Origin of the sequence: Bdellovibrio svalbardensis, assembly GCF_029531655.1 — a bacterium.
GTDB classification, from domain to species: domain Bacteria; phylum Bdellovibrionota; class Bdellovibrionia; order Bdellovibrionales; family Bdellovibrionaceae; genus Bdellovibrio; species Bdellovibrio svalbardensis.
In genome coordinates this window covers 1-112,756 of the sequence record NZ_JANRMI010000007.1, presented here as the reverse complement: position 1 = coordinate 112,756, position 112,756 = coordinate 1, and the positions used below count along the sequence as shown (strand labels likewise).

Genomic DNA, 112,756 nt, shown 5'->3' with positions numbered 1-112,756 from the left:
CTTGAACCCGGTCTGGAAACAGATCGGGTTTTTTATTATCCAAATTGTAAACAATAATAAGATTATAACAGTTTGAATTGTTTCAAAATGATCTAAAAGGTCTTCATTAATAAACTAAAAAATGATTGTTTTGAGCCCAAATATAGTGAGTTTTGGCTTTGTGTCTCGTTTGTAAAGTGTTGAAATCTCTTACATATGATGTTTTGGGCTAGTCTCTAGAGCATTTCGCTTGGGCCTGTGTTATTCTAATCCTATCAAAACCACAGGAATCTTTTCCTGTACGCTTTTTAAGTCTTTTTTACGACTAAGTTCAAAAAAGATCTCTCGGTAAATCATCCGAGACACGGGGATAAAAAATTGAATACGAAGAAAGGTCTGATGCTTAGGGGTGTCTTATGGCATACGTGTATTTGGCGGCGGCCATCATTTTCGAGATATTGGGTACGATCAGCATGAAGTATGCTGAGGGATTTACAAAGGTGGTTCCATCCATACTTATGATTGTATGTTCTGGAATCTGCTTTGTATGTCTCACAGTTGCTTTAAAAACTTTGCCTGTGAGCATTGTCTATGCGATTTGGGCAGGCGTGGGAACAGCCATTATGGCAGTTGTAGGTTTGCTAATATTCAATGAGCCTCTGCCACTTCAGAAAGTTATGGCGACTAGTCTGATCATTTTAGGAGTTGTGATGCTGAACTTCAGTGGTCAGCAATCGCCGCAATCTAAAGAGCAAGTTGCTGAAGCTGAGAATCTCAAAGAATTGAAGCGCATACCTGCAGCGAATGCGACGGTTCCGGCGCAGCGTGCTCCATTGGTAGATCGAAATTCTGGATAATTGATCGCATGGTCGTCTATTTTTAAATGCTAGAGCCACTAAGGTAAAATCTTAGTGGCTTTTTTTTGCCCTTTGATAGCTCTAGATCGTTAGATTTATTTCCTTCACTCATAGGCATGCATTATTTGTGGCCATTTATGGTGCTTTGAAACTTCGTTGCAGTGTGAAATTAGGCCCATGCTTACTGCGGAGGATGTTGCTGGTGCTTTTGTTCTTCAAAAAATTCATTGAGTCTGTCGAATGGTGTTTCTGTACGTGAAGCGTAGTGAATGAAGTTTTGCAGTAAGTTCTGAAGGAGCTCTTTTTGTTTTGGGTCCTTCAATTGATCTTTTTCGTCGAAAGCTTTTTGAGCATAGGCGACTCCAAAGTAATCGGGATAAACATAAGCCTTTAGAACGTGCAGAGGGACTCTGCTGTGGAAGTTGCCCTTGATGGCGGCGAAATATCCTTGGGATGCACCAATAAGGCAGATTTGCTTTCCTTCCAAGGGTACGGGATTCAGTCGAGAGAGCCAGTCTACTGCATTTTTAAATGGACCTGGCATGCTTCCATTATATTCGGGGCTGGAGATGATGATGGCATCAGCTTCGGAAATTTTCTTTGCGAGGCTTTTGACTCCATCAGGGATGCCTTCGGTGGTTTCTAGATCCCCGTCGTAAACGGGCATAGGGAATTCGTTGAACTCATGGAGCTCGGCTTGGACTTCGGGGAAGTTGCTGACAATTTCGTGCGCAATGCGGATGAGTTTTTTATTGAACGAGCCATGTCTTAAGACGGGTGCAAACAGGAATATCTTCATTGTTTCCTCGGTCATTCTGCAAAAATTGTATGAAAAACTAATATCATGTTCGCAAGTTCAGGTTCTTCATAGAAGGAGCGTCGGAGTTTTTTGTTCAATTACATGTAGTGAATGAGAAGGCTGCGTTGTTGAGAAAAGTCGTCAACAATAAATCGTGGTTTCTCGTTGCCAGATTTTATTTGTCAGAAGTGAAGACTGAAAGTTCTTCTTGAGCTTTGTGATTGGACTCTTTGAAATCGAGAGGAAGAGCGGCAAATTCTGGGAGTTAACCATGTGATAGTAAAACCATGTGATAGTAACGATTGTTAGAAGACACCTTCGCAATTACTGCGGCCCTTCTGTTGCTATCCGAGAAGTATTCGTCTTGGCAGGTGTGGTTTTTTGAGACTTTTACGTTTTCTTTATGTGTGGCCAAGGTGTTTTTACACCGAGTTGAGGCGTCTCCAAGTAATTTGAAGTCACAAAAGGAATGTTTTATGGCACTTACTTCGGTTGATCTTCTCCAGATCTTTGCAGTGTTGGGAATCGTTACAGTAATGACCCCTTTGCTTGGTTCTTATATGTTTAAAGTTTTTGCTGGGCAAAAGAATTGGCTCATCCGTTTGTTCCGGCCTGTCGAGCGAATAACTTATGCTTGTTCTGGTGTTCAAGAAAATCACGAAATGGATTGGAAAGAGTATACCAAATCTCTTTTGATCTTTAACCTGATTGGCTTTGTATTTCTAATGGCGTTGCAGATGCTTCAAGCGGGCTTGCCTTTGAACCCTGAAAAGTTCGGGAATGTGTCCTGGCATCTGGCGTTTAATACCGCTGTGAGCTTTGTGACGAATACCAACTGGCAAGCTTACTCGGGTGAGAACACCATGAGTTACCTGACTCAAATGTTGGGTTTGGGGGTTCAGAACTTTGTCAGTGCGGCTACAGGCTTTGCGGTTATGTTGGCCTTTGCTCGAGGGTTCTCTAGAAAACAAACCACAGCTCTTGGAAATTTTTGGGTCGATCTTACGCGCAGTACGGTGCATGTGTTGCTGCCTTTTTCAATTGTCCTTGCTGTTGTGTTGGTAGGCCAAGGAGTTGTTCAGAATTTTTCCTCTTATAGCCATGCGAAAACTGTTGAGGGTGTTGAGCAAGTTATTCCACAAGGTCCAGCGGCTTCGCAGATTGCGATTAAGCAACTGGGATCAAATGGCGGTGGGTTCTTTGGTGTGAACAGTGCTCATCCATTTGAGAATCCGACTCCTCTTGCGAATTTTTTAGAGATGGTGAGTTTGATCCTTCTAGCAGCTGGTTGCACTTATTTGTTTGGATTGATGGTGGGGTCTCGTCGGCAAGGGATGGTTCTGTTTGGAACTATGATGGCCTTGATGGTGGTGATGCTATCGCTGTCACTGTGGTCAGAGTACAGTCTCGGAACTATGGAAGGTAAGGAAACCCGTTTGGGGGTTGTTAATACCGTGATTTGGTCGGTCTTTACAACTTCGGCTTCCAACGGTTCTGTGAATGGGATGATCTCTAGCATGTCACCTATTTCGGGCGGGATTGCGATGCTCAATATGATGTTGGGCGAAGTGATCTTTGGCGGTGTTGGTGCAGGTATGTACGGAATGTTGTTGTTCGTGATTCTGACAGTCTTCTTGTGCGGACTGATGGTTGGTCGAACTCCTGAATATTTAGGTAAAAAAATTGAAGCTCGTGAAATCACCTGGGTGATTATCGGGATCTTGGCTCCTTGTGCGGCGATTCTGATTGGGAGTGCCCTCTCAGTTGCCTTGCCCGCAGGTCTGGCCGGCTTAGGGCATCAAGGTCCGCATGGCTTGTCTGAGATCCTGTATGCCTTCACTTCCGGTGCGGGAAATAACGGGAGTGCCTTCGGAAGTCTGACTGTGAATACTCCATACTATAATGTGATGATCGGTTTGGCGATGTTGATCGGACGATTCTTTATCATTATTCCAGTCATGGTCGTTGCCGGAAGTTTCGTGCAGAAAAAAATCTCTCCGCCGTCAGTGGGAACTTTCCAAACGGATTCTGTTTTGTTTGCTGGTCTTCTGGCGGCAGTGATTATCATTGTGGGAGCCCTGACATTCTTCCCAGCGCTTTCATTGGGGCCAATTCTAGAGCATCTAATGCTTGTTGTGAAATAAGGTGAGTTATGAAGACTTCGTTTTTAGATAAAAAACTTTTAAGTGATGCGGTGAAAGCTAGTTTTGTTAAATTGAATCCCAAGGTTCAATGGGGCAATCCCGTTATGTTTGTGACCTGGCTGGGTGCGCTTGTTGTTACACTGATTACCATTAATTTGATTGCAACAGGTGCGAGCTTTTCTTTCGAACTGCAGATCGCTCTTTGGTTATGGTTCACTGTTTTGTTTGCCAACTTCTCTGAGGCTTTGGCAGAGGGACGTGGCAAGGCTCAGGCGGAAAGCTTGAGAAAAACCCGCTCCAGCAGCATGGCCAGACTTCTTAAGAATTCGGTAGAGACTAGCATCAATGCCTTGGATCTTAGAAAAGGTGATGCGGTTGTCTGCGAAACGGGAGATGTTATACCTGGTGACGGAGAGGTGGTCGATGGTATCGCGACCGTGGATGAGTCCGCTATCACGGGAGAATCTGCGCCTGTAATTCGTGAAAGCGGAGGTGATCGTAGTGCAGTCACCGGGGGAACCCGGGTGATCAGCGATAAGATTATCGTGCGCATTACCGCAGATCCTGGTCATAGTTTCTTGGATCGTATGATTTCCTTGGTTGAGGGATCAAAACGCCAAAAAACTCCGAATGAAATTGCTTTGGGAATTTTATTAATCGCCTTAACTGTAGTGTTCTTGTTGGGGGTGGTGACTTTAAAATATTTCGCTGAGTTTTCTGCAAAGGCAGCGAATCAGGACCTCTCGCAAATCGTCACAGTTCCGGTGTTGATTGCTTTGTTAGTTTGTTTGATTCCGACAACCATTGGTGGATTGCTGAGTGCGATTGGTATCAGTGGTATGGACCGTCTGGTGCGCAAGAATGTCATAGCAAAAAGCGGACGCGCGGTTGAAGCGGCCGGGGATATCGACGTTTTGATGTTGGATAAGACGGGGACTATTACTTTGGGAAATCGTATGGCCAGTGCATTTTATCCGGCTCCGAATGTGACGGAGCAGGCCTTGGCGGAAGCTTCTCAGTTAGCTTCATTAAGCGATGAAACACCAGAGGGGCGTTCTATTGTTATTTTGGCAAAGCAAAAGTTTGCTATGCGAGCCGAGAGACTAGAGCCGCACTTGGCGGAGTTTGTTCATTTTACGGCGCAAACTCGTATGAGCGGTGTGAATATTAAGGAAAAGGATGGAGTGCGCGTCCTACGAAAAGGTGCTGGCGATTCCATCGAAAAATACATCATTGGCTTGGGAGGTGTGTATCCTCAGCAAGTTCGTGAGTCGGTAGAAAATGTGGCGCGCAAAGGAGGAACTCCTTTGGTCGTGACTGATGGTGCGCAGGTTTTGGGCGTAATTTACCTTAAAGACATTGTTAAGGGCGGTATCAAAGAACGTTTTGCCGAGCTGAGGAAAATGGGAATTCGTACGGTCATGGTCACCGGTGATAACCCATTGACGGCTGCAGCGATTGCCGCTGAGGCCGGTGTTGATGATTATATTGCTCAAGCAACTCCTGAAATGAAGCTTGCCCGCATTCGTGAGGAACAAGGGAGAGGTCAGTTGGTGGCTATGACGGGCGATGGAACCAACGATGCTCCGGCGCTGGCGCAAGCTGATGTTGGTGTTGCGATGAATACCGGGACTCAAGCGGCTCGCGAAGCCGGCAATATGGTTGATCTTGATTCTAATCCCACCAAGTTGATTGAAATTGTAGAGACGGGGAAACAGCTTCTAATGACTCGAGGAGCTCTGACAACCTTTAGCGTTTCTAACGACGTTGCAAAATATTTTGCGATTATTCCTGCGATGTTTGCGACTCTTTATGCCACTCAAGGCAGTACTGGTCCGTTGGGGAAACTCAATATTATGGGACTTCATTCGCCTCAAAGTGCCGTGCTCAGCGCAGTGATCTTTAATGCATTGATAATTATTTTGTTGGTGCCGTTGGCTCTTCGTGGAGTTGAGTATAAGCCCTTGGGAGCGAATGCGATTTTAAAACGTAATATCTTAAACTTCGGCGTGGGCGGTCTGATTGCTCCGTTTATTGGCATTAAGCTGATTGACGTTATTATTGTGGCGATTGGAGTTGCGTAATGAAGAATCTATTTATTGGAATTAGAATTTTTGTAGTTTTGAGTGTTTTGACGGGAGTTGCTTATCCGTTGCTGATCACAGGAATCGGGCAGGGTTTGTTTTCTCGCCAAGCTGGAGGATCTTTGATTTACCAAGACAATATCCTGGTTGGATCGGATTTGCTGGCACAGAAGTTTCAAAAGAAAAGTTACTTTTGGCCGCGCCCCTCAGCAGCTGATTATAACGGATCCAGTTCCGCAGCGAGCAATCAATCTGTGGGTAATGAGGCATTGTTGAAAGCTGTTGCCGAGCGCAAGACTCAGGGGTTAACCAGAGATCTTCTCTATGCGAGCGGGAGTGGTTTGGATCCGCATATTAGCCCTGCCGCGGCAAATGATCAGGTCGAGCGAATTGTTGGGGAGCGCAAGCTAAATTTGGAGCAAAGAGACTTGGTTCTTAAACTTGTTCGCGATTATACTGAAGCTCGTCAGTGGGGGTTCTTAGGTGAGCCTCGGGTGAACGTTTTGAAATTGAACCTAGCGTTGGACACCACTTTGGGTAAAGTATTATGAATGAAGACTACCGACCGGATCCCGATAGATTGTTAGAAGGAATTCAGAAACACGAAGATGCTCTTGCGAAAGGGCATCTTCGTGTTTTTTTTGGCATGTGTCCGGGGGTTGGTAAGACGTTTGCGATGCTAAAGGCTGCCCAAGAGCAGCTTCTTCAAGGAAGCGATCTTATCGTGGGAGTTGTTGAAACCCATGGACGTCGCGAGACGGAAGAGTTGCTTTTGGGGATGGAAGTTGTTCCGCGCAAAGAGACTTTATACCGGGGCGCTCTTGTCCAAGAAATGGATATTGATGCCATTCTGGCGCGCAAGCCGGGAATTGTCTTGGTCGATGAACTCGCGCATACGAATGCGCCGGAATCAAGGCATCCCAAGCGCTATCAAGATGTCATTGAACTTCTTGATGCAGGTATCAACGTTTATACCACTATCAACGTTCAACATATTGAAAGTCGCGCCGATTTGGTTCAGCAAATCACGGGTGTGCGGGTCTTGGAGCGTGTTCCCGATTCTTTGATTGACCGAGCTCAGCAGATTGAGTTGATTGATATCTCTGCGCAAAATCTCATCAAACGTTTAAAAGAAGGTAAAGTCTATCAGGGGGATCGTGCGGCGCGCGCGGAAGAAAATTTCTTTAAAGAAACCCATTTGTTGGCTTTGCGAGAACTCTCTTTGCGCTATACGGCTGAACGAGTTGATCAGGATCTGCAAGACAGCATGATTGTGCAAAGGGTTGAGGGGCCTTGGAACACCCAAGAGCGTCTATTGGTGGCAGTCAGTCACAGTCCTTATTCTGCACGGTTAATTCGTGCGACTCGCAGGAAAGCTTATAATCTTGAATCACCTTGGATCGCTCTTTATGTCGATTCAGGAATTCAATTGGAGCGCGATGATCAGGCCATGCTTGCCAAGAACTTAAACCTTGCGCGGGAGTTGGGTGGCGAAGTTGTTTCGGTAAAAGATGCGAATGTGGCAGAGGCTCTTCAACGCTTTGCCCATGAGCGCAATGTCACTCAGATTATCATGGGACGTCCTGAAAGAAACTGGTGGAGCTTTTTATGGAATCGCGGGTCTTTGTTGGACCAATTGGTTCAGAAGACCAGCGCCGTCGATATTCACGTCATTCGTCAAGATCAGGAAGCTGAGAAAAAAACTGAGAGTAGCAAGCGTCGCTGGCAATTTCCAGGAGTTTATGCGCCCGGTGCAATTTATTGGAATACGTTTTGGTTTATTGCGGGTGTCTCCTTTGTCAGCCAACTTCTGGTTTCTTATATTGGTTATCGGTCCGTAGGATTCATTTACCTGCTGTGCATTTTGGTGATGGGATTTATTGCGACATTGGGGCCTGTACTCTTTGCCGCGTGTTTGAGTTCCTTGGTTTGGAATTTTCTTTTTATTCCGCCTCTTTTTACCTTTGCAATTTCAGCGCCTGAAGATGTGATGATGGTGCTGGCTTATTTCTTTGTTGCCCTCATGGGGGGTATGCTGACTTCAAAAATTCGCAGTCGCGACCGAGATCTTGTTAAAAGGGATGAGTACAATCGTGCGTTGTATGAGCTGGTCAAAGAGATGGCGGCCTCATTGACTGTCACGGAAGCTTGCTTCAGTGCTGAGCAAAATTTGGAAGCAATGCTGAATGGGAAGATTAAAGTTATTTTAACCGATTCAGAAGGTAAACTGGTTCGGAAGACTTACAATTCGGCCAAGCTTGATGAGAAGGATTTAGCCCTTGCTTTATGGTCTTTCGAGAATAAGAAGAAGGCCGGTTGGAAGACAGATACTTTGGCAGAGTCCCGTTGTTTGAGTTTGCCGCTCAAAGGGAAAGAGAACCTTGTCGGTATTTTGCTATTCTATCCCCGCAAGAGTGAAGTTCTTACTTTGGATCAAGAGAATCTTTTGGAGACAATTGTTGTGCAGCTAGCGATGGTTGTTGAGCGTCTGGGACTGCAAGAAAAGTTACAGAGTATTAAAATTTTTGAAGCATCAGAACGTTTGCATCAGGCCTTATTGAATTCTGTCTCACATGAGTTGCGAACACCGTTGACCGCTATTATTGGCTCAGCCTCGGCATTGCAAGACGAACAGGTCAGTGCACAGGCCTCTGTGCGTAAGCAACTGGTGCAGGCTTTAATGGAATCCTCGCATCGGCTGGATCAGGTCGTGGAGAATCTCTTGGATATGTCGCGGTTGAATTCAGGTGTTTTGACTCCAAAGAAAGAATGGATTGATTTGGTTGATGTGATTGAGGGAGTTGCACGTAAGGCTCAGCATGCAGTGACCGCTCATCATCTAAAGATTGTGACAAAGATCGATGAGTGTTTGATTCAAGTTGATGAGCGACTGATGGAGCACGTTTTATTGAATCTTATAACCAATGCAGCTCGATATTCTGCACCCGGAACTAATATTTTAGTGCAACTGGAGCGCGAGGGGCGAAGAGTCATCGTGCGCGTCGTGGATGAGGGACCTGGAATTCCTGTTGGAAATATAGGCAAGATTTTTGAAGCTTTTTATCGTGTCCCAGGAAGCCCGGCTGGTGGCGTGGGCTTGGGATTGGCTATTGTAAAAGCATTTGTTGAAGCTCATAAAGGGCGGGTTTATGCTGGTAATCGTACTGATAGATCAGGTGCTGAATTTGTCGTAGAGCTTCCCTATGAGGAGCCTCCGCGGCAACTGTTGGAGGGGCGATAATATATGAAAGACAGTCTTCGTCGGGTCTTGGTTGTAGACGATGAATCCTCCATCCGTAAGCTTTTGCGCGTGAGTCTTGAGGCCAATGGGTATCATGTGGATGAGGCGGTGTCGGGGGCTGAAGGTTTGCAAATGGCAGCCACCTTGCGACCGGAAATTATTCTGCTCGATCTCGGATTGCCTGATAAATCAGGTCTGGATGTTCTGCATGAGATTCGTGAGTGGTCGCAGATTCCGATTATTGTGCTGACCGTTTTGGATTCTGAAAACGACAAAGTCACTGCGCTGGATGGTGGAGCAGACGACTATGTCACTAAGCCTTTCAGTGTGCCTGAGCTTTTAGTGCGCATGAGAGTGGCGATGAGGCATGCGAGTGGTTTGCAGCAGGATAAAAAGGATCTTAGCAGTGGACCACTTTCCGTTGATTTACCAGGGCATACCGTATTAGTTGACGGGGAAATGATAAAGCTGACAGCCACTGAGTTTGGTATTTTGAAAGTGTTAATTAAGCACAAAGGTAAAGTGGTGACTCATAGAATGATCTTGAACGAGGTCTGGGGTCCGAATGCGGTAGAACACACTCATTATCTGCGAGTGTACGTTGGAGCATTGAGGAAAAAGTTGAAAACTCGTGAGGATATTCCTGAATTGATTGTGACCGAAGCCGGGGTCGGATATCGCTTGTTAGATTTGGATTAAATGTCATCAGGGAGTGTGAAACTTGTCTCTTGTAAAATAGCCGTATTTCATACGGCTATTTTTTTTGCTGTTTTACTATTTCTCCAGCGGGCCTTTCGGAGATTCTAATTCTTCAAAATGGAAGCTTTAAGGTGTGCTACGCCATCATCGGCTGACTTACCAAGCCAGATAGAGAAGACCTTCTCGACAAATCCTGCATTGCCTTTGATAGAAGAAGTATTTCCTGATGTTGTCTCGTAGATGACTTCTTCGGAGCCATCTTTAAGTTTTGCACCTAAAATTGTTAATGTCTTTCCCTCTTTGGCTTCTCCACCTTGGGCGACGCTGTCCAGGAATTGTTTTACATTGCTATCATCAAGATTGATGTTGTTTGCTTTCAAGGCTTCTTTGAACGATTTTTGAACATTGTCTGCGTCCACATTTCTTAAGAAGTGCAGTTGAATAGCGATGACTTTTTGATCTTTCAGTGAACCCAATGCCTCGGTTTCTGATTTTTTGAATTTCTCTGGAGAAGAAGCAAAAAGTTCGCCTACATAAACTTTAACATTTACGAAGACTACTTTCTTTGCGCGCAGGCCGGCTCCGATGTGGGACAATTTAATGGATTCGCCTTCCACACTTGCTGTGCTGCCTGAGGATAGGGCGACTCCTTCTAGTTTGCCTTTACTTCCATCGTTAGTCAGAAGGGCCGCGGAGGCGTGTAGGCTCAAAAGAAGGCTGAAGAGGGAGACTAGAAAGTGTTTCATATGGAACCTTTTCCTTTGTTGGCTGTTCGTGGATGCAGAGTTGTCTTTATTAGGATTTGGGGCGAGCCTGGAAATGTCAATGATGAAAAGAATGGTTGGCAGGTTCGAGGTCGCGCAGTAAACTTTTTTAAGACTACATGAGTGAAAAGCAATCGGCCCCCTTATTTCGACAAAAATTGGAATTCTTGCTGTTGACTCAGCGGAATGATGTTTTGACTCGCGCCAAGGACGTCATTTCTCAATATTATCTGACCTTCAAGCATTTTCAAAATCTGGAGTCCTACCACGGTTCTTTGCGTGAGATTCACTTGGCGCAGATTGTCTTGGTCGCGCAGGAAGAGGGCGAGGCAGTCTCTAGCTTTTCAAATCGTGTGGAATACTTGCTTGAAAAGTTCCCTCGCTCTTCTTTGGTGACTGTTTTACGAGAGCCTTCATTGAAAGAAGAGATGGCGGTGACCCAGAGGGATCGAGTGATACCTTTGTCTGCGGCGGAATTTTTCACAACGTTGAAGTTTTCCTATATTTGTTTGTTAAAAACACGGTCGCAGTATTTTGAAATTTCACCCTCTGATTTATTTCCGATGTCGACCTTGCCTTTCACGGTCTCTGTTCGACTTCAACTTAATCAAAGATTTCTAGGCGTGGCATTTCGGGGTATGACTCTTTCTGAAAGCAAGTATCAACGTCTTTTAGCTGTCCCTAATATTTATTTTCAGGCCAAAGACGGTCCGGCATATTATAGTTATATCAATACTTACTTTGATGATTCCGGGGCCGCATTGAAGAAAAAGGCACGAGCGGCATTTTTAAGTGTGTGTTGTTTGTTTCTTGAGATGAATGATTATTTGCTGTTTGATCTCAAGTCGAGTTCTGAAGAACGGATTCAAAATTGCTATGAAAGACTTGTTCATCAAATCGAGGCTTTGTTGCCTTTGCTTCAAAATGACGAGAGTCTTTGGGATATCTTTAGGGAAAGTGCCAAGAACGATCTCTTTGCCGCAGTAAGGTCGCCTTGGGTTGGTGTTTATGCTGCAATGATATGCCTTAAGAGCGGGCAGGGTGATCCTTTAGTTGCCTTTTTGTCGGCGCTCTTTGCTGATGTGGGATTGTTCGATATTCAGGAAGAGATAGCTGTAAAATATCTTCGCGAAGGCGCTCGTGAGTTGAATGATGCTGAGATGCGAGAAGTCGCCAAGAATCCTATACTCTCTTTGAATCGTTGTTTGATAAAAAAGTTTCCTTTGAGTGAGTCTATTAAGGCCGTTGTTGTTACCATTCATGAACGTGCAGATGAGAAAGGCTATCCCAATCAAGTCCCGGCGGACAAGATCCCGCTTGAAAGCCATGTTATTCGCTTTGCGGGGCTGATCGATTTGGGAGTGAGGACCACTATGGCTGAAACTGGAGTGGGCTTTCGGTTTTTGAAAGAGAAAATCTGGGAGAAAGAGCAAACCCAACCAGGCAATTTCAGCCTGGAGTTCCTCAATGCTATCGCCGATAGCCTTATTTAGTTCCTATTATTCGCCTTTGACACTCATAGTAACAGAGAGAATCCTTTTGCTCCTTTTTGCTCCATTGCATTTAATAAGGAATTGCAAAAATGAAATAAGGAGATCGGTTAGATGCTTAAGAAGTCAGCATTAGTTTTGGCAGTATTGGCTTGTACATCCGTTGTTCAAGCTAAAGAGCTTACCAATCGTTTGGGTGTAGGTGTTAAAAGTCATGAAACTTTGGATCTTCCAGAGTTGGCAGTCGTGTACAATCCGACGAGAGATATTGCGGTGACAGGTGGTTTGGGTATCGACACTAAAAAAGATGCCTCCAAGTTTGCGGCTAATGCAGGGGTTCGTCGTATTGTTTTTAAAGAAGACAATATGAATTTCTACATGGGCGGAACCTTTGGTTTTGTAAATTACGAAGTTTCTGGTGCGACTTCGACGACTAAAGAATCAGGTATTGAACTTGATGCGGTCTTTGGTGGCGAGTTCTTCTTGCCTGGTTTGGATTCGTTGGGATTCACTTTTGAAGGTGGTGCCGGTGTGATCTCTACCAGCAATGTTCGTTTTAGAACAATCGCGGACAGTCCACTTCGTGCTGGTATTATTTTCTACTTCTAGTTTTAAAAGGAAATTTATAAATGAAAAAAGTTATTCATACAGACAATGCTCCTAAAGCCGTAGGCCCTTATTCTCAAGCTGTGAAGATGGGTGATTTTCTTTTCTGTTCTGGTCAAATTTCTATTGATCCGAAAACAAACGAAGTTTTCACCGGTGATATCAAGATTCAAACAGAAATGGTTATGAAAAATGTCGAGGCAGTTTTGGCTGCTGCGGATATGAATTTTTCAAACGTTATCAAGACAACCATCTTTATCACGAACATGGCAGACTTTGCCACGGTGAATGAAGTTTATGCGAAGTCATTCACGGCGGCTCCACCAGCACGTTCAACAGTAGCAGTTGCGGGATTGCCAAAAGGTGTGAATGTGGAGATCGAAGTCGTTGCTCATCGCTAAGAAGCTTCTTCGTTCGCGCACTTTTTGGCTTTTGTTCGCAGTTGGTTTAGTGGTGCTTTATCGCTTTATCAATGAATATCAAAGAGTCCAAAATGAACCGATGATTTCCTGGACAAAATCACAGTCCGCTGATTGCGCTGTGGTTTTGACCGGAGGTGCGGGAAGGGTGCGCGAAGGTTTTGATTTATTGGTAAATCAAAATGTTAAGAAGTTGGTGATTTCTGGTGTGTATGCAAATGCACGCCTGCGAGAAATTATGCCCCCGTGGCCCTATTATGGAAATCTCAATGAAAATGATGTTGTTTTGGATCGCAGATCAGAGACAACCTATGGAAACGCTCAGCAGAGTTTGCCCATTGTCGAAGCCCTCAAGTGCCGCGATATTCTGCTCGTGACTTCCCGAATTCATATGTACCGCTCCTATCGAACTTTTCGAGCCTCTTTCCCCGAGAACATTTATATTCAAAAACATCCCGTTGTAGGTGTGCGCTACGAGCCTTCTGTCTTGGAAATCAGCTTCGAAGCATTGAAGTCCTTATTTTATTCCCTTTGGGCCTACTAAAACCAGACCTTGGCTCAGCCAACAAAAGGACTTGATGGACCGATAAGTTCCCTAGGAAAAAGGGAAGAGGTTCATGGATTCTTTGCTTACGCAAATTGATTCCTTAGGTAGATTCGTCACCAAAAACGTGGAGTACACATTGCGTGTCCTCTTGATGGTCTACCTTTCTCTCCGTGCGACGATTTTAGATCGCACTCAGGGCCTGCGCCAGATATTCGGTGTTATTTCCGCACAGATTTATTTTACGGGATGGCAGGCATTGCCTCTGGTTTCGGTGCTGGCACTGGGGACGGGTGGCGTTCTGATTCTTCAATCGCTATCGAATTTAACAATGCTGGGTGGAACCCAGATGATTGGGAACTTCCTGCTTGTGATGGTCTTGCGCGAAGCAGGTCCACTTTTGGTGGCTCTTGTCGTTATCGCTCGATCCGGAACTGCCGTGGCATCAGAGCTCGGTACTATGCGGGCCAATCGAGAGATTGAAGCTTTGGAGAGCATGGGGATTAATCCCTTGAGCTTTATTGTTTTCCCTCGTGTGCTGGGGGGAGTGATCAGTGTTCTTTGCTTGGCATTTTATTTCAATTTCATGGCGCTTATTGGTGGATTTGCGATCACCAGACTTTTTCAAGATATGCCCTTTGCCTTCTATTCAGATTCATTAATGCGTGCCTTTACGAAGGATGATGTTTTCATCTTTCTTCTAAAGAACAGCTTCAGTGGAATGATCATCTTTGTGGTTTCTTGCTATCAGGGGCTTTCTGTGAAGAAGAGTCCGCATGAGGTTCCTCAGTTCACAACTCAGGCCGTGGTGAACAGTATTATCTTTGTAGTGATGTTTAATCTAATTGTGACAGCTTTGTTTTATCTCAATCAACTTCGGAATCTGGGGGTGGTCTAATGAAAATTGAAAGTCTAAAATTTGAGGGTGTTTCGTTCTCCCATGATGGACAAGACCCCGTGATTCAAAATGTAGAATTCGACTTTCCAATGAATGAAATTATTTGGGTAAAGGCTGAAGAGGGCGCAGGCAAAAGCTCATTGCTGCAAGTTTTGGGTGGATTGCAAATTCCCCAATCAGGACAGTATTTGATCAATGGCGAGAATGTTGTGGATATGTCGTTTGAAGAATTTTTGCCTTATCGTTTGGCCATTGGATATTCATTCGATTACGGTGGTTTGATCAATAATAGAACCTTGTATGATAATTTGATGTTGCCATTGCTCTATCATAAAGTTGTTTCGCAACAAGAAGCGAAAGAGCGTGTTGATGAAATGGTAAGCATTTTTGATATTGGTAAATTTATCAATGAGCGTCCCGCGCATGTTCCAGGTCGAATCAGAAAACTGACTTGTTTGATGAGATCTGTGGTTATGCGTCCCCAGGTTTTGTTGATGGATGATCCAAGTGTCGGTCTGGGGCAGGATAGCGTTTATACTTTTGTAGACTACCTTCATAAGCTGAGAAAAGAAGGTTCGTTGAATCACGTCTTCATTAGTTCTTATGATGAAAAATTCATGAATCTTATGAGCTATCAAATCATCCATCTGGATGAGGGGCAGTTGTACTTCCAAGCTGTAGACCCAGAGAAGCGAGTTGTTCACTTATGAGGCTTGCATGAGAAAAGTTAAATTCAATAAATACGAACGAGTTGCAGGCTTATTTGTCATGTGTGCCATCTTTGGGGTGGCGATAACGGCAGTCAGTGTGGCAATTAAGCAGGGCTGGTTTGAAACGAAGGTCTACTACTCCACGGTTTTTGAAAATGCCGACGGGATTCACCAGGGCACTGCAGTGCAAATGGCGGGTCTGCGTGCCGGAGCTGTTGATAGTGTCGATCTTGAGGCGAACAACAAGATCCGTGTCAGTTTTTATGTCTTGGGTAAGTTCCAGGATCGTATTCGTGAAGACAGCGGTATTCAGTTGATTCGTCCGTTCATCATCGGTGAACGGGTGATTGATGTGAGTGTGGGAAGTGAAGAGAGTCCCGTATTGGCGGCCAATAGTTTTGTGAAGTCCACGGAAACGACTGATTTCATGACACTAATGAGCGGCAAAAACCTGAATGCTTATCTGGGGAAACTGGGCGGCATTTTGGAAAATATGCAGATTCTAGTTGAAGCCTTTGCCGATAAGAAGCGTGCTGAAAGTATCGTTAGAATTTTCGACCGTATGGATCCTTTGGTGAAGAACCTGAATACAATGTCCATTGAGGTCATTAAGCTGTCCAAACAGGCAACCCATGATGATGGCGTTCAGAAGTTGGTTGGCAATCTTGCGGTCACAACAAATGAGATTAATAAGATTTTGCCTGAGTTGAATGAGGAAAATCCTCATTTGGCAAAAGACTTGGCTTCAATGACGGAAAATTTGGCTGTGATGACAAAGGCCTTGGGGCCTGCTGTAAAAGCGGTTGAGCCGGAGTTGCCAGGGGCCAGTGTGCGCCTTGTAGAAGCTTTGAATGAAACTGTTGTTGTGCTGAAAGCTATGCAGAAGAGCTTTTTCATGAAAAGCAATGTTCGCGAAGTTCAGGACGAGGAATCTTTGCGCCGCGTTCCTGCAAGTCACAAATAACTTCTTGAAACTAAAGATTGTAATACTATGATAAAGAGATGCTAGTTGGGCATCTCTTTCGTCATTTTATCTTCTCCAAGCGTGCTGGTGCTCTAGTTAAGCGCATCGCTTGGTTGTCTATGGGTGCCATTTCAATCAGCGTCACGGCGTTTTTGGTTGTTCTGTTTGTGATGAACGGAATGAATGCAAGTATCAAGTCGCGCATTGTGGGTTTAGAGCCTCATTTGTATGTGCAGATCCCTGGGGCTACAACGGCTCAGTCCTTGGAGAATCATCCAAGCTTTCAAAGACTGAAGGAAGATGAGGGCAATAAAGCCTATGTCTTCGAAACTCAAGACGTGATCATTCGCAGTCAGGATGGGCAATTCCGTGGAGGCATTGCTCGTGGTGTTTCCAAGGCCAGCCTAGAGCACTTTATTGAACAGCTACAGCTTTTGGATAAAAAGCCGTCCACCGCAAAGGGTGAATCACCAGCCTACTTTTGGGATCCTCAGGATATTCCGGATGAAGGCGAAGTTATTTTAGGGGTGGATCTAGCCCAGTCTCTGGGTGTGTTTGAAGGAGATTTTATAACAATAGTTTCTCCGTCGGGACTGCTGTTGCCTCCAGGGGAAACGCCGAAGTTTGAGAGAGTCAGAATCAAAAGAATTGTTACGACGAGTCTTGCTGACGTGGATACTCAGTATTTGTTCTATCAAAGAGGCAAGGCTTTAAAGTCACTTGATAGTCAGGGTCTTAAAAAAATTGGCATTGAGGCCTGGTTAGCGAAAGAATCCAAGCTGGATGAAATGAAAGAAAGCTTGCTGAAGTTCTCGGATGTTCAAGTGGAAACCTGGGAAGATCGTAATGGTGCTTTGCTGTATGCTTTGAAATTAGAGAAGCTGACGATTGGATTCTTCTTGGGGCTTGCAGGAATGATCGCAGCGAGCTCAATTCTGACGGTCTTAGCACTGTTACTTTCGCAAAAAAGAAGAGACATCGCCATTTTGAGAACTATTGGTTATTCAAGTAAGCAAACTGTTCGCACGTTTACGCAAATGGGTTGTATGCTTTCCGGGGTGGGTGTGTTAACGGGGACCATTTTGGGAACTGGCATCAGTCTTTATATTCAAAAAAATCCAATTAATTTTTTGCCTCAGCAAATTTACTATGATGCTTCGATTCCGGCCCTGGTGGATTGGCGTCTTGTGTTTGGTGTGATTGTGGTGAGTGCTTTGATTGCTTGGTTGGGGTCTTATATTCCGTCGAGAACTGCGGCGGAGGTTCAGCCTTCTGAGGCTTTGCGGATTAAGTAGTGTTTTGCTACTCCGTTGTCGTTGTTGTGTCCGGTTTATTTTTTTGTGTTATGGCTCCAACGGCAGTTCTGAGAGAGTACTCTCAGAACTCCTGGGTATTTTTTTATACGCTTACTTGGTAGTCGCGGAGTGCGTCTGTCAGTGAGGTTTTTAGGTCTGTACTTGGTTTTCTTTTGCCGATGATCAGTGCGCAGGGAACGCCGAATTCGCCGGCTGGGAATTTCTTCATTTGAGTGCCTGGGATGACCACGGAGTTCGCTGGGACACGGCCTTTGTATTCAACAGCTTTATTTTCTGAAACGTCGATGATTTTTGTGCTCGCAGTAATAGTAACGCCTGCGCCAAGTACGGCACCTTCTTCGATCACAGCGCCTTCAACAACGATACAGCGACTGCCGATAAAGACATTGTCTTCAACAATGACTGGTGACGCTTGGATTGGTTCGAGAACTCCACCGATGCCAACGCCTCCTGACAAGTGGACGTTCTTGCCAATTTGGGCGCAAGAACCCACTGTGGCCCAGGTGTCAACCATTGTGCCACTTCCTACGTAGGCTCCGATATTAACGTAAGAAGGCATTAGGATGGCGCCTTTTTCGATGAAGCAACCTTTACGTGCGACTGCTGGTGGAACCACGCGAACACCTTCTTCTTCGCTCCATTTTTTCAACGGGATCTTATCGAAGAATGACAGGTCGCCGGCTTCCATGACAGTCATTTGTTGAATGCGGAAATAAAGAAGGATGGCTTTTTTGATCCATTCATTGGTCACCCAGCCTTCGGCTGTTTTTTGAGCAACGCGCAGTTTGCCGGCATCCAAAGCTTCGATGGTTTCGAAGACATGTTTTAAATCATTGGTAGTTAGTTGTGCGATTGTTTTTCCGGCTTGGACATCAGCGAATAGTTGATTGACTTCGTTTTGCATAGATTCTCCTGACTCACTCTGAATCTGTCAGAGTAGGTTTAAAAAAACACTCCGACTTTGTCGGAGTAGGGGATTAATTGTTGTAAACTTTAAGAGCTTCCATGATGGCGGGAACATGGATGCGAATGATTTCTTCCGCGGATTGGCCTCGTTGAATTTCATAAGTTAATGTCGGACAGTTTCTCTCTAAGCCCGCATAAGTCCCCAAGCAGCCTGGCGTTGGATATCCGATGTCATCATCAATCTTGTATCCAGTGAGCTCCGCCAAGACATTTGCAAATTTGTAGCAGTCGCCATTCACATTCAGAATGGGGTGCCAAGAATGCAGGGAGAGAACTAATTGGGGTTTCTTATTTTCCAAGTAGGTCATTAAACCTTTATTCTCAGGCTCACTGCCTGCAGCAGGCCCCGGATGATAGCGAGGTGTTTTAACTTCCGGTGACCAATCCTTGGTAGGCAAATTGCGGTTGAGATCGACGCCATTGCCATTGCCACGCGTTTTGTAAATCACACCTTCGAAGTTAAACTGAGGAACCAAAGTGAGGTTCATCTTGTAGTCAAAGGAAGTCATGAAGTGCTTCAACAGCTCTTGAGCGGCAATCACACCTTCGATTTCATCACCGTGAACTCCACCTAGAATGAGGATTTCTGGTCCTCCGTTGGTAAACTCATAGGCAGTGACGGGGAGTCCTTTGGAAGTGTAGGTAAAGATCGAAGTTTTCATGACAAAGGTTCCTTCTTCGGTGATGATAGTGGTCTGCACTCCGGCTTTGACGGGTTGGTATACACTCCGGTTTCGCCGGGCTGGCTTACACTCCGGCTTCACCGGAGTAGAGTTTACGAGGATTTTGTGGAATACATCAATAATGAACTGCATTTGGGCCCTAAGAAAAAGAATTTAAAAAGTCTGACGGCGAACTATATGCGGCCTATTTATGTCTACGACCTTGATTTTATCCGCATGAGATTTGCTGCGATGTCGCAGGCGTTAAAAAATGTGCGTATTTTCTATGCAATGAAAGCGAACCCAAATCCAGAAGTTCTGCGTTGTTTGAAAGAAGCCGGATCCGGTGCCGATGTCGTGTCATTGGGGGAGATTAAAAGAGCCTTGGAAAATGGCTTTTCCCCAGCGGATATCGTCTATAGTGGCGTCGGTAAAACGCGCCATGAAATCACCGAGGCGCTGAAGCTTGATATTTACCAAATCAATGTGGAAAGCCTTCCGGAGTTAGAACGGATTGGTCAGATTGCCAAAGAGATGGGAAAAAAGGCAGCCATTGCTTTGCGCTTAAATCCCGACATCGATATTAAAACGCACCCTTATATTGCCACTGGTCTTCGTGATAATAAATTTGGCATGGAGCTTTCTTTGGTTCCAGAGCTGATTCGTTGTCTGAAGTCTTATGCTGGCTCCTTGGAGCTTGTGGGGGTGAGTCTTCATCTGGGATCGCAAATGCTTGAGTTTGAAGGTTATAAAGAAGCTCTGGAGCGCCTTAAGAAGGTTTTCATTGCTTTGCAAAAAGAGTTTTCTTCCTTACAGCGATTTGATTTCGGCGGCGGGCTGGGGATCTATTATGATCGCTTGGACTTGGCGAAAGAAGAAGCGATTCTTAAAGAGTATGCAGAGATTACCTTAAGTTCACTGCAAGAGCTAAATTGTGATCTACAGTCTGAGCCAGGCCGTTGGTTGTTGGGGCATGCTGGAGTTCTGTTAACTCAAGTCCAATATGTTAAGAAAACCAGTGAGAAGACTTTCGTAATTGTGGATGCGGGTATGAATCATTTGATCCGTCCATCCCTTTATGAGGCCGAACATTTGATTCTGCCTTTAGATAAAAAATCTGAAGAGGGAGTTTTTGATATTGTGGGTCCTATCTGTGAATCTTCTGATTTCTTTGCTAAAGACCGCAAGATTGCGAAAGTTAAAGAAGGTGATTTTCTGGCAGTGATGGATGCAGGGGCTTATGGTTACTCAATGGCGAGCTCATACAACCTGCAGGAGCTACCATTGGAAATTTGCATCTAAAATTTGTGTCTAAATATTTACGACCCGGAAGTCATCAGCCTTTACGGGTTTTAAAATGCGATGAGCCAGTTCGGTAAAATGTGCTGAGGCGTCTGTGGTTGTCACATCGACTTGGCGAGGTGTTGGATTCATTCGGCGCAGAAGTCTTCCCGCCATAAAATCTTCTTCTAACCAGTCCGCGATGGCTTCGCCAGAGTCAACCAGTTGAATGCTGGATCCAGTGACGCGTGCGATAGAGTTTTTCAAAATTGGATAGTGTGTGCATCCTAAAATCAAAGTGTCGATTTGATTTTGCATAAGGCTGCTTAAGTATCTAAAGACGATCAGGTTCGTGACGGGATCAGAATCCCATCCTTCTTCTGCAAGTGGAACAAACAAGGGACAAGCTTGATCGAAAACTTGAGCGTGGGGATTGAGACTATGAATTTGCTTTGTGTAGGCTTGGCTGTTGATCGTGGCTCTGGTGCCAAGGACGCCGATTCTTAATCCTTCAGAAACTTCCAAAGCTCTTTGTGAGCCAGGGCCTATGACGTTGTAAACAGGGAGTCCGGCGAACTCCCGCTCTGGCACCTGAGTCGAAGCCGAGTTGCAAGCAATGACGATGGCCTTCACGTTTTGGCTCTGAAGAAATTCAATATTTTGTTCAGAGTATCTACGAATCGTGTGAGGTGATTTCGATCCATAAGGCAGGCGTGCCGTATCCCCCAGGTAAAGAAAATTTTCCTGAGGGAACTGCAAGGCGAGCTCTTTCAAAACGGTGAGGCCGCCTATGCCTGAATCGAAAACTCCGATGGGTCTGCTGTCTTCGACAGCGGGCTGGGAATCTTCTTTGTTGTGGGATCGAGAATCTTTGTCAGCCATTTAATTAACTCTTTACTCCGTGTGCGCGAGATTCAGAGATACCATTGGCAGACATTTCCATAAAGAGGGCTTTCTCTTTAATTTCAGCAATGCTTGTTGCATTGATATAACTCATACCGCTGCGGATGCCGCCAGTGACTTCAAAAATCACGTCTTTAACGTGGCCTTTCACGTTCACTTGAGTTGATTCTCCCTCTGGAGCCATGCCTTCTGGAACGCCGCCGCGCCAAGAATCTTGGGCAGAGCGTGAGGCCATTCCACGGTAATGCTTTTTGCCGTTTTTAATTTCTCCCGGAGTTTCAATGGTTCCAGAAAGCATGCTGCCTAACATAACTGTACTGGCGCCTGCGGCAAAAGCTTTCACCATGTCTCCAGAGTTGCGAATGCCGCCATCGGCAATCACAGGAACGCCATAGCTAGCAGCGACTTCTGCGCACAGAGCAATAGCTGTTAACTGAGGAACTCCACATCCGGTGATGATTCGAGTCGTACACATAGAGCCAGGTCCGATGCCAACCTTGATCGCATCCGCTCCGGATTCAATCAAATCGCGAGCCGCATCTGGAGTTGCCATGTTGCCTGCGATCAACTCCACTTGGGGATAGTGATCTTTAAGCCATTTCATTGTTTCCATCATCTGCACAGAGTGACCGTGAGCGATGTCAATTGTGATGATGTTAACTCCCGCATCAACCAGGGCCTTTGAGCGTGACTTGAATTCTTCACCAACGCCGACACTGGCAGAGATATTTTTAACACCATTCTCTTTAAGGCGACGAGCCTGTGCCGCTTGATCTTCGATAGAAAGGAAGCGATGAAGGATGCCAAGACCACCCAGTTGGTTCATAGCAAATGCCATGTCATATTCGGTGACCATATCCATATTAGCGCTGACAATCGGTGTTTCGATGGAAACATTGCGAGTCAGTTTGGAGGTAAGTTGTGGGTCGCGACGTGAGCGAACGTCAGAGCGTGCCGGGATGATCAGTACGTCATCAAATGTCAGACCTTTTCCGCGGTTCTTAATTTCTGTCCAATTAAACATGAGAGTCATGTTTGCTTACCTCGCTTTGAAAAACATTAAACAAGAGCTGTGTTGAAATTAAAATCAAATAAGTATCGAGCAGACTTAGGAATAGACTCGCCAAAGGAGTCTTCCAAAGCAGGCGATAAGAATCGAAAAAGCTGGTTAAAATCAGCGGCAGAAAGAGATGAAAGCAGAATAAAATACCTAAAATCTTAAACCAATGTTTACGGAAGACATAACTTGAAGCCTGAAGGGCATCGATCTTTCCCGCTTCATATGATTCAGATGAAGTCACAACGAATGGAACTAGACTCAGCTCAAGATACTTCCATATCCCAGGTATAATGAAGAGCAAAGACCAGAGCAAAGTTTTGCCCCAGGCGCGCAATGACTCAATGAAGACCTGGTTTAAGAACTTTCCAAAGAAGGCCATCAGGCTTTCCCAGGGTTTTGTGTTTACCATGGCATAAAGCGCGGTCGTCGCCAGAAGCACTGGGAAAATCACACTGCTTACGATGGATAGAAAACCAAAGAAATAGACTTGGCCATTGGCACCCATGGGATTTTGCAGAGCTGTTTCGACTTGCATGTTAAGATACTGATCGATGTTGTTCGACACAACCACGAGGGCAAATAAAGGAAGAGCTGCTTTTTTAAAAACCTTCAGGTTTTCTGCAAAAAAATTCACTACATAAATAGACCCCAGAAGGCAAAGGTGAGTCAAGAAGACACTTGCCAACAAACAGATGTCTGAGTTCATGTTCTGCAGTCATAATTCAAGACTATGGCGTGGAAAATAATGGTTACCGGAGCAACAGGCATTGTGGGACGAGAAATCGTTCGAAGACTTCATCAAAGAGAGGTGGAGTTTGTTGCCGCCTGTCGTCAGGAAGGGGCATTCCCTGAGGATATTAAAAATATCTCTCTAGATTATGCGAATCCTGCGACTCTTGATCAGGCATTTCGAAACGTGGATGTCCTTTTCTTATTGATTCCTTTTGCTGATTCGATGCGCGAATGGGCTGAAAATGCCGTAGGCGCGGCGCGCCGAGCGGGGGTGAAGCTTATTGTCAGGACTTCCGCTCTAGGGGCTGACCCTGGGTCTCCGTATCTTTGGTTGCGCACTGAAGGTGAAATCAATCGTATGTTGAGCGAAAGTGGCGTTCCATCCGTTTTGATCAAGACCAATAGTTTTATGCAAAACTTTGATCGTCTTTATGGTGAGGCTCTTCGCCAAGGGGCCCTTTATCTTCCCGAAGGGGAAGGGCGCACATCCTTTGTCGATGTAGGAGATCTGGCCAATGTGGTTACGGAGATCCTCGTGAATCCTTTCAATCATTTGGGCCGAGAATACTCCATCACGGGTGGGCGAGCGCTGTCCAATGCCGAGGCCTTGTCGATTCTTTCAACTCGATGTGCCCGAAGAATTTCATATGTGCCAGTAACCGAAGAAATCACCAGAAAAGCTTTGAAAAAAATTGGCGCGTCTTCATGGTGGATTGAATTTGTTTTGAGTCGTCATCGATCTGTTCGTGACGGCGAAGGCGAAGAAGTTACAAACACCTTCCAAGAACTGACCGGATTGGAACCCAGAACCTTTGAGGACTACAGTGAAGAACTGGCGGAATCCTTGTTGGTTCGACCCGGTGGAGTGGATTTGCATTAAAGCATTCTTTGGGCGCAAATCTATTTCGTAAGATTGTTTTCCTGCATTCGAATCTATATTGCGTGCCCCGTCAGTTTTTTTCTCCCTAGTATTAGTGTGATCACCAAAATTACATTGAGGGGGCTCTATGAATTGGCTGTTTACTCAATTGAAGGCTCACCCTGAGCTGGCATTCTTTCTGACTATTGGGGTGGGTTATCTCATCGGTAAAATAAAAATCGGATATTTTCAATTAGGCTCGGTGACGGGAACCTTGTTGACGGGGGTTTTGGTTGGACAGTTGGGAATTGCGATTGGTGCCGATACCAAAGCGATTTTCTTTTTGATGTTCTTGTTTGCGGTTGGATACAAGGTAGGACCTCAATTCATCCAAGGTTTAAAGAAAGATGGTTTGCCCCAGGTTTTCTTTGCAATCTTCGTCTGTGTGGGCGGTTTGGCTGTTGCTTATATCGCAGCGAAAGTGATGGGCTATGATTTAGGTTACGCAACCGGCTTGTTGGCCGGAGCCTTGACTCAATCCGCGGTCATTGGGGTGGGGCAGGACACCATAAACAGTCTGCCCGATCTGTCGGCAGAGCTAAAGACTCAATATAACAACTCGATTCCAATAGCCTATGCGGTCACCTATATCATGGGGACGGTGGTGTTTGCCTGGTTCTTCTCAAGCTTTGGACCAAAAATCCTGGGTATTGATTTAGCAAAGGAATGCAAAGACTACGAAGCAAAGCTCGGTGCAAAAATGGATGATCCTGGAGTGATGCCGGCCATGCAGATGAATGCTCTGCGGACCTATAAAATTACCAATGGCAAATTTGCGAATCGAAAAGTGGCAGAGTTGGAGTCTTCTTTTGCACCTACGGCGGCCTTTGTCACTCGGATGCGCCATGAGGGAAAGGTGATTGATCCCAATGGCAATGTGGTGATTGTTCCTGGTGATATCGTGGTCGTGGGTTCTAAAAGCAAAGATCTTGTCGAGCATGAAAAGGAAATTGGTGAAGAGGTTTACGATCCTGAGTTGATGGATTTTAAGATTGAATTCTTAGATGTGGTTATGACCAATAAGGAATTCTTAGGTAAAACTCTCGGAGATATTGTTCAGGAAAAAGGCCATGACTTCCGCCGCAACGTTATGGTTCGAAAAATCACGCGTATTGGGCACGAACTGCCAATTCAGGCGAACTTAACAATCCAGGCGGGGGATGTATTAACTCTTGTGGGAAAATTGGAAGATGTTGAGCGTGTTGCCAAAACTGTCGGGACGCCGGATCGACGCACCGATATGTCGGATATGGTTTTTGTGGGGTTGGGTATTCTTCTCGGGGGACTTGTTGGGCTATTGTCCTTCAAGGTCAGCAATATTCCTTTGAGTCTTAGTACCAGTGGTGGTGCTTTGATTTCAGGACTTCTACTTTCCTATTGGCGTGCAACTCGTCCAACCTTTGGGGCTATTCCTGCGGCTGGATTATGGATTATGGATTCCATGGGCTTGTGTGCATTCGTAGCCATTGTCGGATTGATTTCAGGACCTGGCTTTATCGCTGGAATCAAGGCTGTCGGAATAAGTCTTTTGTTTGTGGGTATTGCCGTGACGTTCTTTACCTGTGCTATTGCCGTTCTTGGCGGGCGTTATTTGTTTAAATTTCATCCAGCCATCTTGTTTGGAGCTTGTGCCGGATCCATGACAACCACAGCTGCATTAGGTGCCATTCAAGAGAACGCAAAAAGTAAAGTTCCAGTTCTTGGATACACGATCACGTACGCAGTCGCCAATACCATAAAAACCATTTGGGGTGCCGTCATTGTCTTCTTGTTAGTTTAATTAGTTTAATAAACTTAAAAATAGGAGTTCGAAATGTCTGTTAAAAGTACGACGCTAAAAACACCACGCGCTATGCAAAAGAAATTAAGTAAACTCAGTCCTTTCGAGTTGAAAGATAATTTGATTTCATTGGCTGCGGATAGCGCCAAGGCCAGCACGCAGATTATGTTGAATGCAGGCCGGGGAAATCCCAATTGGATTGCAACGACTCCGCGGGAGGCCTTCTTTGCCCTGGGGCAGTTTGCGGTGACAGAGTCTCGACGCGTTTGGAGCGAACCAGGCTTGGGCGGGATGCCGCAGAAAGTTGGAATAGCCTCAAGGCTGAATGCCTATCTGGACAAAAACTCCAAAGTGCCTGGAGGGGATTTTCTTCGTGATGCGGTAAAATATGGCGTGAGCCATTTTAAGTTCAATGCAGATGCCTTTGTCTATGAATTGGTGGATGGTATCATTGGGGATCAGTACCCAACTCCAGACAGAATTTTGAAACACAATGAGCGCATTGTGCAAGCTTATCTCGATCAAGAGATGTGTGGTCATAAGCCACCTAAGGGACAATTTGATATCTTTGCTGTCGAAGGTGGAACGGCCGCAATGTGCTATATCTTTGATTCTTTGATGCAGAATAAAATTCTAAAAAAAGGTGATGGCATTGCCTTGGCGACACCGACCTTTACGCCTTATATCGAAATTCCCGAGTTGGAAAGATATAGCTTCAAGGTTTCGCATATTGATGCCAACGAGATGGACAAAGAAAGTGGTCGTCATACTTGGCAGTACACGGAAAAAGAAGTGAATAAGCTGCTCGATCCGAAGATCAAGGCCTTCTTCCTGGTGAACCCAAGCAATCCGCCTTCGGTGGCGGTTTCTCCGAAAATTATGAAAAAGATAGTCCAGATCGTGAAAACAAAACGGCCGGATCTGGTCATTATCACTGATGACGTCTATGGGACCTTTGTTCCTGGTTTTAGATCTCTGATGGCGGATCTTCCACAAAATACTATTGGGGTTTATTCTTATTCTAAATATTTCGGCTGTACGGGATGGCGTTTGGGCGTCGTTGCGATTCACGAGAAGAATATCTTTGACCAGCATCTGGTAAAACTTCCAAGCAAAGATAAGAAAGCTTTGAATGAACGATATGGCTCGTTAACTTTGGAACCGGAGAAAATCAAGTTTATCGATCGCATGGTGGCTGACAGCCGTCAGGTGGCCTTAAATCACACGGCCGGTCTGTCTTTGCCTCAGCAAGTTCAAATGACTTTGTTCTCGCTTTCGGCTTTAATGGATAAAGATGATAAATATAAAAAGTTAACTCAGAATATCGTCCAACGACGCTATAAGGCCCTGTGGGATGGTTTGGGTATTTCAATGCCAGCAGATCCATTGCGCGCAGGTTATTACTGTGAAATTGATGTGATGGTCTGGGCTGAGAAAATTCATGGACCAGAGTTTGCGAAATTCTTAAAGACGAATTATGAGCCTGTTGATTTGCTCTTCCGTTTGGCAGAGCAGACTTCAATCGTACTGATGGATGGTGGAGGCTTCGCCGGTCCAAAATGGTCCGTGCGCGTGTCTTTGGCCAACTTGGATGATACGGCCTATGCGAAGATCGGTAAGCAAATGGCTGAGGCCGCCGAGGGCTATGTCGAAGCTTGGCAGCGTTCAAAAGGAAAGAGTCATTAAGAATTATTTATTGAAGGTTGTTTAATCGCCCTAGTGACCATGTCAGTAGACTTGAAAGCTGTGCATCCAGATTGATGCGCGGCTTTTGAGCTACGCGGATCTCTAAACGTTCATAGTGTTCCGCTTCGGGGTCTGAGAACTTGCACAGTTCCACGCTCGATTTCATAGTGGTTAGGGGCTCGGGAGCGCAATTTAGATTTGTGACTCCATGAATCTGAATCTCTTTCTTGAGGCGAGCGAGAGTGCCTTGAGTGCTTGCAATGATTCGTTGCAAAGTTTCCCTTTTAAATTCCAGAGATTTTTGACGAGCTTCACGCAAACGCTTGAGGCTGCTTTTATCCGTAAGCAATGCCTCGAGGCTGGGAGCGGTCTCAACCAAAAATTGAATATCCAGGGCATGAGTCTCTGCTTCATCTAATCGCAGGAACTGAGAATAGACCTCTGGTGAGCTTTTATTTGATAAGAAAGTAAAACTGGCAAGAGACGGGAACCCTTTAAGAATGGCATTGTGTTCTTGGGCGTGGCGAATCTCGTGGGTCAGGGTGTCGCCCAACCCGCCTACGCGATAAGATAAAGCCGTAGTACTGAAAACCAGAGAATAGGTACTGGGCTCAAAGAAGCCCTGAATCGGTCCACTCCATAGTTGCAGAAAGGGATCGTAGATCAATTTAAGATCGCCAAGGGACTCATCTTGCAGGATTCCTTGAATGAACTCACCATTGAGCTCTGAGGCGTTTTCAACTGAAGTCAGGGTGTATAAGTTGTATGAGATTTTCTCGACATAACTTCCCTGAAACTCCATTTGTTCCCGTTTTACGGTCTGAATTGAAAATTTCACGCCGATGGAGTTGAAATAAGCTTCGCTGGCTTCGTGCATTCTCACGATCCACGGTTGCAGATCCTTGGCCGGAATGAGCCGGCCGCCATAACGAAGAACAAAGTCATAGAAATCTGCGCTGAGAGTGTTCAGGGGTTTCACCAGTTCCAGGGCATTGGGACCTGCTGCGGTGCTTTGTGATTCAGGTGGGGTGTTGGGGCGTTTGAAGTTCTTCGCTGATGCTCCCTGAGGGAGCCCTGCGAAGAGGATGAAAAGGAATGCCAAAAGCCCGTATCTAATACTGAAAGAAGATGCCATGGGCATGGTCTACCGGTAGGGGCAGGGCCAGCGCAAGGTCATTCTAAAAACCGAACCGAGACCTCTGAAAAGAGGTAAAAAAGTTCACAGTTTTCTCTATTTTCCTTCTCCCTGAAGGTTAAATATAAATCTCTCTGAGTAAAGATCCACGATGAGTTGTGCCTGGTGGGGTCCTGTTTGCTCCGGAGCGAAGGTGATGCCCACTTTGCATTTTTGCTTTGCCGGAAGAATTTCAGGGCAGTCGGAATCCAAGATGAAGCCGTTGCCTTGCAAAGAGATGCTTTGGATTTGCAAATCAAGTTCCTTTGCGCGCAGATTCCAATGCAAACTCGTGGATGTTCCCACCGGAACCACGCCAAAGTTTTGAGTGAGGTTTATGTCCTTTTGGGCTTCAACGGGATTCTGTTGAGCGAAAGTGGCGGTGCTAAAGGTGATTATGAATAATGCTGCCCAAAGAATGTTTCTCATGGACTTAGTATTGCCAGGAGAATTCCACAGGGCAACAGTTCTTTCCTGTTTCAGCCTTTAGGTTTTAAAAATTTTTTGATATGTGCGGTAAGCTGTTTTTAAATTGGCTTCGATATCTTTAGAGATCACTTTTTTCTTGCCGAAATGATTTTCCAAAACTTCAAGGTCATGAACTCTTCCAAGGCTTTTTTGCAGAAGACGAAGTTGAACGCTTTTGGCGCCGAGCAGCTCCATACGATAAATTGTTTTTTTCGCATCGATACGAATTTGATGTTGTTTTTCTTTCTTCTTTGGAAGCCTCTTAGGCCATTTTTTAAGAGCTTTCTTGAGCGTGGATCTAAGTTCCTTGTAATTGATGGAAGGGAGGGGCTCAGCACCGTTTATGAGTTTTCGGAGGTCTCTATTCAAAACGGGGAGGAATTCTCGTTCAATGGAATCTTGAAGTTTGCGTGCTTTTCTGGATCGTTTTCCTGGCAATTTGGAGTCGCTCAGGTTGTAGTATGCGGCATCCTTGATGAGAACATCGATTTCCCTGAGTGCGCCCAATTCTTTGCCAAAAAGAGCTGCTTTTTTCTGAACACCAGAAGGGAGATCTATATTGGTTTCTTGCTTAATGATCCAAAAAATGGATCGAATTCTTCGATTTAGAATTCGCAGTTGGTGAATATTTTGGGGGGTGGGATGACGAACGGACTCCTTGCATTTTTGAGTAAATTCTTTAAAACGCTGTCTGCAAGTAGTCGCAAATTTTTCCATCTATAGGTCGTAGCGCGAATTGGGTCTGTTGAGTATTTCAAAGCGGAGGGGTTGTTTCAAATCAAGCTCCGCGCAGAGGGTTTTGAATTGCCATCCAGCAATAGTAATGAAGCAGAGGAAAAATAAAGGGCACCTGTAAAATGCCTGGTCAGCTCTTTTTTCTTATATTCGAATCTAATAACTTTTAGCTCTGGCATAGGCGTCGCATATTGTTCGTGGTTTGAATAAGAATAAGGTGAATTGCTATGGTTCAACGAGCGTTAAACATGTTATTGAATGGTGTTTTGGTGACTGGATTGGTCTGGTCTTTTCCTCAATCTGCCCAGGCGGCGAATGAAATTTCTCCAGTTTTGGTTGGAAACAATAGCCTGTACTCAAAGACAATTGAGTATTCTAATCTCGAGAGCAGTTTGGTGAAACTAGGTCTTATTAGCTCAATTATTATCTTTGCAAGTGAAAATGAAATGCTCTCCTTTGTGCAACGAAATGACGGTCGCGTGGCTGATCAAGCTGCGGATGTTGGGGAGTTCTTTGGCTCTCGAAAAATGGTTCCCGTCTTGGGGATGGCCTATGTTCTTGGTGTGGTTGTCGATCAGAGTGGGGTTTCCCGTGTTGCAAAGATCGCGTTTAAGGCCGGTCTGATTAATTTTTTAATTAACGATTCACTGAAGTTAACCTTCCGCCGTGCTCTTCCAAGCGAAACAAATGATCCATTTAAGGTATCAGAGTATGATGAAGCTCCGCGAATGGGGATGCCTTCCGGCCATGCCTCCTTTGCGTTTGCTTTAGCAACAGCCATCGCTGAGACTTCCCGCGAAGAACAGTCCTCAAATATTATTCCAGTTCTTGCTTATGGTGCAGCCACGTTGACGGCCTGGTCTCGGGTCTATCAGAATCAGCATTGGGTTTCGGACGTTTTAATCGGAGCGATCGTTGGTCATTTTTCAGCAAAGCTGGCAATGGATGAAGAGAAACAACAAGAAGGCCGAGTTCAGGTTAATATCTATCCTTATTTTGGAAGAAATGCCGCGGGCTTGGTTTTATCAGTGACCGAGCGATCCCCGCAGCAACGGACTTGCCAACCTGAAGAAGAGGGGACCCCGGCCTGCTTTAGGAAAGCCTTCGCTAAGCACCTCCCGCAAAATTGAAGAATATTTTTTTGCTTGGGAAGGGTGCCCTTTGCTCAAGCAATATTGATCTGATGTTGGTGAGCTATCTGGCGTCTTAAAAACTACGGATGACACCGAGTTGCTGGCTGTGTATCTTTTGAGGTATGACGAGTCGGTCCTTAAAAACATTTGCGCCGCTATTTCTATATCTACTTTGGGCAGTTCTTCGTTTTTCGTTGATGCTGAAAATTCGTCGAATAGTTTTTCAAGGATTCGAACTTGGCGCCGCAGAGCGAATTTTATTTAGTCATTTATTAATCGTTTTAGAAGCTGCTATTTTAGTCCTGCCTTATCTGTTCCTGAAGAAACTAAATTGGATTGATGGATTTCATGTGCTAGGAAATACGCGCCAGTCAGTAAGGCGTGGCACCCTATATGGACTCTTGTTATTTGTTACAGTTGTTCCTGTCGCTCTTTATTTCGGAATGAGATTCTCGTTTCAGTTTTCACTTCCAGGTGTTGTGGGAAATTTGTTTTCAAATGGTGCGGAAGAAGTTATCTATCGCGGAATACTTTTTTCAGCTGCGCTTTCACTATTTAGAAAACCATGGTTGGCTGTTGCGGCGTCAGCGTTCGCATTTGGATTTGGGCACTGGGATTTTCCTTATCTATTTCAAGCATACATTGTGGCAGTGGGTTTTGTTTTAGGATGGTTATATCTACGAACCAAGAGCCTACTTGCGCCATATATTGCTCACATGATCGCTGATATTCTCGCGGATTCATTCTTTCATTAAGTTGAGGCGGGATGCGATGCAACACCGGCGCCGCAAGTAACGAATTTTGGTTGATTTGCTGAAGGATGAGACTTCGGAGAAGCGAAGAAAGAAAGCCTTACCGTACTAAACCCCACTGCTCAAAAAGCAGTGGGGTTGTTTTTTATTCTTGAATCAACTCGGTGATTTTACAGGAAGTTGAAATCTCGTGGTACTGCTCTGGTGAAGGAGCTTCAAAATGAAAAAATGGATGGCTTTCATTTTTGAGATGGGGATGCGTCAGATTGAGTTCATAGTGTGGTGTGTAGGGGCCATTAACAGTGCTGTTCAATTTAAAGTTGGCAGTTTCGGAACTGCGGTTTTCAAGTGATTTCGGAAGGGAGTAGCAGTCTATTTGGAACAGCTCAGAGTTCTTGAATGCTTCGGGACCCGCGATGTTGCAGCTCGCAAACTGTAAGGTCTTTGCCGTAATGTTGAATTCGGTTTCAGGGACAGGCTCGCAATCGTATTGGTATGAGCCACGCATGCAGGAAACTTCAGATCCTGCAGCATTAAGGTTCAGCTCATAGGCAGAAGCTCCTCTGGTAATTGTTCCAGTAAGGATGGCATCAAATCTTCCTTCCTCCGAATAATGCGATGTCTCGCACTGGAACTGAGCCTTTTCAAATTTGGCCATCGCGAGCTGAGGACTTACTAGCAGTGCGGTCATTAAAGAAACAATTACTTTATTCATAGAGTTCTCCTTTGGTTTGGTTGGTTTGAAAAGTCATATTAGGTTCGCATTTGTAATTTACCTGGACTGGTTTTAGAGATGAGCAAGACAGCTCCCCCAAATCGCCATTCCTCTTTTTGATATTTATAATTTCACTGGCAACGGCCACATACAGCGGCGTTAAGCTGGCTTCAATCTTTTGAACAATATCGAGTGGCTTGTTCGTTCGCACTAATCCCATACCGTATCCATAGCGGCACATTTCATTTTTATAGGTTTCATAGATCCATGGGGCGTCGGAAGTTTGGAGTTTTGAGTTTGCTCTTTTCCAGATTTTCCACAAAGCGGCTAAAAGACTGGTGCGATCTTCGCCAACAGAACAGTGTACATAAGTTGCTTTCTCGGCTGCATAATTCTGTTCTAAGATGAGTAGTGCTGTTTTGATCATTTCGCAGGCTGGTTCAAAGTTATTCTGTGGATTCCAAGACATCGGGATATGACTGAGGTCGGTAGATTGCCAGCCCAGGGCTTCTAATTTCGCTTTTTCAATTTCCACTTCGTTGTTTCGTGAAAGCTTGAAAATAAGAATATGCTGAATGCCTATGTTTTGAAGAGATTGAAAGTCAGAAGATCGCTGGGGTTCGCCTCCGCGATAAAAAAGAGGCTTGAGGGATGTTTCGGAATATTGAAAGACATGTGAATTCGGAATTGTAAAAAGCTCGTGGATGGTCGAAGCGGAATTTTTATTGAAGGGGCCATCAAGAGCAAAAACATAATTACTGGACAACAAGGTGTACACTATCAGCAAGCATCGAACAGTTCGCCTGAATCGCATAAAGACTCCGTGTGAGAAATCGTTTTTTGCGTATTTATTCAGAGGAGCAGGGCCCGTCAAGAGCCTGAACGGAACTCTAACGAAACAAACAGAATCCCCACAAAGACTTGCTGCGACACCTTGTAATCTCGCCTGAGTAGATGAACCGCTTTTGCCGATTCACCAGGCTTTGATTGAAATCGAGTTAGTTCCTAGCTATCGTTACGCGCGTCTATTCGCGATCTTTTTATCGGATGACATTTCCTATGTGCGAGGGAGCAGGGACCAATCCCGAAGAGGATTGGTCTGCCTGAGATTGATGCCGTTGCGTGTTTTGTGGGATTGCGTTCCCTTTATTCCAATACAACAGTGCTTCCGTTTAGTAAGGGCTTCCCTTGTAAACAAGGTCTTTAATGCTGAATTGTTTGCGTACTTTCCACATCAAAAGACCTTTTGTTTCGGCTTTAAAAGAAATCTCGCTGATGTCGCCGTGCTGATCGATGATTTGAACAGCGACTCTGGCTCCTTGCTCGTTCAAGCAGCGTGCTTGAGTCACACCATTCGCACTTTTAACATCTGAGGCAATTCCTGAATCTTCATTACAGTATCCACCCACCAAAAGGGTTGTGTCGTTGATTTCTAACGTCGCCAGATAGGCTCCGTTCTCAACAACTTCAAGGGACTGTATGCTTTGATCTTTCGAAGTGCGAACGTTGACGCTGTAGTTGCCGGCTTCATACAGGCCCGGTTTAAGCAGCGTTCTGGCTTGTGCGACATTGCCGATAAGAAGTGCGGTCATTGCGCCTAAAAAAATAGCTTTGTTGAGTTTCATAGAAATTCCTTTCAGTTAAGTTTTTATTTTGAAGGCCAACTGCCTTTCGTAACGCAATGTATCAATTTGAAACGAAGCTTTCAATAGAAATTTAATAAATGTAAAAAAACGATATTAAATGCATAAAATTACTATACTTATTTAAAGTGTAAATAATACAATTAATGCATGGAGCATAAGTCGAGACTGGAAAGTATCATTTCCCTTTACCGGGAAGGGGCGGTCAACTCAAAGGGAGATCGTCGGGTGTTGCAGATTATTGAAGTGGCGGTTGAGCTGATCGCTAGAGATGGTTACGCAGCCCTTGATTTCGCGGATCTTGCTAAGAAATGCAAGATAACGCGGCCTCTGATTCATCACTACTTCGCTAAGAAAGAACAGCTATTTTCCTCCTTGGTTCAGTATGTGGGGATTGAACATCAAAAATATATTATCGCGGCTTTGTCTAAAAATGAAAAGTCAGGTCGAAGTCTTTTGCGGGCATACCTTCGCAGCAATATGACTTGGCCTAAAGAGCGCAGGTCTCACTCCCGGGTATGGATGCACTATCTGGCGCTCAGTGCATCACAGAATGAGGCGCGACGTGAGAACACTCTTTCAGTGGATCATGGGGCTCAGCGTATCTGGGAAATTTTGCAGATAGGGGCAAGGAACAATGAGTGGGCTTCTGAAAAATTGCTGGAAAAGGCTCGGACCCTGCAGATAGTTCTGTCCGGAGCTGTTATCAGTCTAATTACTGAAGAACGTACGGATGAAGAAGCGCAATTCCTGCTGCAAATCGTTTTAGGCCAGGCCGAACTGATATTGGGTACAAAAATTGAATAGTTTAAAAGTATATGAAGAGATTGTGTTTCATACTGGGATTATTCATAGGGGCGCAAGCATTAGCGGCGCCCATTTGCTCTGAAGTCTTCGAAGGACGCAGAGAAGAGTCTGCATTTGGCGCCTTAGCGCCATTTTATGTAGCTGCTATCAAAACTATAGACACATCTTTACAAACCACTTCATTTTACAGAGAAACCCCAGACGGCTTATTGTATCGCACCGACATTCAAAGAGTTTACCATGGTGAGCCAGGCCGACCCACAAAGTTTCTGGAGTTAGCTGAGGAAAACATTCAATTCGTGTTGGCGAATTATATGCAACGTCGCGATTGGAAGCCTGAGTATCTGGAGAGTATTCGTAACGATGCTTTGGCCTATGCCTCAAGAGCGACCTACTTCGTTAGTCGACGCTTGCAGCATGAAGAAGACACTGGGAAAATTGTCGGAACGCTGAAGGTGATTGCTGGTTCCAAAAACTCATTGCTACCTTTTGAAAAGGAACATGGAATTCGGGTTCCGACAAATAATGGAAAAAAATTTGAGCCGGGCAATTTCGTCGTTCTTAAGGAAGACAGTCAGTGGGCCTTTAGCGAAGTCATGCTCCGGTTTATTAACTTTGCAAAAAACCTTCAGTTAGAGCCGGGATATGAGCCTGGAAAAATGGTTTTTTTCACCGATGCAGATCAGGCGTCGTCGATGATGTATCGACAGTTGGGTTTTAAAAGTGTGCCAGGATTTGAGGCTCCTCTTGTGAAGGACGGAAAAGAATACCATTTGATCGGCGCCTCTGCCGAAGATGTTTTAGGGTTTGTTGATGTATTTCAAAAGAAAAGAAAAGAGTGGGCCGGCGACCATGCCAGTGGATTCTCACGACTGGCCGAGATGTTAAGTCGTCATGATATCAGTCAGCCTGATATACAAGGGAAAAGCTTCGGAGATGTGACGTCCTTTGATAAAAAAGGCAATGTCGATGCACTGACACCCTTAACTGTACACTTTTCGAAGATTCGGGAGACAGAGCGGGGCGTTGGGCATCGCTTGAGTATTGATCGCCAAGGTCTTGTGGGTCTTCAGGTAAACTATCTGATTCCTGAGGGACAAGTTGTTCAAGAGGGCTGGTCTTATTCGCCTCGCAGCAATATAGAAATGTCTTATTTTAAGGGCATATTTTTTATTCGAGAAAAAATAGGCTCAGCAGAAGAATTTTTCTGGATTAAGACAAACCCATCCTTCTCCAGTATTCAGGGTATTACCTATCGTAGATACAAGATGGGAGAGTTGTCTCGCGAATTGACGTCCTCATCGTCTCTTGTTCCTGCAGGAGTTCCAGGAGCTAACTAAATACGCATTATGGTCTTGTGAGTTTGCCAAAGTAATTATCGAATGGTGCGCGAGTCGCCGGAGTAGACGAACCGCTTTTGCCCAGTCCCCAAGCTTTGATTGAAATAGAGATCGATGAGGTCGTTGAGCCCAAGGCCCTTTTGCCCTCAGACCTGCTGCGACTCGTTAGTTTGTATGGATCTTATCTAAAGGCTGCGGCAGCAATCGGGGCTTCTGAAGCATTTGTACGCCAAAACTGTTTTAAACGGAGCTCCTCCTGATTTTAGTAAAAATCAGGAGGTCTTTTGGGATCAGCAAGCCAATGCGAACCTATTCGTTTTAAGTATTAGAGGCATTGGATTTAGAGTCGAGCATGCCTTCGGTACGACTATTGCTCAAGGAAATAGTATGTTGAAAAGAAACCTTCAATCTCAGAAATACATCGCTGGGGTGTCAATAGTATTGGCACTTATATGCCCATCTTGGGCCTATGCTAATAATGAGATTTCTGCAAACGACATACTCTCAAAAGAATTTCTCAGCGAGACAGACACGCGTACTGTTGGAGAAAGCCTTGCAAACTATATTTCTAATGCAAATGATAGAGGAAGTACATCTGGCGAGGTTGAGTATGATTTCCTCAAAAAATCAGAACTCATGATTATTTTCAGATCTGAACAACTTGAGCCTATTCTTCAGAAAGGTTTTCTTAATATCCATGATACCCAAGTTTCCAGTTTAGGTTATCCATTATTTCTTGAAGAACTTCCAAAACAGAGAGCCAAACATGAAGATGCTCTGCTTGGATTGAAGATTGAACGAAGTTATAAGTTAAAACCTGGAAATCCCATTAATAAAATCAGGCCTAAGTATGCATTACTTCAGCTTACAGATTCCGTAGAACTTGGAAAATGGCAAACTTCGGGTTCGATGTATGGGGATATGATAGCAGTGCTAAAACCAGAGACGAAACGTCGGGCAACTTGGACTTATGCCGATACTCTCGCCAATAAAAAGCTGCGACCAAGTTCATTTAATCGAAAATCTATTCAACCGCAAACATCTGGTAGCAATCAGTGCTACTTGGAAGCCCAAATTTGGGGAGAATTGGATATTAAAGATGTTTCTCATTTTCTAGTGGATACCGCCACTATTAATAACCAAACGCTCGAGCTTCTAAAGTCGACAGGACTTCCAATCTATCAACAAACTCGTGTGGTAGAGTACAATAGAACGATGTTTAAAAAAGACCGTTTATTACACCCTGGTGACGCGACTAAAATTGCATCGTTGCAAAACCAACTCAGAGAATCTTGGAAGGGTTTGAAAAATAGATTGAATCTACGATGCGAAAAGGTTTTCAACTAGCTGAACAAACCACTTGTGAACTTGCCAAAGTAATTATTGAAACCCGCTGACTTCATAAAAAAAATCAGCGGGTTTTTTATTCCCTGAGTGCTTAAACGAAATCTTTCAAAAAATTTGAATCCTTTTTTTACACGATAAATTCCTAATTCGCCGCGATAGAATGAAAAATATTTGAGCCAAAAGTTCCATGGATCGCGGATTTTAGGCGACACGGCGTCCGCGCATTTCATCAGTACATTTTAGAGAGTTCCAAACACTGCGGAAAATAAACGGAAAGATTCCGCAGTTATTTAATTCGATCTGAAGAAGAAAAAGCCCCTATAAGCATTCAAAATATTTGAAGAACTCGGAGTCCTGTCCATTCCATTTTCCCTCGCAAGCGTTCGTGACCACTCCCCCTCTACGAGAGGAAGTGGTCACGAAACGGGAAAATGGAATGGACAGGATAAGAAAAATTAATAGGAAAATATAAATGAAATAGAGTAAGAGAGAGGGGGACAAGATGAGAGGAGGAAAAAGCAAAAAACAATAATCAAAAAAATGGAGGTGTGTATATGGATAAGGAAATTAGTAATTGATGCGAGTTGTAGGATTACAAAGCTACGACATCGAAGTAACTGAGGTGAAATTAAAACGAACTGACTACGAAAACCAAGTTGTGCAACTGGTAAAAGCCTTGCTCGAAATTGACCGTGCTATGAAACAGCAGCAGGATCAAGCGAGTGATCAAAGCACAGCTTCAGAAATGAAGGAGGCTAGATAATGAAAAGAATCGGAATCTACATCCGTGTGTCTACGGAAGAACAAGCCAGAATCCAAGATGGCTCACTTGTCTCGCAAAAAAACTCGCTTAATAGAATACATTGAATTTCAAAACAAAAGAGAAGCCAACTGGGGAACCTTGGTTGATATTTACTGTGACGAAGGAAAATCCGCCAAGAACATGAAGGGGCGCCCTGAGTTCCTACGTTTACTTAATGACATTAAACTCGGAAAAATTGATCTCATCATCGCGACAGAGTTGTCTCGCCTTAATCGCAATATCAAAGACTTTTGTGAGGTCTGGGATCTTTTAAAAAAGCACAAAGCAAGCTTCGTCACTTTACGCGAGCAGTTTGATACAACAACTGCCAGTGGCGAGATGATGGTCTTTAATCTTATCAACTATGCCCAGTACGAGCGCATGCAAACGTCTGAACGGATCGCAGCTAATTGGTTGTCTCGATCTAAGCGTGGACTTTTTAATGGCGGGACAATTCCATTAGGCTATGATCGTAATCCCAAAAACAAAGGTGAACTTGTTGTCAATCAAGATGAAGCAAGTGCTGTTCAGAAAATATTTGCGACCTTTTTGGAAAAAGAAACTCTCCGTAAAACCCAAGTCGCATTGATCGAGCAAGGGATCTTCAACAAGAAGTTCACGAACAAGCATGGCATCGAAAGAGGCGGCAAAATCTTTACTGTCGACACATTACAATCTCTTTTAACCAACAAAACGTATCTGGGTCTTAAAGAAGTAAAACACAAAGACGGTGCTATAGAGACGATAAAAGCCGTCTGGCCGGCAATCATCAGCGAAGAATCATTCAATAAGGTTCAAGAACGCCTAAGTAAAAACAAGAATAGATACAAGCCCGAGACTTGGAAGAAGTATCCATTCCCACTCACCAAGCTTGTTCAATGTGGTGAATGCGGAAAATCTCTCGGTGGAAAGTCCGGCACTGGCCGAACTGAAAAACACTTTTACTATGGTCATCCTCAACTAAAGAATCCTTTAGCAAAGGATCACGCCCATCAATGCCAAGTGAAGAATGTCAGAGCGCCAAGACTTGAAGAGATCGTCATTAAGTCTTTAAAGGCCTTGTTAAGCGATTCAAGCCTCATTGCAAAGTGGATCGAGATTTACCAATCAAAGACCACAAGCGACTTGCCAGAGCTTCATGCGCAAACCAAAAAGCTAGATCAAGAAATACTGACGACCTCAAAACGCATTAGCAACTTAGTGCAAAGAATCGCGGACCTTCCCGCTGAGGTTCCAGCGGAAGCTTTTTATGAACAAATCAAACAGATGACTCAAAAGTTGAACGATTTGAAGCTTGCTAAGGAAACTCTAAAAACCAAAGAACTGGATTTACGCGCTCAAGAAATCGACCAGAAGGGTTTCACCGCTAAAATCCAACAAGTTTTGGCGAATTTACAACAAGCCCCTAAAGAGCTTCAAAGGCCGGTCCTTACAAATCTGGTGAAATTCATAGAAATCCACCCAACTAAGATCAAAATGGGTCTGTATGCGCCGGTAAAAGAAGAACCTTTGAAAGCAACCGGAACCGAAGGAACTCCATCCACCGCCACAGTGGCGGCAGATTTTGGACATAAAAAAAGCCGACTCGAAAGTCAGCTTTTGTATCTCAACAGCTCAACCCGTGTGGGTTCGAGTACTGTTGGAAATGGTGCCCCGGGCCGGACTTGAACCGGCACGACCCTTGCGAATCTCAGGATTTTAAGTCCTGTGCGTCTACCTATTTCGCCACCGGGGCAGTGAGCGTTCTATGATACCGTTTCTGAATTAAAGGTCAACGGCTTAAGATAAAGAGAGTTTAAACTCTTCCATATCGGCCGGTAGCGGAGCCTCCACAAGGACTTTTTCTCGAGTGAAAGGGTGGATGAACTCCAGGCTGAACGCGTGCAGCATTAGTCGCGGAGCCTGCGGAATTTTTAAGCAAGGATAGATGTCATCACCAAATATTCCCATGTGATTTTCAGATAAATGAACACGAATCTGGTGCATGCGCCCTGAAAGAGGGCGGGCTTGGACCATCAGACCTTTTTTGAGTCTTTCCAGAAGTTGGAACTCGGTGTGAGCTTTTTGACCGCCGGAGCGGACGGACTTCATCTTCATTTTCTTCAATACCGGGTCGCGAACTTCAGCTAAGAAGTTTTGCTCTTCCCAGAAATCGGGACATTTTCGCGGTTGAGTAAAGCAAATATAAGTTTTCTGGATTTGGTGATTTTTAAAAAGTTCAGCCAAGGGTTCATTGGCCTCTTTGTTCTTGGCAAAAATCATCACACCCGAGGTGTCACGGTCCAGACGATGATGAAGAGCCAGGTAAAATTCTTTACCGCGCTCTTCTTGAAGTTGTTTTTTTAGGAGTGTGAAGAAATCAGGTCTCTTTTTATCAACAGTAGGTTGAGAGGGGAGTCCGGCGGGTTTTTCCGCGACGATAAAGAACTCATCCTCAAAGAGAATCTTGAAGATCATCTTTTGTTGACGATGCAGAAGTTCAAATTCGCTTCGATAAATTCGCGCTGTTTAGCAAGACCATCAAGGCTCATTTTGAAAGAGTTGAGGTTGCAGTTGTATTGCTTAACGGCGTCGTAAATAGCTTGTACTTCCACAGGATTCATTCTTAGGTGCCAGATCGCTTTTACCGCGACCCAATTGCGAATGTATTCGCAGCGGAAGTTTTCATTTGGTGGAAGATATCCTTCCGGACCTTTGTCACTCTTCGACATGTTCTCATGCGCGCCAGATGAAACCAAATGCGGCTTGAAGTTCATATAGTTCGCATAGAGGCAGCGAGTTTTATAATCCCACTCCCAAGCGCCAGATAGATAAGCGTTTTTCAGCGGGACCATATGGTCAATTTGTATGGCTTTTGCTTCGGTGACTTCTTGTCCAGCATATGGATCTTGCCATTTTCCAGCCTCCACAGAGCACTGGCGAGGCCCCCTGTAAGTCACATCGACTTGGCTATCACGAACAAGAACTCGCGCGCGAGTGTTCATGCAGGTGTCATCCGTTGGATCATTGATCCAGCGTCCGAAGTGAAGTTTGCGAAGGTATTTTTCTTGAGGAATAGAGAGAGGCTCGTCGTGCAAAAGCCATTTAAGCAGATTGACGACAACAACCTGTGCCGATTGCAGAAGGTGTTCTGGGGAAAGATCCGCGGCCATCGAGAAAGTGGCTTTTTTTGTTGGGACCGTTACTTTTTCGGTCTCAGCCTCATTGACAGTATAGTACTGCTGATAAAGAGGAGCTTGTGTTTGTGCTGTCGGAGCTTGCGTGGAAGAACCTGGAGAGGCTTCCTGCGTGCGCGCAACAAGGCTGAACAATAGTGTGGATAAAACCACAACGTATTTTACCTGAATTTTCATTCCCCTCATGAAATTCATTATGCCCCCGCTGAATGAATGAGGCCATTTAGCCAAAGTCTGTTCCGAGTTTCAACAAAACAATTTGTTAGATTTTGATCCCCATTGGCTGCCGCGCATTAAGTCCAGAGGAGTCGTGGAAATTGCCCTATTTTTGCCCACTTATGGACATTTTCTGTTACGAGGTGCAGCGTTGAGGGTAATTATTTCGCTGTTTAAGTGCGTCCATATCAACCTGGTCTTCTAGCAATACAAGGTTGTCGGGCGGCATGAGGGACCTTATGCTCTTATTATATCAACTTTGTTGAAGGAGAGAACTCAATGTTTAAAGCAATTCTAATGTCAGCGGCGATGGCCCTCACTATGGCAGCTTGTGCACACAAAACCACGGAAATGTCTTGTGCTTGCGGTAAAGATAAAGCGGCTTGTGCGGAAACTAAAGAGTGCCCAATGCACAGTGCTGCAAAAGACTCTGCGAAGTCGGAAGCAGGCTGCGCGCACTGCAAAGGTGAAGAAAAGGCAGCTGCAAGCAAATAGGCTTCTCTGTTAAAGAAGTTTGTTAAATAAAAAACCTCTGAGGGATCAGAGGTTTTTTTATATAATCTCCCTTCTATTTATGCAAATAGCTAGGACATTTAATGATTTGATTTAACGGGTTTATTAAATCAAATTATCGAGGTGTTCTTAGAAGGGATGATGCCAATGAAGTTAAGATCTCTAGCGGCCCTGTTGATCGTGGCCCCCTCCAGCGCATTCGCAATGAATTTGCAGGAGTATCTCAAAGCAGTTCAAAGTAAGAATAAAACAGTTCAAGCTTATAGTGTTCAAAAAGAAGCGGCGGATTTGCGCAAAGAAGCTGGTGATATCAGTTTGGTTCCTATCCTTAGCGCAAATGCCTATTACATCGATGATAAAAGCCCTTTGAGTCAGTTTGTTTCTTTGGGCGCCAAAGAAAGCAAAGTGAATGGTTACTCGTTGGGTTTGCAAAAGGACTTCTCAACCGGAACGTCTGTGGGCCTTTCTGCAGAAGCGGCAGATTATGACAATCCTGGTGTTTTGCTAGGGCAAACCCCGGCTTTGAATAGATTTGGCACGGGTTCATTGGGAGTGTCTTTATCGCAGTCTTTATGGAAAGACTTTTTCGGAAATGCCACGCGCCTTCGCTGGCAAACTGAAGAAGTAGCAACAGCAGCAGAAAAAGGGCGCTTTGATTTACAGGGAAAAAATCTTTTGGTGAATGCCGAAGTTGCTTACTGGGATTATCTCTATGCCATTGAGAATCTCAAAATCAGTCGTGATTCCTTGGAGCGTGCCAAGCGCATCGAGTCTTGGACTCGTCGCCGTGTGAACGATGGTATTAGTGAACGAGCGGAGCTCCTGCAAACTCAGGCGCTAGTTTCAACGCGGCAGTTGTTATTGATTGCGGTTGAAGATGACTTGGCTGCTGCGAAGCAGTCATTGCGTGACTATCTTGAGTTGGGATCCACAGAAACTCTGCCGGAGATGACGGGGGATATTTCTAAGGCCCGCACTTTGAGTTCCATGGTTGATGGCGACAAGGGAAGAGTTCTGCAATTGGACGCCTACCTCTCAAGTCTAGAAGCCAAAGCCAGTGCCTTGAGTTCTCTACAGGTCGAAGATTCGTATCGTCCAGACTTGGTCTTGGCGGGCTCTTATAATACTCACTCCATTGAAGAAAATATGCCCAAAGCGGTTGCCAACTGGACGAATACAGATCGTCCAACAGCGAAGGTGTCTTTAAACTTCATTTATACATTTGATACCGACGTGAAAAATGCCGCTCGCAATATTTCCAAAAAGAACGCTTTGTCTGCAAAGCTGGTCAGCGAAAGAAAGTTTCTAGAGAGTGAAAGTTCTTGGGTGGAAATCAATCGTCGCTATTCTGAGCTCACAAGGCGCATAGAGGCAGCGGATCAGGTCATGAGACTTCAGGATGATCGCGCGAAAGCAGAGGCTGATTTATTCAACAAAGGTCGCTCTGTTACTAATAACGTCGTCAATGCTGAAGAAGATGCTGGATTGGCGAAGTTGAATCTTGTTCGCTTAAAATCAGAACAAAGAAAGATGGAGGCTCAAGGTCGATTGTTTGTCGCCATTGAGGAAAAATAATGAATCTTCCAAGTTTATCGATTCGCCGACCTATTACGATTCTTTGTGTGGTTTTATTAATGCTGATCTTGGGTGCGTTTTCATTGGTGAAGATGCCCGTGGATCTTTTTCCAGACGTCACTTTCCCAGTGTTGGCGATTCAGGTCACTTACCCAGGAGCTTCGCCGCTGGACTTGGAGAAGCAAGTGTCCAAGCCCATCGAAGATGAGCTGGGTAGTTTGTCAGGCTTGAAAACACTGACTTCAAGCAATCTTGACGGTGTGGCGCTGATCGTTCTTGAATTCAACTTGGGTACCGATATCAAAGAGATGGAGCAGGAGGTTCGTAATCGTATCGGGAATATCCGCAGGGATCTTCCTTCCGATATCTATGAACCCATCGTGCGTCGCTTTGACCCGGCCGACCAGCCGATTGTCACATTAGCCCTCACGACAGAGCTTCCCGATGGTCAAGCTTTCGACTTGGCGAATGAGACGGTGAAGCCTCTGTTTGATCGTTTGAAAGACGTGGGGCAAGTTGAGATTTACGGCGGACGTAAGCAGGAAATCCATGTTGTCATTGATAAAAACAAGATCCAAGACCGCAAGATTTCTATGCTTCAGGTCTCAAGACGCATTATGGACACCTCGAAAGATATTCCAATTGGTAAAGTTTGGAATACCAAAGACGAGACGGCTTTGCGTACTCGCGGAGAGTTTGAATCGCTGAAGCAATTGAGCGAAGTGAATGTGAATTTCTTGGGCTCGGACCGCCCGGTTTTGATCAGCGATATTGGAACCGTTGTGCGAAGTCTGGAAGATGAAAAGACTATGGGGCGCATTAAGGGTAAAAAAGCCTTACTGCTACAGGTCTATAAGCAGCGTGGATCAAATACTGTACAGGTTGCTGATTCTGTTAAAAAGAACATTGAAAAGGCGAATGCCTATCTTAAAGAAAAAGGTTTGAATGGTGAGGTGCGAATGGTGCGAGACACCTCTCGTCCGATTCGTTTGAATGTGGCTGACGTGAATGAGTCCATCATCATCGGTATTATACTTTGTGTAATCGTGGTGTTCTTCTTCCTGGGGTCGGCACGTTCGACCTTGATCACGGGGATGGCTTTGCCGAATTCCCTCTTGGGAGGCTTTGTTATCATGTATGCGATGGGCTTTACCATCAACTTGATGACCTTGTTGGCCCTGTCTTTGGCTGTCGGTCTTTTGATCGATGATGCCATCGTTGTCCGGGAAAATATCTTCCGGCATTTGGAAATGGGTAAAAAGCCAAAAGACGCTGCATTGGATGGAACTAAAGAGGTGGCCATGGCAGTTGTTGCGACCACTTTGGTTGTGATCGCGGTTTTTGGTCCGATTTCATTCTTGGGCGGTATTGTAGGACAATTCTTTAAACAGTTCGGATTGACCGTGGTCTTTACGATGATCATTTCAATCTTCGATGCCTTCACCGTGGCTCCAATGATGTCGGCTTATCTGGCTCATCCGGATGAGCACAAGAAAGGCACTGGAATTATTGGGCGCATGCTTTCAGCATTCGACAGATTTCAGACCAAGTTGGAGGATATATACGAAGTTTTGTTGAAGTTCACTTTGCGTCGCCCGAAGACAGTCTTGTTTGGCGGTGTCTTGGTGTTCGTTCTTTCTTTGGGGACGATTGCGTTTATTCCGAAAACTTTCCTGCCAGCCAATGATGCCGGTGAGTTTGTGGTGAGTATCGAAACTCCAGTAGGTTCGTCTTTGACGGCAACCAGCGCCTTTACTTCCGAAGTGGAAAAGATCTTCGATGGTGATCCAGCGGTGGATATCGTCGTTTCAACGATTGGAACTGCGAACAATGAGTCGAATAAGGCAAGCATGTTCATTCGTTTGGTGGAGCGTAAGCAACGTTCGATGACAACGACCGACTACAAGGAAAGTGTTCGTAAAAAGCTTCAGCAATTCCAGGATCGCGCGATTGCGGCCGTGGGGGATATCGATGCGGTGGGATCGGCACAAAAACCTTTGAATGTGAATTTCACGGGTCAAAATTTGGATGAGTTGAATGCTTATGTCCAAAAGGTTGTCGAACGCGTGAAGAAGATTCCAGGGTTGGTTGATGTGGACACCAACTTCCGAGCCGGGAAGCCTGAATTCCATGTTATTTTTGATCGCAAAAGATCTGAGGCCCTGGGGGTTTCGACGGTGACTGCCGGCGCAGAGTTGCGCAATCGCACTGAAGGTAACGAAGATGCCATCTATCGTGAAAATGGAATTGATTATAAAATCCGCATTCGCTTTGAAGAGAAGTACCGTGACTTGAGAACTCAATTTGCGACCACCTCTGTTCCTAACAGCAACAATAATATGATTCCACTTTCTCGAATTGCAAAAGGGGAGGAGACCAAAGGTTACTCGCAAATCAATCGTCAGAACAAAAATCGCTTCATTCAAGTTTCAGCGAACTTAGCCAAAGGCGGTGCCTTGGGGACAGCTTCCGCGGAACTTGAAAGAATTATTAAAGTTGAATTGCCACCACCTTCAGGAATTGATTTTAAATTCCAGGGTCAGGCCGATGACTTTAAGGATTTGATCAATAATATGTTGATCGCAATTGTTCTGGGAGTGATTTTCATCTACCTCGTTTTGGCAAGTTTGTACGAAAGCTTCATCACACCATTTACAATTCTTTTGGCTTTGCCATTGGCGATGACCGGGGCTTTTTTGGCGCTTTTGATCTTTGGTAAAACGATCGACATCTTCTCTTTGATTGGTATCGTCTTGTTGCTGGGAGTGGTGGCGAAGAACTCCATCTTGTTGGTGGATTATACGAATCATCTATTGCATGAAGGTCTGGATCGAAATTCGGCATTGCTAAAAGCATGTCGCACTCGTCTTCGTCCGATCTTGATGACTTCCTTGGCGTTGATTGCCGGGATGATTCCGATTGCGATTGGTTTGAATGAAGCTTCGGCGATGAGAACTTCCATGGGGATCGCGATTATCGGCGGTTTGATCAGTTCGACCTTGTTGACTCTGGTTGTTGTTCCAGCAGCCTTTGGTTTTATTGATGACTTCCGTGCTGCAACCCGCAGATTCCTTGCAAAGATCAGCGGCTATCAGCCTTAATTGAAAAGGTACGGACACACTTATGGTGACGCAGATGCGACACCATAAGTGTGTCCGTACCTAGTAAACACCGCGGAAGGATCTGATCTCCGCGAGTTTTTCTTCGAATAATGTCCAATCGTCTTTTTCTGCGATGGGTGCCCAAATTCCTTCTAATTCATCGATCAGCAATGAACAGGCTTTTCCTTTTTGGAAGTAGCTATGTTCGGCTTTCTTTTGGTCGGCTACTTCATAACACTCAAGAGTGTCCTCTAAGGCGGCAAAGCTTGGATGTTTGTAAGCCTTAGCTTGCGGTGATCTGATGAGTTGATCTGCAGACAAGACGCCAGAGTGCAAATCGTAAAATGTCTGTTCGTAGAAAGGCTTGGCTTCGTCCATGAAATTGAAGAAATTCATGATCAAAGCTTCGTCGAGTTTTGCAGCCGCCGCTTCGTCTTCCAAGGGGTTGTAAAGATTGAGTCGGGATAAAAGACGGTTGCGCATGTGAAGATTGAATTGATCTGCAAAATCATCTTGAATTTCCCCGGTTGCTAAATCAGGGAATGCCACCTTAAGAGCTTCGGCCAGTTGTAAGACGTTCCATAATACAGCAGATGGTTGACGACCGAAGCAATACAATCCTGATTGATCAAAATAAGCGGCGGTAAAAGTGGGATCGTAATGAGGCAGAAAGCGGTAGGGGCCGTAGTCGAAACTCTCGCCCGTGACATTCATGTTGTCTGTGTTTAAAACCCCGTGAACAAATCCAGCCATCATCCAGGCGGCGACGGTTTCTGCAGAGGCAAAGGACACTTGTTTCAAAAACAGAGCTGCTTGTTCGGGCTCGCTATATGGAAGCAAATCTGGATAGTAATGACGAATAGAGTAAGCCAGTAGCTTTTTTATGTTGTCGATTTGCTTCAAAAAGGCCAGACGCTGGAATGTTCCAAAGCGAATATGTCCGTGACTGAGGCGCACCAAAACTCCGGCCCGGGTTGGGGAGGGTTCGTCATGGCGCTCGAGACTCTCGCCAGTTTCAAAAACAGAAAATGTCTTACTTGTGTTGACGCCATAGGATTCCAAAAGTTCAGTCGCAAGAATTTCGCGAAAGGCTCCTTTGAGTGTGAGTCGTCCATCGCCACGGCGGGAGTAAGGCGTTTGTCCGCTGCCTTTGGTCCCAAGGTCGTAAAGTTTATCGCCGACTTGAAATTGCGCGAACAGAAAGCCGCGTCCATCCCCTAAATCAGGGTTGTATTGGCGAAACTGATGGCCGTGATATCGCAATGCTAAGGGCGTGGAGAGGTTGCTGGGCAAAGCCGTGAAGTGAGCAAAGTGTTGCTGCCATTGCTCTGCGCTGAGGGCTTCTAAACCCACGAGTTTCGCGGCTTGGTCATTGCGGTAACGCAACTGGGCCTGAGGGAAATCTGCGGATTTGACCTCGTCGTAGAAATCAGGACCTAATTCGTAAATGGGAGGTGTTTTCGTTTGTGACACAGCTACTTTATGAGCTTTCTTAGGACGAAACGCAAGCCGCTGTATCATTATTGGTTGTGGTTGCTGGATGCCCGCAGTTGACAATGACTTGCATTTAGGAGAGAACTAGAGTTCGACCTAAAATGGAAGAGGCGGTATTCGTGAGCGATACACATTCTTGCTGTGACGTAGATCATTCTCAACATGAGCAATTTGTAGAGGAGTCTGATCGTTGGGATAAGTTGGGAATGACTTTGTCAGGTCTCTGCGCGATCCATTGCTTGTTGACGCCGTTCTTGGTTCTTTCTGTCCCAGTTCTTGGAGAAGCTTTTGAGCAGCCATGGGTTCATATTGTAATGGCTTTATTTGTTGTGCCGGTGGGTTTGTATGCTTTCTATTCTGGATTTCTCCATCATAAAAAAAAGGGCCTGACGGCCCTTGGTGTTGCAGGTCTTGCTATGGTTTGTGCGGGATTGTTGGCGCCAGTTTCAGGGATCGATCTCTTCGGGCACGATATCCTCACTATTGTTGGAAGTCTTTGTCTTGTTGTTGCTCACGTTTTGAACCGTCGGGCTTGTTTGTGTCATCGGCATTAGATCTTTGTGGTAAGCATAAACCACTGCACCATCTTTAATTATTGGAATTAATTTTTTGATGATGGCTTGAGAAACTGCAGGGCACCCCCAGCTGCGCCCCATTCTTCCGTACTTATCTAAGAAATCTGTCGAAACATAGGAAGCTCCATGCATCACGATGGATCTTTCAAAAGCTCTGTCGTTGGATTTCTCAAGTCCATACAAATAAAGTGACTCACCATGTTTGCCAACATAAGGGGAGCCCGTCAAATAAAGCCCCAAAGAAGACTTCTTTGAGTCCGGTGTGTTCGAGAATTTTTCAGCCTCATCGTCGCCAGTGTTGACCCCATGTGCGACATAGTATTTTTCGACATCACCAGTTTTAAGATTCAAAAGATAAAGTCTTCGTTCTGAAGAAGGTTTTGAAAAGTCGATGACGATGGCGTAGTTCTTATTGGTGATTTCTTTGCTGACCAGTCGATCTGCAGCGCGAACTTTAAATTCTTTTTCTTCATTGATATCTAGAAATTCAAAAGTTCTTTGTACGGCTTGTTCAGGAACTCCTGCTTTTTTATAGGTGTCATAGAGAAGAGCGCCTTTGGCCTTCTTTTCATACCATGAGCCCGCGTAGACGGGCTGAGCGACAAAGGCTAATGCCGCCAAACAATATAGTGGTTTCATAATTCTTCACCCCCCGATGAAGTCCCAGAGTCGATAAGCCATTTCTGCTATTTCAAAGCTCGTGCCTGTCTATGGGATTCTCTAACCGCAACAAATTGTTTCTGACGGGGAGTTTTATAGCAAAGTGACGGCAATTATTTGAACAAATGAGTAGTTTTTTCAAAATTTGTAATTGAAAACCAAATGAAAAGGCGTAGTATCGATTTCATATTAACGGACATGGAGGCAGCAATGATGGATAACAAAATGAATCGTCGTGGTTTCTTTACTACGGTGGCAAAAATTGCAGGAATCGCGGCAATCGCTCCCGCAGCTTTGAACGCAGTTTTTTCTTCTGAAGCAAATGCTCAAGAGAAAAGACGTGGTTCTGCTCCAGCAGCGGCTGGCGGTGGAATGCCAATGGTTGATCCTAACGATGCAGTTGCAAAAGCTGTGAAGTATGTTGAAGACTTCAAAAAATCTGCAGAATCAAAGGGTAATCACTGTGTAACTTGTGGTTTCTACGCGAAAAAAGAAGTTAAAGCGGGTAAAGAAGTTGGAACTTGCACGATCTTTGCGGGTAAACTTGTTTACGCAAACGCTTGGTGTGCATCTTGGAATAAAAAAGCTTAATTTCGAGCTTTAATTTCTAGAAGAAATGAACGGAGTTGTTGAAAGCGACTCCGTTTTTTTTATGCAAAAAAAAGAGAGAACCTTTCGGCTCTCTCATAGAAGTTAAATTTAATTTTTTACTTCTGCTGGAGTATCTCGCAGAGCTCTTCTGAGGATTTTGCCAACATTTGTTTTTGGCAGCTCAGTTCTGAATTCCACAAGTCTTGGGATTTTATAATTCGTCAGACTTTTTCTTGCGTGAGCAATGACATCTTCAGGTGTCAGATTTGGATCGCGCTTCACGATGACCACTTTGACGATTTCACCAGAATGAGTGTCGGGGACGCCAATCGCGGCTACTTCCAAAACGCCTGGATGAGAAGCTATAACTTCTTCAATTTCATTTGGATAAACATTAAATCCTGAAACAATAATAAGATCTTTTTTGCGGTCTACGATTTTGAAGAACCCATCTTCATCAACAGTCGCGATATCGCCCGTGCGCAGCCAGCCATCAGCCATCATTACTTTTGCGGTTTCGTCTTCGCGGTGCCAGTAACCCTTCATAACTTGTGGACCCTTGGCGCAAAGCTCACCGGCTTCGCCAGGTTTTACTTCTTGATCATTTTCATCGATGAGTTTGACATCAGTGCTAGGGACCGGCATTCCGACGGTGCCCACTTTGTCAGTGCCATCAATCGGATTGCAGCTGATCACAGGGGAGGCTTCAGTGAGGCCGTAGCCTTCAACAATGACGGACTTCGTTAGTGCCATCCATTTTTCAGCAACGGGCTTTTGTAAAGTCATTGCGCCAGAAACGCTGACTTTGACTTTCTTGAAGTCGATTGTCGCGAACTCAGGGTTGTTCATCAACGCGTTGAACAGGGTGTTTACCCCTGCCATGGCTGTGAATGGAATCTTTTTAAGCTCTTTGACGAAGCCTGGAATGTCTTTAGGATTTGTGATCAGAACATTTTCAGCACCCATCTTCAAGAAAGCCAGGCAGTTCAATGTCAGGGCGAAGATATGATAAAGTGGAAGTGCCGCGATAGCGACTTCTTCGCCTTCGACAAGCTTTGGTGACATCCACACGCGGATTTGCATCATATTCGCAAGGACGTTGCGATGAGTGAGCATAGCTCCTTTGGCAACTCCCGTCGTGCCGCCTGTGTATTGAAGGAAGGCGATGTCTTCTTGCGTGGATGCGATATTTTGGCAAGGGCGCATGGCTCCCAGCTCCAGAGCTTGTCTGAAGGTGTAGGCTTGCGGAAGATTGAAGGCAGGAACCATCTTCTTAATGTACTTCACAACTGAATTGACCAAAATTCTTTTTGGTGTCGGAAAGAGATCCGCGAGTTCGGTGACAACAACACTTTCAATATCTGTGTCTTTGATAATTTCTTCCAGATGATGGGCAAAGTTGGCCATGATAACAATGGCCTTGGCACCAGAGTCTTTGAACTGGTGGCGCATTTCAGTGGCCGTATAAAGTGGGTTCGTATTGACAATGATCAGACCGCTGCGTAGTGCCGCAAAAGCAACGACCGGGAACTGCAGAAGGTTCGGCATCTGAATGGCAATGCGGTCGCCTTTTTTCAGTTTCAATTCATTTTGCAAGAAAGACGCGAAGTGATTCACCTTTTCATTCAGTTGATTGAAGGTGAGGCTGACGTTCATATTGGTGAAAGCTTTTTTGTTTGCGAACTTTCTAATGGACTCGTCATAAATATCCATCAGGGAGCTGTATTGGCTGAGGTCGATTTCGTGTCCTATACCTTTGGGATAGTTTTTGAGCCAAATTTTTTCCATGATGTCCCCCAACGTCTTCTGACGTGCTGATGTGAGTGCCTCTAAATTTTAGAGTAACTATTCGAGAATGGTAAAGGAAATTCTTGAGTTAAATCCAGGTCTTTGCAAGACTGTGTGTATGACTATGGCGACCACAGCAGTGCGCAGTGCTATTATTCTATCGACCGCCTTCTTTTTAGGGGCTTGTTTTTCAAAAGAAGAAAAGACACCCCTCGCTGTAGACTCGACCTCTGCCGCAGTGGAATCCATTCAGAGTAAAAAGAAAAAAGTGGAGGTAGCTCCAAAAGATAAAACTGTCGCCAGTTGGACTCGAATTTTCGCTCAGGCCGACGGTATTCATCGTGAAGCGTGGTGGGTCTTAACATCTGAGAAGAAGCCTGCTGGAAAATCTCCCTTTGGAAAAGTGGAGAGGGCTTTACTGTCCTCAGAAAATATTAAACTGGCAAATAAATCTATTTTTCGTTGTGATCGCTATGTCGTGAAGCGCGAGATTCTTGCGGCGAAGGGCTATCCTCAAAAGGCCGAAGTTTTAGAAAAGTGCAGCGAAAAACAAGCTGGGAAAAAGATTGCGGATATCAGCGCGGCAAAAGAGGGCGAGGTCCAGGTGGTGTTCTATCCTGAAAACCTGGAAGAGATTTTAGGTTTAGGGCCTTCGATTTTAAACAAGCACATTGAATGCACCTTGCAAGCGAGTGATAGCGGTGCGTTGAGTTCCCTGAAGTGTAAAAATTGGAGTGAAGATCGCACCAAAGAGCAAATGATCCGTCTCGATACCTACGACTACCAAAAAGAGGGTAAGAATTTGATTAAGTTGCGCGGCAAGGTCTATGAGAACTTGTCGGACATTCGTAAGATTGAAGCGGATGTGCCTCTTGAGGGAAAAATTGAAGTGACGGAGACGGAGCTGTACGCACCTGTCGAAGAAAAACCGTCCCCAACTCCAGTCCCAGCAAAACCTGTGGGAAAGGCGGCCGCGGCCGTGGCCCCAGGTTCTGCTGAAAGTGGAGTTCCAGCGACGGCTGGAGCCCCGGATACGCCAGCCGTGGATCCGGATTTGCTTCGCGGTCGCATGCAAACAGCACCGCTCAATCAAGAGCCTCAAGGTGTTGTTGGGCCCGGAGAGATGGAGCCTGCGAATGTGATTCCGGCGGATCAAGGATGGCCTGTGGATGAGAACGGGCAAGCGATTACGCCTGAGATGTTGTCGCCTGAACAGCAACAGCAAATGAATTTGAGTCCTGCGCCGCAACCACAACCGATTCCTCAAGCACCGCATTCAGAAGGAGCGCCTCATGGCCGCTAAAGTTTCATTAGGTAAAAAAGTTCCCGCTTTTAAAATTGCCTCTTCGAATGGAGAAACTTTTAATCTTGCTGATAAAAAAGGGAAGAAGATCATTCTTTATTTCTATCCTAAAGACAGCACTCCGGGATGTACGACGGAAGGAATTGAATTTAATGAATTGCTTCCAAAATTTAAAAAATTGAATGCCGAAGTTTACGGTATTTCACGCGACAGTTTGAAGTCGCATGATAAATTTATCTGCAAGTATGACTTTAAGTTTGAACTTTTGTCAGATGAAGATGAATCCGTCTGTCAGCTTTTTGATGTGATCAAAGAAAAGAACATGTATGGCAAAATGGTTCTTGGAATTGAGCGCAGCACCTTTGTGATTGATGAAGAAGGCAAATTGGTGGGGGAGTATCGTAAGATCAAGGCCCAGGGGCATGCGCAGTTTATTCTGGATCAGTTGAAAGAGCTTTAATTCTTGGCGGGGGAGGGGCTTGTTTTGTGTACTCCGCTTTCGATTAGTTTTTTTTCTTTATGAAATGTAATGGCTCAAGCGGGAGTTCCGAGAGAGTACTCTCGGAACTCCTAAGTGTTTAATTAGTGTTTTGTGGATTCTGCAGCCTGTACCATGAGTTCAGCAATTTGTTGCGAGAACTTCACTGGGTCAGGGATATTGCTTCCTTCGTTCAAGAGGGCCTGTGCAAAAAGGATTTCAGACCATTTTGTCTGTTGCTCTGGAGTCGCCTTCAACATCTTTTCGAAAAGTGGATGCTTAGGATTGATTTCCATGATGCGTTTTACTGGGGTGCTGTACTCGCGGCCCATTTGCGACAAAAGCTTTTGCATATGCGCTGAAGGGTCTTGAGTTGCAGAAACCAAGCAGACCGGTGTGTTGGTGAGGCGCTCTGATAAAACGACATCTTTGACATCGTTTTCCAAAGTCTTCTTCATTGTGTCCATAACTGGACGCAAAATAGTTTCCGCTTGTTTGAGCTCTTCCTCTTTTTGTTTCTTCTCTTCTTCCGTGTCGATGTCCAATCCTTCTTTCATGATGGATTGAAGTTTTTTGTCTTTGTAGTCTTTAACTGCATCAACAACCCATTCGTCGACAGCATCAACTAGCAAAAGAACTTCGTAGCCTTTTTCCTTGAGTTTTTCCAGGTAAGGACTGTGGCTGACCTGATTGAGGCTGTCACCAGTGATGTAGTAGATGTCTTTTTGACCTTCCTTCATGCGGCCGACATACTCTTCCAATGTCGTCATCTTGTCAGAAGAAGTTGAGTGGAACAGCGTGAGGTCTTGAAGCTTTTCTTTGTTTGCAGGATCGCTGGGGATGCCTTCTTTAAGAGTCGCACCAAATTCATTCCAGAAATTCTCATAAGAAGTGCGATCCTTCGTGAGAAGCTCTTTAAGGCTGCCAAGGATCTTGTTGGTAACGTTTTTGCGAATCTGGGTAACCTGACGATCTTGTTGCAAGATTTCGCGGGAAACGTTCAAGGAAAGATCGCTGCTGTCCACAAGACCTTTTACAAAGCGCAAGTAAGTCGGGATCAACTCTTTGCAGTCCGCCATGATGAAAACACGTTTGATATAAAGGCTAAGACCGAAAGCTGAATCCTGGGTATTAAAGTTAAATGGTTTTTTGCTTGGAATGTACATCAAAGCATTAAACTCCATCGTACCTTCCGCTTTGTAGTGAACTGTTTTAAGCGGTTCATTCCAATCATGTGAAAGGTGCTGATAGAACTCTTTGTATTCCTCTTGAGTGACTTCGGACGGAGATTTCAACCAGATCGCTTTTTGTGAGTTGAGGGTTTCATCATCTTTTTCACCCTTCATTTTGATGGGGTGAGCAATAAAGTCAGAATATTTCTTAATCAAGGATTTCAAAACCCAAGCGTCGGTGAAATCTTGAACTTCATCTTCTGCTTTAAATTCTTTCAGGTGCAGGGTGATGGTTGTGCCTGTGCCATCTGGGCGAGGAACGCTGTCGATAGAATAAGTGCCATCGCCGTTGGAATCCCACACTGTTCCATCATTGGTTCCCGCTTTTTGTGTGTGCAGCGTAACTTTGTCGGCAACCATAAAGGCTGAATAGAAACCCACACCGAACTGACCGATGAGCTCCGGTTTGTTTTTCATTTCTTCGTTCATCTGTGCGAAAGCTTTCGCACCAGAACGCGCGATTGTGCCGATAAATTGTGTAACCTCTTCCTGGGTCATCCCAATACCATTATCGATGATCTTCAGTGTGCGTGCTTCTTTATTAGGCTCCAGGCGAAGCGTGGGTTGCCAGTTATCCGGCAAAAGGGAGGGGTGAGTCAGTGATTGAAATTTGAGTTTATCAATCGCATCGGAGCCATTGGATACAAGCTCTCTAAGGAAGATTTCTTTGTGAGAGTACAAAGAGTGGATCACGATATCTAGAAGCTGTTTAATCTCTGCGTTAAAGCTTTGGACCTGCTTAGCCATATAATCTCCTGTCTACACTCCGGCTTCGCCGGAGTAGGGCTTTAAAAATATCCCTATCAATATGGGATTAAAGAGGATTTTGGCAAGGTCGCACCGGTATTTTTTTTAAATTTGAGGCGAGGTGGAGCTTCACTCAGGGTAAAACACAAATAGACGGTATCTTACATCGAGAATAGCCTTCTAGAGGGCGGAATATTTTCGCAAAGGGGCGAGTATGTCACCAGAGCAAAATGTCGAGAAGGTCGAAGGTGGGCCAGAGAATCAACCGGTCAGTCAATCGAGCGGGCAGGGATCGAGTTTGCAGTATTTTTTTTCCTTAATAGATGCCAGGAAGCCCATTTTGGTGGTCGGCAGTGGTAACGGCGATCTTTTGGAAAAGATTAAAAATCATGGATACCAAGGAGTGGGTCTGGAAGAGGATGCCGCTCTTTGTAAGCAAAGTCATGACCGGGGATTTGATGTCATAGAGGGCTCTATCAAGAATGTCGCCTCATTAAAGATTCCCAAGGATATTAGTGGTGTTTGGGCTGGCGTGGCATTCAATCATATAGATGAAGTTGATTTAACCCATATCCTGGGGATCATTCATTTGATTTTGCCAGACAAGGCCCCTTTTCTTTTGGCAGTTCCCAGAGGTGAAGGCGTTAAGACAGAGGCGACAAGTGACGGGAAGACTCTTACGACGCAGTTTTATACGGAAGAGGAATTCGAAAAACTTCTTGCCGAGAAGAATTTCAAAATTGGCTGCAAAGACTTTACGCCAAATCTTTTAACTGCGGTGGTAACCACCTAATGAGGCCGCAGGCAAGCTATGGGTTTAGTTCTGAGCGGGCTTGATATGGGGGAGTATTTACTTTGGGTTTGATTACTTTGAAATAGTGATCAATGGCAACTTCTGCATTAAAGAACAATCGGGAACCCAAAGTTTTATCCCAGCCGGATTTGCGGACGACTTCCAGAACATTGGGATTTAGCGCCGCCAACCATTGAATACCCCCCTGCGAGGTCAAACGCTGATCTCCGTCTATAAACATTTTCAGAGCAGAGTATTCGAGATCAGGGACGCGACTCATGTCCATCAATAAAATATCAGGTTTGTATTGGGCAAGAAGGTTGGTTATTTGAACAGAGATGTTTTGTGCGTTCAGAAAGAAAACTCGCCCTTCGGGTCGAAGTATTAAGAGTCTTTCAAAGAGTTGATCATCAGGGTGTTTTTCGGGATCATAGGGGCGAAGAATATTTGTTCCACGCTTTCTGGCTAATACTGAGACTCGCAGATTCGCGGTTTGGCTGGATAGCCCTACAAGGGACATGATAATGGCGATCACTATTCCTTTGAGGGTGCCAAACAAGAGCACGCCAAGGCATGCCCCCAGGGCCCAACGAAATTCCATATTGCGAATTTTACGAACCTCCTTAAATTCTTTCACTTCAATGAGTCCAACGGAAAAAATGATTACAATGGCAGCGAGGGTCGGGTAAGGCATAACAGCTAGAGCTGGGGCAAGCAAGAGCATGGTTGCCGCAGAGGCAAGGGCGACCACGATGCTGGTTTTTTGCGAGCTGCCCCCGGCCGCTCTGACAACTGCGGTTTGAGAAGTGCCACCACCGCAAGGCATGGCCCCAAAGAGGCCGCCGATGGCATTGGCGGCTCCAGTGGCGATCAGCTCGCGATTGGAATTGATGGGTGGCTCTCCCGTTTTGTGAAAAGCGCGGGCCACGGCGATGCTTTCGGTGAAACTCATAAGCGCGATTCCCAAGGCACCCGGAATAAGGCTTTGGATCAAGGAAAGATCCGGCAGGGTGAGCGGCGGCAGTCCTTGAGGGATTTGGCCTACGATGGCGACGCCTGAACTTTGTAGATTTAAAAGCCACGAAGCTAAAATGCTACTTGCCACCACAATGAGTGATACGGGTGATTGCGGAGCAAATTTCTTCAGAAGAAAAAATAATAAAAATGTCCCTGACGCCACGAGAAGGCTCATCAAGGAATAATCCGGCAAATGTGTTACCAGACTTGCCGCATCTTGAAAGAAGCCTTGCTTGGCAATGTGGAGCCCTAGAAGTTTCGGAGCTTGATCCAGAACAATGACAAGACCAATGCCTGCCTTGAAACCAATAAGAACCGGGGTCGAAATAAAATTGGCGATGAATCCAAAGCGCAATATTGCGGCTATCAACAAAAAGACTCCGACGAGAATCGTGAGGGTCGTCGCAACCGCAAAGACCTTGCTTAAATCTCCATCGGGAACAAGTTGTGTGACCTCGGCCGCAGTCAGAATGCCGAGCGTTGTTGTAGAGGTGACGCTGAGAACTCGGGAGGTTCCCAAAACTGCATAGACCAACAACGGAACGAGAGCTGTATAGAGACCGACAGAGACTGTAAGTCCTGCCACAGTGGCATAGGCCATGGCCTTGGGGATGATGACCGTAGCAGCGGTCAATCCGGCAAATATGTCCTGCCGCAAACTTTGCTTTTTCGAGGATGCCGTTATTTGAGCCATAGAATTTAAGGTACTACAGGCTGCTGAATATTTGAAAGTGTCGGGCTTGTGCATTTTGACCGCGGTAAGTGAGCTGTAAGATGGCATATGATGGAGCATCTTGGTTACTGAAGTATGGCCGTAGCGTCTAAAATAGAAGAGTTAGATTCGAAAGATCATAGCATGGGGATGGATATGAATATCGATATGAGTAATGACCGAACATCCAAAACAAAAAAGGTTTTGAAAAAGACTGTGAGAGAAAAGAAAAAAACCTCCTCGCAGGACACGGCTAAAAGAGATGCGAAAGAATCTGTTAAGGAAACTGAAAAAGAAAAAATCAGCAATAAGATTTATGAAAAGGAAATAAGGAAGCTCCATGTTGAATTGGTTAAGCTCCAGCAATGGGTTGTATATAAAGGTTTGAAAGTTTGCATTCTTTTTGAGGGAAGAGATGGCGCCGGCAAAGGAGGAACCATTAAGGCTCTTACCGAGCGAGTCAGTCCCCGAGTGTTTCGTGTGGTGGCCCTTCCGGCCCCTACAGAAAGGGAAAAAAGTCAGATGTATCTTCAGCGCTATGTCTCTCATCTTCCATCCGCTGGGGAAGTCGTGATTTTTGATCGCAGCTGGTACAATCGGGCTGGCGTGGATAGGGTGATGGGTTTTTGTACGAAAGAACAAGTGGAGCATTTTCTTAAGATGGCTCCACTCGTGGAACGAGCCATGGTGGATTCCGGAATTATTCTTTTGAAGTACTGGCTGGAGGTTAGTCCGGAAGAACAGGAACGAAGACTTGAAGATCGCATTCATGATGGGCGCAAAATCTGGAAACTTTCCCCCATGGATGTGAAATCATTTAAATTGTGGGATGAGTTTACGAAAGCCCGGGATGAGATGCTTGCAGCCTCAGATACGTCCTGGGCCCCCTGGTATGTTGCTGTTTCCGAAGATAAGATGCGCGTGCGATTGAATGTGCTCAAACATATTCTTGAGCAGATTCCCTATAAAAAAGTTCCGCAAGAGGAAATAAGGCTTCCAAAAAGAAAGATCAAGAATCGCGTGGGGGATGAGAGCAAGTTTAAACTTGTTCCAGACGCGTATTAATTAAAACGACTCTCTTCTTTGCGAAGAGAGTCGTTTTAGATTGATTCATTTAGTAGTGAAAACTCATGCGATCCGAAATTGATTTCGGAAGAGTGGGAACTTTTGAACGTGGAATAAAGAATGTCGTTAAATTGAAGAAGTCTGTGAAGATCTTATGCTTCGAAGTGGCATCCGCCAAATATTTATGTCCGCTCGATCCACCCGTTCCAATTTTTTGTCCCAGCATTCTGTAGGCCATCAAGGCGTGACGATAGCGCCATGTGGTCATGGTCTCGTCGATATCCAGCAAAGCACGGATGATTCTGAATGGAGTTTGCAGAATCGGTTGGTCGCGATAGAGCTGGATCAGCAGGGCTGCATGTAGACCTTTGTAGCTTAAACGGAAATGCCCTTGCGCGCGCAGTTCGTTGAAGGCTTTTTCATCAAACAAAGCATCGAAGGTTTTTAATGATTCTTGAAGTCCTTTAACATTCTTGGCTTTTTCTTCTTCGTTCAGGCGAGTGTTGACGTTCACGGTGTTGATGTCGTCCTGGAACATCTGATTGACAGCTTGTTTGTAGGTATCCCAGAAGTTGAAGTTTTCACCTTGTAAGAACGGAGTGCGCTCTAGCCATTTTTCCACAGCATCAAAAAGGGACTGCTGATTGAGGACTTCGTTCATCTCCTTTTGTTGGTCTTCCATGAGTGATTTGTAAAACGGTGACTGGTTGTAGGCCAGACGATCCTCAACACGCAGACCCAGCTTCGTTTCAATCAGACGCCACTGAAAGCTTTGGAATCCCGAGGCAGGGTAAAGCATGTCGCGGAAATCTAGGAAATCCAGAGGTGTCATGGTTTCCAGAACATCCACTTGTCCGATGATAAGCTTGAGAATGCTAACGATGCGCTCAAGGCGAGCACTGGCTCTGCCCATTTGTTCTTCTTCGATTTGTGGTTGCTGGAAAGTTTTTAGAACAGAATCCAATTCAAAAAGAATCTGCTTAAACCACAACTCATAAGTCTGGTGAACGATGATGAAAAGCAATTCGTCGTGGGCTGGTTTTTGGTACTCAACACTTTTAGGGTGTTGAGCGTTGAGCAGCTTTTCGATATCCAGATAGTTGTGATAGTGGACTGGAGGATATTTCATCGTGATCTCCTATTTCGGCGAAGCCGGAGGGTGGACATGTTCTTTAAGAGCTTGTGCGAAGCCCTGGATGTCTTCACTCTTGGTGTCCCAAGAGGTCATCCAGCGGCATTCAAAGGTGTTTTCATCCCAAACATAAAAGAAGTACTTTTCACGCAGGCTTTTCACCCATGCTGAGGGAATCTTAGCGAAGACAGCGTTGCTTTGAGGTTTTTCTCTGACGGTGATCTGAGGGATTTCGCGAACGGCTTCATACAATTCCTGCGCACGCTGTAGAGAGTTTCCGGCAATTTCTTTCCAAAGATCATTCTGGAAATAAGCCGTGAACTGACAGGCAATGAAGCGTGACTTCGAGGGAAGTTGACTGCTTTGTTTGCGGATGTATTTAAAGTCGTGGGCCAGGGATTTGTTTAAAAAGATCACAGCCTCACCCATTAAAAGACCATTCTTGGTGCCACCGAAAGAGACGACATCCACACCTAAATCAGTGGTGAATTCCTTGAAAGATTTGTTTAAGTGAATAGCAGCGTTAGCCAGGCGTGATCCATCAATATGGACATAGAGTTTTTTGCTCTTTGCCCAAGTGATTAAGCCTGTGAGTTCTTCTATGGAGTAAGTCGTACCAAGTTCGGTGGGTTGAGTGAGGCTCAGAACTTGAGTTTGTGAATAGTGCTGATCGCCTCTGCGGATAAAAGCCTTTTCCAGCTCCTCCACGGAGATCTTCCCATTTCGAGAAGGCAGCGGGATCAGTTTGCATCCGGCCATTTGTTCGGGAGCGCCACATTCGTCAACATTGATATGGGCAACATCAGAACAAAAGACAGATTGATAAGGGCGAGTGAGAGCTCGCAAAGCCGTAACGTTCGCGGCAGTGCCATTGAATACAAAAAAGACCTGAGCCTCAGTACCGAATTGTTTGCGAAACTCCTTGATTGCAGCCTCGGTCCAATCATCAGTCCCGTAAGAGGGTGCATGTTCGATATTGGCCAGAGCAATGGACTCCAGGATTTTGGGATGGACACCCGCATGGTTGTCGCTGCCGAAACCGCGTTTCATAATTAGGCCTTGTTAAGAGTGGCGAAGATAAAATTGTGAGCGAGTAAGGCTGCTAATTTGCAAGTGCGTTTGTCTTGATCCAAAGGAGGAGAGACTTCGTAGATACCAAGGCCACGCACGTTGAAATTTTGAATCAACCAATGCAGGCTGTTGAGGAACTCTTTGGTGAAAAGGCCTGTAGTCCAGGATTGACTGCAACCGGGGGCTTCATTCGAAGTGAAGGCATCAATATCGACACTCAGGAAGATCTTCTTTTTCTCTTTACCCTTGAGATAGTTTTGCAGCAATGATTGGAGACCTTGCTCATTCACTTGATCTAAAGTGAATACCGAAGCGCGATGTTTCTTTGCCCATTCGATGTGATAACGACTGTTGCATTGATTTTGAATGCCAACTTCAGCGAAATCGACTTTATCGGAAAATTCAGTGAGCAGGCGGTGAAAAGGGGTTCCAGAGTTGAAGCCTTTGTCTGTCGGGCGTACATCCATATGGGCGTCGAAATTAATCACCACGGCGTCATGGGGATGGGCGTCTAGAAAGCCCGTGCTATCGCAGTAGCCATAATCATGACCGCCACCAAACGAAACCCAATGCTTGTTGTTCTTGGCCAGGTGACGAATGAGTTCGCGACCTTTTTCATGGCGCTCGGCCAGGGGATTTTCTTTATCCAGGTCACCCAAATCCAGAATCTTCGGCAAACGAGTGCTCTCAAGATGCGGAGTCATTTTATAAAGATAAGTACGGATCTCTTTGGGAGCCACCTGGGCACCCACGCGACCGCCATTGAGAGCGATGCCTTCATCATCTGGATATCCCAGAATAGCAAAATCAATGTCAGCGAATTGTTTGTTGGAAGGATCTAGGTCGCCTTGAGCAAGAAGCTGTACGCATTCACCAAGTCGAGGATCTTCTTTATCGTTTTTGGTGAAAAGAAGATGCTTGTCGATGGGATGTAGCCAGCTCATTACTTTAGAGGCTCCTGTTGCGAGTAAGAATCAATGTCTTAGTCACAGCACCGCTATCAGAGTCGTAGAGCTTCATGATGGCCACTTCTTTGCTGAACTGGATAGTCGCAAATGTCGTGCTTTTCGCATCAGAAAGGAACATCACCCATTCTTTTCCTTCAGAAGGCGTGACGCTGTATTTGTAGCGAATAGATTTGCCGATAGTAAAATCAGCGGGCTTTTCAAAAACGCGTTTGAAGTCTGTTTTTGTCTGCGGATAGAAGAATAATGTGTTGAAGTCGTGAACGGCGATCAAGCCTTCTTTGCTGAGCCAGGTGCCAAGCATTCTCTTCAAGCCCACATAGTCGACGCTTTCAACAACGGCAACACAAGCTACTTTATCAATGAGGCCTGAGGCTGTGAGAGAATCACCGGGAGAAAGTTTTTCTAGAGCTGCTTGAGCGTCGCTATTTTTTGTTTCGATGCGATAGTAAGAGCATGCATCGTTAGACTGCAAGAGGATGTCTTGGCCTTTTCTTTCGATAGTGCCTGAAACCGGTTGCACTGCAACGGCCAATGTTGATGAAACAAAGGTGAGGACGAAAAGTAATAATCGCATGGGTCACCTTGTTTCATGGCTCCGAAACCCGGTCAATAGTAAAGCTACTCTAACTTTTGACAAATTGAGTCAACTGCTAAATTAAACAGCATTTTCCCATGTTCTTCAGAGCAAAGAGCAGGATTTGATCCCATCCTTCCATCCGAGAATGTCAAACGAAACTCTTTGGGCGACATCGGCCAATGAGGGCGTTCCGGAGTGGGCTTAAAATCCATTTTGGGGACATTTTTATACGCGTCGGGATGTGTGAACATGGTCACTGAAATTTCTCCGCAAGTCGCGTGGAAGCCATTCTCGTTGCCGAAGTTTTTACTTTCATAAGCTGTTACTTCCGGAAGATGCCACCAGTTGAAAAGCTTGATGTCGTAATTTTCGTCATTTTGCTGAGCTTGGCAGAAGGCCGTCGTCAGAGGCGCGATATTGCCGCCGTGGCCGTTAATAAAGGTGAACTTCCTGAAGCCATTCTTAGCTAAGCTTTGGATGATTTCAGTGACGACCTGAACATATGTAAGAGGACTGAGGGTGATCGTGCCAGGGAAAGCCATATGATGCACAGCCATACCGAAACACAATGGCGGGGCGACCAGGGTGTTGGTTTTCTCTCCAACCACCTTCGCAATTTCCCAGGCAGATAGAAAATCAATACCAATCAAACCCGTAGGCCCGTGTTGTTCTGTGGATCCGACCGGGACGATAATGTGCTTACTGCTTTTTAGATATTCTTCGATCTGAGGCCAAGTTTTTTCTGCTAGATTCATCGACATATTAAACTCCTGAGAGGGAATGGACTTAAAATCAGCTCTTATGTCAGATGCCAATCTAAATCTCTTGCTCCTGTATATAGAGCAGACCTAAAATAGACGCAAATGTCTACGAATAACGAAACCTGTCAGATTGCTTTTCCGTGGAATGGAGTTTTGCCCCCTTTGGCAGAGACTGTTATTCTGCGTGACATTGAGGTTGTTGGAGTGGGAGCGAAGCGCCGCCAGCAAATTGAATCTTTGCAGAAGAGCAAACACGTGATTTTGCAAACTCATGAGTCGCAAATTCCAGATGCCGTGCGACCGATTTATGACGAGGAAATGCTACGGACTTTGCAATGGCTTCGACCTGTAAAAATTCAAGCCTCTGAAAAAATCGATCTGCATAGCGAACAGCAGAAAATATTCTCGAAAATTTTCCCACTCACTGAAAAGGCTTTCGGTTTTTCTGCCGCCAAAGTGCGCGATACTTACTTGCAGGAGATGGAGTGGAGCAGTTGGCTATTGCAGGATCATTGGCGCTACTTTGTGGGCTTTCTTCGTCAGCGTTTCCCTCAACAAAAGCAAATTGTTGATTTGGCTTTTTGGGAGTGGGTGCATGCGTGGCTTGAGATGCAGCCTTTTGATTTGAATGTGAAATCAGAGCCGGGGATTCTTACTGTTAATCCCACCCTGCAAATCGTTCCTCTGTTGGAACCCAACAGGGTCCTTGATAAAGAGCAGGGAATGTATTCTTTCATCTTTAGTGCGAAAGAAAATCGCGTCGTGGAAAGACCTTTACAAGCGGCGGAAGCGTTCATTCTGGATCTACTTCAGGAGGATCGCAAGTACAGCGAAACACAAATCATAGATATGGCGCTCTTAAGCGAAGATGCAAATGCACAACTGTCTAAGGATGAGTGGCAAAAGACCCTGCAGTCTATGTTGGCGGCGGAGATCCTGATTCTGGGGAGTTAATCTTTCGAGCGTCGAGGAAGTCGTCTTTGATGCGATCGTAAAAAGAATGCTTTTGAAAAGATCTTGAGATTCCCGCTGCAACTGCTGCACTGATCATCATAGGAAAGAGGGCAGAGTGACGATCGGTCATTTCAAATATCAAAATGAAAGCTGTAAACGGTGTTCGCATAAACCCTGTCAGGAAAGCGATCATTCCCGCCATAATCAGAAGATGGTGATTGTGGGGCCAGAAAATTTGTGAAAAGAGTGAGCCCATTGCGGCGCCAATTGCCAGCGATGGAGCGAAAAGTCCGCCGGCCACGCCAGCCAAAGACATGAGCAATGGCCCCGCGATGCGCACTAAGATATCAGAGGGGGTTGCCCACTGTCCGTTGAAGAGCAGGTCAAGAATTAATAACTTGCCGCCGCCAACGCCAGTTCGGCTGAGAAAGTAGATTCCAAGCCAAAAGAGAAATCCGCAAGCAAGATTGAGAGCAATGAGTTGTTTTGCGCCTGTGAATTTTTTGCGAAATTCTGCAATGCCATAAAGAATAGAGCCAAAGTATGAACCAATAGCTCCGGCCAATAATGAGATTCCGATAACGTTAATATAGGTCGTGATACTGACTGATTCAAGAGTGGGAAAACCAAGATAAAGGTATCCCCCCATGAAGGTTTGAACCAAAATGCCTGTTGTAATAACGGACCACAGAACGTAAGTTTTGAAATTATTGAAAGTATCTTTGCTAAGTTCTTCGAGTGCGTAAGCAATGCCTCCGAGTGGAGTGTTGAATGCAGCCGCAAGACCTGAAGCTCCCCCCGCGAGTATAAAAGTTCTTGATGAAATTTGTTGAATCCAGTGCGTGGATTTTTCACCAATGCGATAGAATATCCCAGAGGCAATTTGTAAAGTCGGACCTTCTTGTCCTACGGCTCCTCCCCCCAGAACGCAAATTAAGGAGGCGAGAATTTTTGTGGCAATAACGCGGATTCCAATGAGGGAGCGGATCAATGATTTGTCTTTTGCGGGATCAAGTTCGTTGGCGATGAGCATTTGCGGGATGCCGCTGCCTCCGGCTTGGCGGGCAATTCTGTAAGGGATAAACCAGCTTAAGAATATCGTAAGTAAGGTGGCCGTTAAAGAGAGGCTCCAGTGAGTGTTATTGATAAGCCAAAGCGCCCCTTCTTCCGCCTGGAAGAAAACTTTCGAATAAATAATGGCAGTGCCAGCTGCCGCAAGACTTGCCACGAGAAATGGAACCAGGCGAAGAGATTTTTCATATTCAAATTTATTGAGATAGTGCTGAAGTTTGGATCGCCATGAAGGTGTTGTCATCCTTCTAGAAATACTCCCTGATTGTTGAATTGCAAAGCACTTTCTAAGTCTCTCTTGGGGTGAATTTTAAGGTGTCGTGGCATTGGTCCATGCGCCTGCGCGAGTTTTGTAAAACTCATCGAAATCTTTTCGGAAAGTATTGCGAAGGGCGGGTGAGTGCCAATTTTCCATAAGCCGTTTGAATTTTACAGTGTTTGCCAATCGTTGCAGTGTCGAATCTAACAGCAGAATTGTTTTGCGACCCCATTCAGTTTTACTGCAGGCGATGTGTACAACCACGGCCGAGCGCTGTTCTTCCGCCTCCGCCAAAGCAAAGCGGCCTAAGACCATTTTGTTGCTTTCGAGATAGTTGACGACCTCTTCATATTCGAGGGTGAAGTCAAACTTTTGCGCGGACAGCATGTTGAGCAGGCTGGAGGACTCCGGAGAGCCGGGAATAATTTCGACTGTGGAATTTTTTTTGCGACTTGCGATAATCGCATCCAAAGCTGTTCCATAGGAGCGTGCGGTGGAGAATCCACCATGCAGATTTTTTTCATCAAGCAGTCGGGAAAGGGAGATGACTTTCGCCTCAAACAGCTTTGTTTTCCAGTCAGCTTCCCGAAAAACCAACTGAGGGGGAGGTTGAATATAGAGGGCTGTGAAATAGGCGATTTTTTCGCGGTCGGGAGTGCGCAAATGGGAAACATTGCAGGTGTTTGGTTTTTGAAGGCGCATTTGTTCCAAAGTGCCTAAAGCATAATAAGTCGACTCAAACTGCACTTCGGGGTGTTCGCTTTGTATTTCGTCTTGTAAGTAGTTTAAAAGCTGATCAATAAAGCCCTGGCCTGTTCTGGGTCCGGTGGCTTCAAAATATGGAGGCCAACTGGGTTTATACCAGATAATGCGCTCTTTTGCGTTGGCAGGATGTGAAGATGTGATGAGTAGAAGCAGCCAAAACAGCATGAGGACTCCGCAGTTGAGTTTATTTTAGCGGGGTCTGAATTCCAGCACATCATGTGTTTTGACTAAAAAAAATGGGGCTGTCACAGCCCCGTGAATAATGAAGGTGCTGTTACAACCCCGTAAATACTGAAGGTGCTGTTACAGCCCCTTCATGATCTCGTTCAAAAATTGAATATGTTGAAGAGGATGTTTGCCGACATGCTCAATCATCAGTTTCTTTGCAGCCTCAGCTTGAGGAACACCTTCAAAAGTGATGAGGCGGTCCATGGCGTTGGCAGAGGACACAATAACTGCCAATGGGTCGGTGTCTTTTTCACGCAATCCCAATGGGCCGGTGCCGTTGGAGGTCTCTTCATGCTGAGCGATGATATTGATAACAGCCTGGTCGAAATGCTTTTTATCCTGAACTTTTTCAGCGCCGGTTTGAGGATGCTTCTTCCAATTTGCCAAATCTTGCGGGTTCATTTTGTCAAGTGGCTGGCTTAAATTCAAACTCGAATGATGGTGTCCATAGTCGTGAAGGAGTGCGCCCAGAGTGAGGAGCTGCGTTTTTTTAGGATCACTGATTCCAAGCTTCTGAGCGAGTGCAATTGCCAAGGTGGAAACCGTCACACCGTGATGGGCAATATTCTTATCGGTGTTTTCGAGTTTCATGACAGACGTAAGAGCCTGGGCGTTGCTCATGATAAAGCTAACGTATTTTCCAGCCGCATCTTTCGCGTAATTGTAGGACTCAACATTCTCAGGGTTCTCAAAGACTTCTTCGGTGTTATTTTGTTGCGCACCTTGGATGATTTCAGCGCGAGTCTGAATGTCTTTGTTTGAGGTGTTATCGTAGGCAACTTCAATGTTCTTTTGCAGATAGTTGCGATAGGTGATTTCCTCATCCGTCAGGATGTACATTTTTTTCAGTTTCTTTTCTTTGAGGCGTTGTAAGCGATCGCCTTCGAAACTATCGCCACGACGAAGGTAGAGAATCATTTTTTCATTGATCTTTATATAGGCGTTAAAGTCGATCTTCTGATCGCCGCGTAATGTACTTACGCGAATAGAGACATAATCCATTGCCTAGAATTCCTTCGGTTGCTATCGTTAAGCGGATGTCGATTGATAAAGAAATTGTAGAAGATTTTGTAGCCGAGTCAAAGACCTTAATTGCAGAGTTGATAGACCTTCTCGAAAGTATTGAAGGTGATTTTTCTCGCGTTCAAGAGTTGGCGAATTATGGCAATAACGTGGATCGCATCATGGGTGGTGCGAAGAATCTGGCGTTGATGGGTGATGACAACCACGCATTACCATTAATTTCTGATTACGCAGCCCTGTGCAAAGCCGTAGGTTATAAAGCCTCACAAATCAAAGACAATGAACAGTTCTTTAATATATGCCTAGCACTTTTGTTGGATGCGACAGAGACTTTGGAAGTTTTATTGGAGCATATCTATGATGCGGCAGATGTCTTGCGCAATACGATCCCAGAAGCCTTTATCGAACGTTTGCGATGGGTTTCGCAGCAGTTCTCTGAGGAATACAGTATGAGTGTGAATACGGGCCAAGCAGAGAAGAAGATGAAGCAGTCAGAGATCGATGATCTTCTCAAGAAGCTGGGTCTTTAAGATTTCTCAGGTTCTACAGAAGCCAGCTTTTTCAGAGTCCAGAGGGCCAGAGGTCCAAGTTTTTCATGGTGAGTGAGCTTTTGAACTTCTTCTTTGAGGGGCAAAAGCTTTTTATTCCCCGCCACTATGAGCGCATTCTTTTTAAGACCAAAAGATCCCGCCCGCGCCAAAGGCGTTCCCCAAAAATCTTTTTCAAGTTTTTTACCTGATGCGGACAGAATATAACGTAGATCTTCCGTTAGACTCTGCGTTTGTTCTTCATTCAGCGTTAGATTTGTTTCGATGGAAAGTTGTCCCTTGAAAACTTTCTGGTTCCAAGGGCAGACGGTCTGGCAAAGATCACATCCAAAAAACCAGTCGCCAATTTTTTCGCGCAATTCCTCAGGAGGAAGAGTGCGAGATTCAATGGTCAGATAAGAGATGCATTTGCGTGCATCCATTTTGCGAGGTTCGAGCAGGGCTCCTGTGGGGCAGATGTCAATGCAGCGAGTGCAGGTGCCGCAGAAGTCAGGGACTGGCTCGAACTCCGTCGTCATTTTTAGCGAGGTATAGATTTCGCCGATGAAAAACAAGCTGCCTTTCTTGGGGTGAATCAGGCAGGTGTTTTTTCCTACCCACCCCAAGCCGGCACGCTTTGCCAGGTCGCGCTCCAGAATTGGACTGCTGTCAGTGAAAGATAAAAACTCTTCGTCAGGAAATTTCTCTTGTAAGCTGGTGCATAGTTTCTGCATGCGTTCGCGAAACCAGAAGTGATAGTCCATTCCCTGAGCGTAAAGGCTGACTCGAGCAGCCTTTAGTGGAAAGTCGGCTTTGCCTTCGGGGTGTGGAAAATAGGGAATAGCAAAGACCAAGGCGGATTGAGCCCGGGGCCACTTCGCTTGCGGAGTTTCTTTGATCGGGGCGTGATCTTCGAGATATTTCATATCCCCATGCAGGCCTTCGTTCAGCCACCCCTGATAGAACTCAAAGCTCAGGGGTTTTGACAACGCCGAGAAGCCGAAATGAGAGAATCCCAATTCGGGCAATTCATCTTTGATAAGTTTAGTGATAAGTGCGGTCATCTCCTGAGGCGTCACAAGAACAAATTCTTTCTTTCAGTCCAGTCTTTATCTAAACTATTTGCTATGAGTTCAGCGCAGTCAGTTCGACAACTTATCCACGCCCACCCACATTGGGGTGCTGTGCAAGCAATCTATCATAGATTGGTTGCTAATGGCTACTGTGCCTTTTTGGCAGGCGGCTGTGTGCGTGATGCTCTTCTGGGTTTGGTGGCTCATGATTTGGATATCGCCACAGATGCGACCCCGGATCAAATTGAAAGTCTTTTTGAAAAAACCGTGAATGTCGGCAAAAGCTTCGGTGTTATGCGAGTCATTGTCGACGGGGCCGATATTGAGGTGGCGACCTTCCGTACGGACGGAGACTATAAGGATGGCCGCCGGCCTGACTCAGTGGTTTTTTCCTCTCCGGAAGAGGATGCAAAAAGACGTGATTTTACTATCAATGCTTTGTTTTTTGATCTTCAGTCAGAGCAAGTGCTGGATTTTGTGGATGGTCAGATAGATCTTGAGCAAAAAATCATCAAAACCGTGGGGCAGGCTCGATTTCGCTTCCAAGAGGATCAGTTGAGACTCTTGCGAGCCGCCCGCTTTGCCGCGCAGCTCAGTTTTGCTGTTGAAGAGCAGACTTTATTGGCTATGACGGAAATGGCTTCGGCAGTGAAGAATGTCAGTGGGGAACGCATTCGTGATGAGATGGGCAAGCTCCTCAAATCAAAAAATGTTTCTTTAGGTCTTGAGGTGATGAATCAGAGTGGTCTGATGAAAGTGCTATTCCCGTGGCGGCAAGGCAAAACCGATTGGTCTGCCATGGGGGCTCAAGAACTTTGGCAAAATTTGAGTTTGTTTTTTCGAGAGGCTTCCCCGCCAGATCTTGCAAAAGGTCTGGGGTTGTTGAGGCTTTCTGCCAAAGATCGTAAGGCCATCGAAGAGTCCTGGGAATTGTGGCAGCAGCCAGAAGCGTTTTTTACAAAGCGCACAGGATCCAAACTTCAGCTATTGTTGAAAAGCGGCGTCGATTGGGCTCTTCAAGTGCTGCTTCAAGAGAAGAAGTTTGTGCCAGAGATCGAAGCTGTTCGAAAGCAAAAAGCTGCGTGGGGAGATTCATTGCCGAAAGCCTTTTTGAGTGGTGATGATGTAAAGGGCCTTTTGCAGGGCGAGGCGATTGGCCGATGTTTGCAAGAGGTGTATTGGCTGCAACTGGAAAGACAATTGGGAAGTCGCGAAGAAGCTCTGTTGTGGTTGAAAAAACATTTGGAAAAAGGTTCTTAAATGGAAGATGTCTACGTACCCAGTACCTGGAAAAGACTTTTTGCCTTTGGGATAGATCAAATATTCATTTTGTTGTTCTATTTTCCATTCGCAAAAACTTTCGTGCAGCTGTTTTTCACCGATGAAGATGTGTATGTCTCTTTGGGGAAGCTTCTGGTGATGTTCCTGGTTCCTGCTTTGTATGAGTTTGTTTTCTTGATGATTCTTCAGGCAACTCCGGGAAAGTGGTTGTTGGGATTGAAGGTCGTTCCTGCGCATAATGCCTATGCTGAATTGCAGAGTGCTCAGTGCATCTTGCGGCCCTTGGTGAGCCGCTTGAGCTTCTTTTTTGCCTGGGCGATCTATGCCTTCGCTTTTTTCAAATATGATCGCACCCATGTTGCTGACTGGGTGGCGGAAACCAGAGTCATTCAGTTCACGCCTCGGCCAAGACGCCCGCAGATTCGCTGGATCTTAGGAGTCTTTTTGGTTCTATCTTATGTTTATGAGGGGGTTGTCTACTCCTCGTCGGTATTAGGCCAAATTGATTGGGCGAGCAAGCGTGTGGAGCTTCGTTCATTGTTGAATGTCACTGAAATGGTCGATGTCGCTGAAGATGGTGAAGATTGATCAGGCTTTAAATCTTTTGAAGATTTGTGTGCTTAGAATCAAATCCACTTCGGCCTCGCCGGTCAATGCATTTTCCTTGAGGTTTGTGAGGGCCTGAACTGGCGTAACGGCACCTTTGCCTTCTTGGAGGGCAGTCATTTCATGGAATTGATAGGCAATTCCTAAAAGCTTTCCAAAATCGGTAATGTCTTCGCTTTTAAGGCCCTTTGGGAAACCTTTGCCGCGGATGGTTTCACGGTGTTGCCCGATGGCATCCGAGATTTCTTGAGAAATGGGAACTTTTTTGCTCTTCACCATAACGATCGAACGATCGGGATAGCGCTGATATTCTTTCAACTCTTCCGCATTCATTTGTGCCATGGGTTTGACGGCGATGGTGGCGGGGAGTTGCGCCAAGCCAATGTTGTGGAGAAGGCCTGCGATAGCAGCGGATTCGCGCTTTTCGGGGCTCCAGTCCAGAAGCTGTGCAAAATAGGCAGCATAAGCTGCGACACAAATACAGTCGTGATAGTAGGTGCGATTGTTGCCTGCATAGCGACAGACTTCGTCATAGATTTCAGAGGGACTCATAGTTTTGTTGAGTTCCAGATCAAGAACGATCGATTTACACTTATCGTAAATGATTTTCCCTTCAGCATAGTCCGTAGCGGCGCCATTTAAAAACTGTCCCATGAAGTCATAGATTGTTTTCATCGAACGATGAAACTTCTCTGTCATGGAAATCGGGAGAGGGATGTTACGCATGCTCATGATGGTGCGGGCGTATTCAAAGAACTCTTTCGTCTGAGTTTTTTTGATATACATCTGTTGGCGCATCGCTTTGAATTTATCAACATGGCGTTGGTCAATAACATCACCAGCCCGGCGCATGATGATGGATTTGCAGTTCGCAGGAAGATGAACATAAACATCAAAGTTGATGTTCACCCCGGCTTCGATATCGCGCAAATCCACGGGCATCAAAGCGGTGATGGGAATGTGATCCCCATCCATCTCGATGGGCGCAAGTTGCAGGACCATATCGGTGATGAATTCGCGGTCGAAGTTGATATGCATCACTTCAGAGGCGCCATTTTTTTTAACAACATTAAAGTCCAAAGAAGCTTCAGCGGAGTGCAAAACAATCAAAGGGCAGTCTGGATTATTCATCTTGGCAGACTGCACCCATTCATTGGTTTTCTGAGTTCCGTCCTGACCGTCAATGATAGCCAGAATTGGTTTAAAGCCTTCGGGATTGTGGTCGAGCAATTCGTCGACGGAAGAAAAAAACTGTAACTTGTACGGGTAGAATCCACTCAGGATAGACTTGATGGTTTCAAGGAAGCCTTTGCGAGAGCTTCCTACGATCACATCAACAGTCTTTCCCGAGTTCTCGGACATTATTGCACCGTGATCTCCACATAAAAAGTGGATCCGTTGGTCAAGTTGAAGGGGATAACCAGAGTGGCGCCCTTATCAGCATGAGAAATTTTAAAGTCACCAGAGATAACAGTTGGAATCGCCATCTCGAAATTATAACCAAGTTGATTCAGGGTTGTTTTAGCAGACCCATAAATCATATTTGTCATTTCGCCCACGGCATCAGAGACCTCGCCGTTGATCTCAGAGTATTTTTCGCCCAGCATATTCTCCAGGATGTGGAAGATGCTGTCTTTGCCATAAGAGATCAAAAGAGTGCCTTTGAGGGGAGGGGCGACCATGCCGACCATGCCGGCGATTTCACCCTTCAAAACGAACTGTGGTTCGATGAAGGGTTTTCCCGGGCTCGCATCGGTCGAGGCGATTGTTTTTAAGGTTTTTAAAACTCCGTCAACAAAGGCGTTAATCAGCCTTTTATCGAATAGAGGGTTGAGTGCTTCCACTTTGGGTGCAGCAGACATTGAGTTTCTCCTAAGTTATTAATCCGGTCGTAATTAAGACGCTTTCGCTGATGGATAGTGCTTCGCGTACACTCTTTCCATCTTGCCCTTCAAAGTTTGGGAGTTGAAAGGCTTAACAACGTAGTCAGAAACTCCAGCCTTCGCGGCTTCTAAAATATGTTTTTGCTCAGACTCTGCGGTAACCAACATAAAAGGTGTTGATTTGAAGCGAGGGTCTGCCTTGCAGGCCTTAAGAAGGTCAATTCCCTGCATTCCTGGCATATTCCAGTCAGAAATGATGAATTCATAAGGCTTACCTGCGTCATGAGCTGCCTGGATCATCGGAAGGGCTGTTTTGCCGTCATCCGCTTCCTCGACATTGGTATAACCAAGCTCAGTTAGGACTTTTTTGATGATCTTTCGCATAGTTGCGAAGTCATCCACCACTAAAAACTTTGTTGTATTTGGAAACATAATATCTCCTGGATATTTGGCTTTTTGTAAAATCCTCATGCTTATCGGTCTAGTTTTTTAAAACTAGAGTCCAAAGCTATTGCGAAACTGGGAATTTATGTCAGACTTTATTACAGGTGGTCGAGCTACTTTTGGACATGAGTCCTGGGTAGCGTAAGGTTTAGGATTTTAAAACTAAAACAATTTAGCGGGAGGGAGCAAGGATGCTCAGAGATGTCCTCATTCAAAAAGGTCTTTCAAATAGAGAGGCAGAAGTTGCTGAACTTGTGTCTAAAGGCTTGTCCAACAAGGAAGTTGCGAACCAGCTTTTTGTAACTGAAAAAACAGTTAAATTTCACCTCACTAATATTTATAAAAAAATGAATGTGAAGTCGCGTGCACAGTTGATCGTATGGTGCTTGCCTCACCTTGGTTTTGTTGAAAGCGAAATTCGCGCTGAAAACAACAATCAAAGTGCAGCAACTACGACTGCATTCAATAACAACGCAACTCAAACAATCCCTGCGGGATCTGCGACTGTTGCGGGCGCTACAACTCTTCCAGGTGGCGGAATGAACCGTAATGGTAATTCAGACATCGGTATGGGTGGCATCTAATCTGCGCTCCTAGCGTTGACTAGATACTCTCTTAAAGAGTTAAATAAAGGCACGGCTGAATAAGCTGTGCCTTTTGTTTTTTTTTTACTCCGACAAAGTCGGAGTGTAAGTAAGCTAGCTGAAAGTAGGTCCCCATGGCCGCTCCGAAGAATGCCAAGTCCGTTGCTTCCTCTCAAGTCATTATGACTCAACTCGTTTTGCCATCTCATACCAATGCTCTGGGCTCTGTTTTTGGTGGCACGATTATGTCGTGGATTGATATCGCGGCAGCAATCGCAGCACAAAGACATTCGAACAAAGAAGTTGTAACAGCCAGTATTGATCGTCTTGATTTCGTCGCTCCGGTTTATAAGGGCTGGGTGGTGAATCTTCATGCGAGCGTAAATTTCACTTCCAGAACCTCGATGGAAGTTGGAGTTCGTGTTGACGCTGAAAACCCAAAGACCGGAGAGATGTTCCATACGGCTTCAGCCTATACAACTTTTGTGGCTTTAGGCTCCAACGGAAAACCAGCAGACGTTCCTGAGTTAATTTTGGAAACAGAAGATGATAAACGTCGCTTCTCTGAAGCTAAAGAACGTCGTGCAAATCGCCTGCGTAACAGGCCCAGATCGAACGATTCTAAAACTTAAATTCCAGAGTGAAAAACCTTTCTTGAGTTCGTAGGCCAAGCGATTCCCTCGCTCGGTGCGATCTTGAATTGCATATTTGAAATTTAAAGATTACTGCGCCGTAAAAGTGCGCCATTCTTCGGCGTGCTGTTGAGTGTGTAGGCGGCATTTTATGGGGATCTATCTGTAAATTGTTTGTTATTTAGGCATGAAGTTGGCATCCAGATTGTGATATTAATTCTGGAGGACTCATGTCGTCGCACGATCTTACATTGTGTATTGTTTGTCTTTTAACTTTTTCGCATACCCCTTTGGCGCAAGCTCAATCTGAATGGGGTCGTGAAGGGGGCGCTTATTCATCTGCGACCTTTGGAAATGGCTCAGCTTATGGTCCTTCCATTACTGGCGAAAATTCCATGCAGTGGAAAACCTTTGAAGTACGGTTTGGTAAGGAGTGGGAGCGCTCTCAGGATGGCGCTGAACTTCGGTTTGATGCCTTTCATTTCAATGAAGGTCATCCCGAAAACAATCACAGAGACGGATTTGGTTTTCAAGCAGTGGCCAGAAAAGATATCAATTCAATTGTGAGTGCCGAAGCCGGAGTGGGTCCCTATTTTAGTATGAATACGACGATAATTGATAGTGTCGAGTATGATGATCCTCGATTGGGAGCGATGGTGACAATGGCAATTCTAGCGAATATGGATCGCCTTTCGCCAGGGTTGCACATGCGATTTGCGGTGAATCATGTAACTATGCCTGGAGCTGCTTCATCCAACGCTTTTTTGGTTGGAATAGGTAAAGATTTTGATCCTGTTTATTCTCGCGGAAGAGCAGATTCTTATGCTGATTCAACCTGGTATGGCGTGATGGTCGGAGATTCAAAAACGAACCACGGCGGGACGGCTGCTGCTGTCGGGACGGCCATTGAAGTTAAAAAATACTTTGAGCCTCAGTGGGCGACTTCAATTTCCGCCATTGTGGAAGGTGATGATAAAAGTCGGGTAGATAGAAATGGAGTGGCGGTTCAAGGTTGGTTTGTGCAACCCCTCAATGACAAGTGGAGTGCCAGTGCCGGTGTTGGGCCGTACGTTGCCGTGAATCGCAGGGATTCCGGTGAGCCCGAGTTGGATGGTTTGATCACAATTCAAGTGGAGCGTTCCATAGGGAAGAATTGGAAAATCTATGCGAACTTTAACAGGATCGCCTCGTTTAAGAAGAACAATGACAGGGACATGGGGAGAATTGGAATCTCCAGGCAGTTCAATTTGCGGTAGGGTCCTTTTCAACAGTGTCTTTGCCAACGTCTTCGGGACATAGGATATCCAGCCATTTGTAAGCTTCGTCGGCTTGTTTGCTTGCGAGACTTCCCTCGGGGCGTCCCATACTGTCACCGGTTTTTACTTCCTGGCGAACCTTTAAACAGTCGGATGTCTTAATCTCTTTGCTGTTCGCAAGCTTGAAGACAGGTTCTAAAGTATAAAATAAAAGAGAGACTTCTTGCTCAGCTTTGTCGCCAGCTTTGGGGTTCTCTTTTTCATATTGATCTAAAGCACTCTTAAAGGACTTCTCTAAGTCTTTAATTTTTTCGAATTTTAAAGGGGACTCTTTCTGGGCGATTGAACGAAGGGACTCTGATTCCTTGTAAAGATCAGAAACCACTTTAAGTTTTACAGCTAAGGCTACTGAGTTCGAAAGAAGAATGAGTGAAGTAAAAATCATTACGGAGCGACGCATGTGTCACCTCGCAGGTCTTCTGGTGTGGGTGAAGTCTTGTTCATGTTGGTCATGAGTTCCTTCATCTTATCATTGGTCTGACTGACATAGTCGCTTTTTTGTGTGACTTGTTTGATAACCTCAAAGGGTTTCGAGCGATTGTTGAGGCGCAAAGTGCGAATCAGGGATTTGGCCTGAGCAGGGCCACCTGGTCCATAGGCCACCAAAGTCAGTGTATTTACCACATCATTGTATTTGAGCAGTGCCGGGGCGCGATCCGCCAAAGCTTCTTTGATAAAATGATCGCGAGCATAGACATAATATCCTAACCCGTAAACCAGGCTTCGTCCCAATCCTTCGCCAACACTTAACCATGAACAATAGTTCTTCTTGGAGCCCGGTGAAGGAGGAGGAGTTGTTAATTCCTTTTCAATAATTTTCTTAAAAGGGGCGCAAGCGGGGTTGGGATTGGCTGCTAAAGTTTCAAGAATTGAATGAGCATTGCCAGGGGTATACTTGTTTTGTTTGATCACGCGTTTGCTCTTGGGGTCGCGCACTTTACTTGTACTCCACCATCCGGCAATTTCATTGACCGGATCGGAAGTAAGTTGACCGATGCCTACGCCGCCTGAATAGCCAATGTAAAAGTTAAAACCAGTTTCGTTATTAATCTTTCGCAGAATCACACGGGGATCGATGGGATCCTCGGCGGGTGACATGCACTTCAAAGCCTGATTGACTGAGTATTGAACAAAATTGAAGGTCTTCTGATCAATGCATGGAACAGATTCTTTGAAGTTTTCAAAGGCAGTGGGTTGTCCCTTTTTGCAAGAGTAGCCTAAATTTCCCACTTCACGTTGCATGGAGGCCTGAATGCACTCGGCTTTAATTCTGCCACTCGGAAGTGCAGATCGAACGACCTTGTTAATGTCATTTGCAGTCTTAATGGGAGTGCTCGGCGGAGGGCAATCAGTCTTTCCTATAGAGGCCAAGAATGCTTTGGTAAGCGGGTCGTTAGCTGTCTTAAGGGCGTTGTTGATGCTTTGATTCTTACCCAGGCCGCGAGTGCCTTGTGGATCGTTGGCGCAGGTATTGGCTGCAAACGAGTGGTTTGCCTTCAATAAGACCAATGATAAAAGAATTAGTACGTAAGTCCGCATCAGTGGATCTATCGGACTTTGTTTTGTGGCGCTTAAAATATCTGGGAGCAATCTAGGTGAAGGTCTGGTTGAGTCACAGGTTAAATCTCAATCCAGAACGTTATCCCTGCGTTCTGGATTGAAATCTACGTGACGGCGACACTATTTAACCAAATATTCTTTCCAGCGATTTAAAAGCGACGGAGTCATTTGCGTGTAACAAACGGTGCCTTCAGTTGCGGATTCTTTGCGTAGAATCTGTGCCTCGCGTCCCAGGTCGAAGATTTTATATTCTTCAGCGCGTGGGAAATAGAGCTGCACATCCTGCTGCATTTCAGAAACCATCTGAGCCATCAAACGTTTGAGTTGTTCAATACCTTGTCCGGTCAGAGCGCTGACGAAAACGCGTGGGTATTGCTTCACTCTAAATTGTCGTTCTAAAGGTGCGATATCACTTTTATTGAAGACATGGATGATCTTTTTGTCGGCCCAATTGAACTCTTTAATAAGTTCTTCAACGACTTCAACCTGTCTTTCCATATTTGGAGAAGACAAATCCACCACATGCAAAAGGACATCTGCTTCTGCAGATTCTTCAAGTGTTGCTTTAAAGGCCTCGATCAATTGAGTTGGTAGCTTGCGAATGAATCCAACCGTGTCGGTGACAACCGCCGGAGGTCCGTCATTCAAAAAGATTTTGCGGGTCGTTGGATCAAGGGTGGCGAAGACTTGATTCTTCGCCATCACCTGGGCGCCAGTGAGTTTATTCAGCAGGGAGCTTTTCCCTGAGTTGGTATAACCAATCAAAGCAAAGGAAGGGATTTCATGGCGACGACGGGATTGTCTGTGTTGCGCGCGATTTTTACGAACACCTTCAAGTTTTTCTTTAATGATGGCCACGCGCTCACGGATGCGGCGACGATCGTTCTCAAGAGCCGTCTCACCAGGGCCGCGGGTGCCGATACCACCACCTTGGCGGGAAAGTGATTCCAGCCAGGCGCCAACCATGCGGGGCATTTGATCCAAAAGCTGGGCCAACTCCACTTGAAGTTTTCCTTCAAATGTTTGAGCTCTTTGCGCGAAGATATCCAAGATCAATTGATTGCGGTCAATCACTCGAGCCTTAACAATCTGTTCTAAGTTACGCTGCTGAACTCCGGAAAGTTGGTGGTCCATCACGATTAAATTGGCTTTGCTATCGCGAACCATCTCGGCAACTTCTTCGACCTTGCCGGATCCGATGAGGGTGGCAGGATTCCAGGAAGGAAGAACTTGAATAATAGAACCAACAACTTCTCCGCCAGCGGCGACGACAAGTTCTTCTAATTCCAACAAGTTTTCTTTGATTTCGGTGAGAGGTTCGGACTTCAATCCGACACCAATGACAATGGCTCTATCGTGGGCTTGGACCTTAGCTTGAGTTTGATTAGTCAAATCTAGCAACCCTCCATTAGTCTTAATGGTAGCACCGCTGCGGCGTTCGTCAAAGTTAAATTTTCATTTGAATTGGCCTGTTTTGGCCCTCGAAGAGAGCAGGTCGAATGGTGAAAAAACGGTTAATTATTTTCTCAAATTTGCATAAAAAAAAGGACCGCCGGAGGGCAGTCCTTTGACTAAATTAAATTCGAAGTCGGGCTATTTTTTAGCGCGAGATTTCAAAACCTCAGTGATGTACTGTGCTTCCAGGGCTGTGAAGACAACCGAGTTCACGATGCCATCCACAGTTGTTGTTCTTTGCAGAACATTTGATGATCTTCTAACTCCGGAAAGGAATGGTCCAATCACTTCCACTTTTCCAACTTGTTGGATCAGCTTGTAGGCGATATTGGCAGATTCCAAATTAGGGAAGATCAGTACGTTGGCTCCGCCTTTAAGGTCAGAGAACGGGAAGAGTCTTTCCATGATTTCTGGGTTCACTGCTGTGTCCGCCTGCATATCACCATCGGCCATGATTCCAGGGCGTAGTTTTTTCAGCAACTCAGCCGCTTTCTTCATTTTGGATGGCGTGCCTTCGCTACCGCTAAAGTTGGAGTAACTGAGCATGGCTACTTTAGGTTCAATGCCGAAGTACTCAACGATGTTAGCCGCTTGCAAAGCAATTTGTGCGCACTGTTCTGCTGTAGGGTTGAAATTCACCGTGGTGTCCGCAAGGATCAAGAACTTGTCTTCAAGAAGAATAATGTTCAAGCCCGCAGGTACGCCGCCTTCATAGACGCCCACAGTTTGCAAAATAGGTTTCACGGCGTCTGCATAATTGATGGAAGCTCCGTTGACCACGCCGTCGGCATCCCCCATGGTGACCATCATCGCTGCAAAGTAATTAGGATCCGCCATAAGGCGTTCCGCCTCACGCATATTGATGCCTTTGCGTTGACGAAGAGTGTAGAGTTTTTCCACATAGCTGAAATATTTTGGATACTGAGCAGGGTGGATGATCGGCACATCTTTCAATGAAGGAATATCAAGTGCCGCAATTTTTTCTTTTACGCGATCTGGGTAACCCAGCAAAATAGGCTGGCAGATCTTTTCTTCCACCAAAGTCGCCAAAGCTTTCAATACTTTTGAGCTGGTTCCCTCAGGGAACACGATGCGTGGAAGTTGACCGCCATTGGCTTGTGAGTTTTGGTGAACGCGGTTGATCGCTGAACGGATGAATACTTTTGAAGGGCCTTGAAGTGCTTCCAAAGATTCGCGGTAGTGATCCCAGTCTTCAATTGGACGACCTGCAACACCAGAATCCATTGCTGCTTTTGCAACAGCCGGAGCCACCCACATCAAAACGCGGGTATCGAATGGTTTTGGAATCAAATATTCGCGACCAAACTTAAAGCTCTTGCCGCCATAAGTTGCAGAGACTCTGTCGGGAACGTCTTCACGAGCCAATTTTGCCAAGGCTTGAACAGCCGCGAGTTTCATTTCTTCGTTGATCTGTGTGGCGCGAGTATCCAGGGCGCCGCGGAAGATCGAAGGGAATCCAAGCACATTGTTTACTTGGTTCGGATAGTCAGAACGGCCGGTGGCAATAATCGCATCCGGACGAGCTGCGCGGGCTTTGTCTGGAGTGATTTCTGGTTCAGGATTTGCCATGGCAAAAATAATAGGATCTTTCGCCATATCTTTTAGCATTTCCGGAGTGAGGGCGCCGGCTACAGAAAGACCCACAAAAACGTCAGCACCGCGAAGTGCTTCGATGAGAGTGCGCGCTTCAGTTTCAGAGGCGAAGTACTCTTTGTACTTATTCATTCCCGCAGTACGACCTTTGTAGATCACGCCTTGAGAATCGCACATGATGATATTTTCGCGACGAACACCCAGTGAAATGAAAATCTTCGCGCAAGAATTTGCAGAAGCTCCGGCGCCGTTAACGACGATGCGGATCTGATCCATTTTGCGATTGGTAACAGCCGCTGCATTCAAAAGAGCTGCGCCAGAAACAATGGCTGTTCCATGCTGATCATCATGGAACACCGGAATTTTCATTTCTTTTTTCAAACGCTCTTCAATTTCAAAACACTCTGGAGCTTTGATATCTTCCAGATTGATACCACCAAAGGTAGGTTCCAAAACTTTCACCGCGTTACAGAAAGTGTCGACGTCATTCGCAGCGACTTCGATGTCGAAAACGTCAATGCCAGAGAATTGTTTGAAAAGAATCCCTTTGCCTTCCATCACCGGCTTGGAAGCGTGAGGCCCGATGTTGCCCAAGCCCAGAACCGCAGTTCCGTTGGAGATAACGCCGACCAAGTTTCCTTTTGCCGTATAGTCGTAAACTTTTGAGGCGTCTTTAGCGATCACTTTGCATGGAGCTGCAACACCCGGAGAGTAAGCAAGAGAAAGATCTTTTTCAGAAACGCAGGGCTTGGAAGAAATGACTTCAATTTTTCCTGGTTTGCCGCGTGAATGGTATTCAAGAGCCTCTTGGTCGAAGTTGTTGGTAGCGCCAGTTTTGATGTCGTTCTTGATGTCCGTGTTCTTGTCCAAGGATTCTCCTTTACCTCATTACTTTAACGAAGCCCTGCTGAGAATTTTCATCAAGCCTTTTGGGGGCTTAGAAGGGTTTCGGTAACAAGTGCTCTTACTCTAACGGATGGGGGTCAAGGGGGTCAATGAATGGGGGCTGTTGGCGCGGGGGGTAAAGGGTGATGCTGTGAGGCAATTTAACCACACTTCAGGCCTTAGACCTTCTGGGGAGGCGTCCAAAATCTCGACAATCAGGAAGAATATGGAGGGTCGAAGAGTGGCTCTTTAGAATGGAGCGGGCATGCTTTATATTCGGTGTTTTCTGGGTGTCACCTCTGGTTTCGTCTTTGGGAGACATCCATGACAATTGTGGAGCAACTTATGAGAATTTGTCGTGCCTTCATTGTGGTTTGTTTGCTGGCTATTTTGTGGCAAACGATTGCTATGGAGTCAGCTCTTGCTCAAGAACAAACGGCCTCTTTTGTAGGCAGTTTGGGGCGTTTCGCAAAGCCCGGTCAAAGACAGGCTCTTCCAGGGAAATTTCTTCGCAAACAAATTCAGGATTCAACGGGATTTCCCCTAAGAACAATCGGACATATAGAAACTTCGGGCAGAAAGCTCGGCAGCTGTACGGGAACCTTGGTAGGGGATCGTTATGTGCTGACGGCCGCTCATTGTGTTTATAATCTTGAAACGAAAATGTGGATCAATGATTTAAAGTTCATTCCCGGTCAGACGGGACAGAACATTATGACTTTTGATCCGGTAGATTGGGAGCGGGTCTATGTTCCTCAGAGATATTTAGAGTTCGCTCAAAAATCAAAAGCGCCAGAAGCTTACGCCTATGACTATGCGATTATCGTCTTGAAAGATAAGGTCGGTGAGCGTTTGGGGTGGCTGGGTTTTTCGACGGTGGATGCACAAGTAAATGCCTACTCGGCGGTGTCGATCTCGGGATATCCGGGGGATAAGGATCGCGGCACTCTCTGGGATGTGAACTGTCCTATGGAGCGTCGAGGTTCGCAGTGGCAATTTCAATGCGATTCGTTTCATGGGATGTCGGGCAGTGCCCTGCGCGTTCCCAAAGCTGACAATTCAGGAAGCATCATTGTTGGTGTTTTGGATTGGGGTCAGGAAGATAAACCAGGAATGGAAAATTACAATGGTGGCGTGGCCATCACATCTGAGGTTTTTGCACAGCTAAAAAACTGGCTCAATGATCAAGCGGATTCGACGACGGCAGTTTTGGAGAACAATCTCCCTGAAACAGTCGAGATCTATGTTCGCAACTCATGCCCGGAAGCGACGAAAGCCAAAGTGGCAGTTCGCTATTTATCAGCAGAGAATCAATGGATTCAGTCTGCTCAATGGGTGCAAGTTGAAGCCGGTGAAACTATTAAACTGGCGAGAACTTTCCCTGGGATCGAATACTACTTCTTTACCGCCAAGGCGGACGGTGGTTTGCTGTGGAAGGGGGACTCTTTGGCTTACATTCAAGGTCGCCCTGAATACATGTTGAAGGTCGATCTTGGCGAAGATGTTTTCGCAAAGGGCATCGAAGTTCGTGATCTGACTTGCAAACCCTAGTGAGTCAGAGCTGAAACCGCCTCCTCTCTGAGTGGAAAACTCCCAAAAAAAGACCGCCCCCCTAAGAACGAAGAACGCTCACAAATAGAGTTCTGTTTCTATTTCGTGCGTTTACAGTCGAAATTTTAATAACATAGAATACCTAGACCACGCCGAGGTTGTGAGTAACCTAGACCAGGTTCTCATATCTGCCTCTCTTTTCTTTTGTGGATCTGCCGAAAAGTGCTACGATTTTCAATGTTTACATAATCTTTGTGCAATTTAGCAACTAGGAGTTTCTATGAAGTCACCACGCGATGTGGTTCTCGTTGAAGGAGTTCGCACTCCCTTCGCAAAAGCTGGAACAAAACTTAAAAAAGTACACCCCGCAGATTTGGGCAAAGTTGCTTTGAAGCAATTGATTGCGCAAACGAATTTAGATGTGAACCTAGTTGATGAAGTCATTATCGGCAACACGGGAAATCCTGCGGATGCCGTGAATATCTCACGTGTGGTCGCTTTGAATGCGGGCATTCCGTTGAAAACTTCGGCTTACACAGTTCATAGAAACTGTGCGTCTGCATTGGAATCCATTTCGAATGGTTTTGAAAAGATCAAATCGGGAACAATGGATGTTGTGCTTGCCGGTGGTACAGAGAGCATGTCGCAAATGCCGACTCTTCAGCCGAAAAAGTTCCAGGAAATTTACGAAAAACTTTTCGCAGCAAAAGGTCCAAAGCAAGCTTTGCCTCTGCTGTGGTCGCTCTTTAAAGCGGACGTGAAACAAATCAAAGCGCTGCTTCAGGGAAACATGAAGGATGAGTATTTCCCGCAGATCGCCGTTATGTTGGGACTGACAGATCCTTTTGTCGGTATTAACATGGGGCAAACAGCAGAGATCTTGGCTAAAGAATGGGGCTTGTCTCGTGAAATGCAGGATAAGTTTGCATTGCGTTCTCACTTGCTAGCTGCAAAGGCGATGAAAGAAGGTCGCTTAAAAGAAGAAATCACTCCGGTCTATCTGGCGCCGGAATACAAAGAAGTGATTTCAGAGGACATTGGTCCTCGTGAATCACAAACTATTGAAGCTTTGACGAAGTTGAAACCGTTCTTTGATAAAGCCACGGGCTCAATCACTGCCGGCAACTCGTGCCCGATCACGGATGGGGCCGCGATGGTGCTTTTGATGTCTCGTGAAAAAGCAGAGTCATTGGGTTACAAGCCACTAGCGACAATTCGTTCCTACGGTTTCGCGGGTCTTGAGCCAGAGCGCATGGGACTGGGTCCTGCGTACTCAACGCCGTTGGCATTGAAACGTGCGGGTCTTTCATTGAAGGATATCGGCCTTGTGGAATTGAATGAAGCCTTTGCGGCGCAAGTGATGGCCTGCCAAAAAGCTATGGCATCTGACAAATTTGCTCAAGAAAAACTGGGCCTCGCTTCCAAAGTGGGTGAGATCAGTGATGATATCTTGAATGTAAATGGTGGCGCGATTGCCTTTGGTCACCCAGTGGGTGCAACAGGCACTCGTATTGTTCTGACATTGGCTAAAGAAATGAAACGCAGAAACACTCAATTCGGCTTGGCGACACTTTGTATCGGTGGCGGTCAAGGTGGATCTATGATTTTGGAGAATGAAGGGTAGAACCGATGAAAACGGCCCGATCGACTGCGTTGTCGGGCCCTTCGCTTCACTCCGACGTGGCGCTGCCACGCCAGCGTTTCGCGAAGAACCCTCCGCCTTGCGCTCGGACCGTTTTGATCGGTTCCGTTATGCGGGGATTTTTTAGTTTTTTTATTTTTGCAGCTTTAGGAGTTTCATAATGTCTATTCAAGAAAGTATTAAGATTGTACCTCAAGGGGATGTTGCGGTTGTTGAGTTTGATCTCGTGGGTGAGAAAGTTAATAAATTTTCCACTCCTGTGATGACAAGACTTAAAGAAGTTTTGGAAGAGCTGAAAAAGTCTTCTTACAAAGCTGTGATCTTCAAGTCTAATAAGCCAAAGATTTTTATTGCTGGCGCAGATATCGAAGAAATTAAAAGTATGACCACAAAAGAACAGTTTGAAGCGGCTGTTAAAGGTGGTCAGGAAATCATGAATATGGTGGAAGATCTTCAAATCCCTACTATCGCGTCTGTTAACGGTGCGTGTATGGGGGGTGGTTGTGAGTTCATCATGTCTTGTGACTATCGTATTGCTTCAGAAGACTCTTCAACAAAGATCGGTCTTCCAGAAATCCAATTGGGTATCTTGCCAGGTTTTGGCGGAACTCAACGCATGCCTCGCATGATCGGCTTGCAGGCGGCATTGGATATCATTCTTGCTGGCAAAGCAGTGAATGCAAAGAAGGCGTTAAAAATCGGTCTTGTCGATAAAGTTGTTCATCCAAATCTTTTGGATGAACAAGCCATGAAATGGGCTAAAGAGATTATCGCTGGCGGTGCTAAAAAACGTCGTAAGAAATTCGCGGCGAAAGGCCTTGTTAATAAAGTTCTTGAAGGCGTGGGACGCGGAATTGTCTTTAAAAAGGCTCGCGAAGGTGTGATCAAGGCAACGAAAGGTCATTACCCAGCTCCGCTTGAAGCTTTGGCAGTGATCCAAAAAACTTATGGCATGTCGGATCGTGAAGCAGGTATGCGTATTGAGCGCGAAGGTTTCTGTAAGCTTGGCGTGACGGATATCTCTAAAAACCTGATCAGCGTTTTCTATTTGACTGAAATGGTTAAAAAGCAAACGGGTGTGACGGGCGTTCAAGTGAAACCGAAGGATGTTAAAGCAATCGGTATCTTGGGTGCAGGCACCATGGGTGGTGGTATTGCTTATGTCGCTGCCGATAAAGGAATCCAGGTTCGCATGAAGGACTTGAGTTCTGATGCTTTGGGTAAGGGCTTGAAGCATGCAAGCGATTTGTGGATGAAGCTTTTGAAACGCAAATCTATCGACAAATATCAGTTCCAACAAAAAATGGACATGGTTTCAGTTTCAACGGATTACTCTGGATTCAAAAATCTGGATGTCGTCGTTGAAGCAATCGTTGAAGATATGGGTATCAAACAAAAGGTCATCGGTGAGTGTGCAGGTCAAATGCGCCCAGACGCGATCATCGCAACGAACACCAGTTCTTTGTCAGTGACTGAAATGTCCAAAGGTCATCCTCGTCCAGAATATTTTGCAGGTATGCACTTCTTCAATCCGGTGAATAAAATGCCGTTGGTGGAAGTAATCCGTGGCGAAAAAACTTCTGACGAAACAATCGCGACGATCTTCGAGTTAACAAAACGTATGGGTAAAATGCCTGTCGTGGTGAAAGACGGACCAGGCTTCCTGGTCAATCGTTTGCTTCTTCCTTATATGGGCGAGGCGGCGTTCTTGATGCAAGAAGGTATGAGCATTGAAGCGGTCGATAAGGCTTACGTCAAAGAGTTCGGAATGCCAATGGGGCCCTTTGAGTTGATGGACGAAGTCGGTCTTGATGTTTGTATCAAAGTTTTGAAGATCTTCAAAAAATCTTTCGGCGATAGAATCGAATTGGCTCCTTTGATGGAACAACTCGGCAGCTCTGGACGCTTGGGTAAAAAGAATGGAAAAGGTTTCTACCAATACAGTTCTGACGGTAAGCGCGGCGATGTGGATCAAACTGTCTATGCAGCTCTAGGTTTGGGCGCGGCAACCAATCCTTATGACTCAAAAGAGTGTATCGAACGCGGTGTCTTCGCGATGATTAACGAATGTTCTCTAGCCTTGTTGGAAGATCATATCGTTGAAACACCTCACGAAGTAGACCTCGCAATGATCATGGGTACAGGTTTCCCACCATTCCGCGGAGGCTTGCTAAGATACGCAGACTCAGTAGGCACTCAGTACGTCGCAGATCAACTGGCAACCTACGCAGTCAGCCGCAAGGCCGCCCGCCTAAAACCAGCAACCCCTCTAACAAACTTGGCCAAAGCCAACACCAAGTTCTACAAGTAGGGCGCTCACAGGTACGCCGTACCTTTTTGAGGCTCGCCGCAGCGTAAATAAAAAAGCCGAAGAGTTTTCTCTTCGGCTTTTTTTTTTATTCCACACGTTTGCAGGCAAGGTCGATTGTGGTTCCGTTTTCGAAATGGAGAGTTGAGAAGAAGTGCTTTCTTTCCGGGTTGTAGATGGTTTCTTTGTCGAAATGTGCAGTGAATTTGGAGTCGGGCGTTTTAAACCAAAGATCGAAATCAATAGCGAGAATTTCTTTGTCTGTTGTGAGTGTGATGAGGTCTTTGGACTCTTCTAGAGTGAGTGAATAGAAGTTGTCCTGATTGTCGTTTTTGAGCTGTGCGACGATCATGGGATTTGTTTTGTGCACATAGAATTTAATGAGGTCTAAATTTTCATTGTCGGTTTTGCAGACTGCGACCATGTCGGTCTTTTTCAGAAGATCTGTGATAGCGAGAGGTTGGGCTTTTGCAGTCAATGAAAAGATTAAAATTGAGAAAATAGGTGCGGCAAAAAGTGCAGGTCGCATGACGAATTCCTTCTTGAAGTTGTTGGGGGAAGGAAAACTTTAGCGATGAATGAACTGGGCTGGAAGAAATTTACAATTTTAATATTGCAATGTGTGCCCTGAGTTTCGAGGTGGGGATCATTCGCGCCGATGATGGATTCGACGCGAATATTTTTGCTATAAATCGTCTTAATTAGATGTCTTTACCGAGGGATTTATTAAGTCCCTTGTGAGAAAGCACAAACAGAATTCCCGGAACCAAGGCCAACACGGCTAAGAATAGGAAGAACTCGTTTTTTGGCATTTTCTCGTAATAAGAGCCAATCCAACCGGCAACATAGTTTCCAAAGAAAGTTGCCAAGAACCAAACTCCCATCATCATTGAAACAATCTTTGCCGGAGCAACTTTTGTAACCAACGACAAACCAATAGGAGAGATGTAAAGTTCGCCAATGGTGAGCATAAACGTCGAACCCAGCAACCATAGAACGCTGCCTTGACCTCCACCAACAGCTTTTGCCGCTAGATACATGATCAACAGTGCCGCGGTTCCCAGGAAACAGCCGATGGCCATTTTCATCGCCGTGGAGGGCTCTTGGTTGCGGCGGGATTGCCAAGCCCAAACGCGATCCAATACCGGCGCAAAGAACACAATCACCAACGGATTGAAGCTTTGGTACCAAGTGGACGGGATATTAAAGCCAAAGAAGTTCCAATCCGTGCTTTGGTCAGCCCAGAGCTGCAGGGTATTTCCTTGTTGTTCATAAACACCCCAGAAGAAAATCGTTACCAAGCACAAGAATGTCAAAGCCCAGGTGCGGGTCCATTCTGATTTGGTTAATGGCTGATGGGCCTTTGCTTCAATCTCCTGGATGCTTTTCTTATTCATCACTTCAGGAAGATTTTTTCCGCCAAAATGATAAGTTAGCAAGCCGATGATCATGCCGACGCCCGCAGCCCCAAAGCCCCAGTGCCATCCCACTTTTTGTCCCAAGGTTCCGCACACCAAAGGAGAAAAGATCGCACCCAAGTTGATGCCCATGTAAAACAACGTATAGGCACCATCACGGCGTTTATCCCCTTGAGGGTAGAGTCCACCCACCTGTGTGGAGATATTGGGCTTAAAGAAGCCATTGCCAAGAATAAGAAACATCAAAGCGGGGAAGAAGAGGCTTTCGACGGCCATCAGGAAGTGACCGATGGCCATTAAAATACCACCTACATAAACGGCACGTCTTTGTCCCCAATATCTGTCCGCAATCATCCCGCCAATAAAGGGGGTGAAATAAACCAAGCCTGTATAAAGGCCGTACACTTGAGAAGAAAGTGCCTGGGTGCTCATGGGGCCAAACATACTCACAATCATGGACTGAATAGTTTCAAATCCCCAGATATGTCGGCCATTTTGAGCTTCAATAAAAAGGTACTTAGTCATGTAAAGCACCAGGAGGGCTCTCATGCCGTAATACGAGAATCTCTCCCACATTTCAGTTAGAAAGAGGGTAAAAAGTGGACGAGGGTGACCAAAGAAAGTCTTCTCCGCTGTTGCCTGTGCCATGCTTCTCCTGTCGAGTTTCTTTATAGTAATTTAACTTATTTTCAGGGCCCTTTAGATCTTGGACAATCTTTGGCATAAATGTCACTTGAAAAGTGGAGGGACTATCGTGGCATTAAATAAGCACGTCCTTGTATTGAGCGCCTTGTCTACAGCATTGATTTTCACAGGATGCACGCAGGAAAAAACTAAAATCGTCGAAGCTAAGCAAGCGCCGGCTCAGATGAGCATGAACTTCACGAAAGCCAAAGCACAGGATTGCACCCAGGCTTCTTGCATTACCATCAGTAAATCTTCCTTAGGTAAAATCTTTTTGTTGATCGCTTCCGGGAAGACCGGAGGATCGACACCGCAATGGTACGATCTAAAACCTCAAGTTGTGAGTTTTGAAAAATCCGGATCCAAGATTGGTTTGTTGGGGCAAAACTACAACAGCATTTACGAAGAGATTCAAACGGTCAATTTGATACAAAGCTTTGCGATTCTCAGCGAAGATGAAACGTCTATCACTTTTGACTTGGGCGATGGCTTTAAAAGTTTTATCGCGCAAAATTCCTATGATGTCGATGCAGTGCGCGGAATGAATAACGATCTCACGGAGAGCTCTTACAGCACAATCCCAGTGTCAGACTCCTTTATTCGTAATATTAAATTCGACGATAAAAATATTGAGCTCGAGCAGATCTCCAAAGTTCCAAGCACCGTTATTAAGGCCGGTTCTGATAAATCAAAATTGGGCGTTGATACGCGTGAGGAAACCTTGTTGATGAACGTGCAAATTCGTTCCTACAATCTGGATCCTGAATTCAAGCCCAAAGAATACGATGCCTCTCGCCGCGTGGGTTTCTTTGTGACGAAGATCGCAAAGAAGGGCTACAGCAAAGAGATCTCCAATCTTATTTCCAAATGGGATCTCAGCCCTTCCAAGGGACCAGTGAGAATCAGAATCTCGGCCTCCGTTCCCGCAGACTATGTTCAGGCAGTGACTGAAGGCGCTCTTTACTGGAACCATGTCTTTGGACGTGAGATTGTTAAAGTTGAGCCGGGTGTGCAGATCAAAGATGCCAACCCTGAAGATCGTAGCATCATGATTCGTTGGATTGACTGGTTGGATGCAGGAGCAGCTTATGCGATCAGCCAATCGGATCCGTTAACGGGAGAGATTCTTCGTGCGCAAGTGTTTATGCCCTCCGTATTTACGAAGGTGGGTTCCGCCGATCTCGTTGATCTGAATGACAAAGCTCCGGTGGTGGTCAATGGAGCCGTGGCTTGTGATTTCTCACAAACTTTTAAGGACCTCAATAAATTGGCTCGTGAAGCCACAGACTCCCAAAGACTTCGTTTGGCTCAAGATAGCGTTCGTGCAACGGTGGCTCATGAGCTGGGACATGCTTTCGGTCTTCGCCATAATTTTGCGGGTTCTTTCTCTTCCAAGGTTTCTGTAGAGCAGATTAAAGAAGCCGCTAAGACTTACTTGAAAGACAAAGAGCATCCAGGTCTTGAGACGACGACGTCCATTATGGACTATGTAAGCGGTATCGATAACATCCTGTCTTCAGCGCGCACTAAATATTCAGCTTTGTCTTACGATAAGATGGCGATGGACTGGGCTTACTCTGGTGATAACAGTGCTTTGAGCGAAGCGGTTTCAAAATACTGCACAGATGATGATATCGCCTTGGGCAACAGTCAGGGGTTGAGCGTTTACGGTTGTGAACGTTTTGATGCCGGCAATAATCCAATGCTCAGAAAATACCTGGATGCAAAAGATGAGAAAGAGAATCTCGTCAATGTTCTGTTCGCATCTATTATCGGTCGCATGTATCCAGGGGATCGACCTGATGTGGTAAATAACTTGGAATCTGTTCTGAAAGACACGGTGAAATGGGCAAAAGCGGACATGACTCCGTTGGGTTTTGTGAGTCAGGTTTTGTTCGACTATTCTAAAGATGGCAATCCAGCGGCCACGTTTGCGTCACTTGACTATGTCAAGGCAGGTAAAGTTCTTTACTCTCGTTATGGCCAGGATGCAGCCCTCAAAGAGCAACGTGATAAAGATCTGGAAGCTGCTGGTGGATATGCAGCTCTCTTGAATGGCCTTCTAAGAAATACCGATGGCACTATTGATACGACGTGGATTCAGCGTCAAGTCGATGCGTTGATCGCAAGTGGTTACTTGGATAAAGGGAAAACCCTTTCAGGTCGTGAGTATGTTCTAACCACGGAACAACGCGCGAAGGTGATCTCATTCTTCCAGTCTTTGGTTAAAGCGAACGAGAAAGTAGTCTACGCCGGAGTACAGGCTCTTCTGCCTAAGAACAACGAAGTTGTGGAAATGCAGGATGGTTCGAAAACTAAAGTAACAGCAGTCTTGCCATACGGACTTGTGAATAGCGAGGAAGCGGCGACTTTGACTCAGTTGTCTTTGGATTTGCTTCTTGAAAATGCCGGTCAAACTTTGACGGCGGTTGTTGGCGAGGCAAAAACTCCAGTCACCTTACCGGTGCGCTTCTTGACGATAGAGGAAAGACTGGCTTCATTAAAGCTTCTTTCGACTCAAGGTTTGAACTTTGGTCAGGAGTTGAATAAAGCCAATGTGAAAGCCTCATTGACGGCTGTTGTGAATGACTTCTTGAAGCAGGCGGGCGTTGCAGATCTAAGTTTGCTTCCAGCAGAGCAAAGAAAAACCCTGCCAGCTGATTTGTTGGCGAAAGGTTTGATCGATGCTAAAGGCAGCTACTGGCTGACTTCAGAACTCACTGTTCTTGCTGCCTTCGATCAAGTGAAGTAGTGGTTATACGCGCCGAGTGAAGCAAAAGGTGCCTGGCACCTTTTGCGGCGAGCACCTTTTGCGAAGAATTTAGACAGTCGCGTACTGAAAGCGGCACCTGAGGCCGCTTTGTCTCAGGGTGAAACACTTTTCCAGTGCCATCTCCAATATACTGGGTTTCCCGTGGTCCAAGCCTTGCCTTAGTACTTTGGCAGGAGGCTACCATGAAACAATCAATCCTTTCTAAAATGATCCTAGGCGCGCTACTTGCGGGTTCCCTTGGAATGACTGCATGTGCGAAGAAGGACGACTCAACAGTTCGAGTCGCGGGTCGTGGTGGCGCAGTCACTTCTGGTGGTGGCTCAGTAACTCCAGAGAACACTGCAACTTGCAGTAACGGTCAAACTGGTACCGGAACTTTGCAAGCCACTAATGAGGCAATCTTGGCTTTGGTTTCTGCGACGATCAGCCCGGAAAGCTTCCAAGGAATTTGCAAAAAGAATTTCAGTGCTTCGTTGAAGTTTGATAGCAGCGGTAACGTTGTCAGCTCAGGATCATCCATCTTGATTCAAATTGTCGATGCTTTGGTGGGTCAGGTTTACCAAGGCAAAACAATCCAGGCTTATGAAATCCAATTCGCCAATGCGGTGAGTGGAATGTACAATCGCAATACGGGTTCATTCCAGGTGACATTCGCGGACTCATATGGAAGCTTTGTTATCAGCGGCCAAGTGAATGGTGCAAATGCAACGGGTTCAGTTTATTTCCAAAATAACGTCGCTGTTGCTGGATACTCTCCAGTTGGCGGAACTTTAGGCACATTTACGATCCCTACTGCGGTTCTAATCAAGTAAAGCACCGCGTCTTGCTTCAGCCCTTATCGCGCTCAAAGATAAGGGCATGCCTCAGCGTTTCATATTCGATTCTTCTATTCTGAGTTCAGTCGTAGGTGGTCATTCGGCCATCGATATTCCTAAGCTGAATATTCATACTTTGGACGCAGCCAGCGCTTTTCTTCTTTCCTACGGTTTTGATATCAATGAAAAAAGTGACGTCGAAAAACTAAGCTATTACCACCGTCGTGCTTTGGTTTTGATGATTGAAAAGCTTGGATTCAATGAGGCTGAGATCCCTGATATTTTCAGAGACCTCAAGCAGCTTGGGGATATTCGCAATCTTTTAATTTACGCAAGCACTCAAGATTCAGATCAAGTTCAAATGCAGCGCTGGGCCTGTGCGATCATTCGTTGTATGCACGTTTTTGTGCATGCGGAAAATGATTTATTCAGTTCATTTTCAGAAGAGATCCAGTCGCAGATTTTGACTCCGTTTCAAGACTGCATTCTGCATGATGGAAACACCCATAGAACCGTTTTGAAAGATCCTGCAGGAGAGCTGGATTCCATTGAGCTGCTTGGATTCGAAGTGAAGCCATTTAAGACTTCATCCAGCACGGTGATAAAGCTTTTGGCCAAGCCCGACGCTTTGGCAATGAAGATCTTTGATAAACTGGGTGTGCGTTTTATCACGCGCAATCTGTTTGATACTTTCCAAGTCGTACGTTTTTTGATCAAGCAGAATGTTATCAGCTTTCCGCACATCATGCCGGATCAAAGCTCGAACAACCTCTATCCAGTCGAAGTTTTCATGCAGGTCTGCGATGATCTTTCCCATCGTTTGGATACTTTGGATGAGAAGAGCATTCAAGATGCTTTTGATCAGAAATTGGCAGAGATGGGTGATGGGGTAAAATTCCTGCGCAAGGAGAATTTTTTCTCTGGCGAAGACTATCGTTTTATTAAATTTATTTCCCGTAAGTTGATTCATATCAAACCTCAAGGCAGCAAAGAGGCATTTAGTTTCTTCTATCCTTTTGAAGTTCAGATTATGGATCAATCGGCGCATCAGCGTATTTTGTCTGGCCCCTCAGAGCATCAAGCTTACAAGGAAAGACAAAGAATTGCGGCGCGCAAACGTTTATTTCCTGAATTGAGTTAATCATGTTTTTAAAATTGCTTTCTTATCCTCGATCTTTGATTGGTGTTATTATCTTTATCTTTTTGACTGCGGCCAGTGCGGGCTCTTTGGTCATTGTTAATATCCTTTTTAACAATCGCAAAATCGAAGATCATATCGTGGAGTTTTGGACTCGCAATTCCTGCCGACTGTTTGGTGTGAATGTTGTTGTAAAGGGTTTGGAAAATCGCCCGGAGGGTGGTTTCTTGTATGTCTTTAATCACACAAGCTTCTTTGATATTTTCGCCATGAATGGCTGGCTGGGAAGCTTTCGTTTCGGAGCCAAAATCGAACTTTTTAAAATTCCTGTGTTTGGTGCAGGAATGAGAAGAGCGGGCATTCTTCCCATTGCGCGCAGTCGCCGCGAGGAAGTATTCAAGGTTTATCAAGCTGCTGAAGCGCGCATCAAAGCCGGTGAACGTTTTGCCCTCGCTCCCGAAGGAACGCGCCAAGAAGTTGAAAGCCTGGGGCCATTTAAATCCGGTCCGTTTGTTTTTGCGATCAATGCCAAAGCGCCCATTGTTCCCGTGATTGTCAAAGGGGCCGCCGCAATTTTACCAAAGGGTCATTATATTCCGAATTGGGGTGTCTGGAAGCGCACAATCACCTTGGAAGTTTTGCCGGCTGTGGATACGACTCCTTACACTATTGATCAAAGACCTTTGCTTCAGGAGAAAGTTCGTCAGATCATGGCGCCATATTTCCATGGAGATGATTTCTAATTACGGAGTGACTATGAAAACATTTAAAGAGTTTTGGCCTTTTTATTTGTCAGAACACTCCAACCTCACCAATCGCCGTTTGCATTTTGTCGGAACCTTGTTGGTGCACATCATTTTCATCAGTTTGCTTGTGACCAAGCAATGGGCGTTCGCCTGGGCGCTGCCTATCGTGGGGTATGGCTTTGCTTGGGTGGGGCACTTTATCGTTGAGAGAAATCGTCCAGCGACCTTTAAACATCCTCTATGGAGTTTGCGCGGGGACTTTAAGATGTTTTATCTGATGTTGATGGGGAAACTTTGGAAGTAGAACTAGCGGGGTGCTAGTTCTTAATAACGCTCCAATTGAGATTTGAACTGAAGCTTGAAAGTGAGCTGCGCAGTTTGATTTTGTTCACGCCTGTATCGACATAAATCTGTACCTGTGAATTTGGCAAAGATTCGATTTGGGTCAGTCGCAAAACCTTAGGATTGCGATGAAGTGCGCTTTCAATGGCTTGGGCGATCTGATCCCAGCGAATGAAGGGCTCGAAGCTTTTGCCTTCATTGACGCTCTTATAGGAACCCACAAACCAGTTTCCGTTGGGATGAATATTGACCGGGTAGTTTTGTTTTCCAAACAAAGGAATCAAAGTCCATTTGAGACCATCTTCCGTGCGATAAACACCTTCTGAGGAAACAATTCCACGCAAGGAATCTTTACTCTCAAAAGCGATCGAATAGATTTCTCTCTTCATCAGCTCGTCAGTCGTAATCGTTGTTGAAGATTTCACCTCATCTTCGATGAGTAAATTGCTTTTTTTCCACCAAACTTCGCCGTGACCTTCGAGCTTGCTGCTGGCCCACACATTGGCAGTGGGTTTTAAAATTTCAACGCGGGAAAGGAGCTGTGGACCTGAGGATCCGGAAGGGCGAACCACAACACCACGATGGCTGTTGGTGACGTAACCCAGAATATCTTTTACGGGAACCTGCGTTCCGGCTTTAGTAACCAAAAAGGCGCCGTTGCGATGACTGATCGTCATCCAGTTCCCTTTGGGTGAGTACGCGAGGTTTGCGAAGTCGGCGCGGGAAACAAAATTGTTGATGTCGGCATAACCAATTTTGTTTTCGTATTGAATTTTTAAAAAGCCATTCTCAATTGCCAAAGGAAGAACTCGGCGCAGGCGGGGAATGGTGGTCACGATGCCAGACGGAATTTCAGGGCCCTTGCGCAGATAGGTGTCGATCAAGTTGACGTAAACTCCGGTGTCTTCGTGCTTTGCCTGTAGTAGATGCAAAGGCAGCCAGCCTTCGAGTTTGCCGTTTTTCTCTTTGACGCGAGCCCAGTAAGGGTCCGTTTCGAGAACTTCCAAGGTGGCCTTGGCTGGAAGCACCTTCAGAGCGCGCGCATCTCTTAGATTTTGGCTTAAAAGTTCGCAGCTGGATTTGGTGTCGACATAGCGGGCCGTCTGGATATCGCGCAGGATCTGGTCGCTATCCAGGGCATAAGTTTTATGGTCCCAGGAGACGCTGTAAGAAAGTTCCAGCTCGGTGTGGGTGATCTTGTTTTCAAGCTCGGTTCGACTCGCCTGGCCAGACGGGAAAACGCTCTGTCTGGAACGATAGAAGGAGAGGGCTGAGGTCGCATCCGTACTGAGAGCCGCTTGCGCGACTGTACTGAGCGCGGCGGTGCTTAGCGCGACAAACGCTGGAGGGCTTAAAAGGAGCAATGTAGAAACGCGCATGAGAATAGAACGCATTTCTCTATTTTGGGGGCTTCGCCAAGGTGCTCTCAAGACCAGAACTTTTGACCTCAGGCCTAAGGTAAGGTAGAGGTATCGAGTTTAATAAAAACTCTATTTTAAAAAGCATAAAAAGCGCGCATGAACACAGTAAATGACGTGCAAAATGATGCGCAGAGTTACACGAAGGGGAATGACATGGAAATTAAATTGATCGGCGTTGTTGGCGCAGGACAAATGGGAAACGGGATCGCACAAGTAGCAGCAAACTTTGGTTTCAACGTCATCATGATGGACGTGAACGGAACAGCGCTTGAAAAAGGCATCGCGACGATTTCTGGAAGCTGTGATCGCATCATCAAAAAAGGCGCGATGACGGAGGCTGATAAAGCCACTCTTCTTGGTCGCATCAAAACAACCCATGAGGCGGCAGGCTTGAAAGATTGCGATATCGTGATTGAAGCTGCGACTGAAAATGTTGATTTGAAACTTAAAATCTTCAAAGACCTTGATGCCCATGTAAAAGCTGGCGCGTTGTTGGTTTCCAATACGTCTTCCATCTCAATCACTAAAATCGCTGCGGTGACGAAGCGTCCAGACAAAGTGGCTGGTATGCATTTCATGAATCCAGTTCCTTTGATGAAGCTTGTTGAAGGTATCCGTGGCTTGCAAACTTCAGATGAAACTTTCAAAGCGGTTCGCGCTTTGGCGGAAAAAATGGATAAGGTTTTCGTTGAGTCTGTGAAAGACATGCCAGGATTTATCGTGAATCGCATCTTGATGCCGATGATCAACGAAGCTGTCTACACTCTTCATGAAGGCATTGCTTCCGTAGAATCTATCGACAGTGCTATGAAATTGGGAACTAATCAACCTATGGGTCCTTTGACTTTGGCTGACTTTATCGGTTTGGACACTTGCCTTGCGATCATGAACGTCCTTCATGATGGTTTGGGTGACTCTAAATACCGCCCATGTCCACTTCTTGTGAAATATGTTGAAGCGGGTTGGTTGGGTCGTAAGTCAGGTCGTGGTTTCTACGACTATTCTCAGAAATAAGCATAAGGATTTGTTGTCATGGATGTTTCATATAAAACTCTTCTTCTTGAGCAAAAACCAAATGGCGTGTGGATCCTTACGATCAACCGTCCAGAGGCTTTGAATGCCTTGAATTCGACCGTTCTTAGCGAAATGGGTGAAGTGCTTCGTCAGATTGGCGAAATGTCTTATGTTGATGCTCGCGTTTTGATCATTACTGGCGCGGGTGAAAAAGCATTCGTCGCGGGCGCGGATATCAAGGAAATTCACGAACTTGATGAAGAGAAAGCTTTGACCTTCGCACAGCGTGGTCAAAGTATTTTCCACGAGTTCACATTGTTGAAAATTCCAGTGATCGCAGCGGTCAATGGTTTTGCACTTGGCGGTGGTTGTGAACTCGCTCTTGGTTGTGATTTTATTTATGCTTCTGAAAATGCAAAATTCGGTTTGCCAGAAGTCAGCCTGGGTTTGATTCCAGGCTTTGGTGGTACTGTTCGTATGGCTCGTGCGGTGGGGCAGCGTAAAGCTCGCGAGCTGACCTACACGGGTGGTATGATCACAGCTGCAGAAGCCTTGACCTATGGTTTGGTGAACAAGGTTGTTCCGCAAGCGGAATTGATGACCACGGTGATGAAGACCGTAGATGCAATCTTATCTAAAGCGCCTGTTGCGGTGGGGGCTGCGAAGTTCTCTATCAATCAAGCCTGGGATATGGATGTTGAAGAGGCTCAGAAAAATGAAGCGAAAATCTTCTCTGAACTTTTCCATACAGCAGACGTCAAAGAAGGCACCGGCGCTTTCATTGAAAAGCGCAAAGCAAATTTTAAAGGTGAATAGTTAATGGCATACTCTCCCAAGCATCCAGTTAGAATTGTCACAGCAGCGGCTCTTTTCGATGGGCACGATGCAAGTATCAATATCATGCGCCGTATTCTTCAGGATATGGGCGCTGAAGTGATCCATTTGGGCCACAACCGCTCCGTGAGCGACGTTGTGAAGGCCGTTCTTCAAGAGGGCGCCCAAGGGGTTTGCATCAGTTCATATCAAGGTGGTCACATGGAGTACTTCAAGTACATGCGTGATCTTTTGAACGAAGCAGGTGCTGGCTATGTGCAAATCTATGGTGGTGGCGGAGGCGTGATCGTCTATGATGAAAAGAAAGAGCTCGAGGCCTATGGCATCGCTCAGATCTTCCATCCTGAAGACGGTCGTCGTTTGGGTCTTGAAGGTATGATCGAAATGGTCGTTCGCGGCTGTGACTTCGACCTTCTGGAAAAACAAAAAGAGTTTAAAACTAAGAAGAATATATTTCAGGGCGACACCGTTCCTTCTGTGGAACTGGGTGTGGCATTGACTGCGATTGAAAACGGAAACAAAGATGTTTCACTCAGCAACTTTGGTTTGGATTCATTCAAAGCAAAAAATCCTCCTTTGGTTTTGGGTATTACCGGAACCGGTGGGGCGGGTAAGTCGTCATTGATCGACGAACTTGTTCAGCGTTATTTGAATGCTTATCCGGATAAGAAAATCGCAGTTGTGTGCGTGGATCCGTCCAAGCGCAAAACCGGCGGTTCTTTGCTGGGTGACCGTATTCGTATGAATTCTTTGTCGCGCACAAAAGTGTATATGCGCTCCGTGGCTTCCCGTGGTTCAGGCCGAGAGATTGCTTCTTCTTTGCCGGAGATTTTGAAATTCATCCGTCAACTTGATTTCGATTTTGTGATCGCGGAAACCTCAGGGATTGGTCAAGGAAACATGGCCATTACTGAAGTCAGTGATATGTCGATGTACGTGATGACTTCTGACTTCGGCGCACAGTCGCAGCTTGAGAAAATCGATATGATCGACTTCGCGGATTTGATTGCGGTCAATAAAGCGGACCGTCGCGGGGCATTGGATGCTCTTCGCGATGTGACGAAACAGTACAAGCGCTCTCGCAAGATCTTTGACGAAAAAGTGGAAGTTCCAGTTTATCTGACTCAAGCTTCTCAGTTCAACGACGGTGGCGTGAATAAGTTGTTCTTTAAGCTCGCTGATATGTTGGAAGAAAGACAGAAAGGTCGTTGGGTTGTGGATGCAAACCACAAAGCGAACATCCTTTCAGCAGAAGAACATGGAATCATCTCCGCAGATCGTCAGAACTACCTGGCTGAGATTGTTTCAACAATTCATAAATATAAAAAACGCACGGAAGTGCTGGCCGAAGAGGCTTCAAAACTTGGAAGTCTTCAAAAGCTGGCTCCCTTGTTGGGAACTCCTGCGGAACAAGTGCAAAAAGTGCAAAGTCAGCTGGAAGCGGAATTCACAGCTGAGGAATTAGAATCTTTAAAGGGCTTCGACAAATTGATCGAAAGATATTCTGGCGATGAATTGGTTTTCCAGGTTCGTGATAAAGAACTTCGCCAGACTTTGACTCGTGAATCTTTAAGCGGAACAAAAATCCGCAGGGTTGTTGTCCCTAAAATGAAGGACTGGGGCGATCGCTTCAGATACTTGAAGCTTGAGAATGTTCCCGGTGAATTCCCGTTCACAGCAGGGGTGTTCCCACTGAAACGCGCCGATGAAGATCCCAAGCGTATGTTTGCGGGGGAGGGAACTCCGGAAAGAACCAATCGTCGATTCCATTATTTGACGAAGGGTGAGACAGCTCACCGTTTGTCGACGGCCTTTGACTCCGTTACTTTGTACGGACAAGATCCTGACCAGCGCCCGGATATCTTCGGTAAAGTCGGAGAATCAGGTGTGAGCATCTGTACTTTGAATGATATGAAAAAGCTCTTTGCGGGCTTTGATTTGATCAATCCAAATACTTCAGTCAGTATGACGATCAATGGTCCAGCGCCAATGATCCTGGCTTTCTACTTCAATACAGCGATCGATCAGCAGGTTGAAAAGAAAGAAAAAGAGCTGGGTCGTAAAGTGACTCCACAAGAGTACACCGATGTCGCAATTTGGACTCTGCAACAGGTGCGCGGGACAGTGCAGGCCGATATCCTTAAAGAGGACCAAGGGCAGAACACTTGTATCTTCTCTATCAACTTCGCGTTGAAGATGATGGGCGATATCGCGGAATACTTTGTTAAACAGAAAATCCGCAACTTCTACTCTGTCAGTATTTCGGGCTATCATATTGCTGAAGCCGGAGCGAATCCGATTTCTCAATTGGCCTTCACCTTGTCGAATGGATTCACTTTCGTTGAATACTATTTGTCTCGCGGTTTGAAAGTGGACGACTTTGCACCGAATTTGTCGTTCTTCTTCAGCAACGGTCTGGATCCTGAGTACTCTGTATTAGGCCGTGTGGCTCGCCGTATCTGGGCGGTCGCGATGCGTGATCTTTATAAGGCGAATGATCGCTCGCAAAAGTTGAAATACCATATTCAAACCTCAGGCCGCTCATTGCATGCTCAAGAAATTGACTTCAATGACATCCGCACCACTTTGCAGGCCTTGCTAGCTATCTACGATAACTGCAATAGCTTGCATACGAATGCCTATGACGAGGCTATCACGACTCCAACAGAGGAATCTGTTCGTCGTGCGATGGCAATTCAAATGATCATCAACCGTGAGTTCGGCATGACCATGAATGAAAACCCAATGCAGGGTTCTTACTTCATGGACGAGCTGACCGATCTGGTTGAAGAAGCGGTTCTGAATGAATTCAAAAAGATCAATGAACGCGGTGGTGTTTTGGGTGCGATGGAAACCCAATACCAACGTTCAAAAATCCAGGAAGAATCATTGTACTATGAGCGTTTGAAGCATGATGGCACTTTGCCAATCATCGGCGTGAACACTTTCATCGATCCTAAAACAATGGCTGCGGACTATGTCCCACCAAAGATCGAGTTGGCTCGTGCTTCTTACGAAGAAAAGAACCAACAGCTGGATAATGTTCATAAATACCAAACAGACCATCAGTCTGAAGGTGAACTGGAACTTAAAAAGCTAAAAGAAACAGTCTTGAATGGCGGCAATATCTTCGCAGCTCTGATGAGCGCAGCAAGACATTGCAGTCTCTATCAAATGACAACCGCCCTCTACGAAGTCGGCGGCCAATACCGCCGCAATCTCTAAAGGATGGCAGTATCCAATTAAAAGGGAGCTCAACAGAGCTCCCTTTTAATTTTCAACACCAGAATCTTAATAGTAGTATTTGCGATGTAGATTTCAGGAAGTCGATAACCCTTACTTTCGGCGCTGGTGTCGCAATGCATGTCAAAAATGTACGGCGAGACCACCAAAGGTGGGTTTCGAGTAGCCTTTGAGGCTCAACGTATAAAAAAAAGGGAAGTTCATTTGAACTTCCCTTTTTATTTCTAAGACAATTTTGCGATGATTTTTTCGGCGATCTTGATTCCGTCGCAAGCGGCGGAGGTGATTCCGCCGGCATAGCCTGCACCTTCGCCGGCGGGGTAAAGGCCGGGGTGCGAGATGCTTTCTAAAGTTTCGTTGTCGCGGGTTACGCGAACAGGGCAACTGGTGCGGGACTCGATGCCATAGACTTGGGCGTCTTCGACGACGAAGCCTTTCATGTTGCGATTGAATTTCTCAAGACCTTCGCGAATTCGCGTCGTCATATGCTTGGGAAGAAGTTCGTCCAGGCGAATGTTCAGAGCTCCAGATGGAGATGATCCCGGTCGCAAAGCACGAGGGCCTTTTTTTGAAGTGCCGCCCAGGAAGTCCATCAAATTTTGTGCTGGCAGCTCGCGTGTTCCACCGGCTGATTGAACCGCTTTGAAGGCGTTCGTTTCCAATTCACGGCGAAGTTTCATGCCACCGAAAGTGTCATTGCCGAATAGTTTATTGTGATCAATGCTGACAACGATCGCGGCATTCGCATAGGGCGAATTGCGATTGTAGTTGCTCATGCCGTTGCAAACCAAGCCGTCAGCTTCCGTGCCGGCAGACAGAACATAGCCTCCCGGGCACATACAGAATGAGTAAACTCCAATACCAGTTTCGTCGTCATGGTCGGCAAGCTTATAATTGGCAGCACCTAATTTGGGATGCTCCGAGAACTGACGATATTGAATCTTATTGATATCGGCTTGCGAGTGCTCAATACGCAGGCCCATGGCGAATGATTTGCCGTCAAGGTGGACGCCCAATTCATGCAGGTGATTGATCATATCTTCGGCAGAATGGCCCGTCGCCAGAATCACATGTGGAGATTTAAATTCGGTGCCATGCTCAGTACGCACGCCGACGACCTGTTTGCCTTCAGTCAGAATCTCAGTCACTTGTGTATTGAAATGAATCTCGCAACCATTGGCTTTTAAGAACTCACGAAGTTTGGGAATCACACGGCGAATGCGGTCGGATCCCACATGGGGATTTGAAAGCCATTGAATCTCTTCGGGCGCGCCAAATTTCACCAAGCGATTCATCACGTAAGGGATGTGCGGAGACTTAATACGCGTGATCAATTTACCATCAGAGTAAAGACCTGCGCCACCTTCACCGAAGCACACGTTGTTGCGAGTATCGAGTTTGCCATAGCGCCAGAATTGATTGATGCCCTTCATGCGCTCGCCACTGTCAGAACCACGCTCAAACAACACACATGGAACTCCGCGCTCAACAAAGCGCAAGGCTGCGAAAAGTCCGGCAGGGCCTGTTCCCACGATCAAAGGCTTCTCGGAGGGAGTTTTGATTTTCTCAAGATCAAATTGTGGATTGCTTAAGGTTTCGCCCTTGGCCGCTACTTCCACCGAATAGACAAAATGCGGAGAGTGAGCGCGGCGAGCATCCACGCTTTGGCGAAGAATGCGGTAAGGGCCGTGCTCAGGCATCAAGTATTGAAGTTTTTCTTCGAGGTCTTGGTCAATAGGGATTTCGATATTGTTGAATATCTTCGACATGGGGATCCTTCTGGGCCTTGTTATGTGCCAATAGGGGTTGCTTTGTTCAGCTAGCCTCCGGAATCGCCGGAGTAGGTCTCTTTTATACCAAAAAGGCTGTGAGTGACAAAGGGGGAAGGCTGGGGTAAGTAAATAATATGTCAGCAATTACAAGAATTCTTCCAAAACGCCGCCTCAGTCGCTGGGTCGGGAAATTTATGCACTACCGTGGACCTAAATTTTGGGCCCGCGCCACCGTGAAATCTTTCGCGTGGTTTTATAACATCAACCTCGAAGAGGCTGAAAAACCCTACACAGAGTACCCCTCCATCGGCGATTTCTTCATCCGTCGTTTGAAGTTAGGCACTCGTCCCGTGGCAAATACCTGGGCCGTTCATCCAGCGGATAGCAAAATCACACAATCCGCGCCGATTGATGATGGGACTTTGATTCAGGCAAAAGGGATCACCTATAAATTGAGTGAGTTCACTCAAGACCCAGATTGCGATAAAAAATGGGCCGGTGGCTTTTTCCTCACATATTATCTTTGCCCAACGGATTATCACCGCGTGCACTCTCCAGTCGATGGGGATATCACTTCAGTTCGTTATATGCCGGGCGAGTTGTGGCCAGTGAATGAGTGGAGCACGACAAATATCAAAAATTTGTTCTCTGTAAATGAACGTGTTTTGGTGGAGATCGATACTGATTTGGGCCCGGTGGGCGTGGTCTTTGTGGGTGCGACTAATGTGGGTCATATCTGCCTGAGCTTTGATGAGCAGATTCAAGGCAATCAAAAAGGTCCCCATATCTTCCAGCATAAGTTCTACTCGCCAGAGATTCCGACTCACAAGGGTGCCGAGCTCGGAATGTTCCGCATGGGCTCGACGATCGTGATGCTTTATCCACCGAGCTTCCGTCAGAAGTTCGAAGGTCATTTGAACCTGGGGCCTTCTGTGAAGGTCAATGGTCCGCTGATCAAGTAGTGCCCGGTACTATGTATTTGGTGCATGTTTAGTTTAAAAACATGCACTGCCTTTATGACAGCAAGTCTCCTATAAGCCTGTTCATTCCATAACGAACGCTTTCCAGGAGATACCGGTGAAAAATATTCTTGCGACCCTTCTCATTGTACTTTCTTTTAATGCTGCATCCGCAGCCACTCAGGAACCTGAATTCTGTAAGAAGATGGTGTCTTATGAGGGCGAGGTGGATCCTTTCTTCAATACAGTCACGATCGACATCAAGAAAACGAGAACTCTTTCCCCATTCTATTTGAAATTGGTGAATGAGTATCTTGTCGGTGGTGGCTATCTTGAAAAGGCAACATCGCTTAAAGAAATTCAAGCGACCTTGAAGGCTAACGAAGAATACAACGACTTCTATTTGAAAATCCGCACATCAAAAGCAACCGGAGAAGTTCATATCGAAGTATTGAGTTATCCAGGGGATAACCCAGTGGGCACAATCTACAGCCCGAAAACTGGCGCCGTTATTGGTCACAACAACGACGATTCTTATTCTCATATCGTGGATGGTAAAGAAGTCTATTGCGAATGGCAGTAGTCCATAAAGAATCCTGAAGATTCTTTAAGCCGGGTAAGAGCACTCCGTAAGCGGAGTCTCGGCCACACTCACTCGCGTGAGCATCGGAAGACTTGCGCGAGCCTTGTCAAAAATCCACTTTGCTAGAAGCTCAGAAGTGGGATTCTCGAGCCCTTCAACCTCGTTTAAAACGCGGTGATCAATAAGAGCCAAAAGCGGCTTCATATGCGCCTGAATATCATTGTAATCAATCACCCAGCCAATCTTAGGGTCAAGATCGCCTACAAGGGTCAGGACAATCTTAAAGCTGTGGCCATGCATGCGAGAGCAAGGATGGCTTGGCGGCAGATGGGGGAGGAAACGGGCTGATTCAATTTGAAAATGCTGCTTCAGTTCGAATTTCATGCTACAGATATAACCATTAGGGGTTCTTATGTCCACGACCACATTGCATTTGGCTAAGCAAAATTTTAAATTTTCAGCGGCTCACTTCCTGATTTTTGACGAAACACATGCCGAACGTCTTCATGGGCACAATTATCAGGTCAAAGTGGATATCTTGGCCCCGACGGAAGAGGATCTTCACTCTGAAGGCTACTTCATTGATTTCAATGTTTTCAAAAAGTTCATCAAAGCCAAGCTAGACAGTTGGGATGAGATTGTTCTTTTGCCGAAAGATCACCCGGACATGAAGTTCAAGTCCAACGAGAAATCCCTGGAAGTGACTTTCCGTGATCGCTTTTACGTGTTCCCTAAAAACGAAGTCATTTTGCTGCCGGTAACCAATACCAGCGTTGAAAATCTCTCTCGTCTATTGGCGGAAGAATTCTTTGCGGAGTTTGCACAGTACGGCGTTCGCAAAGTTAAAGTCTTGGTTGAGGAAACGCGCGGGCAGGGCGCTTCCAGTGTGGTCGCTAAATCTAAGGCTTAAGAAGTAATCCCGTTGAAACTTCCAGAGGGGAAAGCTCGCGCACCACTCGGTAGCGCCAGAAGCAAATGCGTCCTCCCTCGAGCAGTTTTCTTTCCAAACGTTCTTCTACCAAATCCGGGCTGCCATCGCAGTCGATATGGGCAAAATCGGCAAAGGCATCGACTTGTGAAACACTCCAAGAGTAGGGTGATTTGTCGGGGCTGGCAAAGGCACGATTGAAATTCCCTGATCCCAGGCTCACGGTTGCTACGACAATTTTCTCAAGTTCTGGATCGGCAATTTGCTCGCGAGCCGTGGCAATTTTTTGCGCTTCATCCAAGGCGATCACAAAGGCCCCGCTGGGGTTTTGGTTTTTCGTGGAAACCAGGAAATAAGTCTTTTCTGGATTCACATTGAAAGTCACATTTTTTAAAGCAGAACCCTTACTTTGAAGTTCAACGTCTTGAGATTCATAAAGAACTTCTGAATGAAGTCGATCCGTTCCAGAGATCTCAAGTCGGCTGACCGGACGAGGTAAAATCCACTTTAGCGATTCCGTATCATAATAGTTCTCAAGAGTGATGGATCTTTCTTCGATCACTTCGCCCAATGAACCCAAAGCTTTCATCTTCACACTGTTAGATTTCAAGAAAAGATTTAAGAGATGAATCTTAAGGCTTTGAGTTGGCTTTGAAAAAAGATGTGTGACTTCTGGAGAAGTGAAGGTGCCAAGAGAGAGTTCTGGCCGATGTGCGCACTGAAGAATGACTTGAAGTTTATCGTTGTCGTTCGTTTTAACGGTGAAAGCCTGGCGAGATTTCAAAAACTCGTCGCCAGAAATTTTAGATTTCGTTTGTGCGGGAATATCAAATTGAATCTCATCGATATCCATCTTTGAGCGTACTTGGGTCCAAGCTTTGAGTGGCTGATCAGAGTTGTTGATTAAAACCAGATTGAGCTCTTCGGGTGCGCAAAGATCAGGCGAATAGAACACCTCTGAAGCCTTTGCGGGCAGGTGCGTCATTAGAATCAGGCTGCAAACACCGATGATGGTCTTAAGACGTTTATCCATAGACTTCAGATCGGTCTAGTGGGGACAAACTTGATAATTCCCCACAAAAACACGACCAACGACGTGGTCTATTTGTCTTAGTCCAGGGTTATTTTTCTAAACCTTGGCATAGGGGGGAGGGGGAGATTATCAACTTGTTTTCAAGTGGGTTTTGCGAGGCCAAAGAACTTCCCTTTATGCCCTTATAATCTTAACTAAGTATCTAATTTCTTAAGGAAACCCATGACCTTACTCGATTTATCTTTAAAACCAGGGCAAACCGTAAAAATCCAAAGTTTGGGTGGTGAGGATCTCATCCGTGAACGTCTTCATGAGATGGGTTTGCATGCAGGTATGTTGGTTACAATCTTAGGAAGAGCCCCGTTCGGCGGACCTCTTTTGGTGCGCTTTAAAACCAGCTTCTTGGCTCTTCGAAATGAGGAAGCGCAATGCGCGACAATCACACTCAAGTAAACGATCAAACTCAATCTTCTGAATTGGCAATTGCTCTTGTCGGTGCCCCTAATTCTGGAAAAACAACTCTCTACAACTGGCTGACCGGATCACGTTTTAAAACGGTGAATTATCCTGGAGCAACGGTTGAGTACTCTGTCGGTAAATTGGCTTCTCATCTTGGTGAGGGCTTTTCTGCGATGGATACGCCGGGAACATACTCTTTGCATCCTAAGAGTGCGGATGAAGAAGTGACGTTGAAAGCGATTTACAACAGTCCTGAATTTGGGAAAGTAAATGGCATCATCGTCGTAATTGATGGAACTCAAATGTCTCGCCATTTGCAATTGGCTTTGCAGGTGAAAGAGACTGGCTTCCCGATGATCGTGGTTGTGACGATGGCCGATCTTCTTCGCAGAGAAGGCATTGAGATCGACATGGACTATCTACGTAAAACTTTGGGGTGCCCGGTTTTGCAATTTGATGGATTGCTGGCTGGTGGACTTTTGGAAATCGTTGCAGAAGCAAAGAAGATTCCCAAAGAGTCCTCGGTGGTGAAGCCCGTCTATTGGGGTTTTGAAGTCTTGGATGAAAAGCTTAAAGAGTGCGAGAAAATCGCCGGCGAGGCTTTGACGCACAAAACGGATCATGCGGAAGATCGTTTGAATCATATCGTTAAGAATACCGAAACGATCGATCGCATCCTGTTGCATCCATGGTTTGGTTTGGTGATGTTCATCGGTATCATGGGGCTGTTGTTCTCTTCTATCTTCTGGGCCGCAGCTCCTTTGATGGATTGGGTGGATCAGGCGTTTAGTTTTATGAATCAAGCGGTCTTGCATATGGCTCCTGATTCATTGTGGTCGAATTTCTTAGCGAATGGAATCATTGCCAGCATGGGTGCGGCGATGGTTTTCGTACCGCAGATCTTTATTCTTTTCTTTGGTATCGGACTTTTGGAAAGTTCGGGCTACTTGGCGCGTGCCGCGACTTTGATTGACCGACCTTTTTCGGCGCTGGGGATGAGCGGACGTTCGTTTGTTCCGGTGTTGTCTGGGTTTGCCTGTGCGGTTCCTGCGATCATTGCAACTCGCAATATCTCTTCAAGCCGTGATCGTTGGATCACATCCTTTGTGATCCCTTTGATGACTTGTTCTGCGCGCTTGCCGATCTATGCCTTGTTGTTGGCCTTCTTGTTTCACGGGAAGCCGGCATGGCAGGCGGGATTTGCACTCGCATTCTTGTATCTAGGGGCTTTGGTTATCGGTGGAATTGCGGCTGGAATTGTAAATAGATTTTTGCCGAAAACAGACACGTCGTTTTTTATGATGGAACTGCCGATTTATCGCAAACCTAAATTCCGTGTCTTGCTTCGTCAGTCTTTGACTCGCACGATGTCTTACGTGAAACGCGCGGGGCCGCCGATCTTTATTTTCGCGATCTTGATCTGGGCCGGAACCAATTTCCCGAACTATCAGGCGGAAGACTCTCAAAGATTGCAAACTAGCTACGCGGGACAAATGGGCCATGTTATGGAGCCCGTCATGTCGCCGATGGGTGTAGACTGGCGTGTTGGTGTGGGCTTGCTCTCTGCATTTGCAGCGCGTGAGGTGTTTGTTTCTTCGATGGCTATTGTCTTTAATGTCACCGACAAAAACGAAGACACTCAGCAGGAATCCATGTTGAAAACCATGGCGGATGCGGTGAATACCCAGGGCCAAAAGATCTTCACAGTCAGCAGTGTTCTGGGGCTTATTGTCTTCTTTATGATTGCACTTCAGTGCATGTCCACGTTTGCCGTACAAGTCCGCGAAAGCGGCTCGCTAAAGATGGCGCTGACACAGTTGATACTTTTCAACGTGGTCGCCTACTTCTTGGCGGTAGGCTTGGTACAAGGCCTTCGCGCGATGGGCATCGCCTAAAAGGTACCTGCTTCCTATTGGTTTAAATAAGTACATCTTTTTGCGGTCATTGCTTTCTATTTTGAACAAATAGGAAGCAGGTACCTTCGCGGTTTACCAGTTTTGAATATCCAATAGTTTAATTTTTCTCATGCAGCTGTGATGGCTGCATTCTGTGACCGTGCAGAACTGGAATTGCTCGCGGTCGCGCGGGCCTTGAATGCGGCACGGGACATCCACGCGGTGATAGGTGTGCAAGTTCTTGTCATAGCAGAACCAGTCTCCAATACAGGCAGGGCCAAACAAGAAGTGCGTGCGCACGCCAAGAGCCACAGAGATATGACCAGGGCTGGAGTCGTTTGATAAAGTCACCGAACCTGTAGAAATTAGCGCAATGAATTTACGAAGGCTGACATCATCAATCAAGGGGACGCCGAGTTCTTTAGCAAGTTCTGGCAGGTTCCATTCTTTTGAAATTTTCTGATCGCATAAAATCAGAGGCTGATAGTGGCCTTCGGATTTGATTTTTTTAACGACCTCGACCCAAAGATCTTTTGGGTAAATCTTCAATGAATAAGAGGCCCCGGGAAGAAAGATGAATCTTTTCTTGTCGGGATCGCCACCGGCTGCCACGATTTTTTCGTGGGTTAAACTCTGAGCGAACTCAGCTTCCTCTGGTGAAAGATCAATTTTAGTCAGTTCGTGTTCAGGATCGAGGCCAATCGCTTCCAGAACCCGGTAGTCACGCGTAATGGCGTCTTCAAGGTCGCCAGCATGGGGCACCTTTTTGCTCGAAAGGAAGGGGGTTCTATGCAAGCTGTGGTGGTGCAAGACGATCTCTTTGGCGCCCGTAAGCCAGGCAAACTTACAAAGGCTTCCAGAAACGTGAAAGCCCAGAAGAAGATCAAATTTTTCTTTACGCAACTGCCAAAGCTTTTTAACAAAATCCGATTTTGATTTCGCGTCGACCAAATGGAGCTTGTTGATGAGCTGACTATTGAGCAAGATGTCCTTGTTCATGCCATAGGTCAGGGCGTGAATCTCGGCATGGGGATACGCCTTACGCAGCTTAGCAAGGGCGGAGGTCCAAATAACGGTGTCTCCAATTGCGCGAGTTTTAATGACAAGGATTTTTTGGTAAGGCATAGTCATACGCATACGAGGATAGCATGATCTACGACTGTTTTGCATTCTTTAATGAGCTCGATCTTTTAGAGATCCGTCTGAATACTTTGGATTCGGTAGTGGATCGCTTTGTCCTGGTCGAGGCCACTCGCACCTTCCAAAAAGCTGAAAAGCCGTTGTTTTTTGAGCAAAACAAAGAGCGTTTCAAGCCTTTCTTGCATAAAATTGAGCATATTGTTGTTGATGAATACCCTGGATTCTTTGCCAAGTTTCGCGTGCCGACGACTTGGGATTATGACGATCATCAAAAAGAGCAAATCAAACGCGGCCTGAAAAACTGCAAGCCTGACGATGTCATCATTATTTCAGATGTGGACGAAATCCCGCGTCCTGAGTTGGTAAAACAATATGCTGATAAACCAGGCATCAAGGTTTTCCAACAAAGACTTTATTACTATTACCTCAATTGCTTTATCAAAAAATATCCAGAGCCTATTGAAGTCTACAATGGCTATATGCCATGGCAGGGCACGGTGATGTTGCAATATAAAGATTTAAAGACAGTGCAAAAAGCACGTCTTCTTCGTGGAGAGCGCCAAGGCTCTAAAAAAGTCACTATCATCTCGGAAGGTGGCTGGCATTTCAGTTATCTTGGCGGAGTGAAAAAGGTGATCGAAAAGATCGAAGCTTATGCGCACACAGAACACAACGTCGTGGATTTCAAAGATCCAAAGCGTATTGAAGAAGTGCTTCGCAAGGGTGGAAGTCTATATGGTCAAGAGCTGGATTCTGAGTTCGTAAAGATCGGAAAAGACTTCCCTCAATATCTTCAAGATCACAAAGAGAAGTATCAAGAGCTCATTTTAGAATAGAGCTCTTGAGCAATATTAAAAAGGCTAGCGCAATTGAATTAGAAGACGCGCGAATCTCAGAGGTCTATGGGGGAAATCCTGTGGCGGCTCTGACGTTTTCTCTCGGTAATCATTTTCAGTCCGAAAAATGACCAAAAAAATAGGCAAAAGGGCCCACCCCAAGGGTCCCCACCTTGCAGTACGTTCGGCACCCGACGATTTAGGGTATTCAATTATCTTATCATATTTCTTAAGGTTATCATGATTGTCATTTGCGTTAGTATAGTGTACTATAGTGTAATACATGTGCGTTGTCAGGCGGCTGCTGGTGCGAAGGCTTACAATGGCACAGTTTAAGTTCTTACTTTGGCTAGCTTATTGGTATCAACAGTCATCCGGCTTTGAGTTTGAGTGGGATTCAGGCAATAGTCAGAAAAGTTCCCGAAAGCATGATGTTGGAACGGATGAAATTGAATCTTTGTTTGAGTTGAAGATGGCAGTTCCGCTGGGTAGGCAGGTAACTCCAGCCGTAGTTGAGGAGCGACTATGTATTATTGGTCCAAGTAAAACAGGTCGAATGCTTTCGGTAGTTTTTACTTTGCGTGAAGGTCGTGTGCGACCAATCAGTGGCCGTCCTGCTAGTCGGAAAGAGAGAGGTTTATATGAAGAAATCAGTAAAGCGCTTAAAAACATATGATCGAATTGAGTTTGATACTAAAGAGATCCTTGCTGGTCTTAGTCGTCTCAAGGGTGCGCGCCGTAAGCCTACTAGCATTGCCTTGGAAGAAGAGATGTTAAAGGAACTCAAGGAGATTGCAGCGAGCAAAGGGATACCTTATCAGGTGCTGATGAGGCTTCTTATTGCGGATGGTCTCAGGAAGTTAAAAGCCTCTTAGTCCATCGTCAAATCCCCTGAAGCAGGTGCGCTGCGACCACCTGCGGCCCGCTCTACATATGCCCGCAGGGCATATCGCCAACCTTTTGTATTAGAAGTCTGGGGTCAAATATATGCGTTCTGAGTTAAAAACATTGGATTCAACTCAAGATAAAGACAATTTTCGGCCGTATTTTGTGGCTTAGACATCGTCCACATCATCATCTGTAATTAACTCATAATTG

General features: G+C 45.7%; 103 protein-coding genes and 1 tRNA gene. 60 read left to right on the top strand and 44 right to left on the bottom strand.

From position 1 onward, the window contains the following. Nucleotides 1–395 precede the first annotated feature (395 nt). The gene (locus NWE73_RS18060; RefSeq protein ID WP_277579769.1) at nt 396–836 is read left to right on the top strand and encodes a DMT family transporter; all 441 of its coding nucleotides are present in this window, start codon (nt 396–398) and stop codon (nt 834–836) included. Nucleotides 837–1,017: 181 nt separating this feature from the next. Here NWE73_RS18060 and NWE73_RS18055 read toward each other — a convergent pair whose 3' ends face one another. Continuing rightward, nucleotides 1,018–1,635: an NADPH-dependent FMN reductase gene (locus tag NWE73_RS18055; protein WP_277579768.1), complete on the bottom strand. Its 618-nt coding sequence runs from the start codon at nt 1,633–1,635 to the stop codon at nt 1,018–1,020. A gap of 476 nt (nt 1,636–2,111) precedes the next feature. Here NWE73_RS18055 and kdpA point away from each other — a divergent pair, with 476 nt between their 5' ends. From kdpA to NWE73_RS18030, 5 genes are read left to right on the top strand one after another with little or no spacing between them, the layout of a single operon-like run. Further along, a complete protein-coding gene (gene kdpA, locus NWE73_RS18050) occupies nt 2,112–3,779 on the top strand; it encodes a potassium-transporting ATPase subunit KdpA (RefSeq protein ID WP_277579767.1) in 1,668 nt (555 codons plus the stop codon). A gap of 8 nt (nt 3,780–3,787) precedes the next feature. Continuing rightward, complete coding sequence (gene kdpB, locus NWE73_RS18045; RefSeq protein WP_277579766.1) at nt 3,788–5,863, top strand: potassium-transporting ATPase subunit KdpB; 2,076 nt, start codon at nt 3,788–3,790, stop codon at nt 5,861–5,863. After that, nucleotides 5,863–6,414 (top strand): potassium-transporting ATPase subunit KdpC, encoded by a 552-nt coding sequence (gene kdpC / locus NWE73_RS18040; protein ID WP_277579765.1) that lies wholly within the window; start codon nt 5,863–5,865, stop codon nt 6,412–6,414. The genes kdpB and kdpC overlap by 1 nt, the downstream gene beginning before the upstream one ends. Continuing rightward, nucleotides 6,411–9,104, top strand: a complete 2,694-nt coding sequence (locus tag NWE73_RS18035) for a sensor histidine kinase (RefSeq protein WP_277579764.1) — start codon at nt 6,411–6,413, stop codon at nt 9,102–9,104. The genes kdpC and NWE73_RS18035 overlap by 4 nt, the downstream gene beginning before the upstream one ends. Before the next feature lie 3 nt (nt 9,105–9,107). After that, a complete protein-coding gene (locus NWE73_RS18030) occupies nt 9,108–9,803 on the top strand; it encodes a response regulator (RefSeq protein WP_277579763.1) in 696 nt (231 codons plus the stop codon). A 104-nt stretch (nt 9,804–9,907) separates the two neighbouring features. Here NWE73_RS18030 and NWE73_RS18025 read toward each other — a convergent pair whose 3' ends face one another. After that, the gene (locus NWE73_RS18025; protein ID WP_277579762.1) at nt 9,908–10,549 is read right to left on the bottom strand and encodes a chalcone isomerase family protein; all 642 of its coding nucleotides are present in this window, start codon (nt 10,547–10,549) and stop codon (nt 9,908–9,910) included. Between the two features lie 137 nt (nt 10,550–10,686). On the opposite strand from NWE73_RS18025, the gene NWE73_RS18020 reads away from it, so the two are divergent. The 8 genes from NWE73_RS18020 (at nt 10,687) to NWE73_RS17985 (ending at nt 17,493) form a co-directional block, all read left to right on the top strand. Further along, a complete protein-coding gene (locus NWE73_RS18020) occupies nt 10,687–12,060 on the top strand; it encodes an HD domain-containing phosphohydrolase (RefSeq protein ID WP_277579761.1) in 1,374 nt (457 codons plus the stop codon). A 111-nt stretch (nt 12,061–12,171) separates the two neighbouring features. Beyond that, nucleotides 12,172–12,666, top strand: a complete 495-nt coding sequence (locus NWE73_RS18015; protein WP_277579760.1) for an organic solvent tolerance protein — start codon at nt 12,172–12,174, stop codon at nt 12,664–12,666. A gap of 20 nt (nt 12,667–12,686) precedes the next feature. Next, nucleotides 12,687–13,064 carry a RidA family protein gene (locus NWE73_RS18010; RefSeq protein WP_277579759.1) on the top strand — a complete coding sequence of 126 codons (378 nt, stop codon included), beginning with the start codon at nt 12,687–12,689 and terminating at the stop codon, nt 13,062–13,064. Next, nucleotides 13,033–13,626: a YdcF family protein gene (locus tag NWE73_RS18005; RefSeq protein WP_277579758.1), complete on the top strand. Its 594-nt coding sequence runs from the start codon at nt 13,033–13,035 to the stop codon at nt 13,624–13,626. The genes NWE73_RS18010 and NWE73_RS18005 overlap by 32 nt, the downstream gene beginning before the upstream one ends. Before the next feature lie 73 nt (nt 13,627–13,699). Then, nucleotides 13,700–14,524 carry an MlaE family ABC transporter permease gene (locus NWE73_RS18000; protein WP_277579757.1) on the top strand — a complete coding sequence of 275 codons (825 nt, stop codon included), beginning with the start codon at nt 13,700–13,702 and terminating at the stop codon, nt 14,522–14,524. Further along, nucleotides 14,524–15,234, top strand: a complete 711-nt coding sequence (locus tag NWE73_RS17995; protein WP_277579756.1) for a cell division ATP-binding protein FtsE — start codon at nt 14,524–14,526, stop codon at nt 15,232–15,234. Before NWE73_RS18000 ends, NWE73_RS17995 begins: the two co-directional genes overlap by 1 nt. Before the next feature lie 7 nt (nt 15,235–15,241). Next, entirely contained in the window at nt 15,242–16,198 is a 957-nt protein-coding gene (locus NWE73_RS17990) for an MlaD family protein (protein WP_277579755.1), read from the top strand. Between the two features lie 38 nt (nt 16,199–16,236). Further along, nucleotides 16,237–17,493 carry an FtsX-like permease family protein gene (locus NWE73_RS17985; protein WP_277579754.1) on the top strand — a complete coding sequence of 419 codons (1,257 nt, stop codon included), beginning with the start codon at nt 16,237–16,239 and terminating at the stop codon, nt 17,491–17,493. A 103-nt stretch (nt 17,494–17,596) separates the two neighbouring features. On the opposite strand, the gene NWE73_RS17980 is transcribed toward NWE73_RS17985, so the two are convergent. Both NWE73_RS17980 and NWE73_RS17975 read right to left on the bottom strand, forming a co-directional pair. Further along, entirely contained in the window at nt 17,597–18,418 is an 822-nt protein-coding gene (locus tag NWE73_RS17980) for a 2,3,4,5-tetrahydropyridine-2,6-dicarboxylate N-succinyltransferase (RefSeq protein ID WP_277579753.1), read from the bottom strand. A gap of 73 nt (nt 18,419–18,491) precedes the next feature. Continuing rightward, nucleotides 18,492–19,181 carry a M14 family zinc carboxypeptidase gene (locus NWE73_RS17975; protein ID WP_277579752.1) on the bottom strand — a complete coding sequence of 230 codons (690 nt, stop codon included), beginning with the start codon at nt 19,179–19,181 and terminating at the stop codon, nt 18,492–18,494. An 87-nt stretch (nt 19,182–19,268) separates the two neighbouring features. Here NWE73_RS17975 and lysA point away from each other — a divergent pair, with 87 nt between their 5' ends. After that, nucleotides 19,269–20,444, top strand: a complete 1,176-nt coding sequence (gene lysA / locus NWE73_RS17970; protein ID WP_277579751.1) for a diaminopimelate decarboxylase — start codon at nt 19,269–19,271, stop codon at nt 20,442–20,444. A 9-nt stretch (nt 20,445–20,453) separates the two neighbouring features. On the opposite strand, the gene murI is transcribed toward lysA, so the two are convergent. Genes murI through NWE73_RS17955 form a run of 3 tightly spaced genes read right to left on the bottom strand, consistent with a single transcriptional unit; the run spans nt 20,454 to nt 23,092 of the window. After that, nucleotides 20,454–21,305, bottom strand: coding sequence for a glutamate racemase (murI, locus tag NWE73_RS17965; RefSeq protein WP_277579750.1), 852 nt, complete (start codon nt 21,303–21,305; stop codon nt 20,454–20,456). Between the two features lie 4 nt (nt 21,306–21,309). After that, a complete protein-coding gene (locus NWE73_RS17960) occupies nt 21,310–22,350 on the bottom strand; it encodes a guanosine monophosphate reductase (protein ID WP_277579749.1) in 1,041 nt (346 codons plus the stop codon). Then, complete coding sequence (locus NWE73_RS17955) at nt 22,343–23,092, bottom strand: DUF975 family protein (protein ID WP_277579748.1); 750 nt, start codon at nt 23,090–23,092, stop codon at nt 22,343–22,345. Before NWE73_RS17955 ends, NWE73_RS17960 begins: the two co-directional genes overlap by 8 nt. A 24-nt stretch (nt 23,093–23,116) precedes the next feature. Here NWE73_RS17955 and NWE73_RS17950 point away from each other — a divergent pair, with 24 nt between their 5' ends. From NWE73_RS17950 to NWE73_RS17940, 3 genes are all read left to right on the top strand, one after another. Continuing rightward, nucleotides 23,117–23,998, top strand: coding sequence for an SDR family oxidoreductase (locus NWE73_RS17950; RefSeq protein WP_277579747.1), 882 nt, complete (start codon nt 23,117–23,119; stop codon nt 23,996–23,998). 127 nt (nt 23,999–24,125) lie between these two features. Further along, nucleotides 24,126–25,817 carry an aspartate-alanine antiporter gene (gene aspT / locus NWE73_RS17945; RefSeq protein WP_277579746.1) on the top strand — a complete coding sequence of 564 codons (1,692 nt, stop codon included), beginning with the start codon at nt 24,126–24,128 and terminating at the stop codon, nt 25,815–25,817. A 33-nt stretch (nt 25,818–25,850) separates the two neighbouring features. Then, nucleotides 25,851–27,503, top strand: a complete 1,653-nt coding sequence (locus tag NWE73_RS17940) for a bifunctional aspartate transaminase/aspartate 4-decarboxylase (protein ID WP_277579745.1) — start codon at nt 25,851–25,853, stop codon at nt 27,501–27,503. A 7-nt stretch (nt 27,504–27,510) separates the two neighbouring features. On the opposite strand, the gene NWE73_RS17935 is transcribed toward NWE73_RS17940, so the two are convergent. The 3 genes from NWE73_RS17935 to NWE73_RS17925 all read right to left on the bottom strand — a co-directional run bounded on the left by NWE73_RS17935 (nt 27,511) and on the right by NWE73_RS17925 (nt 29,862). Beyond that, nucleotides 27,511–28,638 carry a hypothetical protein gene (locus NWE73_RS17935; protein ID WP_277579744.1) on the bottom strand — a complete coding sequence of 376 codons (1,128 nt, stop codon included), beginning with the start codon at nt 28,636–28,638 and terminating at the stop codon, nt 27,511–27,513. 96 nt (nt 28,639–28,734) lie between these two features. Continuing rightward, nucleotides 28,735–29,106, bottom strand: coding sequence for a hypothetical protein (locus tag NWE73_RS17930; protein ID WP_277579743.1), 372 nt, complete (start codon nt 29,104–29,106; stop codon nt 28,735–28,737). Nucleotides 29,107–29,163: 57 nt separating this feature from the next. Next, complete coding sequence (locus tag NWE73_RS17925) at nt 29,164–29,862, bottom strand: CHAD domain-containing protein (protein WP_277579742.1); 699 nt, start codon at nt 29,860–29,862, stop codon at nt 29,164–29,166. A 245-nt stretch (nt 29,863–30,107) separates the two neighbouring features. On the opposite strand from NWE73_RS17925, the gene NWE73_RS17920 reads away from it, so the two are divergent. Together NWE73_RS17920 and NWE73_RS17915 are read left to right on the top strand one after the other, a co-directional pair. After that, entirely contained in the window at nt 30,108–31,010 is a 903-nt protein-coding gene (locus NWE73_RS17920) for a phosphatase PAP2 family protein (RefSeq protein ID WP_277579741.1), read from the top strand. Between the two features lie 200 nt (nt 31,011–31,210). Next, the gene (locus tag NWE73_RS17915) at nt 31,211–31,768 is read left to right on the top strand and encodes a CPBP family intramembrane glutamic endopeptidase (RefSeq protein WP_277579740.1); all 558 of its coding nucleotides are present in this window, start codon (nt 31,211–31,213) and stop codon (nt 31,766–31,768) included. A 142-nt stretch (nt 31,769–31,910) separates the two neighbouring features. Here the strand turns inward: NWE73_RS17915 and NWE73_RS17910 are convergent, their stop codons facing one another. The 3 genes from NWE73_RS17910 to NWE73_RS17900 form a co-directional block, all read right to left on the bottom strand. After that, a complete protein-coding gene (locus tag NWE73_RS17910; RefSeq protein WP_277579739.1) occupies nt 31,911–32,480 on the bottom strand; it encodes a hypothetical protein in 570 nt (189 codons plus the stop codon). After that, nucleotides 32,473–33,015, bottom strand: a complete 543-nt coding sequence (locus NWE73_RS17905; protein ID WP_277579738.1) for a protein-tyrosine phosphatase family protein — start codon at nt 33,013–33,015, stop codon at nt 32,473–32,475. Before NWE73_RS17905 ends, NWE73_RS17910 begins: the two co-directional genes overlap by 8 nt. Nucleotides 33,016–33,652: 637 nt before the next feature. Further along, nucleotides 33,653–34,105: a hypothetical protein gene (locus NWE73_RS17900; RefSeq protein ID WP_277579737.1), complete on the bottom strand. Its 453-nt coding sequence runs from the start codon at nt 34,103–34,105 to the stop codon at nt 33,653–33,655. A 246-nt stretch (nt 34,106–34,351) separates the two neighbouring features. On the opposite strand from NWE73_RS17900, the gene NWE73_RS17895 reads away from it, so the two are divergent. The 5 genes from NWE73_RS17895 to NWE73_RS17875 all read left to right on the top strand — a co-directional run bounded on the left by NWE73_RS17895 (nt 34,352) and on the right by NWE73_RS17875 (nt 40,087). After that, nucleotides 34,352–34,930, top strand: a complete 579-nt coding sequence (locus tag NWE73_RS17895) for a TetR/AcrR family transcriptional regulator (RefSeq protein ID WP_277579736.1) — start codon at nt 34,352–34,354, stop codon at nt 34,928–34,930. Nucleotides 34,931–34,941: 11 nt separating this feature from the next. Beyond that, nucleotides 34,942–36,270 (top strand): hypothetical protein, encoded by a 1,329-nt coding sequence (locus tag NWE73_RS17890; protein ID WP_277579735.1) that lies wholly within the window; start codon nt 34,942–34,944, stop codon nt 36,268–36,270. Nucleotides 36,271–36,492: 222 nt separating this feature from the next. After that, nucleotides 36,493–37,617, top strand: a complete 1,125-nt coding sequence (locus NWE73_RS17885) for a hypothetical protein (protein ID WP_277579734.1) — start codon at nt 36,493–36,495, stop codon at nt 37,615–37,617. A 577-nt stretch (nt 37,618–38,194) separates the two neighbouring features. Further along, entirely contained in the window at nt 38,195–38,380 is a 186-nt protein-coding gene (locus NWE73_RS17880) for a hypothetical protein (RefSeq protein ID WP_277579733.1), read from the top strand. A gap of 57 nt (nt 38,381–38,437) precedes the next feature. Further along, nucleotides 38,438–40,087, top strand: a complete 1,650-nt coding sequence (locus NWE73_RS17875; protein ID WP_277579732.1) for a recombinase family protein — start codon at nt 38,438–38,440, stop codon at nt 40,085–40,087. On the opposite strand, the gene NWE73_RS17870 is transcribed toward NWE73_RS17875, so the two are convergent. From NWE73_RS17870 to NWE73_RS17860, 3 genes are all read right to left on the bottom strand, one after another. After that, nucleotides 40,066–40,154: transfer RNA gene (locus tag NWE73_RS17870), tRNA-Leu, on the bottom strand. The two genes, NWE73_RS17875 and NWE73_RS17870, sit on opposite strands and share 22 nt — an antisense overlap. Before the next feature lie 44 nt (nt 40,155–40,198). Then, nucleotides 40,199–40,876 carry an RluA family pseudouridine synthase gene (locus NWE73_RS17865; protein WP_277579731.1) on the bottom strand — a complete coding sequence of 226 codons (678 nt, stop codon included), beginning with the start codon at nt 40,874–40,876 and terminating at the stop codon, nt 40,199–40,201. Further along, entirely contained in the window at nt 40,873–41,790 is a 918-nt protein-coding gene (locus NWE73_RS17860; protein WP_277579730.1) for an HNH endonuclease family protein, read from the bottom strand. Before NWE73_RS17860 ends, NWE73_RS17865 begins: the two co-directional genes overlap by 4 nt. 300 nt (nt 41,791–42,090) lie before the next feature. On the opposite strand from NWE73_RS17860, the gene NWE73_RS17855 reads away from it, so the two are divergent. The 3 genes from NWE73_RS17855 to NWE73_RS17845 all read left to right on the top strand — a co-directional run bounded on the left by NWE73_RS17855 (nt 42,091) and on the right by NWE73_RS17845 (nt 47,000). Continuing rightward, nucleotides 42,091–42,306, top strand: a complete 216-nt coding sequence (locus tag NWE73_RS17855; protein ID WP_277579729.1) for a hypothetical protein — start codon at nt 42,091–42,093, stop codon at nt 42,304–42,306. Nucleotides 42,307–42,471: 165 nt separating this feature from the next. Continuing rightward, nucleotides 42,472–43,899, top strand: a complete 1,428-nt coding sequence (locus tag NWE73_RS17850; RefSeq protein ID WP_277579728.1) for a TolC family protein — start codon at nt 42,472–42,474, stop codon at nt 43,897–43,899. After that, complete coding sequence (locus tag NWE73_RS17845; protein WP_277579727.1) at nt 43,899–47,000, top strand: efflux RND transporter permease subunit; 3,102 nt, start codon at nt 43,899–43,901, stop codon at nt 46,998–47,000. The genes NWE73_RS17850 and NWE73_RS17845 overlap by 1 nt, the downstream gene beginning before the upstream one ends. A gap of 60 nt (nt 47,001–47,060) precedes the next feature. Here NWE73_RS17845 and NWE73_RS17840 read toward each other — a convergent pair whose 3' ends face one another. Further along, nucleotides 47,061–48,521 (bottom strand): protein adenylyltransferase SelO family protein, encoded by a 1,461-nt coding sequence (locus NWE73_RS17840; RefSeq protein ID WP_407652973.1) that lies wholly within the window; start codon nt 48,519–48,521, stop codon nt 47,061–47,063. A 74-nt stretch (nt 48,522–48,595) separates the two neighbouring features. Here NWE73_RS17840 and NWE73_RS17835 point away from each other — a divergent pair, with 74 nt between their 5' ends. After that, nucleotides 48,596–49,048 (top strand): MerC domain-containing protein, encoded by a 453-nt coding sequence (locus NWE73_RS17835; protein ID WP_328517234.1) that lies wholly within the window; start codon nt 48,596–48,598, stop codon nt 49,046–49,048. Here the strand turns inward: NWE73_RS17835 and NWE73_RS17830 are convergent. Continuing rightward, a complete protein-coding gene (locus NWE73_RS17830) occupies nt 48,941–49,708 on the bottom strand; it encodes a murein L,D-transpeptidase catalytic domain family protein (RefSeq protein WP_277579725.1) in 768 nt (255 codons plus the stop codon). The two genes, NWE73_RS17835 and NWE73_RS17830, sit on opposite strands and share 108 nt — an antisense overlap. 231 nt (nt 49,709–49,939) lie before the next feature. Here NWE73_RS17830 and NWE73_RS17825 point away from each other — a divergent pair, with 231 nt between their 5' ends. After that, nucleotides 49,940–50,320: a high-potential iron-sulfur protein gene (locus NWE73_RS17825; RefSeq protein WP_277579724.1), complete on the top strand. Its 381-nt coding sequence runs from the start codon at nt 49,940–49,942 to the stop codon at nt 50,318–50,320. Between the two features lie 108 nt (nt 50,321–50,428). On the opposite strand, the gene NWE73_RS17820 is transcribed toward NWE73_RS17825, so the two are convergent. Continuing rightward, a complete protein-coding gene (locus NWE73_RS17820) occupies nt 50,429–52,108 on the bottom strand; it encodes an AMP-binding protein (protein ID WP_277579723.1) in 1,680 nt (559 codons plus the stop codon). A 67-nt stretch (nt 52,109–52,175) separates the two neighbouring features. Here NWE73_RS17820 and NWE73_RS17815 point away from each other — a divergent pair, with 67 nt between their 5' ends. Beyond that, nucleotides 52,176–53,411 carry a hypothetical protein gene (locus tag NWE73_RS17815; protein WP_277579722.1) on the top strand — a complete coding sequence of 412 codons (1,236 nt, stop codon included), beginning with the start codon at nt 52,176–52,178 and terminating at the stop codon, nt 53,409–53,411. Next, nucleotides 53,401–53,871, top strand: coding sequence for a peroxiredoxin (locus NWE73_RS17810; RefSeq protein WP_277579721.1), 471 nt, complete (start codon nt 53,401–53,403; stop codon nt 53,869–53,871). Before NWE73_RS17815 ends, NWE73_RS17810 begins: the two co-directional genes overlap by 11 nt. Nucleotides 53,872–53,993: 122 nt before the next feature. On the opposite strand, the gene htpG is transcribed toward NWE73_RS17810, so the two are convergent. Continuing rightward, nucleotides 53,994–55,868: a molecular chaperone HtpG gene (htpG, locus tag NWE73_RS17805; protein WP_277579720.1), complete on the bottom strand. Its 1,875-nt coding sequence runs from the start codon at nt 55,866–55,868 to the stop codon at nt 53,994–53,996. Between the two features lie 214 nt (nt 55,869–56,082). Between htpG and NWE73_RS17800 the strand changes: the two genes are divergently transcribed. After that, the gene (locus NWE73_RS17800) at nt 56,083–56,661 is read left to right on the top strand and encodes a methionine biosynthesis protein MetW (protein WP_277579719.1); all 579 of its coding nucleotides are present in this window, start codon (nt 56,083–56,085) and stop codon (nt 56,659–56,661) included. Between the two features lie 16 nt (nt 56,662–56,677). Here NWE73_RS17800 and NWE73_RS17795 read toward each other — a convergent pair whose 3' ends face one another. Next, nucleotides 56,678–58,372 carry a SulP family inorganic anion transporter gene (locus NWE73_RS17795; RefSeq protein WP_407652972.1) on the bottom strand — a complete coding sequence of 565 codons (1,695 nt, stop codon included), beginning with the start codon at nt 58,370–58,372 and terminating at the stop codon, nt 56,678–56,680. A 234-nt stretch (nt 58,373–58,606) separates the two neighbouring features. Between NWE73_RS17795 and ppk2 the strand changes: the two genes are divergently transcribed. Further along, a complete protein-coding gene (gene ppk2 / locus NWE73_RS17790) occupies nt 58,607–59,455 on the top strand; it encodes a polyphosphate kinase 2 (protein WP_407652974.1) in 849 nt (282 codons plus the stop codon). 49 nt (nt 59,456–59,504) lie between these two features. Here ppk2 and NWE73_RS17785 read toward each other — a convergent pair whose 3' ends face one another. Genes NWE73_RS17785 through NWE73_RS17765 form a run of 5 tightly spaced genes read right to left on the bottom strand, consistent with a single transcriptional unit; the run spans nt 59,505 to nt 63,964 of the window. Next, a complete protein-coding gene (locus NWE73_RS17785; protein ID WP_277579716.1) occupies nt 59,505–60,584 on the bottom strand; it encodes a tryptophan 2,3-dioxygenase family protein in 1,080 nt (359 codons plus the stop codon). Nucleotides 60,585–60,593: 9 nt separating this feature from the next. Continuing rightward, entirely contained in the window at nt 60,594–61,637 is a 1,044-nt protein-coding gene (locus tag NWE73_RS17780; protein WP_277579715.1) for a threonine aldolase family protein, read from the bottom strand. A 2-nt stretch (nt 61,638–61,639) separates the two neighbouring features. Then, complete coding sequence (locus NWE73_RS17775; protein ID WP_277579714.1) at nt 61,640–62,602, bottom strand: formimidoylglutamase; 963 nt, start codon at nt 62,600–62,602, stop codon at nt 61,640–61,642. A 4-nt stretch (nt 62,603–62,606) separates the two neighbouring features. Next, complete coding sequence (locus NWE73_RS17770) at nt 62,607–63,200, bottom strand: hypothetical protein (protein WP_277579713.1); 594 nt, start codon at nt 63,198–63,200, stop codon at nt 62,607–62,609. Nucleotides 63,201–63,244: 44 nt separating this feature from the next. Next, nucleotides 63,245–63,964 (bottom strand): creatininase family protein, encoded by a 720-nt coding sequence (locus NWE73_RS17765; protein ID WP_277579712.1) that lies wholly within the window; start codon nt 63,962–63,964, stop codon nt 63,245–63,247. A gap of 102 nt (nt 63,965–64,066) precedes the next feature. On the opposite strand from NWE73_RS17765, the gene NWE73_RS17760 reads away from it, so the two are divergent. Beyond that, nucleotides 64,067–64,918, top strand: a complete 852-nt coding sequence (locus NWE73_RS17760) for a hypothetical protein (RefSeq protein ID WP_277579711.1) — start codon at nt 64,067–64,069, stop codon at nt 64,916–64,918. Here NWE73_RS17760 and NWE73_RS17755 read toward each other — a convergent pair. From NWE73_RS17755 to NWE73_RS17745, 3 genes are all read right to left on the bottom strand, one after another. Continuing rightward, complete coding sequence (locus NWE73_RS17755; RefSeq protein ID WP_277579710.1) at nt 64,881–66,233, bottom strand: chloride channel protein; 1,353 nt, start codon at nt 66,231–66,233, stop codon at nt 64,881–64,883. The genes NWE73_RS17760 and NWE73_RS17755 overlap by 38 nt on opposite strands. Nucleotides 66,234–66,299: 66 nt before the next feature. After that, on the bottom strand, nt 66,300–67,178 hold the full coding sequence (locus NWE73_RS17750) for a TIGR02285 family protein (protein WP_277579709.1): 879 nt from the start codon (nt 67,176–67,178) through the stop codon (nt 66,300–66,302). A gap of 138 nt (nt 67,179–67,316) precedes the next feature. Then, nucleotides 67,317–68,243, bottom strand: a complete 927-nt coding sequence (locus NWE73_RS17745; RefSeq protein WP_277579708.1) for an HD-GYP domain-containing protein — start codon at nt 68,241–68,243, stop codon at nt 67,317–67,319. 35 nt (nt 68,244–68,278) lie between these two features. Between NWE73_RS17745 and NWE73_RS17740 the strand changes: the two genes are divergently transcribed. After that, nucleotides 68,279–68,794, top strand: a complete 516-nt coding sequence (locus NWE73_RS17740; protein WP_277579707.1) for a hypothetical protein — start codon at nt 68,279–68,281, stop codon at nt 68,792–68,794. On the opposite strand, the gene queG is transcribed toward NWE73_RS17740, so the two are convergent. Further along, complete coding sequence (queG, locus tag NWE73_RS17735) at nt 68,791–69,855, bottom strand: tRNA epoxyqueuosine(34) reductase QueG (protein WP_277579706.1); 1,065 nt, start codon at nt 69,853–69,855, stop codon at nt 68,791–68,793. The genes NWE73_RS17740 and queG overlap by 4 nt on opposite strands. Before the next feature lie 63 nt (nt 69,856–69,918). On the opposite strand from queG, the gene NWE73_RS17730 reads away from it, so the two are divergent. After that, nucleotides 69,919–71,124, top strand: a complete 1,206-nt coding sequence (locus tag NWE73_RS17730; protein ID WP_277579705.1) for a CCA tRNA nucleotidyltransferase — start codon at nt 69,919–69,921, stop codon at nt 71,122–71,124. After that, complete coding sequence (locus NWE73_RS17725) at nt 71,125–71,733, top strand: RDD family protein (RefSeq protein ID WP_277579704.1); 609 nt, start codon at nt 71,125–71,127, stop codon at nt 71,731–71,733. On the opposite strand, the gene NWE73_RS17720 is transcribed toward NWE73_RS17725, so the two are convergent. Genes NWE73_RS17720 through NWE73_RS17710 form a run of 3 tightly spaced genes read right to left on the bottom strand, consistent with a single transcriptional unit; the run spans nt 71,734 to nt 74,066 of the window. Next, nucleotides 71,734–73,113, bottom strand: coding sequence for an HD-GYP domain-containing protein (locus NWE73_RS17720; RefSeq protein ID WP_277579703.1), 1,380 nt, complete (start codon nt 73,111–73,113; stop codon nt 71,734–71,736). Beyond that, nucleotides 73,113–73,613 carry a chemotaxis protein CheX gene (locus NWE73_RS17715; RefSeq protein ID WP_277579702.1) on the bottom strand — a complete coding sequence of 167 codons (501 nt, stop codon included), beginning with the start codon at nt 73,611–73,613 and terminating at the stop codon, nt 73,113–73,115. Before NWE73_RS17715 ends, NWE73_RS17720 begins: the two co-directional genes overlap by 1 nt. Before the next feature lie 33 nt (nt 73,614–73,646). Further along, complete coding sequence (locus NWE73_RS17710; protein WP_277579701.1) at nt 73,647–74,066, bottom strand: response regulator; 420 nt, start codon at nt 74,064–74,066, stop codon at nt 73,647–73,649. A 203-nt stretch (nt 74,067–74,269) separates the two neighbouring features. On the opposite strand from NWE73_RS17710, the gene NWE73_RS17705 reads away from it, so the two are divergent. The 3 genes from NWE73_RS17705 (at nt 74,270) to NWE73_RS17695 (ending at nt 76,550) form a co-directional block, all read left to right on the top strand. After that, the gene (locus NWE73_RS17705) at nt 74,270–74,662 is read left to right on the top strand and encodes a helix-turn-helix domain-containing protein (RefSeq protein WP_277579700.1); all 393 of its coding nucleotides are present in this window, start codon (nt 74,270–74,272) and stop codon (nt 74,660–74,662) included. Between the two features lie 134 nt (nt 74,663–74,796). Next, on the top strand, nt 74,797–75,294 hold the full coding sequence (locus NWE73_RS17700) for an acyl-CoA thioesterase (RefSeq protein ID WP_277579699.1): 498 nt from the start codon (nt 74,797–74,799) through the stop codon (nt 75,292–75,294). A 230-nt stretch (nt 75,295–75,524) separates the two neighbouring features. Continuing rightward, complete coding sequence (locus NWE73_RS17695; protein WP_277579698.1) at nt 75,525–76,550, top strand: hypothetical protein; 1,026 nt, start codon at nt 75,525–75,527, stop codon at nt 76,548–76,550. Here NWE73_RS17695 and NWE73_RS17690 read toward each other — a convergent pair. The 4 genes from NWE73_RS17690 to NWE73_RS17675 all read right to left on the bottom strand — a co-directional run bounded on the left by NWE73_RS17690 (nt 76,537) and on the right by NWE73_RS17675 (nt 82,109). Continuing rightward, on the bottom strand, nt 76,537–77,010 hold the full coding sequence (locus tag NWE73_RS17690; RefSeq protein WP_277579697.1) for a hypothetical protein: 474 nt from the start codon (nt 77,008–77,010) through the stop codon (nt 76,537–76,539). The two genes, NWE73_RS17695 and NWE73_RS17690, sit on opposite strands and share 14 nt — an antisense overlap. Continuing rightward, complete coding sequence (locus NWE73_RS17685) at nt 76,995–78,149, bottom strand: hypothetical protein (protein WP_277579696.1); 1,155 nt, start codon at nt 78,147–78,149, stop codon at nt 76,995–76,997. The genes NWE73_RS17690 and NWE73_RS17685 overlap by 16 nt, the downstream gene beginning before the upstream one ends. Nucleotides 78,150–78,290: 141 nt before the next feature. After that, nucleotides 78,291–79,562: a GTPase HflX gene (hflX, locus tag NWE73_RS17680; RefSeq protein WP_277579695.1), complete on the bottom strand. Its 1,272-nt coding sequence runs from the start codon at nt 79,560–79,562 to the stop codon at nt 78,291–78,293. A gap of 201 nt (nt 79,563–79,763) precedes the next feature. Beyond that, nucleotides 79,764–82,109 (bottom strand): NADP-dependent malic enzyme, encoded by a 2,346-nt coding sequence (locus tag NWE73_RS17675; RefSeq protein ID WP_277579694.1) that lies wholly within the window; start codon nt 82,107–82,109, stop codon nt 79,764–79,766. Nucleotides 82,110–82,469: 360 nt separating this feature from the next. Here NWE73_RS17675 and NWE73_RS17670 point away from each other — a divergent pair, with 360 nt between their 5' ends. The 3 genes from NWE73_RS17670 to NWE73_RS17660 all read left to right on the top strand — a co-directional run bounded on the left by NWE73_RS17670 (nt 82,470) and on the right by NWE73_RS17660 (nt 87,628). Further along, nucleotides 82,470–83,675 carry a trypsin-like serine peptidase gene (locus NWE73_RS17670; RefSeq protein ID WP_277579693.1) on the top strand — a complete coding sequence of 402 codons (1,206 nt, stop codon included), beginning with the start codon at nt 82,470–82,472 and terminating at the stop codon, nt 83,673–83,675. Between the two features lie 280 nt (nt 83,676–83,955). Then, nucleotides 83,956–85,299, top strand: a complete 1,344-nt coding sequence (locus NWE73_RS17665; RefSeq protein ID WP_277579692.1) for a thiolase family protein — start codon at nt 83,956–83,958, stop codon at nt 85,297–85,299. 178 nt (nt 85,300–85,477) lie between these two features. Next, nucleotides 85,478–87,628 carry a 3-hydroxyacyl-CoA dehydrogenase NAD-binding domain-containing protein gene (locus NWE73_RS17660; RefSeq protein ID WP_277579691.1) on the top strand — a complete coding sequence of 717 codons (2,151 nt, stop codon included), beginning with the start codon at nt 85,478–85,480 and terminating at the stop codon, nt 87,626–87,628. An 85-nt stretch (nt 87,629–87,713) separates the two neighbouring features. Here NWE73_RS17660 and NWE73_RS17655 read toward each other — a convergent pair whose 3' ends face one another. Beyond that, a complete protein-coding gene (locus tag NWE73_RS17655; protein ID WP_277579690.1) occupies nt 87,714–88,154 on the bottom strand; it encodes a hypothetical protein in 441 nt (146 codons plus the stop codon). Nucleotides 88,155–88,326: 172 nt separating this feature from the next. Then, on the bottom strand, nt 88,327–89,691 hold the full coding sequence (locus NWE73_RS17650; RefSeq protein ID WP_277579689.1) for a peptide MFS transporter: 1,365 nt from the start codon (nt 89,689–89,691) through the stop codon (nt 88,327–88,329). A 106-nt stretch (nt 89,692–89,797) separates the two neighbouring features. Between NWE73_RS17650 and NWE73_RS17645 the strand changes: the two genes are divergently transcribed. From NWE73_RS17645 to NWE73_RS17625, 5 genes are all read left to right on the top strand, one after another. Then, nucleotides 89,798–92,479: a zinc-dependent metalloprotease gene (locus NWE73_RS17645; RefSeq protein WP_277579688.1), complete on the top strand. Its 2,682-nt coding sequence runs from the start codon at nt 89,798–89,800 to the stop codon at nt 92,477–92,479. A 203-nt stretch (nt 92,480–92,682) separates the two neighbouring features. After that, entirely contained in the window at nt 92,683–93,312 is a 630-nt protein-coding gene (locus tag NWE73_RS17640; RefSeq protein WP_277579687.1) for a hypothetical protein, read from the top strand. Between the two features lie 46 nt (nt 93,313–93,358). Then, the gene (locus NWE73_RS17635) at nt 93,359–94,456 is read left to right on the top strand and encodes a TIGR04552 family protein (RefSeq protein ID WP_277579686.1); all 1,098 of its coding nucleotides are present in this window, start codon (nt 93,359–93,361) and stop codon (nt 94,454–94,456) included. A gap of 2 nt (nt 94,457–94,458) precedes the next feature. Next, nucleotides 94,459–95,196, top strand: coding sequence for a lysophospholipid acyltransferase family protein (locus NWE73_RS17630; protein WP_277579685.1), 738 nt, complete (start codon nt 94,459–94,461; stop codon nt 95,194–95,196). A 13-nt stretch (nt 95,197–95,209) separates the two neighbouring features. Further along, a complete protein-coding gene (locus NWE73_RS17625; protein ID WP_277579684.1) occupies nt 95,210–95,503 on the top strand; it encodes a DUF962 domain-containing protein in 294 nt (97 codons plus the stop codon). 13 nt (nt 95,504–95,516) lie between these two features. Here NWE73_RS17625 and NWE73_RS17620 read toward each other — a convergent pair whose 3' ends face one another. Continuing rightward, complete coding sequence (locus tag NWE73_RS17620; protein ID WP_277579683.1) at nt 95,517–96,935, bottom strand: SH3 domain-containing protein; 1,419 nt, start codon at nt 96,933–96,935, stop codon at nt 95,517–95,519. Nucleotides 96,936–97,058: 123 nt separating this feature from the next. On the opposite strand from NWE73_RS17620, the gene NWE73_RS17615 reads away from it, so the two are divergent. From NWE73_RS17615 to icmF, 3 genes are read left to right on the top strand one after another with little or no spacing between them, the layout of a single operon-like run. Next, a complete protein-coding gene (locus NWE73_RS17615) occupies nt 97,059–97,976 on the top strand; it encodes a 3-hydroxybutyryl-CoA dehydrogenase (RefSeq protein ID WP_277579682.1) in 918 nt (305 codons plus the stop codon). A gap of 18 nt (nt 97,977–97,994) precedes the next feature. Then, nucleotides 97,995–98,792, top strand: coding sequence for an enoyl-CoA hydratase/isomerase family protein (locus NWE73_RS17610; RefSeq protein WP_277579681.1), 798 nt, complete (start codon nt 97,995–97,997; stop codon nt 98,790–98,792). 3 nt (nt 98,793–98,795) lie between these two features. Then, nucleotides 98,796–102,035 (top strand): fused isobutyryl-CoA mutase/GTPase IcmF, encoded by a 3,240-nt coding sequence (icmF, locus tag NWE73_RS17605; protein ID WP_277579680.1) that lies wholly within the window; start codon nt 98,796–98,798, stop codon nt 102,033–102,035. A gap of 242 nt (nt 102,036–102,277) precedes the next feature. Here icmF and NWE73_RS17600 read toward each other — a convergent pair whose 3' ends face one another. Next, nucleotides 102,278–103,822 (bottom strand): NAD(P)/FAD-dependent oxidoreductase, encoded by a 1,545-nt coding sequence (locus NWE73_RS17600; RefSeq protein WP_277579679.1) that lies wholly within the window; start codon nt 103,820–103,822, stop codon nt 102,278–102,280. A 137-nt stretch (nt 103,823–103,959) separates the two neighbouring features. Between NWE73_RS17600 and asd the strand changes: the two genes are divergently transcribed. Together asd and NWE73_RS17590 are read left to right on the top strand one after the other, a co-directional pair. Continuing rightward, nucleotides 103,960–104,787, top strand: a complete 828-nt coding sequence (gene asd / locus NWE73_RS17595) for an archaetidylserine decarboxylase (protein WP_277579678.1) — start codon at nt 103,960–103,962, stop codon at nt 104,785–104,787. A 115-nt stretch (nt 104,788–104,902) separates the two neighbouring features. Next, complete coding sequence (locus tag NWE73_RS17590; RefSeq protein ID WP_277579677.1) at nt 104,903–105,367, top strand: hypothetical protein; 465 nt, start codon at nt 104,903–104,905, stop codon at nt 105,365–105,367. A gap of 24 nt (nt 105,368–105,391) precedes the next feature. On the opposite strand, the gene NWE73_RS17585 is transcribed toward NWE73_RS17590, so the two are convergent. Next, nucleotides 105,392–105,751, bottom strand: a complete 360-nt coding sequence (locus tag NWE73_RS17585) for a 6-pyruvoyl trahydropterin synthase family protein (protein ID WP_277579676.1) — start codon at nt 105,749–105,751, stop codon at nt 105,392–105,394. A gap of 28 nt (nt 105,752–105,779) precedes the next feature. Between NWE73_RS17585 and NWE73_RS17580 the strand changes: the two genes are divergently transcribed. Next, complete coding sequence (locus NWE73_RS17580; protein ID WP_277579675.1) at nt 105,780–106,277, top strand: 6-pyruvoyl trahydropterin synthase family protein; 498 nt, start codon at nt 105,780–105,782, stop codon at nt 106,275–106,277. On the opposite strand, the gene NWE73_RS17575 is transcribed toward NWE73_RS17580, so the two are convergent. After that, the gene (locus NWE73_RS17575) at nt 106,267–107,328 is read right to left on the bottom strand and encodes a BP74-related protein (RefSeq protein WP_277579674.1); all 1,062 of its coding nucleotides are present in this window, start codon (nt 107,326–107,328) and stop codon (nt 106,267–106,269) included. The genes NWE73_RS17580 and NWE73_RS17575 overlap by 11 nt on opposite strands. Nucleotides 107,329–107,550: 222 nt before the next feature. On the opposite strand from NWE73_RS17575, the gene NWE73_RS17570 reads away from it, so the two are divergent. Next, the gene (locus NWE73_RS17570) at nt 107,551–107,781 is read left to right on the top strand and encodes a FeoA family protein (protein ID WP_277579673.1); all 231 of its coding nucleotides are present in this window, start codon (nt 107,551–107,553) and stop codon (nt 107,779–107,781) included. After that, on the top strand, nt 107,757–109,682 hold the full coding sequence (feoB, locus tag NWE73_RS17565) for a ferrous iron transporter B (RefSeq protein ID WP_277579672.1): 1,926 nt from the start codon (nt 107,757–107,759) through the stop codon (nt 109,680–109,682). Before NWE73_RS17570 ends, feoB begins: the two co-directional genes overlap by 25 nt. 93 nt (nt 109,683–109,775) lie before the next feature. Here feoB and NWE73_RS17560 read toward each other — a convergent pair whose 3' ends face one another. After that, complete coding sequence (locus NWE73_RS17560; RefSeq protein WP_277579671.1) at nt 109,776–110,819, bottom strand: glycosyltransferase family 9 protein; 1,044 nt, start codon at nt 110,817–110,819, stop codon at nt 109,776–109,778. Nucleotides 110,820–110,830: 11 nt separating this feature from the next. Between NWE73_RS17560 and NWE73_RS17555 the strand changes: the two genes are divergently transcribed. The 3 genes from NWE73_RS17555 to NWE73_RS17545 all read left to right on the top strand — a co-directional run bounded on the left by NWE73_RS17555 (nt 110,831) and on the right by NWE73_RS17545 (nt 112,533). Next, entirely contained in the window at nt 110,831–111,658 is an 828-nt protein-coding gene (locus NWE73_RS17555; protein WP_277579670.1) for a glycosyltransferase family 17 protein, read from the top strand. A gap of 322 nt (nt 111,659–111,980) precedes the next feature. Beyond that, nucleotides 111,981–112,334 carry a BrnT family toxin gene (locus tag NWE73_RS17550; protein WP_277579669.1) on the top strand — a complete coding sequence of 118 codons (354 nt, stop codon included), beginning with the start codon at nt 111,981–111,983 and terminating at the stop codon, nt 112,332–112,334. After that, nucleotides 112,300–112,533 (top strand): CopG family antitoxin, encoded by a 234-nt coding sequence (locus tag NWE73_RS17545; protein WP_277579668.1) that lies wholly within the window; start codon nt 112,300–112,302, stop codon nt 112,531–112,533. The genes NWE73_RS17550 and NWE73_RS17545 overlap by 35 nt, the downstream gene beginning before the upstream one ends. The last annotated feature ends 223 nt before the right edge of the window (nt 112,534–112,756 follow it).

Bases quoted from the DNA above. Each gene is read 5' to 3' on its own strand.
- NWE73_RS17685 (WP_277579696.1), bottom strand. From the start codon at position 78,149: ATGCGGACTTACGTACTAATTCTTTTATCATTGGTCTTATTGAAGGCA.
- NWE73_RS17770 (WP_277579713.1), bottom strand. From the start codon at position 63,200: ATGCGATTATTACTTTTCGTCCTCACCTTTGTTTCATCAACATTGGCC.
- NWE73_RS17935 (WP_277579744.1), bottom strand. From the start codon at position 28,638: ATGGCATCTTCTTTCAGTATTAGATACGGGCTTTTGGCATTCCTTTTC.
- NWE73_RS17890 (WP_277579735.1), top strand. From the start codon at position 34,942: ATGAAGAGATTGTGTTTCATACTGGGATTATTCATAGGGGCGCAAGCA.
- NWE73_RS17910 (WP_277579739.1), bottom strand. From the start codon at position 32,480: ATGAATAAAGTAATTGTTTCTTTAATGACCGCACTGCTAGTAAGTCCT.
- NWE73_RS17955 (WP_277579748.1), bottom strand. From the start codon at position 23,092: ATGAACTCAGACATCTGTTTGTTGGCAAGTGTCTTCTTGACTCACCTT.
- kdpB (WP_277579766.1), top strand. From the start codon at position 3,788: ATGAAGACTTCGTTTTTAGATAAAAAACTTTTAAGTGATGCGGTGAAA.
- NWE73_RS17570 (WP_277579673.1), top strand. From the start codon at position 107,551: ATGACCTTACTCGATTTATCTTTAAAACCAGGGCAAACCGTAAAAATC.
- NWE73_RS17850 (WP_277579728.1), top strand. From the start codon at position 42,472: ATGAAGTTAAGATCTCTAGCGGCCCTGTTGATCGTGGCCCCCTCCAGC.
- NWE73_RS18020 (WP_277579761.1), top strand. From the start codon at position 10,687: ATGAGTGAAAAGCAATCGGCCCCCTTATTTCGACAAAAATTGGAATTC.
- NWE73_RS17705 (WP_277579700.1), top strand. From the start codon at position 74,270: ATGCTCAGAGATGTCCTCATTCAAAAAGGTCTTTCAAATAGAGAGGCA.
- NWE73_RS17980 (WP_277579753.1), bottom strand. From the start codon at position 18,418: ATGCAAAACGAAGTCAATCAACTATTCGCTGATGTCCAAGCCGGAAAA.
- NWE73_RS17695 (WP_277579698.1), top strand. From the start codon at position 75,525: ATGTCGTCGCACGATCTTACATTGTGTATTGTTTGTCTTTTAACTTTT.
- NWE73_RS17880 (WP_277579733.1), top strand. From the start codon at position 38,195: ATGCGAGTTGTAGGATTACAAAGCTACGACATCGAAGTAACTGAGGTG.
- NWE73_RS17810 (WP_277579721.1), top strand. From the start codon at position 53,401: ATGGCCGCTAAAGTTTCATTAGGTAAAAAAGTTCCCGCTTTTAAAATT.
- NWE73_RS17900 (WP_277579737.1), bottom strand. From the start codon at position 34,105: ATGAAACTCAACAAAGCTATTTTTTTAGGCGCAATGACCGCACTTCTT.
- NWE73_RS17990 (WP_277579755.1), top strand. From the start codon at position 15,242: ATGAGAAAAGTTAAATTCAATAAATACGAACGAGTTGCAGGCTTATTT.
- NWE73_RS17630 (WP_277579685.1), top strand. From the start codon at position 94,459: ATGTTTTTAAAATTGCTTTCTTATCCTCGATCTTTGATTGGTGTTATT.
- NWE73_RS17670 (WP_277579693.1), top strand. From the start codon at position 82,470: ATGAGAATTTGTCGTGCCTTCATTGTGGTTTGTTTGCTGGCTATTTTG.
- NWE73_RS17940 (WP_277579745.1), top strand. From the start codon at position 25,851: ATGTCTGTTAAAAGTACGACGCTAAAAACACCACGCGCTATGCAAAAG.
- NWE73_RS17800 (WP_277579719.1), top strand. From the start codon at position 56,083: ATGTCACCAGAGCAAAATGTCGAGAAGGTCGAAGGTGGGCCAGAGAAT.
- NWE73_RS17915 (WP_277579740.1), top strand. From the start codon at position 31,211: ATGCTGAAAATTCGTCGAATAGTTTTTCAAGGATTCGAACTTGGCGCC.
- NWE73_RS17795 (WP_407652972.1), bottom strand. From the start codon at position 58,372: ATGGCTCAAATAACGGCATCCTCGAAAAAGCAAAGTTTGCGGCAGGAC.
- NWE73_RS17815 (WP_277579722.1), top strand. From the start codon at position 52,176: ATGGTAAAGGAAATTCTTGAGTTAAATCCAGGTCTTTGCAAGACTGTG.
- kdpC (WP_277579765.1), top strand. From the start codon at position 5,863: ATGAAGAATCTATTTATTGGAATTAGAATTTTTGTAGTTTTGAGTGTT.
- NWE73_RS17580 (WP_277579675.1), top strand. From the start codon at position 105,780: ATGTCCACGACCACATTGCATTTGGCTAAGCAAAATTTTAAATTTTCA.
- NWE73_RS17650 (WP_277579689.1), bottom strand. From the start codon at position 89,691: ATGGCACAGGCAACAGCGGAGAAGACTTTCTTTGGTCACCCTCGTCCA.
- NWE73_RS18030 (WP_277579763.1), top strand. From the start codon at position 9,108: ATGAAAGACAGTCTTCGTCGGGTCTTGGTTGTAGACGATGAATCCTCC.
- NWE73_RS17830 (WP_277579725.1), bottom strand. From the start codon at position 49,708: ATGAAACCACTATATTGTTTGGCGGCATTAGCCTTTGTCGCTCAGCCC.
- NWE73_RS17875 (WP_277579732.1), top strand. From the start codon at position 38,438: ATGGCTCACTTGTCTCGCAAAAAAACTCGCTTAATAGAATACATTGAA.
- NWE73_RS17820 (WP_277579723.1), bottom strand. From the start codon at position 52,108: ATGGAAAAAATTTGGCTCAAAAACTATCCCAAAGGTATAGGACACGAA.
- NWE73_RS17620 (WP_277579683.1), bottom strand. From the start codon at position 96,935: ATGCGTTCTATTCTCATGCGCGTTTCTACATTGCTCCTTTTAAGCCCT.
- NWE73_RS17665 (WP_277579692.1), top strand. From the start codon at position 83,956: ATGAAGTCACCACGCGATGTGGTTCTCGTTGAAGGAGTTCGCACTCCC.
- NWE73_RS17555 (WP_277579670.1), top strand. From the start codon at position 110,831: ATGATCTACGACTGTTTTGCATTCTTTAATGAGCTCGATCTTTTAGAG.
- NWE73_RS17760 (WP_277579711.1), top strand. From the start codon at position 64,067: ATGTCTACGAATAACGAAACCTGTCAGATTGCTTTTCCGTGGAATGGA.
- NWE73_RS17960 (WP_277579749.1), bottom strand. From the start codon at position 22,350: ATGTTTAATTGGACAGAAATTAAGAACCGCGGAAAAGGTCTGACATTT.
- NWE73_RS17840 (WP_407652973.1), bottom strand. From the start codon at position 48,521: ATGATACAGCGGCTTGCGTTTCGTCCTAAGAAAGCTCATAAAGTAGCT.
- NWE73_RS17985 (WP_277579754.1), top strand. From the start codon at position 16,237: ATGCTAGTTGGGCATCTCTTTCGTCATTTTATCTTCTCCAAGCGTGCT.
- NWE73_RS17725 (WP_277579704.1), top strand. From the start codon at position 71,125: ATGGAAGATGTCTACGTACCCAGTACCTGGAAAAGACTTTTTGCCTTT.
- icmF (WP_277579680.1), top strand. From the start codon at position 98,796: ATGGCATACTCTCCCAAGCATCCAGTTAGAATTGTCACAGCAGCGGCT.
- NWE73_RS18035 (WP_277579764.1), top strand. From the start codon at position 6,411: ATGAATGAAGACTACCGACCGGATCCCGATAGATTGTTAGAAGGAATT.
- NWE73_RS18010 (WP_277579759.1), top strand. From the start codon at position 12,687: ATGAAAAAAGTTATTCATACAGACAATGCTCCTAAAGCCGTAGGCCCT.
- aspT (WP_277579746.1), top strand. From the start codon at position 24,126: ATGAATTGGCTGTTTACTCAATTGAAGGCTCACCCTGAGCTGGCATTC.
- kdpA (WP_277579767.1), top strand. From the start codon at position 2,112: ATGGCACTTACTTCGGTTGATCTTCTCCAGATCTTTGCAGTGTTGGGA.
- NWE73_RS17995 (WP_277579756.1), top strand. From the start codon at position 14,524: ATGAAAATTGAAAGTCTAAAATTTGAGGGTGTTTCGTTCTCCCATGAT.
- NWE73_RS17930 (WP_277579743.1), bottom strand. From the start codon at position 29,106: ATGAGAAACATTCTTTGGGCAGCATTATTCATAATCACCTTTAGCACC.
- NWE73_RS17835 (WP_328517234.1), top strand. From the start codon at position 48,596: ATGGAAGAGGCGGTATTCGTGAGCGATACACATTCTTGCTGTGACGTA.
- NWE73_RS18015 (WP_277579760.1), top strand. From the start codon at position 12,172: ATGCTTAAGAAGTCAGCATTAGTTTTGGCAGTATTGGCTTGTACATCC.
- NWE73_RS17775 (WP_277579714.1), bottom strand. From the start codon at position 62,602: ATGAGCTGGCTACATCCCATCGACAAGCATCTTCTTTTCACCAAAAAC.
- NWE73_RS17560 (WP_277579671.1), bottom strand. From the start codon at position 110,819: ATGCGTATGACTATGCCTTACCAAAAAATCCTTGTCATTAAAACTCGC.
- NWE73_RS17720 (WP_277579703.1), bottom strand. From the start codon at position 73,113: ATGTCCGAGAACTCGGGAAAGACTGTTGATGTGATCGTAGGAAGCTCT.
- NWE73_RS17780 (WP_277579715.1), bottom strand. From the start codon at position 61,637: ATGAAACGCGGTTTCGGCAGCGACAACCATGCGGGTGTCCATCCCAAA.
- NWE73_RS17690 (WP_277579697.1), bottom strand. From the start codon at position 77,010: ATGCGTCGCTCCGTAATGATTTTTACTTCACTCATTCTTCTTTCGAAC.
- queG (WP_277579706.1), bottom strand. From the start codon at position 69,855: ATGACCGCACTTATCACTAAACTTATCAAAGATGAATTGCCCGAATTG.
- NWE73_RS17600 (WP_277579679.1), bottom strand. From the start codon at position 103,822: ATGTCGAAGATATTCAACAATATCGAAATCCCTATTGACCAAGACCTC.
- NWE73_RS17825 (WP_277579724.1), top strand. From the start codon at position 49,940: ATGATGGATAACAAAATGAATCGTCGTGGTTTCTTTACTACGGTGGCA.
- NWE73_RS17745 (WP_277579708.1), bottom strand. From the start codon at position 68,243: ATGGATTATGTCTCTATTCGCGTAAGTACATTACGCGGCGATCAGAAG.
- NWE73_RS17845 (WP_277579727.1), top strand. From the start codon at position 43,899: ATGAATCTTCCAAGTTTATCGATTCGCCGACCTATTACGATTCTTTGT.
- NWE73_RS17640 (WP_277579687.1), top strand. From the start codon at position 92,683: ATGAAACAATCAATCCTTTCTAAAATGATCCTAGGCGCGCTACTTGCG.
- NWE73_RS17855 (WP_277579729.1), top strand. From the start codon at position 42,091: ATGTTTAAAGCAATTCTAATGTCAGCGGCGATGGCCCTCACTATGGCA.
- NWE73_RS18000 (WP_277579757.1), top strand. From the start codon at position 13,700: ATGGATTCTTTGCTTACGCAAATTGATTCCTTAGGTAGATTCGTCACC.
- NWE73_RS17655 (WP_277579690.1), bottom strand. From the start codon at position 88,154: ATGCGACCTGCACTTTTTGCCGCACCTATTTTCTCAATTTTAATCTTT.
- NWE73_RS18005 (WP_277579758.1), top strand. From the start codon at position 13,033: ATGTGGAGATCGAAGTCGTTGCTCATCGCTAAGAAGCTTCTTCGTTCG.
- NWE73_RS17740 (WP_277579707.1), top strand. From the start codon at position 68,279: ATGTCGATTGATAAAGAAATTGTAGAAGATTTTGTAGCCGAGTCAAAG.
- NWE73_RS18055 (WP_277579768.1), bottom strand. From the start codon at position 1,635: ATGAAGATATTCCTGTTTGCACCCGTCTTAAGACATGGCTCGTTCAAT.
- htpG (WP_277579720.1), bottom strand. From the start codon at position 55,868: ATGGCTAAGCAGGTCCAAAGCTTTAACGCAGAGATTAAACAGCTTCTA.
- NWE73_RS17710 (WP_277579701.1), bottom strand. From the start codon at position 74,066: ATGTTTCCAAATACAACAAAGTTTTTAGTGGTGGATGACTTCGCAACT.
- NWE73_RS18025 (WP_277579762.1), bottom strand. From the start codon at position 10,549: ATGAAACACTTTCTAGTCTCCCTCTTCAGCCTTCTTTTGAGCCTACAC.
- NWE73_RS17585 (WP_277579676.1), bottom strand. From the start codon at position 105,751: ATGAAATTCGAACTGAAGCAGCATTTTCAAATTGAATCAGCCCGTTTC.
- NWE73_RS17925 (WP_277579742.1), bottom strand. From the start codon at position 29,862: ATGGAAAAATTTGCGACTACTTGCAGACAGCGTTTTAAAGAATTTACT.
- murI (WP_277579750.1), bottom strand. From the start codon at position 21,305: ATGGCTGACAAAGATTCTCGATCCCACAACAAAGAAGATTCCCAGCCC.
- NWE73_RS17755 (WP_277579710.1), bottom strand. From the start codon at position 66,233: ATGACAACACCTTCATGGCGATCCAAACTTCAGCACTATCTCAATAAA.
- NWE73_RS17545 (WP_277579668.1), top strand. From the start codon at position 112,300: ATGAAGAAATCAGTAAAGCGCTTAAAAACATATGATCGAATTGAGTTT.
- asd (WP_277579678.1), top strand. From the start codon at position 103,960: ATGTCAGCAATTACAAGAATTCTTCCAAAACGCCGCCTCAGTCGCTGG.
- NWE73_RS17765 (WP_277579712.1), bottom strand. From the start codon at position 63,964: ATGTCGATGAATCTAGCAGAAAAAACTTGGCCTCAGATCGAAGAATAT.
- NWE73_RS17730 (WP_277579705.1), top strand. From the start codon at position 69,919: ATGAGTTCAGCGCAGTCAGTTCGACAACTTATCCACGCCCACCCACAT.
- NWE73_RS17615 (WP_277579682.1), top strand. From the start codon at position 97,059: ATGAACACAGTAAATGACGTGCAAAATGATGCGCAGAGTTACACGAAG.
- NWE73_RS17715 (WP_277579702.1), bottom strand. From the start codon at position 73,613: ATGTCTGCTGCACCCAAAGTGGAAGCACTCAACCCTCTATTCGATAAA.
- NWE73_RS17750 (WP_277579709.1), bottom strand. From the start codon at position 67,178: ATGCTGTTTTGGCTGCTTCTACTCATCACATCTTCACATCCTGCCAAC.
- NWE73_RS17660 (WP_277579691.1), top strand. From the start codon at position 85,478: ATGTCTATTCAAGAAAGTATTAAGATTGTACCTCAAGGGGATGTTGCG.
- NWE73_RS17700 (WP_277579699.1), top strand. From the start codon at position 74,797: ATGGCCGCTCCGAAGAATGCCAAGTCCGTTGCTTCCTCTCAAGTCATT.
- NWE73_RS17575 (WP_277579674.1), bottom strand. From the start codon at position 107,328: ATGGATAAACGTCTTAAGACCATCATCGGTGTTTGCAGCCTGATTCTA.
- NWE73_RS17860 (WP_277579730.1), bottom strand. From the start codon at position 41,790: ATGAATTTCATGAGGGGAATGAAAATTCAGGTAAAATACGTTGTGGTT.
- NWE73_RS17785 (WP_277579716.1), bottom strand. From the start codon at position 60,584: ATGAAATATCCTCCAGTCCACTATCACAACTATCTGGATATCGAAAAG.
- NWE73_RS18060 (WP_277579769.1), top strand. From the start codon at position 396: ATGGCATACGTGTATTTGGCGGCGGCCATCATTTTCGAGATATTGGGT.
- NWE73_RS17550 (WP_277579669.1), top strand. From the start codon at position 111,981: ATGGCACAGTTTAAGTTCTTACTTTGGCTAGCTTATTGGTATCAACAG.
- NWE73_RS17950 (WP_277579747.1), top strand. From the start codon at position 23,117: ATGGCGTGGAAAATAATGGTTACCGGAGCAACAGGCATTGTGGGACGA.
- NWE73_RS17635 (WP_277579686.1), top strand. From the start codon at position 93,359: ATGCCTCAGCGTTTCATATTCGATTCTTCTATTCTGAGTTCAGTCGTA.
- NWE73_RS17865 (WP_277579731.1), bottom strand. From the start codon at position 40,876: ATGATCTTCAAGATTCTCTTTGAGGATGAGTTCTTTATCGTCGCGGAA.
- NWE73_RS17625 (WP_277579684.1), top strand. From the start codon at position 95,210: ATGAAAACATTTAAAGAGTTTTGGCCTTTTTATTTGTCAGAACACTCC.
- NWE73_RS17920 (WP_277579741.1), top strand. From the start codon at position 30,108: ATGGTTCAACGAGCGTTAAACATGTTATTGAATGGTGTTTTGGTGACT.
- feoB (WP_277579672.1), top strand. From the start codon at position 107,757: ATGCGCGACAATCACACTCAAGTAAACGATCAAACTCAATCTTCTGAA.
- NWE73_RS17610 (WP_277579681.1), top strand. From the start codon at position 97,995: ATGGATGTTTCATATAAAACTCTTCTTCTTGAGCAAAAACCAAATGGC.